Here is a 113184-nt window from a genome sequence, read left to right on the forward strand (position 1 = left end):
GGCTGGAATAGGATGCGATGAACACGGTGAGCGGCGCAGCCTCGAGCGTCGACAGATTGAGGGTCCAGAACGCCTCGTTCCACGCCAGGATCAGGTTGAGCAGCAAGGTCGAGGCGAGTCCCGGCACCGCCATCGGCGTCAGCACGTAGATCAGCTCGCGCCCGATCGTGGCGCCGTCCATCCGCGCCGCCTCGAGGATGTCCTTCGGGATCTCCTTGAAATAGGTGAACAGCATCCAGATCACGATCGGCAGATTGCCGAGGCACAGGATAAAGATCAGGCCGGAGCGGGTGTCGAGCAGGCCGAAGGTGCGGTAAATCAGGTAGATCGGCACCAGCACGCCGACCGGCGGCATCATCTTGGTGGAGAGCATCCAGAGCAGCACGTCCTTGGTCCGCTTGGTCGGCGAGAACGCCATCGACCACGCCGCCGGGATCGCGATCAGCATTGCGATCAAGGTCGAGCCGCCGGCGATGATGATCGAGTTGAGCGCGTGGTGGAAATAGTCGCTGCGCTCCTGCACGGTGACGTAGTTCTCCGTGGTCCAGTGGAAGAACAGGAACGAGGGCGGGATCGCGAACGCCTCGAGCTCGGTCTTGAAGCTCGCCAGCACCATCCAGAGGATCGGGAAGAAAATCAGGAAGCCGACCAGCCAGGCCGCCGCCGTAGAGATCACCTTGTTCCGTGTCGTGACCATCCGCGCCATGACGTTACGCCTCCAGATTCCGGCCGACGATGCGAACGAGGAAGAACGCGACGATGTTGGCGAGCACCACCGCGACCAGGCCGCCCGCCGAAGCGCTGCCGACGTCGTACTGGATCAGCGCCTGCGAATAGATCAGGAAGGCGATGTTGGTGGTCTGCAGGCCGGGGCCGCCGCCTGTGGTGACGAAGATCTCCGCGAACACCGTGAGCAAAAAGATGGTCTCGATCAGGATCACCACCGTAATCGGACGCGCCAGATGCGGCAGCGTGATGTAGATGAAGGTCGAGATCGCGCTCGCGCCGTCCATCTCGGCCGCTTCCTTCTGCTCCTCGTCGAGCGATTGCAGCGCGGTCAGCAGGATCAGGGTCGCGAACGGCAGCCACTGCCAGGAGATGATCAGGATCACCGAGAACAGCGGCGCGTCGTTGAACCAGTCGATCGCCGGCAGCCCGAACAGATGCGCGATCCAGGCGAACAGGCCCGACACCGGATGCATCAGCAGGTTCTTCCAGACCAGCGCGCTCACCGTCGGCATCACGAAGAACGGCGCGATCACCATCAGGCGGACGATCGAGAGCCCGACCACCTGCTGATCGAGCAGCAGCGCCAGCGGCACGCCGAGGATGATCGTGATCGCGAGCACCGAGCCGACCAGCACCAGTGTGTTCTGCAACGAGGCGAGGAAAGCCGGATCGGTGAGGAAGTAGCGAAAGTTCTCCAGCCCGACGAAGGATTCGGAGCCGGGATCGAGCAGATTGTAGTGCAGGGTCGCGAAGTAGATCGTGAGCGCCAGCGGCACGATCATCCAGATGAACAGCAGCGCCACGGCGGGCGTGAGCAGCGTGCGTGCGAGCAGTTGGGTCTGCTGGGTCGCCATCCCCGCCTCCTTCTTTTGGGAAAGGAGCGACCATCCCGCTGCGGGACAGGATGGTCGCAAGTAGCCAGCTCGGGAGGTCTAAGCTGGTCGGGCGGCCGGGGCGTTTGACGCGCCCTGGCGATCGGATCACGTGGACTACTTGATATAGCCCGCGCGCTTCATCTCGCGCTCGGTCGCGGACTGCGCAGCCGAGAGCGCCGCATCGACCGTGGTCGAGCCGGACAGCGCGGCTGAGAACTGCTGGCCGACCTGGGTGCCGATGCCCTGGAATTCAGGGATCGCCGCGTACTGCACGCCGACATACGGCACCGGCTTCACGGTCGGGTGGCTCGGATCGGCCGCATCGATCGAGGCCAAGGTCATCTTGGCGAAGGGGGCGACCTTCAGATAGTCGGGGTTCTTGTACAGCGAGGTGCGCGTGCCGGGCGGCACGTTGGACCAGCCTTCCTTCGCCGCGACGAGCTTGGTGTAATCCTTGCTGGTGGCCCAGGCGATGAACTTCTCGGCCGCATCGACCTTCTTCGAGCCGGCGGGGATCGCGAGGCTCCACGCCCACAGCCAGTTGGCGTTCTTGCCGAGCCCGGTGTTCGGGGCCAGCGCGAAGCCGACCTTGTCGGCAACCTTGGAATCCTTCGGGTTGGTCACCATGGACGCCGCCACCGTGGCGTCGATCCACATCGCGCATTTGCCGGCGCTGAACAGCGCGAGGTTCTCGTTGAAGCCGTTGGACGAGGCGCCGGGAGGACCGGCCTGCTTCATCAGGTCAACGTAGGTCGCGAGGGTCTTCTTCCATTCCGGCGAATTGAACTGCGGCTCCCACTTCTCGTCGAACCAGCGCGCGCCGAACGAGTTGGACATCGCGGTCAGGAACGCCATGTTCTCGCCCCAGCCGGCCTTGCCGCGCAGGCAGATGCCGTAGACACCGCCGGCCTTGTCGTTCAGCTTCTTGGCGGCGTCAACCACGAAGTCCCAGGTAGGGCTTTCCGGCATCTTGAGGCCAGCCTTGTCGAACAGGTCGGTGCGGTACATCACCATCGAGCTCTCGCCGTAGAACGGCGCGGCATAGAGCTTGCCGTCGACCGTGACCGCATCCTTGATCTTCGGCAGCAGATCATTGACGTCGTAGTCAGCGCCGAGCTTGTCGAGCGGCACCAGCCAGTTCTTCTTGGCCCAGATCGGCACCTCATAGGTACCGATGGTCAACACGTCGAACTGACCGCCCTTGGTGGCGATGTCGGTGGTCACGCGCTGGCGCAGCACGTTCTCCTCAAGCGTCACCCATTTCACTGTGATGTCGGGGTTCTTCGCGGTGAATTCGCTGGTGAGCCCCTGCATGCGGATCATGTCGCTGTTGTTGACGGTCGCCACCGTCAACGTGGTCTGGGCGATCGAGGGGGCAGAGATCAAAAGACTGGCCGCGCCCGCAACGGCGCAAAGGACGTTTTTCACGGTGACCTCCCTTATGTCACGTTGAGCATATGCCCACGTGTTGAGCGTATGTTCATCCTGTCGCTAAAATTTGTCAAGCGCGCGGCTGCGCCGTCCCGCGCGATCGCGGGTTCCACTACAGCCTGGAAGGGAGTTTTTGCGGGAGCGAAAAGAGCGTTTAGCGGTCCAGCACTGCGCGCGCGGTGGCCTCATCGGTGATGAGACCGTTGATCACCCTGCCCGCCAGCGCGGCCTTGATCGAGGGCACCTTGGCGACGCCGACGGCGGCCGCGATCGTGGTCGAGACCGCGGGGATCTGTGGCGGAATGCTGGTCAACCGCTTGTTGGTGCCGCCCTTGATCAGCCGGCCCTTGGCGTCATAGGCCCAGCCGGTCACCTCGCCGACCGCGCCGAGCCGCATCATCTCCAGCAACTCCTCGCGGGTGACGAAGCCGTCGACATGGACCTGGGCCTTCTGGTCCATCTGGCCGATCCCGATCAGGCGCAGATCGGCCTTGGCGGCGACCGCCCTCACCCGCGCGATCGGGTCGATGCGAACCATGCGGTTGCGCTCGTCCTCGCTCGACATCAGGAACGGCAGCGGCATCGGGTAATGCCGCGCGCCGGTGCGGTCGGCGAGCCGTCCGACCGTATCGTAGAAGCTCGCCGAACCATCGGCGGAAATGTTGCCGACCAGCGAGACGATCTGGTGGTCGGGCCGCTCGATCGGCGAGACCCGCTCGACAGCGGCGCGCACCGCGCGGCCGGTGCCGAGTGCCACGATCACAGGGGTCTCCGAGCGCAGCGTCGTCTCCAGCAGATTGGCGCTACGCTCGGCAATTCCCGCATTCGACAGCGGTGCCGCCGGATCTGTCGGCACGACGTCGCAATGCACCAGATCGAATCGCGCCTTCAGCCGCGAGGCCAGCTCCATGCAGGCCGCAATCGGGTGTTCGAGCCGAAACGTGATCAGCCGCTCCGCCAGGCACAGCGACACCAGGCGCTGCGCCGAGGCGCGCGACACCTGCAGCATCTTTGCGATCTCGTCCTGGGTGTGGCCCGCGATGAAATACAGCCAGCCGGCGCGCGCCGCATCATCCAGGCGAGACTTTTCGTTGTCGGGCGCAGCCATCGTCGTACGTCAGCCTTCGTTCCAGAAATCCGTCATCGCGGCGAAGATTCGATCTGCCCCGGCTTGCCGCAGCAGAGCACTGCCGTCCGCCAGCCGATAGTGGGCGCCACCGACAAATCCCCACACTTTCATCCCCGCCGCCTTCGCCGCGGTCACGCCGCTGACGCTGTCCTCGATGACCAGCGTGCGGCGCGGCTCGGCGCCCATTCTGCCGGCGGCAAACAGGAAGAGATCCGGCGCCGGCTTGCCATGCGCGACCATCTGAGCGGTGTAAAGCCTCGGTCCGAAGCTGGCGGCGAGCCCCGTCAGCTCCAGCGAAAACTTCACCCGATCGAGATCGCTCGACGAGGCGACGCAAGACGGCAGGTGCAATTCCGCGAGCACGGCGGCGATGCCCGCAATCGGCTTCAGCTGCGCGCGGAAGGTCTCGCGGACCTGGTGCGCCAATTGGGGCAGGAAGGTCTCGGGCAACGGTTTGCCGATGCCCAGGCAATATTCGAGCAGGGCCGTGGTGCTGCGCCCGAGGAAGAGTTCGAGCGCCCGTTCGGTGCTCATCTCGATGCCGGCCTGGACCATGGCTTCGGCGAGACAGCGGCAGCTCAATTCCTCGCTGTCGACGAGCACGCCGTCGCAGTCGAAGATGACCAGATCGGTCTCGGGAAGCCGGGGATCCATCCCGGCATGAGATCATATGCTCACGACATGAGCAATAGATCACAATTTCCGCGCAGAATGCCGCGCCTCAAATGGTCGCGGTGCACCGTCAATCATGCTGTGCGACAAGGCGAAATGCCGCATGACACACCTCTGATCGCGACCGTCGTCGCGGGCCTCGGACTTGCCTTCGTCTTCGGAACCATCGCCCAGCGTTTCCGGGTTCCGCCACTGGTCGGCTATCTGCTCGCGGGCGTCGCCGTGGGTCCGTTCACGCCCGGCTTCGTCGCCGATCAGGCGCTGGCGACGGAGCTTGCCGAGCTCGGTATCATCCTGCTGATGTTCGGCGTCGGCCTGCATTTCTCGCTCAACGACCTGCTGTCGGTGCGCGCGATCGCGGTGCCCGGCGCCATTGCGCAGATCGCGGTCGCGACGCTGATGGGCCTCGGCCTCGCACTCCTGATGGGCTGGACGGTCGGCGCCGGGCTGGTGTTCGGGCTGGCACTGTCGGTCGCAAGTACCGTCGTGCTGTTGCGCGCGCTGCAGGAGCGCCGGCTGACGGACACCGAGCGCGGCAAGATCGCGGTCGGCTGGCTGATCGTCGAAGACCTCGCCATGGTGCTCGCGCTGGTGCTGTTCCCGGCGGTCGCGAGCTTCCAGGGCGGCGATGGTGGCGCGGCGCTGATCTCCGACCCGCTCGCGACGCGTTTCGGCCTCGGGCTGAGCGGCGTGCTGGTGCTGACGCTGATCAAGATCGCCGTGTTCATCGCGCTGATGCTTGTGGTCGGACGGCGGCTGATCCCGTGGATCCTGCACTATATCGCGCACACCGGCTCGCGCGAGCTGTTCCGGCTGACCGTGCTTGCGATCGCGCTCTGCATCGCGTTCGGCGCGACCAAGCTGTTCGGGGTCTCGCTGGCGCTCGGCGCCTTCTTTGCCGGGATGATGCTGCGGGAATCGCCGCTCAGCCAGCGCGCCGCCCAGGAGACGCTGCCGCTGCGTGACGCGTTCGCGGTGCTGTTCTTCGTCTCGGTCGGCATGCTGTTCGATCCGCTCAGCGTGGTGCGCGAGCCTTGGCCGTTCGCAGCGACCTTGTTCGTCATCGTGGTCGGCAAGTCGCTCGCCGCGCTCTTGATCGTCGTGCTGTTCCGCCACCCGATGGCCACCGCCCTGATGATCTCGGCGAGCCTCGCCCAGATCGGCGAATTCTCCTTCATCCTGGCGGAGCTCGGCGTCGCGCTCAATCTGCTGCCGAAAGCCGGCCGTGACCTGATCCTGGCCGGCGCGATCTTCTCGATCATGCTCAACCCGCTGGTGTTCGCGGTGATCGATTGGCTGACAGCGCGCCTCGAGAAGCCGGAGACCACCTCGCCGACCACCGCAACCGCCGAGCCGATCCCGACGACCAAGCTGCAAGACCACACCATCCTGGTCGGCTACGGCCGGGTCGGCAGCATCGTCGGCGACGCCCTGCATCTGCGCAACGCGCCGTTCCTCGCGGTCGAGGCGTCCGACGACATGGTCGCAACGCTCAAGCAGCGCGGCATCGAAGCCCTGATGGGCAACGCCGCGCGCGCCAGCGTGCTGCGCGCGACCAATCCGGCCGGCGCGCGATCGCTGGTCATTGCCATCCCCGAGGCGTTCGAGGCCGGACAGATCGTCGAGCAGGCCCGTGCGGCCAATGCCGACATCCAGATCATCGCGCGGGCGCATTCCGATGCCGAGGTCGATCACCTGAAGGGGCTCGGAGCCGACATCGTGATCATGGGCGAGCGCGAGATTGCCCGTGGCATGATCGAGGAGCTCGACCGGCGACACCCGGCTGTTGCCGCGCTCGATGCGGGAGCAGCCGCGAGAGAAGACTCCGCAGCCTGAAGGCAACCGAGCCCACCGGCCTGACGCGGCAACGCCCACGCCACGCCGGGTAAGAAGGGGATCAAGATTTGGCGTTCAAGAGCCCGCACGTTTCGCTGGTGTCGTTCTCGATCGAGATCGGCGCCGAGGCCACGACCAACGTGATGCAGATCGAGACCGACCTGCATCTGAACACGCGACATCCGCGCTACGACGCAGCCGCAATCGAACGGCTGGTGCGCGACGCGCAGGCCTATCTTGCCGGCAATGCCGACCAGATCACGCAAATCAGGCTGGTTTCCAACCGCAGCGGCCAGACTTGAGGACATCAACTGCCCAGGAATGCGGGCGCGAGGTCTTCCTGCACGATGATGTTGGCAGCCTCCGTCGTCAGCTCGCTGCCGACCAGATCCAGATTCTTCGCAGCCTCAAACAGCATCGAGCGGACGTCATCTCGCGTCAGCACGCCCTTCGCGATCAGCTTGCGCACCAGCGCCTGCAAAATCAGAACGTCGATCTCGCCATGAGCGAGCGGCGTCGGCTTGTCCGTCATGATCTCATCTCCGAGGGCTGAGTTCGCCGCAGATTAGCGTGGCGACGACGCAATATCCTTGTGCAATTCCTCGAACGCGCGGCGCAGCCCATGCAGCTGGTCGACCAGATGCAGGATGACGTCGATCCCCTCATCGTTGACCCCGAAGTCGCCCTTCAGGTCGCGGATCAGATGCGCACGCGCGAGGTCAGTGTCGGAGAAGCTGACCTCGTGAGCGGTCTCGTCCGGGACGAGCCATTGCTGCTCGATCCAGAACTCCAGGGTCCGCACCTCGAGACCCGCATCGATGAGGAATTGCTGCTTGTTCATGATGCACCATCCTCGCGCGGATTGAACGCCTTGCGATCCCAGTTCGCGACGAACGCCTCGAGCGCGGGATCGGGTCCCTTGGGCAGGACCACTTTGAGCTTGACGAACTCATCACCATGACCGCCGCCGACCTTCGGTGCGCCCTTGCCGCGCAACCGCATCGTCGTGCCGGTGTTGGAGCCCTTGGGAACCGTCATGGTCACGGCACCGGTCGGGGTCGGAACATTGACCTTGCCGCCGAGCACCGCCTCGGACAGCGAGATCGGCAATTCCAGCGAGATGTCGTCGCCCTCGCGAGTGAAGCGTGGATCGGGGCGCACCTCGACCTCGATCAGCGCATCGCCGGGACCGCCTTTGCCGCTGCCCGGCATGCCCTTGCCGCGCAGCCGAATGATTTGGCCGTCGAGCAGCCCGGGCGGGATCGTCACGTCGAGCGTGCCGCCGTCAGGAAGCGTCAGGCGCTTGCTGGCGCCGGCGATCGATTCCGCGAAGTCGATCGCAAGGCTGTAGTGCAGATCGCGGCCGCGCCGGTTGGCGCGCGCCTGCTCGCTGCGCCGAAGCAGTTCGGCGAACGCGTCGTCCTGGTCCATGTAGTCGGCATAGCCGGAGCTGTCCGCGTACGGATGTCCCTCACCGGCGGTGGCGAAATCCCGGTAGTAGCGATGCTGCGGCCGTTCCGCGCCGCTCTCATCGATCTCGCCGGCGTCGAAGCGTTTGCGCTTGTCGGCATCCGAGAGCAGATCGTTGGCGGCCGCGACTTCCTTGAACTTCTCTTCGGCCGCCTTGTCACCCGGGTTGAGATCCGGATGCAGCTTCTTCGCCAGCTTTCGATAGGCCTTCTGGATGTCGGCCGCAGACGCCGTCGGGGCAACGCCAAGAACCTCGTACGGATTTCTCACAACCTGCTCCGCAACACCGTGAGTGCACCTGCAATCATGAGGGCGCAAATGCGGACGATTTGCAAGTGCGCCGGCGCGCCGCCCGGCACGGCGGCGCAGCATCTCTGCTCACGTCACGCTGCAACTGGATCAGGACGTATGTCCGGGATCCAGATAGTTCGGGATGTTCTTTTGCTGCTGCGGCGTCATCTTGGCGGTGTCCGGCTTGCCCGGCACGCCCCTCGGACCGAGCAGGGCCCGCTGCATATCGTCCTCGCTGAGGCGAGGTTTGCCGTCGTCAAGCTGTCCGCTACCACCGTGACTCTGTGCCATGACCGACCTCCAGCGATGATCGCTTGCGCGCGGACGAAGATATCGCGCTCCGCCGGGATGAGCCAGCGGAGCGCGACCGTTCCGTTAGTGCTCCTGCCGCTTCTCTTCTGCAGGGTGACCTGCGGGAGGCGCAGCATGCGGCGGCGCCTGAACGTGCGGCGCGGCCTGAACGTGCGGCTCCGGCCGTGCCGCCGGCTGCGGATGCGCCTCAGGGCGTGCCATCGTCTCTGGCCGCGCTTCCGGCCTTGCCGCAGGCTCCGGTCGCGGTTCGGGCCTTGCGGCCTGCTCCGGCCGCGCGACGGGCTTCGCGGCAGGCTCGGGCCGCGGCTCCTCCTTGCGCACCTCTTCGGGCCGCTTCTCCGGTGCGGCAGGCCGCGCCGCTTCCGTTGCAGGCCGCGGCTCAGCCTTCGGCTCGGCGGCGGGCGCTGCGCGCTTCTCCTCGACCGCGGGCCTGTTCTCCTGCGCGGAGGGATGCGCCGCCGGAACTTCCTTGCCGGGGACCGGAAGCACGTGGGACTCAGCCGGTGCGGGCCGCGGCTCGACCTTCGTCTCGGGCGCAGGCGCAGCCCGCTTCTGCTCGACCGCAGGCTTGTTCTCCTGAGCTTGCGGGTGCGCCGCCGGAGCCTCTTTCCCGGGGACCGGAAGCGCATGCGATTCAGCCGGCGCCGGAGCACCCGGCCGCGCCGGCTCTGTGGCCGCCGGTTTTGCAGCGGTGGCGGGCACCGCCTCGCCGGCCGGCCGCGCGCGGACCACGCCCGGTCCCTTCAATTCGCCGGGACGTGCCGTCGCGCCGACAGCGGGCACGCCGTTGTTGGCGCGCTTGAACAGGCTCGGATCCTGGCTTGCGGTCTCGACCTGCTTGCGTTGCAACGGCGTCGCCGCGAAATGCTGCTCCTTGGCAACAGCACGTTCAGCCGGCGTCGGCCGCACCTCGATGCCGCCGCGACCGCCATTGTAGCTGACATTGTTGATGGTGGTCTGATTGATGGTGACGTTCTTCTCGTAGACGTTGGTGATCCGCGCGCCTTGCAGATTGTTCACGGTGCGATTGTAGAAGAAATTGCCGTGATCCCAGCGGCCGCCCTCATAGCCTGAGCCGCCGTAGCCGAAACCGTAATTGACGCCGCCGTAGAACCCGACGCGATCACCCCAATAGCCCTGGTGGAAAATGAAACCGCCGCCGAACGCGCCCCAGTAACCGGGAGTCCACAGCAGGCCGACCCGCGGCGGCTGCACCCAGGTGCCCGGCACCCAATAGTAATCGCCGCGATCCTCATCCCACGACCAATTGCCCGGCGACCACATGTAGCCGGGACCAGGAACCGGCGGCTGATCGTAGGTCGGCAACGGCGGCGGCGCGGTCTCGACCGCAGAGACCGGCGCGCACGCCGCATCTTGCGCGTTTGCCGGCACGGCCGCCGTCGCAGAGAACAGTGCCGCTGCAATCGCTGCACACGACACGGTCGAAAGGAGACGAGTTGTCATTGGGAGCCTCTTCGATGAGCACGTTCAACGTGAGAGCCGGAACAAAAGTTCCGCGCATCGGCAATGCACCGACACACTTCATCGCTAGACCCTTGACCTTACACCAGCCTGAAACGCGCCGATGCAATCGGAAACACAATCACGCCGCCATTCATCGACAGTTCACAGTGTGCGGTGACGTCGTATCGCGTGATTCAATGGAACATCGCGCGACGCGCATCTGCATCATCGATCGCACGCCACACTCACTACGACGCCATCATTTTTCCGAAAGCGCGAATATGATCGTCTTGCCTTCATGAGACCGTCGTGATCAGGGCTCGTCGAACCGCACGTTCCGGCGAGCACCTCGGGCCGCCATCGGCGTGATGCGGGGCGCCCCGTCCGACGGCGTGTCCGTAGCAGTGGTCCCGGCCGAGTGCCAGAGACGAACGGCAGCCGGCGCAAGAGCTTAGATGCAGCATTCCGGCGGCCGCGCGGGGCGATTGACACTCTCCTGAAACGACCACACGATGCAAGTGCGGTGGCATGACGAGATCTCGATGAGCCCGCGTTGCCTTGAGGTGCCACGATGAACATTGAAAAATATACCGATCGCCTTCGCGGCTTCATTCAGTCGGCACAATCGCTCGCGATGCGCGAGGGACACCAGCAATTCACGACGCTGCACATCCTGAAAGTGCTGCTCGATGACGATGAAGGCCTCGCAGCCGGCCTGATCGACCGCGCCGGCGGCAACTCGCGCGCGATCCTCAAGGCGACGGAAGACGCGCTGGCGAAGGTGCCCAAGGTCAGCGGCGCCGGCTCCGGACAGATCTATATGGCGCCCGAGACCGCCCGCGCCTTCGCCGCGGCGGAACAGGCCGCCGACAAGGCCGGCGACAGTTTTGTCTCGGTCGAACGCATGCTGCAGGCGCTGGCAGCCGACAAGGACAGCGAGGCCGGCAAGCTGCTCGCCAAGGGCGGCGTCAATCCGCAGAACCTGAATGCGGCGATCAACGCATTGCGCAAGGGCCGCACCGCCGACAGCGCGTCGGCCGAGAACGCCTATGACGCGCTGAAGAAATATTCCCGCGACCTCACCCAGGCGGCGCGCGACGGCAAGCTCGATCCGGTGATCGGCCGCGACGAGGAGATCCGCCGTACCATCCAGGTGCTGTCACGGCGCACCAAGAACAATCCCGTCCTGATCGGCGAACCCGGCGTCGGCAAGACTGCGATCGTCGAGGGCCTCGCGCTGCGCATCGTCAATGGCGACGTGCCGGAAAGCCTGCAGGACAAGGCGCTGCTCGCGCTCGATCTCGGCGCGCTGATTGCCGGCGCGAAATACCGCGGCGAGTTCGAGGAACGGCTCAAGGCGGTGCTGCAGGAGGTGACGTCGGCGGAAGGCGGCATCATCCTGTTCATCGACGAGATGCACACCCTGATCGGCGCCGGCAAGGGCGACGGCGCGATGGACGCCTCCAACCTGCTGAAGCCGGCGCTCGCCCGCGGCGAGCTGCATTGCATCGGCGCCACCACGCTCGACGAATACCGCAAGCATGTCGAGAAGGACGCGGCGCTGGCCCGCCGCTTCCAGCCGGTGTTCGTCTCGGAACCGACGGTCGAGGACACCATCTCGATCCTGCGCGGCCTGAAGGACAAATACGAGCAGCATCATGGCGTTCGGATCGCGGATTCGGCGCTGGTCGCCGCCGCCACGCTGTCGAATCGCTACATCACCGACCGCTTCCTGCCCGATAAGGCCATCGATTTGATGGACGAGGCCGCGGCGCGGCTGAAGATGCAGGTCGATTCCAAGCCCGAAGAACTCGACTCGCTCGACCGCGAGATCATCCGCCTCAAGATCGAGCAGGAGGCGCTGAAGAAGGAGTCCGACCTCGGCTCCAAGAGCCGGCTGCAGACGCTCGAGAAGGACCTCGTCGATCTCGAGAAGAGATCGGCGGACATGACGTCGAAATGGCGGTCGGAGAAGGGCAAGCTCTCCGACGCGCAGAAAATGAAAGGCGAGCTCGAGCAGTTGCGCACCGAGCTTGCCAATGCGCAGCGCAAGGGCGAATTCCAGAAGGCGGGCGAGCTCGCCTATGGCCGGATTCCCGAGCTCGAGAAGAAGCTCGCGAACGTCGAGGCCAGCGAGACCTCGTCCGCCAGCGAGACGGTGACCGCCGACAACATCGCACAAGTGGTGTCGCGCTGGACCGGCGTCCCCGTCGACAAGATGCTGGAGGGCGAGAAGGACAAGCTGCTGCGCATGGAGGAGATGATCGGCAAGCGCGTCGTCGGCCAGGCCGAGGCCGTGCGTGCGGTGTCGACCGCGGTGCGCCGCGCCCGCGCCGGGCTGCAGGACCCGAACCGGCCGATCGGCTCGTTCATGTTCCTGGGGCCCACCGGCGTCGGCAAGACCGAGCTCGCAAAAGCGCTCGCCGAATATCTGTTCGACGACGAGACCGCGATGGTCCGGATCGACATGTCCGAGTTCATGGAGAAGCACTCGGTGTCGCGGCTGATCGGCGCCCCGCCCGGCTATGTCGGTTACGACGAGGGCGGCGCACTGACGGAAGCGGTGCGGCGGCGTCCGTATCAGGTGGTGCTGTTCGACGAGATCGAGAAGGCGCATCCCGACGTCTTCAACGTGCTGCTGCAGGTGCTCGACGACGGCCGCCTCACCGACGGCCAGGGCCGCACCGTCGATTTCCGCAACACGCTGATCATCATGACCTCCAACATCGGCGCGGAATATCTGGTCAACCAGCCGGAGGGCCAGAGCACGGGCGCGGTGCGCGAGCAGGTGATGAACATGGTGCGGGCCCACTTCCGCCCCGAGTTCCTCAACCGGATCGACGAGATCATCCTGTTCCACCGGCTGCAGAAGAGCGACATGGGCCGGATCGTCGAAATCCAGTTCGCGCGCCTGCGCAGGCTGCTCGAGGATCGCAAGATCGATCTCGAGCTCGAGCCGAAGGCGCGCGACTGGCTGGCGGAGAAAGGCTGGGATCCGGCCTATGGCGCCCGTCCGCTGAAGCGGGTGATCCAGCGCAGCGTGCAGGATCCGCTCGCCGAGATGATCCTCGCCGGCGACGTCCGCGACGGCTCGCACGTGAAGCTCTCGGCCACCAAGGCCGGCCTCACCTTCAACGGCAAGAAGCCCGAGAACGCGGCGACCGACGAATTCGAACCGGTGTGAGAGAAGTCCGGATTGCCAACGACGCGGTGTCATCGCCGCGTCGTCTCGGCGCATCATATGCAAGCCGAATATACAAGCTGACCTGCAACCAGGAAGAGCGCCATGACGCAGCAGAACATCAAGGACAACATGGAGGTCATCGGCGCCGATGGCGTGCATGTCGGTACCGTCGATCGCGTCGAGGGCAACCGCATCAAGCTCAAGAAGAATGACAGCGACGGCTTCCACAAGGGTCATCACCACTATATCGAGCTCGGCTTCGTCGCCGGTGTCGAAGGCACCAAGGTGCGGCTGTCCGCCAATGCCGCCATTGCGGTCACTCTCGAGGAGGAGAGGTCCGGCAAGCCGGTTGGTCCGTCCGCGGAAGCCTAGCATTCCGGGCCCTTGTAAAGGCTCCGGCGGCATGCTCCTCTGCGCCTGTCTGGACGCCGATCCGGCGTCCGGTCCAAGCCTTTTTGCGTGGAATAGCCGTTAGTTAAGGAGACATGCGTGCCACCAGCCGTTCCGCAACCGGTCGCTGCGAAGCTGACCCGCGCGGCCATCTTCCTTGCGGTCACGATCAAGCCCAATCCGGAATATGATGCGGTGGTGCGGTCGCTCTGTGCCGACGTGGCCGCGCTGGTGCGCGCGGTCGGCTTCCGCGATCTCGAGGGCCGGCTGTCCTGCGTCATGGGCATCGGCTCCGATGCATGGGACCGGCTGTTCGGCGCGCCGAAGCCGCAGGGCCTGCATCCATTCCGCGAGATCAACGGCGTCCACCACGCAGTCGCCACACCGGGCGACCTGCTGTTTCACATCCGCGCCGTGCCGATGGATCTGTGCTTCGAGCTCGCGACGCAGATCATGTCACGGCTCGGTGATGCGGTCGCGACCTCGGACGAGGTCCACGGCTTCAAGTATTTCGACGAGCGCGACCTGCTCGGCTTCGTCGACGGCACCGAGAATCCGGAGGATCAGGCGGCCACCGAGGCCACCATCATCGGCGACGAGGACTCAGCCTTTGCCGGCGGCAGCTATGTCATCGTGCAAAAATACCTGCACGATCTGAAGAAGTGGAACGAGCTGCCGGTCGAGATGCAGGAAAAGATAATCGGTCGCCAAAAACTGTCCGACATCGAGCTCGACGATGCGGTGAAGCCGAGCTACGCACACAACGCGCTGACGACGATCGTCGAGAACGGCGAGGAGCTCGACATCGTCCGCGACAACATGCCGTTCGGCAACATCAGCAGGGGCGAGTTCGGCACCTATTTCATCGGCTATGCCAAGTCGCCGCACCGGATCGAACAGATGCTGGAGAACATGTTCGTCGGCAGGCCGCCGGGCAATTACGACCGCCTGCTCGACTTCAGCCGCGCCGTGACCGGCACGCTGTTCTTCATCCCGCCGGCGACCTTCCTCGAAGACGTGACCAGCGAGCCGCCTGCTGCCGCGCCCGCCGAGCCATCGCTGGATGACGCCGGGGCCGACGCCACGCCTGCACAAGAAATACCGCCGTCCGACGGCTCGCTCGGGATCGGCTCACTGAAAGGAGAGGCTGGACATGAATAATCTTCATCGGGGATTGGCCCCCATCTCGGACGCGGCATGGGCCCAGATCGAAGACGAAGCCTCGCGGACGTTGAAGCGCCATCTGGCGGCGCGCCGTGTCGTCGATGTCGATGGTCCGAAGGGAACGGACTTCTCCGCGGTCGGTACCGGCCATCTCAAGAAAATCGCGACACCGGGCGACGGGGTCGAGGCGACGCAGCGCGAGGTCCGCGCACTGGTCGAGCTGCGCGTGCCGTTCGAGCTGTCGCGCCAGGCGATCGACGATGTCGAACGCGGCTCCAATGATTCCGACTGGGATCCGCTCAAGGACGCCGCGCGCAAGATCGCCTTCGCCGAGGATCGCGCGGTGTTCGACGGCTACGCCGCCGCCGGCATTCAGGGCATCCGCCAAGGCACCAGCAACCCGGTGCTGACGCTGCCGCCGAGCATCAAGAACTATCCCGCCGTGGTCGCGCAGGCGGTCAGCCAGCTGCGGCTCGCCGGCGTCAACGGCCCCTATACGCTGCTGCTCGGCACCGAGCCCTATACCGCGATCGGCGGCGCCACCGACGACGGCTACCCGGTGCTGCAGCACATCCAGCGCCTGATCGACGGCAAGATCATCTGGGCGCCTGCGATCGCGGGCGGCGTGCTGCTCACCACCCGCGGCGGCGATTTCCAGCTGTCGATCGGCCAGGACCTTTCGATCGGCTATCTCAGCCACTCCGCAACCTCGGTGCAGCTGTATTTCCAGGAGACCATCACCTTCCTGATGCTGACCAGCGAAGCGTCGGTGGTGCTTGCGCCGGAGGCGAAGAAACCCGCCTAGTCTGACCGGCGTTCACTCTTCCAGGAGGCTTCGGCCGATCCAAGCCGGAGCCTCCGTTGAAACTTCAACGGAGAGGAGGCGCGCAATGGACTACGATCTCTACATCAACCCGAAGAAGGCGTCGGTCGGTCTTTATGTCCGCAAGGGCGCCGGCCTTCCCGATCTCGGCGATGCCAAGGACTGGGTGTTCGACGGCACCTCGGCACAGGCCAATTTGCCGCCGCAACTCGTGAAGGAGATCGAGGCCAACGGCCACGCCTTTCGCGACATGGATTGAGACTCGGCCGGCTATTTCGTGCCGGCCTTCACCGGCGCGGTCTCGGGCATCAGGCTCATGGCGACGATGCCGACCGCTGCTGCGAGCAGCAGATACCAGGACGGCGCCAGCGGATCTCCGGTCACGTGCAGCAGCCACGTGACCACGAGCTGCGCGGTGCCGCCGAAGGTTGCGATCGCGACCGCATAGATCGTCGCGAACACGCCGCCGCGAATGTTCTGCGGCAGCGCCTCGGTGAAGGCGGCGTAGAATGCCGTGAACGGCAGCGAGCCGATGAACGACAGGATGCCGAAGCCGAACAGCAGCGACCACGCGCCCGGGTCGTGGACGATCCACAGGAAGGCCGGATAGGTCAGCACCAGCACGACGAGCTGCGGCCAGATCATGATCGGCTTGCGTCCCAGGCGATCGGCGAGCCAGCCGCCCAGCACCGCGCCGATGATCTGCAGTCCGTTGCTCACCAGCGAGACGGTGAACGCCAGCGACGGCGACACATGCAGCGTGTTCTTGGCGTAGGTCGTCATGTATTGCGTCACGTAGGTCGAGATCGTGCCGCTGGCCAGGATCATCACCGCCAGCAGGATCACGCGAAGGTGCCGGCGCGCCAGCGCGACATGGCTGGAACGTTCGACCTGCCCGGCGACGGCCTCGCCATGCGAGACGGTTTCCGGCAGCGTGCGGCGCATCCAGATGCCGAACGGCAGGCAGACCGCCCCGAGCAGGAATGCGACGCGCCATCCGTAGGCCTGCAGCATGTCGGGCGCCATCGTGCTGCTCAGGATGACCCCGACCAGCGCGCCGACCGTCGCTGCGATCTCCTGGCTGGCCGGCTGCCAGGCCACCACCAGGCCGCGATTGCTCGGGGCCGCGATCTCGATCAGATAGGCCGTGGTCGGCCCGACTTCGCCGCCGAGTGCGAAGCCCTGCACCATCCGCGCCAGAATCACGATGACCGGCGCCACGATGCCGATCGCGGCATAGGACGGCGTCAGCGCGATGGTCAGGATCGCGCCGCCCATCAGCGCGAAGCTCAGCAGCATCGCCGGCCGCCGGCCGACCCGGTCGGAGAAGATGCCGAGCACGATGCCGCCGATCGGCCGCGTCAGAAAGCCGGCGCCGAAGGTGGCAAGCGACAGCATCAGGCTGCCGTATTCGCTCTGCGCGGGGAAGAAGGTGTGCCCGATCTCAGTCGCAAAGAAGCTGTAGGTGATGAAGTCGTAGAACTCCAGCATGTTGCCGATGGTCGCGGCAAAGGCGGCGCGCCTGACATTGAATCCCCTGCTCGCAATTTCCGGCAACGCTCTCGGTTCCTTGTCTGCCTGTGCCGGGGGAGTATTATTCCTCCGACCATGTTAGGCAAGGCATGCCTCATAGCGCGATCTGCATGCGACGAAAGCGACAACAAGGACAGGTCCGATGCCGGCCGACAAACTCTTCATCAATGCCAGGCTCGCCGACGGCACGCGCCGCGACATGCTGGTGCGCGGCGGCCGCATCGCTGCGATTGAGACGGATGCCGAACACCCGGCCGGAATCGAGATCATCGATCTCGGCAATGCACTTGTGGTGCCCGGCTTCGTCGAGGGCCACATCCATCTCGACACCAGCTTCTACGGTGACAGCTGGCGCCCGCACCGCCCCTGCACCAATGGCTTCGACGTCCACGAGCGGGTCGCGTTCCAGGCCGAGAACCTCGCCGCCGCGGCACCGATGGACGTGCGGGCACGGAACCAGCTCGATCTCTGCATCGGGCACGGCACGACGCAAATGCGCAGTCACGTCATGGTCGACGGCTCGGTGGGCCTGAAGTCGCTCGAGACCATCCTCAAGGTGCGCGACGAGTACAAGGACCTGATTGACATCCAGCTGGTGGCGTTTCCGCAGAGCGGAATCCTCTCGAGCCCCGGCACGCCGCAATTGCTCGACGAGGCCATCAAGCTCGGTGCCAATGTCGTCGGCGGCCTCGATCCCGCGAGCTTCGACCGCGATGTCGAGGGTCATCTCAACGTCGTGTTCGGCGTCGCGCAGAAGCACGGTGTCGATGTCGACATCCACCTCCATGATGGCGGCATGCTCGGCGCCTTCGAGGTCGAGCAGATCGCGGCGCGGACGCGGTCGCTCGGCATGGCGGGCCGCGTCGCGGTCAGCCACGCCTACGGGCTCGGCGACATTCCCGTCGATGCCCTGAAGAGAACTGCCGACATCCTGGCGCGCTCGGGCGTCGCGATCATGACCAATGCGCCGGGCAGCCGGCCGTTCCCGCCGGTCGCCACGCTCAGGAAAGCCGGCGTCACGGTGTTCAGCGGCAACGACAACATCCGCGACTCCTGGTGGCCCTACGGCGATGGCGACATGCTGGGCCGCGCGATGATGATCGGATACCGCTCGGGCTTCTACACCGATGACGAGCTCGCGATCGCATTCGACATGGTCACCGCGGCCGGCGCAAAGGCGCTCAGGCTTCAAGACTACGGCCTGTATGTCGGCGCGAAGGCCGATTTCGTCACCTTGAACGCCGTGCACATCCAGGAGGCCGTGGTGGCGCGACCCGCCGGACGCTCGGTCTACAAGGGCGGGGTCCTCGTGGCGCGCGACAATCGCGTCGTCAGATCAGCCGGCGGTTCCTGAATCTGGCACCGCACCAGGGCCGCAACGACTAGCGGCCCGGAGGAATGATCGCGCGGAGAATCTCCCGATTCCAGCGTTGCCGCGCGCCATCGAACGCCGCGAAATCGTGATCGAACTGCCAATAGGCCCAGGCCCAGCCGAACTTTTCCGCGCGCCTCGCCATGAACGACAGATACTTCACCCGGCTGTCCGCCGGCGCGCTTTCATAGACGCCGAACTCGCCGAGATAGATCGGGCGCTGCTCCTTCTCCGACCACAGTCTGATCTTGTCGAAATCGGCCGAGGCCTTCGCTTCATCTTCCGCGGAGCCCCAGTTCAACGGGCCGATCTTCGAGAAGATCGGCGACCACGGCGCACCCTGATGGGTGAATTGCAGCGGCGCGTAATAATGGAATGTGACGATGAGGTTTCTGTCGCCGGCGGGCAGTGCCAGCTGGTCGATCGGCAGCTCATCGACGTTCAGAACGGCGGCCACGACGCTCCGCGTCGGGTTGGTCTCCCTGATGATCGACAAACACGCGCCGAGCAAGGCGTTCCACTCGGCCAACGTCATATTCCCGCCCGGCTCGTTCAGGATCTCGAACACCAGCGCCGGATATTTCTTCGCATAGCGAGACGCGATCTGGCGCCAGAAGGCCTTCAATTTCACCGAGCATTCCGCGATGTCGCGCTGGCAGAGGTGGGTGTCGTGCTCATCAAGGACCGGGATCAGCTTCCGCGCCAGCACCTGCTCGATCACGCCGTCGAGACGCTGCAGGACTGCGTCGTCGAGCACGTTGTCGGAATCCATGTATTTGAAGCCGAAGAAATTGATCCTGACATGCGAGAAGCCGGCCTTGCGGATCGCATCGAGGTTTTCCTGGCGGAACGGGGCGTTCCAATAGCCTTCCCAGACGCCGTCATAGCCAAGAATGTTGATGCCGCGCCCCAGCGCCGCGACGCCCGGAGACGGACCCTGCCCGGCCGAATGCGCCGGCGAGATCAGCACGGCAACGAGCGCCGCTGCCAGCAGCACGCCGCACACCCTTTGTAGACGCAATCGAAACATCGTCATGGCTGCTCCAACTCGTGCGACGACGGGACCGGCCGGCAAATCGCAAGGAAGAATGCGACCAGCAGCACCGACGTGAACGTCGTGGAACGAAGGAATACCGTCTCGGTGAAATTGGTTTGGCCGCTGAGGAAGACGAACCCGATGATCAGCGCGCAATGCAGGCGGTCGATCGCCCGCGCCGCGATCAGACAGAGCACCTTGTAGGAGAACAGGAAGACGCTTGCCGTGAACAGGACGTAGCCCACGAAACCGGTCTCGACGAGAATGGCGATATAGCCATTGTGGTAGTTGTCGAGCACCCAGCCTCGGCTCTGCTCGAAATAGTCGTAGATCGCCGGATTGGTCCAGAAGCCGTTGATTCCGAAGCCGAGCAGCGGCGCATCATCGAAATGGCTGATAGCGTATTGCCAGATGAAGGTTCTCTCGGTGAAATCGATCGTGGTGTCGAAGACGTGGATCGCGTCGTATCCGGTCGTGTAGAAGTACAGCATCAGAAACACGGCGGCGACGCACATCACGCTCGGCAAAACCGCATAGACCTGCATGCACCTGACGGACCACAAGGACGTCAACAGCAGCATGCAGGCGACCAGCGACAAGGCACCGGCTCCGCGCGATTCCGAGAGGATCACGCAAGTCGACGCCAGGACGAAGGTCACGAGGAACGGCAGCCATCCCTGTCCGCTCATCTTTCGATAGCAGGCAAAGAACATCAGGAGTGCGCCGGTAAAGCCGAGGGCCTGCTTCGACGCGAAGATGCCTTGCCACTGCCCCATGTGCTGCCAGCCCTGGTCGAGGCCGATATCCGGAAACAACACCGAGCAAACCACCGATGCCGCGATCAGAACGAAGAGACCGCGGGTCATCGATTTTACGATGTCGTCGATGTCAACGCGGGTAATCAGACAGAACGCGCCAAGCGTGGTGATAAAGAGCGCTCCGGCCTTCATGAGCGCTTCGGCGTTCAAATTGGTCCAGAGTACGGAGATCACGGCAAAGCCGTAGAAAGCGACAATCGCCAACGTGTCGAGACCGAAGCCCAGCCGCAGACGCGGGCGCACGAAAAGGCTTGCGTAGATCAGCACGCCCCACAGCAGGAGGGCGGCCACCTGCTGCACCAAGGTCAGCTCCTGCGGAAGCAGCGCGAAGTTGAGGATCCCCATCGACATGATCACGTTGATGGTGATCGACCAGTTGATGATGGTCGCTGCGAGGCCTTCCGCCTCGACACCGGGCGCCTGCCAGGTCGAGCTATTGAGCGCGCGTCCGTCCATTCGATTGTACTCCGCTCATTGGATGAGCGTGCAACTCCGGCGGATCGGGTCGGAGCGCATATTGCACGCGAGATTGATTTCAGTCCTTGGCTGACGAGGACCGGGTCCGGTTGAACAACAGATAGAGCGCGTGCGGATTGGTCGTCAGATAGCGCCAGAACAGCCGGCGCGGCTCGAGCCAAACCCGCCAGGCCCATTCGAGGCCGACGATCTGCATCCATCGCGGCGCGCGCGGCCGCGAGCCGGACAGGAAGTTGAACAATCCGCCCGAGGTCTTGATGACGCCGACATTGCCAAGCCGCGGCATGAATTCGTCGACGAAGGCCTGCTCATAGGGCACGCCGAGCGCGACCCAGAGGAAGTCCGGCGCCAGCGCGTTGATCTCGTCCACCTTGGCCCGCAGCGCGTCGCCACGCAAATAGCCGTGCGAATGGCCGACGACCTTGAGCGCCGGATAGGCCCGGCGGACATTGGCGATGGCCGCCTTGTTCTCGGCCTCGTTGGCACCGAACAGATAGAAGGTCAGCCCAAGCTCTTCCGCCTTGCGCGCGACATCGTGGAACAGATCCGTGGTCGCGACGCGCTCGGGAAGCGGATTCGGCGACCGGAGCCTGGACACCATGACCAGCGGTTGCCCGTCGGCATTGATAAGGTCCGCGGCGCGGAACAGCCGATCGGTCATCGGCTCGGTCGAGCAGCGCGACAGCACCTCGCCGTTGGCGGAGGTCAGATAGAGCGGACGATTGACGCGCCGGTTCGGATGCACCGCCTCGATCATGAAGTCGGCGGTCTGCTCGCGATCAAGCACGGCGAGCCGCAGCCCACCGATGGTGGCCCGGGGAACGCTGGCGGTCGCAGCCCTGCCGACAGGATTGATGCGCCGCTCCGCTACGCCGTTCGGCATCGATGATCCGGTCGGCGCCTGCGCCGAGGACACCGGCTCGCCGCCCGAGCTGTTACAAATCCGGACAGGCGGAGCAGCCATGTCCGAATTGAGACGCCGGGGCGATTCGCGATCACCCTGCGGCGGCAGAATTGCATGGGAAACAAGGGCTTTTTGGCTGTGAGTCGGCATTTCGACAGGGCTCCAGTACTTGCATGCCCTTAATTGCAATATCCGGTCCAGACCATGTGCGATCGCTCGTCGCAGCCTCGATTGGTTCAGGCCGTCAACAGATCGTTAACGATACCGGGCGGGCGTGACGCCCCGACAGCAGGCAATGCCGCATTTCGGCGGCGACGACGCTCGAGCAGCAACACTATGCAAAGGTCGATGCATTACATTAATACAAATCCTATTCTACCGGTGCCCGCGGTCATCAGCCTTTGCTATAAGGGTATAGCGTCGGCGCGATCGGCGCTTTGAAAACCCGTTTTGTTTTTGGTTTCACATGAATAAGAATGATGACGCGTTCGATGTCAGCATCGACGACGCATTCGACTTCCTGTCAGAAGAATACGCGGCACTGTTTGAAGGCTCGGACGCGGCCGCCTTCCAACATCCGCTGTGGCTGGACGGCCTCTATGGCAAACTCGCTCCCGCCGCGTCGGCCAAGCCGCTGATCGTCGTCGTCCGTCATCGCGCAAGCAAGGCGCTTGCGGCCGTGCTGCCGATGCTGCGGGTGCGGCGCGGGCCAATGCGCACGATCGAATTCGCCGACCTTCGCGTGTCCGACTATTTGTCGCCGGTGTGCAGCACCGCCGTCTTCGCCGACTTGCTGCAGGACCAGCAGGCCTGCACTAAGCTTCGACAGCTGGTGCGTCCATTCGACCTGCTGCGCATACCCAAGCTGCTCGATGCCAGGATGCCGATCGAGAATTTGCTCGGCGCACCGCACCGCAGCCTGATGGATACCAATGCCTATGCGACGGTTCTGATGACGCCGTTCGAGCAATGGCAGCTCAACGCGCTGGGAAAGTCCTATCAAAAGGAGCTGGCCAAGAAGTGGCGCCAGATCCACAAGAAGGGCGCGCTCACCTTCTCATGCTGCGACGACAGCGCCTCGATCGGCGAGGCCATGGACACGATGAGGAAGTTTCGCGGTCCGCGGTTTCACGCACAAGGTGACGGCGACCTGCTGCAGCGTCCCGAGTATTTCGATTTCTACTCGGATGTCGCGCTTCGCGGCCTCGGCTCGTTTGCCCGACTCTATGCCATGAAGATGGACGGCAACGTCATCGCCACGGCACTTGGGCTGGCCCACCGCGGCAGCCTGCTCGTGATCATGACGGCGTTCGACATCGAGGGCTACAAGAGCCAGTCGATCGGTGCGCTGATGTTCGAACGGGTCGCGAAGGACTGCATCGAGCGCGGCGATCGGGTGCTCGATTTCACCATCGGTGACGAACCCTACAAGATGCAGTTCGGCGGCCAGCCCACGCCGATGTCGGCCGTGACGCAGGCCGGCAGCGCAGCCGGCTCGCTTGCATTGTTTGCCCTGAAGCAGGCGCCCTGGATCAAGCAGGCAGCCAAGCGGGTCACCGACTTCAGGCCGATCCGGACCTCGACCGGCACGCGGTAAGGCGCGTAGAAAGCCTTACCGCCATCTACCGGAGCGCGCTGCGGATGCGCATCACCCATCCCGGATGGATCCGGTCCACCTGATGCGTGATCGTGCGGCGCAGGAAGTGCAGCTTCCGCTGCGTGGTCCAGCGCACATCGGTCTTGGAGGTCAAAGCCTCCCGGTAGCGCGCCAGTTGCAGCGAGTGGCGGTCGGAGGCGAGCTTGTCGGGATCGGCATAGAATTGCGTGATCTTCTCTATGCCCATGCCGTCGGTCTCGAGCCAGCGCGGCACGTATTCGGTGCAAAGACGCTCGATATCCACCAGCAGACGGCTCACGCCGGTTCCCGCCGCGGGACAGTTGGTCTGAAACGCATCGCCGATCAGCACGACGCCCGGCTGCAAATGCCCCTCGGTGACGGACAGGTCCATGACCCAGTTCTGCACCTGGCCGACGATCTGGAAGTCGCCAAGATGGCGCTCCAATCCCGGCATCAGGCGCAGCAGCGTCCGTCGGGTGTCGCGGCGCAGCTCGCGCATGATCGGATCGGCCGGATCGCGGAACATGAACAGGTTCGCCCGCATGCCGCCCGACATCGGAAACAGGCTGAGATAGTCGACGCCGTCGGCAGCCTCCTTGCCGTAGCAGGTCAGCGCATCGAAGCCGAACGGCGTGTTATCCGGCCGCGCGATCGTGAAGCCGAACGTCACCGAGTGGCGCGCGGCAATCATCTGCCGGCGCATGCCGAGATGGTAACCGAGCGCGCTCACCATGCCGGTCGCCAGAATGACCAGGCGCGAGACGACGCGCTTCCCGGAGGCCAGCGTCAGCTGCTGACGATCCTCGCTGCAGCTGACATTGGTCACCTGGTCGAGCAGGAAGGTCGACGATTCGGGAGTCAGGCCGCGGGCCATGTTGACGAGGTTGGCATAGGAAATACCGTAGGAACGGCCGACACCGATATCGACCAGTTTGCCGCCCCTGATGTTGAGCACCCGGTCGTATGACGAGGCGGCGGCCTCGACGTCGTCGATGAAGCCCAGGCGGCGCAAGATATCGATCTGCCGCCCCGCGATCTTCTCGACGCGGAATTCGTCCGGTGGAACCGAGCGCTTGTCGATCAGGACGACCCGGTACCCGGCCCGGGACAGGACGGCTCTTGCAAGCGAGCCTGCCAGGCCGGCGCCGACAATGGCGACGTCCGCTTCGATGATCTCGGCCTCGCAGGCTGCGATCGGCTGGGTGGTGGTTCGTTCGGCAATCATCATGTCCGCTCCGAAGACGGCTAATAGCCGCAGAACTGCAATTTCCTTGCCTGCCCTGCTCGACTTGCCGAGCGAACGCGACACGTTCCATCGTTGAGGTTAACGGGAGCATCCAAACCGCGCCGGGCGGGCTCTCGGCACGTCGCTTGCAGCAGGAATGTCCATGAAATCGATGTTTTGGAGCCTCCGCAGCAGAATGGCGGACAACGGCCCGGCCGTGGAGCCTCGACGGATGCCCCTGACGCACAAATCTGGCCTCGGCCGACGCGATCCATGCCATTGGACCGGGCGCCGGAACGCAATCCAACCTGCGCCGTATGGAGACAGCGCGGACGTCGGCGTTCCAGAATGGAGCAGCAGCCCGACCGACGGCCAGCTTCGCGGCCGCGCGGAACCCTGGTGGCCTGCCGGTGGGAACGGAATTTTAGCAAGAGAACATTAACACTCGTGACCGCACCGGTTGCTAGGGTCAACAGCCTGACTGGATATTGAGACGTCTCTGGTGATTGCCTCTGTTCTTCAATTGCTACGGCGCGATGTCACGCGCGGCGTTGCCGGGACCATCCTCCTCAAGGTTGGCAGCGGCGGGCTTGCGTTTGCGCTGTTCTCGCTTGCCGCGCGCGCGATGACGCCCGACGCGTTCGGAGACTTTGCGACCTTGCTCTCGGTCGCCCAGATCGCCTCGGTCGTGGGCCTGGCCGGCCAGGAGTTGCTGCTGGTCCGCTTCCTCAACGAGTACGAGGTGCGCGGTCAGGCCGAGTTCACCAAGGGCGTGCTGCTGTCGAGCCTGAAGAACGCCGCGATCGGAATGCTGATCTCGATCGCCGCGATCGCGGCGGTCGCAACCATTCGCGGCGAGTGGTGGCTCCTGATCCTCTCGGTCTCGGCGTTCACCGCCGTCAATGCCGGCCTGATGCTCGGCAGCCAGATCGCACGGTCCCTGGTCAGCATCCTGATGGGCGAAGGCAATCGGGAGTTCTTCTGGCGGGTTGCCGTAGTCCTGGTCCTGATCGCGGTGCTGTTCGGTCACCGCCAGCTCACGCCTGCGGAACTGTTCACCGCGATGACGGTCGCAATGGCGCTGGGGCTGGTCGTGCAGATCGTGTCGATCGTGCGCGTGCTGCCGAATCTGCGCGCGGTCACGGCGCGGTTCGAGACGTCACGCTGGAACCGGAGCGCGTTCCGGTTCTGGCTCGCCTCCATTCTCGAAGCGGCAAACCAGTATTTCGACGTCATCCTGGTCTACTGGATGCTGGATCCGGCCACCGCCGGTGTCTATTTCGCAGCCTCGCGGCTGGCCAACATCTTCGCCATGCTCTCGGCCGCACTCTACACGTTCGGCGCGCGCCGGCTTCCATCACTGTATTTCAGCAAGAACCACCACGAGCTCGAGCATACGCTGAAGCTGATGGCTGAGGTGACCGCACTCTGCGTGTTCAGCGGCCTCGTCATCGTCTGGGTTGGCGCGCCCTATTTGCTCGGCCTGTTCGGGCCGCACTTCGCCGCGCAGCAGTGGGTGTTGATCGTGCTTGCGATCGGAACGGCTTTCCAGGCGGCAGGCGGGCCGTCGGCCGCGGTGTTGCAGCTCACCGGCCACGAGCGCGAGTATGTTCCGGTGGTCGCCGCCAACGTGGCGTTGCGGCTGGTCGGATTTGTCGTGCTGATCCCCTGGCTCGGCGTGCTCGGCGCCGCGATCGCGGCAACGGTTTCACTGGTGCTCGCCACCATCGCGCTCAATGTGCTGTGCCGCCGGCGGACCGGTGTCGATCCGTCCGTTCTGGTGCTGTCGCATCTGGCGTCGAAGGACCGCGCCTACGCGGTCCGCGTTGCGGACAGCAAGGACTAAACATCCCGCAGCCCGGCCAAACCGCCGTCAGCTTGCCAAGCCCAGGGCTTCGCCCTGAGGACCGCGAACGGCGGCCGTGACCGTCACGCGATTGACGACCAGCGCGGTCGGGACCGAACCAAACCTGGATAGTTCGGCTCGCGCCTTGCCCAGCGCAGCCGAGTTGGCGGCGCCCTCGCGGACCACCAGGATCACCAGATCGGCATGGGCAGCCAGCGCCACCGCAGCCGGCTGCATGTCAAGTGACGACGCGTCGACGATGATCAGGCCGAAATCGGCGCGAATATCGTCCGGCGGATAGGGCGGCGCCTTGCTGCTGGCGCCCAGCAGTTCGACGACGGACGGCAGGTCGGCCTTGATGATCCCCGAGCCTTGCAGCGGCGCAGCCTCGGCGCGCCTGGATTCCATCTCGATCAGGACGCTGAGCATCCCGTTCTTCACTGCGGACCGGTTCAGCGACCGGGCAACGGTGCTGCCGCCCGCACCGGCCTCGGCCGACAGCAGCAACGCCACCTTGCCGTGGTCTCCCGGAAGCTGCTCGATGTTCTCGATCAGCAGCTGAAGATGCGGGCTGAGATCGGGCTCGGCCGTCGGCGAAATCGGCGTCTGCCAGACGCTCCTGACGGCATCCGGCGACACCATGTTGGGAATCCGGGCCAGCACCGGCAATCCCGGCGGCAACGCTGGTTGCGGCGCGGCCGGGGCAAGTGCCGGCGCCTCGGCACGACGAAGCGGCGGAATGCTTTTGAGCGGGAGCTGTTTCAGATTGAGACCGGGAACGGCGACGATCGCCGTCGACGTCAGCAGCGAGACGATCGCCAGCGCCACCAGCAACAGCGGAAGCGGCGGCAGCGTCGAGCGCACCGGCGGCGTCGCCGGAGAAGCGACCTTGGTCTGCGAGCTCTGCAGCAGCCGCTGCTCGTCGGTCGTCTTGTAGCGCGACAGGAACTGCTCGTAGATATTCTTGTTGGCGTCGGCGTCGCGCTGCAATTCCTGCAGCTTCACCAGCGCCTGGCCGTCGACCAGGATCTGCTGTTCGGCCGCCTTCAACTGATCTTCGATGGCCTTTTGCTGGTCGCGCTGCGCCTCGTATTCCGACTTCGCGGTGTCGATATTCTTCTTCCGCTCGATCTCGATCTGCCTGTTGAGGTCGCTGAGCTGGCCGAGCGACATCACGAGGTCGGGATGGCGGTCGCCGAGCACCGCGCGCTTCTGCGCGATCTGATCATTGAGCGCGGAGCGCTGGGCACGCAGCACGCTCAGCAGGTCCTGCTTGACCGGCCCATCGACATTCGCCTTGAGGTCGCGCTGCGACTGCTCGTAGCGCGCCTTGGCTTCTTCGGTGCGCGCCCGTGCGGCGGCGACCTGTTGCGTCAGGTCGGTGACGCGCAATTGCTGCGTGGTCGATTCCTTGCCGGCGTTGACGATACGGTGCTCGAGCTTGAACTTGGCAACGGCATCCTCCGACGACCGCAGCCGGTCGTTCAGCGTCTTGAGCCGGCTCTTCAACCAGTCGGCGGCCTCGTCGGTAGCCAGGCTACGCGTTCCGCGCTGGCCGGCGACGAACGCCTCGGCCACCGCATTGGCGTAATACGCCGCGCGCTGCGGGTCGTTGGACGTGAACTTGATGGCGATAACATAGGTTAATCCGCGCCTCGATATATCGAGCCGGTTGCGAAACCGGTCGAGCAGGCGCGTGGCGTCGGTCCTGCCGCCTGCGATATCGCTGTCCTCGGCGATCTTGAGCTGGTCGATCAATGGCCCGAGAAATCCATCTGACTTGGCGATCTCGACATAGCTCTGCAGGGCTGCGGCATCTTGCCCGATCCCCGGCAACACGTCCTGATCGGCGGTCACCCGCTGCTCGCGCGGGTCGACGACGACGAGCGCAGTCGCGGCATAGCGCGCCGGGATCAACATCAGCAGGATGATACCGACCGCGAAGATGACCGCGGCGAGCATCAGGATGCGTTGACCCTTCTCGCGAAAAAACGCCACCACACCCGCGATGCTAAGCACGCCCTTGGTGGTTTCCGCGGAAGATTGGCCGGTCGGCGCGCCGGCAGTTTCCCACGACGCTGCGGGTTCCGTGGCTTCGGAACGTCTCGGGCCGGCACGGCTACCGAACTTCATGGGTGCTAACTCGAATTCAACTGACAGTACTGCTCCAACGTAAATATCTATGGTTAATCCGCGGTTACCCCCGCTTGAGGCGGCCGTAACCAATTAGTTAACGAGCCGGCTGTACCCTATGTGTGAGACAATGGCTCTCGATTGCTGGCAATGTCTGATCGCACTAAATGAGCAGTAACCTCACCACGCGCTACCCGGTGCACGAGCGCGCTTCGCGTGATAAGTACGCGCGCAAAAATGAGGGAGAGCAAACCACTCCCTCGACGGGTGAGGAATCCGTGCTCCATTACACGCCAAGCACAGAATTGCGCGAGGCATCGACCGCGTCAGGCGATCGACCGAACGAGAGCCAGCCGAAGCTGCGCGTCGTCCTGGTGCAGACCCAGGCCGAGAACGCCGGCGCACAGGAGATTTCGCGGCTGCTCGGTGCCGGCCTCACCGCGCGCGGCTATGACGTCAGCAACCTGTTCTTCTTCCGCAAATCGGATTCCTTCGACGAGCCGCCCAATACGTTCTATTGCGCGCCGAGCCGCCCGGGAAATCCGGCGGCGCTGCTGCGGATGCTGTGGATGCTCGCCGGCCATCTCAGGGCCATCAGGCCCGACGTCGTCCTGACCTTCCAGCATTTCGGCAACGTGATCGGCGGCGGCGTGTCGCGCGTTGTCAGCCGCGCCCCCGTCATCGCCAACCAGGTGTCCTCGGCGCTGTCGATGAGCATGCCGGTGCGTGCCGCCGACATCATCATGGGCTCCACCGGGTTCTTCCGGTGCATCACGCTGAACTCGCGGGACATGGAGCGCGAATATGCGCGCTACCCGGCGCCCTATCGGTCGCGCATGAAGCACGTGCCGCATGGCTTCGACGACAAGTCGCACAGCCTGCCGAAGGACGTCGCACGGCAGCAGTTCAAGCTGCCGCCGGATCGCACTCTGCTCGGCTGCGCGGCACGGCTGCACCCGCACAAGCGGCTCGATGCGGCGATTCGCCTGCTGGCCGCCGACCCATCCTGGCACCTTGCCCTCGCCGGCCAGGGCGCGGATGAAGGGCGACTGCGCGCCCTGGCGAATGAGCTTGATGTCTCCGACCGGCTGCACTTCATCGGCGAGATTCCGCCGCGCCGGATGGCCGATTTCCTGGCCTGCCTCGACGTTTTCGTCTTCCCGACGCAGGCCGAGACGTTCGGCCTCGCCGCGGTCGAAGCCGCGAGCGCCGGCATTCCCTGCGTCGTCAATGATCTGCCCGTGCTGCGCGAGGTGCTGTCCTACCAGGGGCAGCCGGCGGCGGTGTTCGTCGACGCTGCGAATGAGGCGGAGTTTTCGGCCGCCGTGTCGAAGGTCCTGAGCGATCGTGTGTTGAGCGAGCAGCTGCGGCAAAGCGCCGTGGGTCTGAAGTCGCGTTATTCGTTGGATGCCATGATAGAGGAATACGTCCGCATTCTCGGCGACGCTGTGGGGGCGGACGCGCACTAGGAAGTTGGGCTGGCCATGATTATCGAGTTTCGCTGCGATCGCGCGCAGCCGCGGCTCTGGATGTGCCGTGAGTCACTGCGCGTCAACGATCAGGATATTCCCGTTCAAATTGCCTGGACCACGACGCCGGACCCTCACCCGGCGGGCCTCGAGGCGCTGTTCGAGCTCGAGCGCATCGTGCTGCGCAAGGGCAAGGCCGGCGGCGCCGACCGGCTGAAGACCATCCCGGAGCGGCCGCGCGCGGGCAATCCCGACGTGGTGGTCGACTTCACCAGCGCCGCGCCGGATCCGAACTGCGCCGCCGAGCTGTATCTCCGTCCGCGGTTCAACGGACACGCGGGAGAAGGCGCGGCACTTTCCGCCATTCTCGCCGGCGACCTGCCGGTGATCGAAATCGTCAATGAACGCGACGGCACGGTGATGGACCGCGGCCATCCCTCTGCGGAAATCGCGGCCGGCCTGAGCGGCGGGCTCGATACCGTGATGGCCCGCACGCTGTCGATGCTGCCGCCGATCCTGTCGGGCGCTCCGCGGCTGGTGCCGCAACTGGCTGCGCCGGCAAACAGCGTACCGCGCAATCCCGCGCCGTTCGTGCTGCGCGGCGTGGCGACGTCGATCGCCAAGGAAATCTATCGCCTGTGCTGCTACGCGCCGCACTGGCATGTCGGCTGGCGCTACGCCGACAACGCGGATGTCTGGCGCACCGGCGACCTGTCGGGACCTGCCTGGAACGTGCTCGGCGATCCCGGCAATCATTTCTATGCCGATCCTGTCCCGGTGAAATGGCAGGGCAGGACCTTCGTGTTCTTCGAAGACCTCGACCACCGCACCGGCAAGGGCATCATCTCCGCGATCGAGTTCGACGGCAACGGACCGATCGGCGCAGTGCAGCCCGTGCTGGAGGAGCCCTGGCACCTGTCCTACCCGTTCCTGATCGAGCACGACGGCGAACTCTGGATGATCCCGGAGAGCACCGCGCATCGGGACGTACCGATCTACAAATGCATCCGCTTCCCGGACAAGTGGGAGCGGCACGCAACGCTGCTGACCGGGCTTGAACTTGCCGACGTGACCATCACGCAGCACAACGGGCTCCACTACATGTTCGGCGCCTGGCGCGACGGCACCGGCGGATATTCCGACACGCTGGCGATCTATTACGCCGAGCGGCTGTTCGGACCCTGGCAGCCGCATGCGGCCAATCCCATCCTGATGGATCGCGCGACCACGCGTCCGGCCGGCAACTTCGTGACCGTCGATGGCAGGCTGTGGCGGCCGGTGCAGGATTGCAGCACCGGATACGGCGCGGCGCTCGGCCTTGCCGAAGTGCTCGAACTGTCGCCGACGACATACCGGCAAGCGGTCCGTCACCTGCTCAAGCCCGGGCCGCTATGGACCGGCCGCAAGCTGCACACGCTCAACCGCTGCGGCCAGCTCGAGGTGATCGACGGCTCGCGGGTTCAGCCCAAGACCACGGCCTTGCTGGCCGGCCTCCGGTCGGGCGACCGGTCATCGCAATGGGATTGGCACAGCGCGCTTGCGAAGCCGATCTCCCGACGGATCCATTAGCTCAATTCGCCTCGGCGCTCAGTACGCCGCCGAACTGTTCCCATGAGCTTCCGGTCCAGCGCTGCAGCTGGAGCTGCGTGTAGGCCATGCTGTTGTCGGGCCCGGTGTTGATCGTGATCCCCGGCATCAGGGTCGGCAGCACCAGCCCCTTGATGTTGCGCGCCTGCCTGACGATGTTCTCGCGCGACAGGTCGTCGCCGCACTGCTTCAGCACCTGTTCCAGGATCTGGCCCTGCTGGGTCCCGAACAGATAGTTGTTGTCGCCGATATCGGCGCCGGGAAGATATTTCTCGAAATGGGCGCGGTACCATTTCATGCCGGGATCGTCGGCCCATTTCCTGTCGTTGGGATCCTTGGTGATGGTCGCCACCACGACGCCCACCGCCTTGTCGGCGCCGGCCGGCACGATCGTCGCGGACACCGAGCTCGACACGTAATTGACGATGGTGAGCGGCGACCAGCCGATCTCGCTCGCTTTCTTGATCGCCTGCGCCGCGAATTTCGGCGTGCCGGCGATGAGGAATGCCTGGGCGCCCGATGCCTTCAGCGTCACCACGCGGGATTCAATGGTCGGCTCGGTCACTTCATAGGGCGAGGTCACCACCTTGCTGTCGAACTCGCCCTTCAGCACCTCCTTGAACGCCGCGACGAAATCGCGGCCGAGATCGTCGTTCTGGTAGAGGATCGCGATCTTCGCGCCTGGAGCGGTCTGCGCGATGTACTTCGCGTAGATCTTGCCTTCGGTGTTGTAGCTCGGCAGCCCCGTGGTGGTCAGCGGAAACTCGGCAAAATTCGCGAACTTGGTCACGCCGCTGACCACGAACAGATGCGGCACCTTCTTCGCGGTGACATATTTGATGGTTGCGCCGATCCCGGGCGTGCCGAGCGGGCTGAACAGGAACGCCACCTCATCGCTCTCGATCAGCTTGCGGGTCTGCTCCACTGCCTTCGGCGGCGTATAGGCATCGTCATAGGTGATGAGATTGATCTTGCGGCCGTTGACGCCGCCGCGGTCATTGACGGAGTGGACATAGGCGATCAGGCCTTTGCCGGTGTTGCTGAGTGGCGATGCCGGGCCGCTGAACGGGAACGTGGCGCCGACCTTGATCTCCGATTCCGAGATGCCTGGCGTTTCGGCGCGGACTGGCACCGCGGCAAGGACCGCGAGCATCGCCATGGAGACAGCAAACGACTTCAACAGCATGAATTCCCCCTGAGCTTTTATGAATTGACCAATTCCTGCAACCGCCGTGCCGCGCCTACCAGGCTTCGCCGAACGGCCTGATCTCGACGTTGAACGACCACGCGCTGCGATCCTGATGGGCGACGTGCCAGACCTCGTCGGCGATCGCCTTCGGCTTGATGAAGAAGTCGTCCGGCCGATCCGGCCACCGCTTTCGCGTCCATTCCAGATCGATCACCGCATCGATCACGAGATAGGCGACGTGGACGCCCTGCGGCCCGAGGTCGCGCGCCATTGCCTCGGCGAGGATCCGCTGTGCCGCCTTGGTCGGTGCGAACCCTGCAAAGCCGGCCTTGCCGCGCAACGCCGAGGTATTGCCGGTCGCAACCATGGCGCCCTTGCCCGCAGCGATCATCGCCGGAGCAAACCGCCGTGCCAGGTACAGCAGCCCCATCGTGTTGACCTGGAAGTTGCGATTGAGGATCTGCGGATCGATCTCGCGGAAGGTGCCGAACGCACCGCCGACCGCGTTGTGGACGACCACGGCGGGATTGCCGAGATCGCGCTCCACGGCAGAGGCCACCGCCTCGATCTGCGCGGGATCTGACACGTCGCAGCGATAGGCCTTTGCGCCCGGCAACTGCTGTTCGAGCGCGGCGAGCCGCTCTTCGTTCCTGGCGAGCAGCGCGACCCGATAGCCGCCTTCAGCGAACCGCCTGGCGAGCGCCGAACCGGTACCGGGGCCAACGCCGGATATCAGACAGACAGGTGCGGTCATGCGATCAACCCTCCGCGTTGCGGCCAACAGTTTTCAAGATCAGGCGGCCGCCTTCGACGACAGCTTCGCCACGTAAGGTTTGAGGTCCGGCGCAAAATATGCGTGCTCGATCAGCCGGGCAAAGTGCGCGAACATCAGCGGATATTGATCACTAACGCCCGCGTGCAGGATCTTCTCCAAACCCTGCTTGCGCAGCTGATCGGTCCGCGCGTGCTCGTTCATGAACAGCGCGAGCTCGGCGGCAAAGCAGATGTCGGCAATCGAGATGCCGTTCCCGACCAGCGCGTCCCGCGCTGGAGACAATGCCTGCTCGATGCCCGAGGCATAGATCGCGAACGCGTCCCTGGCGCGCGCGTGAATCGCCGCGTCGACCGTGCCGCCCGACAGCGCCAGCAGGTAGATCTGCGAGTCCCGCGCGAACACCAGGCTGACATCGAGGAAGCTGTCGATCCTGGACGCCTCGAAGGCATCACGCCCGTAGAGCGGGAACGTCGTCTCGCCGAGCCGCGCCACCGCGCGCATGATACTGTTGGATTCGAAGATCCCGACCTTGCCGTCGGCGCCGAATGCAGCCGGAACATTGCCGAACGGCTGCGCCGCCATGAATGCGTCGGTCTTGAACAGCTGCGCGCCGGTCAGTCCGACCCGGCCGGTCCGCGCCAGCGAGGCGAGCTCGGCGCGCTCCTGCTCCGCCAGCGGACGGGCGTCGTAGTCCCACAACCAGTCGCGCAGCTCCTTGCCGGAGGCGCCCCGGACCTCGACGTCGACGCCGCAGAACCGCGCCGCGATGGTTGCCTTCCAGACCCGCGGGTTCGGCAGATAAGAGAAGATGCGCAAGGCGGCCATGGTGGCTGCTCCGGTGCTGTTGTCTCAGGCGGCCAGCTTCAGGATCTTGACGACGTCGCCTGGCTCGCGGATCGGCTGCGGGTTGGCGCGGGTGAAGATCGACAGCATCGCGTTCTTGCCGATCAACTCGAAGCGATCCTCCCTGACCCCGACATCGGCCAGCCGCCGCGGCAGGCCGAGCTCCGCGATGAAGCCTGCGAATGCCTCGCTGGCATCGCGGCCGGGCGCACCGAGCGCGGCGGCGATCGATCGCTGGGCGGCCTCGGTCGCGGGCCGGTTGTAGCGCAGCACGCTCGGCATCATCACCGCCGTGCAGAAATAATGTGGCACGTCGCAGGTGCCGCCGAGCACATGGCCGATGGCATGGCTGGCGCCCATCGGCACCCGCGACTGCAATCCGAACGCCGACAGCCAGGAGCCCAGCTGGCAGCTCAGCCGCGCCGCCGCGTCATCGGGATGATCCTTGGTGCGCAGCAGGCCATCGTGCAGGTAACGCAGCCCCTGCTGGCACACCGCGTCGACCAGCACGTTGGGGCGGCTGGAGCAGATCGCCTCGATGCCGTGATCCATCGCGCGCGTACCGGAGCCGAGCCAGAGTTTTTCCGGCGTGTACTTCGTGATCGCGGGATCGAGGATGATGCTGCGCGGCATCATCATCGGGTGGTTGAAGATCTGCTTCAGCTTGCGGCTGGTGTCGGTCACCAGTGCGCCGGAATTGTACTCGCCGCCCGACAGCGTGCTGGGGATCGCGATCATCCGGACGTTCGGGTTGCGGAACGGACCGAAGCGGCGGTCCGGCGTGGTCTCGAACCCGTCGAGGCCAGCAGGCTCGAAGATCTCGTGCTCGATGCACATCAGCACGATCTTCGCGGCATCGACCACCGAGCCGCCGCCGATCGCAACGACCAGATCGGCCTTGGCCTCGCTGGCCTGGCGCGCGATCTGCGTCACCACATCCCGCGTTGTATGCTGCGGCACGCCGTCGAAGGTCGCGGCATGACGATCGCCGAGGCCTTTGCGAATCTTCTCGATCTCGTCGGTCGTGGTGTTCAGCGTCCGGCTGGCGATCAGATAGACGCGCTTGGCGCCAAGCCGATCGGCCTCCTCGCGCAGCGCTTCGGCTGCCGGCTTGCCGTAAATCACGGATTCCATGCTGGGATATTGATGGCTGCCGACGACGCCCATGCTGTTCACTCCCTCGATGTATCCGTGAATTGCGCTGCCGGTCAGGCCGACAGCTTGGTGAAATCCGGCTGGCGCCGTTCGGCGAACGCGGCAAAAGCCTCGCGGGCTTCCGGCGTCGTCAGCCGCTCCTTGAACAGCACGCCTTCCGCGGCGATCTGCGCCGCGATCCGCTGCTGCTCGCGCATCAGCTTCTTGGTCATGCCGAGCGAACCGGCCGGCCGCCTGGTCAGCGCGATCGCCGCGTCATGCGCCCGCTTGCGCAGATCGGCCTGCGGCACGACCGCGTTGGCGAGCCCGGATGTCAGCGCGCCCGGCGCATCCATCGGCTCGCCAAGCGCGAACATCGCATAGGCGCGGGCGTGCCCGATCCGTAAAGGAAGCAGCCAGCTCGATGCGGCTTCGGGCACCAGCGCCAGATTGACGAACGGCGTAATCAACCGGGCGTTCTCGGCGAGATAGACCAGATCGCAATGCAGCAGCATGGTGGTGCCGACGCCGACCGCGTTGCCCTGCACGGCGGCGACCAGCGGCTTGCCGGCTTTGCTGATGGTCTCGATGAAGCGATGCGCCGGGCTATCGACCGCGCTTTCGCCGCGCGCCTGGCTCGCAAAATCGGCCAGGTCGTTGCCCGCGGTGAAGCTGTCGCCATCGCCCTGGAACAGGATGACGCGGACGGACGGGTCCGCCTCGGCCTGCTTCAGCGCGCTCGACATCGCGTCATACATCGCGCCGGTCAACGCGTTCTTCTTCTCCGGCCGCTGCAAGGTCAGCGTCATGACGCCGGCGGCGACTTCCACTTTGACATGCTCGGTCATGGCACTCTCCCGTCAGGCGACCGCGCGGGCCGCCGTGGTTTCGAATTTGCCGTCGAGGAAGCCGGTCAGCCGTTGCCGGATGATCGCTTCGGCCTCGGTCATGATGCGGTCGATCAGTTCCTTGACCGTCGGGATGTCGTGGATCAGGCCGACCACCATGCCGCAGCTCCAGGCGCCGGCATCCATCTCGCCGTCGATCATCACCTTCGGGTAGACGCCGGCGACCTGCTCGTGGATGTCCTCGATCTTCAGCCGGGCGCCCTTCTCCCGCTCGATCTCGAGCAGCTCATCGACGCCCTTGTTCTTCAGCACCCGCTCGGTGTTGCGCAGCGCGCGCATCACGAGGCGCGTATCGAGCTCGTCGGCATCGAGCAGCGCCTGCTTCACATTTGGATGCACCGGCGCTTCCTTGGTCGCGATGAAACGCGTGCCCATGTTCATGCCGGCGGCACCCATCGACAGCGCCGCGACCAGGCTGCGCGCATCCGCCATGCCGCCGGAGGCGACGAACGGGATTGTCAGCTCGTCCGCCGCACGCGGCAGCAGGATCATGTTCGGGATGTCGTCCTCGCCGGGGTGACCGCCGCACTCGAAGCCGTCGACGCTGACCGCGTCGCAGCCGATCTTCTCGGCCTTCAGCGAATGCCGCACCGAGGTGCATTTGTGGATCACCTTGATCCCGGCCGCCTTCAGCGCCGGCATGTACTGCTCCGGGCTGCGGCCCGCGGTCTCCACCGCCTTGACGCCGCCCTCGCGGATCGCGGCGATATATTCCGGATAGGGCGGCGCGGTGAAGCTCGGCAGGAAGGTGAGGTTCACGCCGATCGGCTTGTCGGTCATGTCGCGGCAGCGCGCGATCTCCTTCGCCAGCAGCTCCGGCGTCCGCTGGGTCAGGCCGGTGATGATGCCGAGGCCGCCGGCGTTGGACACCGCAGCCGCCATCTCGGCAAAGCCGACATAATGCATGCCGCCCTGGATGATCGGATGCTGGATACCGAACAGTTCAGTGATTGCTGTCTTCACAAGTCGCTCCCGCGTTTCCGATCAGTGGACGATTTCGAACAGACCGGCTGCGCCCATGCCGCCGCCGATGCACATTGTCACCACGCCGTATTTCGCCTTGCGCCGCCGGCCCTCGATCAGCAGGTGGCCGGTGAGCCGCGCGCCGGTCATACCGTAGGGATGGCCGATCGCGATCGAGCCGCCATTGACGTTGAGCTTGTCCGGATCGATGCCGAGCTTGTCGCGGCAATAGATCACCTGCACGGCGTAGGCCTCGTTGAGCTCCCAGAGATCGATGTCGTCGATCTTGAGGTTATGCCGCTTCAGCAGCCGCGGGATCGCGGCAACCGGGCCGACGCCCATCTCGTCCGGCTCGACGCCGGCGGCAACGAAGCCGCGGAAGATGCCGAGCGGCTTCAACCCCTTCTGCGCGGCGATCTTGTCGCTCATGATCACGCAGGCCGAGGCACCGTCCGAGAGCTGGCTGGCATTGCCGGCGCTGATGGTCTTGCCCTCGAACACCGGCTTGATCTTCGCAAGTCCGTCCGCCGTGGTATCCGGCCGCGGTCCTTCGTCCTTGGCCAGCGTCACCTGCTGGAAGCTGACCTCCTTGGTGTCCTTGTTGACCACGGCCATTTTGGTCGTGAACGGCACGATCTCGTCGTTGAAGCGGCCGCCCTGCAGCGCGGCGCCGACCCGGCGCTGGCACTCGAGACTGTACTCGTCCTGCTTGTCGCGGCCGATCCCATAGCGCTCGGCGACGACCTCGGCGGTCTCCAGCATCGACATGTACATCTCGGGCTTCATCGCCATCAGTTCATCGTCGACGGCGTGGAACCGGTTCATGTGCTCGTTTTGCACCAGGCTGATCGACTCGATGCCGCCGCCGATCGCGATCTCGACGCCGTCAAGCATCACCGAGCGCGCCGCGACCGCGATCGCCTGCAGGCCGGAGGCGCATTGCCGGTCGATGGTGGTGCCGGCCACCGTGACCGGAAGTCCGGCGCGAATCGCACCCTTGCGCGCCACATTCATCACCATGGTGCCCTGCTGCATGGCGCAGCCCATCACCACGTCCTCGACCTCGCCGGGCGCGATGCCGGCGCGCTTGACGGCCTCTGCCATCACGTGGCCGGCCAGGGTCGGGCCGTCGGTGTTGTTGAGCGCGCCGCGATAGGCCTTGCCGACGCCGGTGCGCGCGGTGGAAACGATCACTGCATCCTGTGACATGCTTGCCTCTCTGGCTTAGGCGGCCGCGTCGAGCTGCGCATAGCGCAGCACGTGATAGGCGGGATCGCCGAACTGGATGTTGATGGAAGAAATCCGCTTGAAGTAGTGCCCGACATTGAGCTCGTCGGTCATGCCCATGCCGCCGTGCAACTGCACCGCCTGGTCGGCCACGAACTTGCCGGCATAGCCGATCTTGGATTTTGCCCCGGACGCCAGCCGCGAGAGGCCGGCCTCATCGCCAATCAGGCTGAGGCTGAGGTGCTGCATCAGGGACAGCGCCTCCTGATGCGCGATGAACATGTCGACCATCCGGTGCTGCAGCACCTGGAAGCTGCCGATCGTGACGCCGAATTGCTTGCGCGTCTTGGAGTAGTCGAGTGTCGCGTCGTTCAGCTCGCCGATCGCACCGACCGCCTCGGCACAGAGCGCGCCGATCGCGCGGTTGCGGCAGGCTTCGAGCGCGGCGACGCCCTCGCCTTCCCGGCCGAGCAGTTCGCCGCGTACGCCGCGCAAGCTGATCTCGGCCGCCCGGCGGCCGTCGATGGTCCTGAAGCTCTGCAAATCGAGATTGGCAGCGCGGCGATCGACCACGAACAGGCTGACGCCGCCGCGATCGTGGCGATGACCCGAGGTGCGGGCGGAGACGATCAGATAATCCGCCCAGGGCGCGGCCATCACCGCCGTCTTGTCGCCGGCGAGGACGTAGCCGTCACCGTCGCCGCGCGCCGTGGTGGTGACGGTGGCGAGATCGAACCGCGAGCCCTTCTCGGTCCAGGCCAGCGCCCACAGCTTCGATCCCGCGATGATGTCTGCAATGAAAGCCCGCTTCTGCGCCTCGGAACCCACCTGCTCAATCAGGCCGCCGGCAACGACAACCGTCTCGACGAACGGTTCGACCACGAGATGGCGGCCGAACTCCTGCATGATGATCATGGTCGACAGTGGTCCGCCGCCGAGCCCGCCGGCGGCCTCCGAGAATGGCGCGGCAAGCAGGCCGAGCTCGGCGAATTCGGCCCAATGCTTGCGGCTGAAGCCGTCCTCGCTGCCGACGATCTTGCGGCGCGCGTCGAAGTCATACCGGTCGCGCAGCAGCCGCTGCACGCTGGACCGCAACAATTCCTGCTCTTCCGTGAACTGGATATCCATCCGATCCTCGTTGCCGCTAGTTGTTTGAGCATGGTCTTTTCGGAAAACCGCTTCACACTTTTCCGGATCATGCCCTAGAGTCCAAGCACCGCCTTGGCGATGATGTTGCGCTGGATCTCGTTCGATCCGCCGTAGATCGAGAGCTTGCGCGAGTTGAGATATTTCTCCGACGCCGTGTGGCCGTAATCCGGGCCCGGCATGAAGTGATTGGCGCTGACCGGATGCTCGCGGATCGCCAAGCCATAATTGCCGATCGCGCGATGGGTCAGCTCGGTGATATCCTGGAAGATCTCGGTGCCGCGGATCTTGAACAACGACGCCGCCGGACCCGGATCGATGCCGCGCGCCATCTGGGCAACGACGCGCAGCTCGGTCGCCTCCAGCGCCAGCACGTCGAGCTCGACGCGGGCGATATCCCTGATGAACTCCAGATGCGCCGGATCGTCCTCGGGGATCTCAGCCCTGACGATCTTCTTCAACCGATTGATGTAGCGCGTCGAGCGGCCGATGCCGGCCATGCTGGTGCGTTCATTGCCGAGCAGAAACTTGGCGTAAGTCCAGCCCTTGTTCTCCTCGCCGATCAGGTTCTCTGCCGGAACGCGGACATTCTCCAGGAAGACGTCGTTGATCTCGTGCGAGCCGTCGATGGTGATGATCGGGCGGACGGTGACGCCCGGCGACTTCATGTCGATCAAGAGAAACGAGATGCCCGATTGCGGCTTCGCCGTGGGGTCGGTGCGGACCAGGCAGAAGATCCAATCGGCGTGCTGCGCCAGCGTGGTCCAGGTCTTGTGGCCGTTGACGATGTAATGGTCGCCGTCGCGCACCGCCTTGGTACGAACGGTGGCGAGGTCGGAGCCGGAGCCCGGCTCCGAATAGCCCTGGCACCACCAATCCTCGCCGGACAGGATGCGCGGCAAGAATTTCTGCTTCTGTGCGTCGTTGCCGAAGGTGTAGATGACAGGCCCGACCATGGTGACGCTGAACGCGAGCGGCGGCATCGTGCCGGCGCGCGTCGTCTCCTGTTCGAAGATGAAGCGGCGGGTGATCGACCAGCCGGGCCCACCATGCTCCTTCGGCCAGAGCGGCGCGATCCAGCCCTTGTCGTGCAGGATACGATGCCACAGCAGCATCTGCTCCTTGGAGAGATCGGTCTCCGGATTGGCGACGCGCATCTCCGCTGGATAATTGTCCTTGATGAAGGCGCGGACTTCGTCGCGAAACGCCGCATCTTCAGGGGATAGCGCGAGCTCCATGAACCGCTCCTACCACTTCTCGCCGAACGGCCGGATTTCCAGCTCGAAGGTCCAGGCGCTCTTCGGCTGCTGGTAGAGCTGCCAGTAAGACGTGGCGACCGAAGCGGGCGGCATCAGCAGATCGGGATTATCCAGCGCGTTCGGACCGAGTGCCTCGATGCGGCGCTGCCGCACCCATTCGGTGTCGACGCCGGAGTCGATGATGAGATGCGCGACATGGATGTTCTTCGGTCCGAGCTCGCGCGCCATCGCCTGCGCCACGGCGCGGAGGCCGAACTTGGCGCTCGCGAACGCCGCATATCCGCTGCCGCCGCGCAGCGACGCGGTGGCGCCGGTGAAGAAGATGTTGCCGCCGCCCCGCGCCGTCATCAGCCGCGCCGCCTCGCGCCCGGCGAGGAAGCCGGAATAGCAGGCCATTTCCCAGACCTTGCGGAACACGCGCTCGGTGGTCTCCAGGATCGGGAAGTTCACGTTGGCGCCGATGTTGAAGATGCAGACCTCAAGCGGCGCATGCTTGTCGGCATCGTTGAGGAAGGCGGTGATCTCCTCCTCCTTGCGGGCATCGAGCGAGCGCGCATGGATCTCGCCGCCGGCAGCCTCGATCTCCTCGACCAGGGGCGCCAGCTTGTCGCCGTTGCGGCGGCCGGCAAAGATCGTGAAGCCTTCGGAGGCGAACTTCTTGGCGATCTCGCCGCCGATGAAATCACCGGCACCAATGACGGCAACCGTCTTGTTTCTCTTCTGCATGGCGTTCTCCGGTCCTGTTCGAATGAATGATGTTGCGGCGACGGCCCAGCCTCAGCTGCGCAGCGACTCCGCCAGCTTGTGCTTCAAAAGCTTGCCCGTCGATGTCGCGGGCAGCACGTCCATCAGGATAATCTCCGACGGGCGCTTGTACGAGGTCAGTTGCGGAGCAACATGCGCCATCAGATCCTCTGCGGTAACGGTCGAGCCCTTGATCAACTGCACGAAGGCGACGACCTCCTCGTTACCCTCGACCGATCGGCCGACCACGGCGCACTGCACCACGGCGTCATGCGTGCTCAGCACCGCCTCGATCTCGGCCGGGTAGACGTTGAACCCGGAGCGGATGATCATCTCCTTGGTGCGCCCGACGATATAGAGTGCGTCATTCTCGAAACGGGCCAGGTCGCCGGTGTTGAACCAGCCGTCGGGATCGATCGCCTTGGCAGTCAGATCCGGTGCACGATAATAGCCGCGCATCACGTTGGGGCCGCGGACATGCAGCTCGCCGACTTCGCCGTCGGCGACCGGCTTGAGATCACGACCGACAAGCTTTGCTTCCAGCCCCGGCATCACGGTGCCGACCGCATGGTCGGCCCGCGGATTATCCGGCCGGACGCCGGAGATGCCGGGCGAGCATTCGGTGATGCCATAGCCGTTGAGCAGCGGCAGGCCGAGTTCCTGCTCGACCCGCGATTTGAGCTCGAGGTCGAGCGGCGCGCCGGCCACCGAGATCACCCGCAGCCGGCCGCGATCGAGCTTGGGCAGGCCGGCGTTGCGGCGGTATTCGAGCAGGCGCTGATAGGTCGCGGGGACACCGTTCAGGATCGTAATGCCCTCTTCCGCCATCGCCTTGACCAGCGCGGCCGGATCGTACTTGGCAACCAGCCGCACGGTGGCGCCGACCATCAAGGTCATCGTCAGCAGCGAGATGCCGACGATATGCGAGATCGGCAGCACGCAATACTGCACGTCGTCGGCCGCCATCTTGCGGAACTGGGCGGTGCTGCGGGCGCTGAACAGCAGATTGCGGTGGGTCAGCATCACGCCCTTCGGCGCGCCGGTGGTGCCGGACGTGTAGATCAGGACCGCGACCTGATTTGCGCCTTCGGCCTCGACCGGCTCGGCTACGGTTGCGAGGTTCAGGCCGGTGACGGCGACGCCACGGAGCGGGCCGACATCCTGGATGGCCGCCTCGTAGCGCGCGGCGTGGGTGGCCGCCTCCTGCGAAACATCAGCAGTCAGCAGCACGCGACGGGCGCCGCTGTGATCCCTGATCTGATCCAGCTCGCGCGGCGACAACCGCGGATTGACCACGATCGACCAGACATCGAGCCGGCTCGCCGCCAGCAGCAGGCAGGCCAGCGGAATCGAATTCTCGCTCACGATCATCATGCGGTCGCCGGCACGGATGCCGAGCGCCTGCAGCGCCGCGGCGACGCGATCGACGGCCTGATCGAGCTCGCGATAGCTCAGCCGCATCTTGTCGTCGATCAGCGCCGGATGATCCGGCGTCGCGACGACATGGTGAGCGATCACCTCGTGGATGCGGTTCGGCAAGCCTTCCAGGCTTCCTTCAGCAACTTGTTCGGCAACCTGTCCAGCAACTTGGGTCGACGCCTGCACTGAAACCTCCCTGTCGCAGCCCTTTGGGCTTGTTGTGTTGAGGAACTTCCCGCTCAGGCGGTCTTGCGCTGCCCAGCGGCCAGCTGCGCGACGATCTCCTCCTCGACCTCGCGCACCTTGTCCTTGCCGAAGAAGATCTCGTTGCCGACATAGAAAGTCGGTGAGCCGAACGATCCGCGAGCGACCGCGTCGCTGGTATTGTCGATCAGCTTCTTCTTGACGTCGTCCTGCTGGGCGCGGGCGATCAGGCGATCGATGTCGAGACCCGAGGACAGGAAGGCTTCGCGGAACACCTGCGGGTCGTCCATCTTCTTCGGCTCGACCCACATGTGGTGATAGGCGGCACGGAAATACGGCTCGAACACGGTTTCGAACTGCGCGGCCACCGCGCCGCGCATCAACGCCAGCGTGTTGACCGGAAAGAACGGGTTCATGGTGAACTTCGTGATGTTGTGGCGGCGCAGGAAGCGCTCGGTCTCGAGCGCATTGTATTCGGGCTTGTTCTTGATGCCGCGCAGGGACTCGCCGGGCGACATGTTGCCGGTCGCCTTGTAGACGCCGCCGAGCAGCACCGGGATGTAGTCGAACTTCACGCCGGTGCGCTTCTCGATCGCGGGCAGCGCGAGCTCGGCGAGATAGGCGTTCGGACTTCCGAAATCGAAGTGGAATTCGGCCTTGAGCGGAGCAGCCATGGAACGCCCTTCCCTTCGATGAGCGGCCATCGCCTGTCGCCGCCGGTTGATCGTGGCCCGGACCATAAGTTCTATTTTAGAACTGTCAATATGATATTTGTCATCCAATGACCGCTCCTTGGCCGCTATCGAGGCATCCTATTGAAACCATATGAGTTCTGTTTTAGAATTTGAGTTGCGACGCCGTCGCAGACCGCAGGAGACGATGATGAAATGGGATGCTCTCGAGGAGGAGCCGTGCTCGCTGGCCCGCACCGTCGCCGTCATCGGCGATCGCTGGAGCCTGTTGATCCTGCGCGAGTGCTTCCTGCGCATCCGCAGGTTCGACGACTTCCAGGCATCGCTCGGCATCACCCGGCATCTGCTCGCCGACCGGCTGAAGAAGCTGGTGCGCTTCGGCGTGCTGCGCAAGATTCCCTATCAGGACGCGCCGAAGCGGTACGAATACATCCTGACGCAGAAGGGCCTCGACCTCTATCCGATCATCATGTCGATCGTGCACTGGGGCAACATCCACATGGTCGATGCGCGCGGCCGGCCGTTGCTGCACGAACACAAGACCTGCGGGAAGATGTTCGACCCTGTCATGGTCTGCTCGGAATGCGGCGAGCCGCTGAGCGCGAAGCATGTCCACGTGCATCCCGGCCCCGGTGCTCGGAAATCGTCGCCGGTGCACGCCAGCGCGCGGGAGCGGGCCAAGCGCGCCGCTGAATCGAGCTAGATATCAGCTCATTCAGCGTGACGGCGCGGCCATCAGCACGACATCGCCGCCGAGCAGGCAGCCGACCGGACGGCCGCCGGCAAAGCCGATGCGGACGCGGATTTCCGACAGACGGCCCATCGCCCTGCCCTGCAGGATGCGGATCTCCGCGTCATTCGGCGCGACCAGGCCATAGTCGAGCAGGCCGAACGCCAGCGCCGCAGCAGCGATACCCGTTGCGGTATCCTCCCGATAGCCGGACGAGCGCGGGAATTGCCGCGCCTCGAACAGGCGCGCGTCGCGGTCGATCACCGCGAACGGATAGAGCCCGGTCGAGCCGATCCGGCCGCACACCGCCTCGACGGCCTCGGCCGACGGATCAAGCGCGTTCAGCGCCTCCGGCGAGCGCATCTGGATCAAGGTCTTGATCCGCGAGGTGACGGCATTGCAGGGCATCGCCGCGCCGACCGCATCGGGCCCGACCGCGAGCGCGCGGAGCACGTCATCGCGCTGGCTGGCGGTGAGCGGAACGGTCTTGCCGGCCGGCTGGGTGATCTCGACGCTCGGCTCGCCATTGCGATCCCGGCCGATGAAGCCGGTGACCGGGCCACTGCGGGTCGAGATCCGGATCGTATCGCCGGGCAGCTTGCCATGCCGCGCCAGCAGCCACAGCGCGCCGATGGTGGCGTGGCCGCACATCTCCATTTCATGGTTCGGCACGAAGAAGCGGAACGTGGCGTCGGAATCGCGGCTCTCGGCCGGCAGCACGAAGCCGGATTCGTGACCATGGCGTCGGGCCACGTCCTGCATCTCGGATGCGCTCATGCCGCTGGCATCGACCACGATCGGACAGGGATTGCCGCCCTGCCCGTCCACCGTGAACACGCTGACCAGTTCCGCTGTCGTCATGATGCCGCCCCCTGCCTCACCGCGCCTACTTGACCAGCATCGCGCCGGTTTCCGGATGCTGCAACCAGCCGAGCAGCGCCTCGTGGAAGCGCGCCGGCGCCTGGATCTGCGGCGAATGGCCGAGATCGGGGAATTCGATCAGCTGCGCGTGCGGAATCCGCTTGGCGGCTTCCTTGCCGAGCACAGGATAATTGCCGAGCGTCTTGCGGAGCTCCGGCGGCGCGGTGTCCTTGGCGATCGCGGTGGTGTCCTTGTCGCCGACGAACAAGAGCGTCGGCGGCTTGATCTGCTCGAATTCGTAGAACACCGGCTGGGTCGCGATCATGTCGTAGAGCCGCGCCGAGCTCGACGCCACGGCGGCGCGGCCCTCCCCGCGATACATGCCGGCCAGCATCTGCACCCAGGTCTCGTAGGATGGATCCCAGGTGTCGGCATAGTAGGTGGCGCGCTCATAGGCGCGGATGCTGTGGGCGGTGACGCGGGTCTCGCGCTGCATCCAGCCGTCGAGGCTGAGCCACGGCACGCCCTTGGCCTTCCAGTCCTCGAGCCCGATCGGATCGACCAGCACCAGGCGGTCGGTGGCCTCCGGATACATCAGCGCGTAACGCATCGCCAGCATGCCGCCGGTCGAATGGCCGACCATGATCGCATGTTCGATCCCGAGCGACGCCAGCAGCGCGCGGCTGTTGCCGGCGAGCTGCTGGAAGGTGAACTGATAGCGTTCCGGCTTGCTGGATTTGCAGAACCCGATCTGGTCGATCGCGATCACGCGATAACCGGCGGCGCTGAGCGCCTTGATGGTGCCGTCCCAGGTGGCGGCACAGAAATTCTTGCCGTGCAGCAGCACCGCGGTCTGGCCATTCGGCGTCGCCGGCTTGACGTCGAGATAGGCCATGTCGAGCGGCTGCCCCTGCGAACTGAAGCGGTAGTGCTCGACCGGATAGGGATACTCAAAACCCTGCAATTCCGGTCCGTAGGCCGGCTCGGCGGCCGATTGCGCCGATGCGTTGGACGAAGCGAGCGCGACGGTCGCCGCGACGGCAAGAAACAGGGCTTTCAGGTGCATCTCGGCCAATCCAGAACTCAGGGGCGATTGCGTGATGCCGTAGCCGAACGTGTGGGCGCCATCCAGCGTCCAGCGATGATTTGTTCGTGATCGGCCGTGAATCTGCGACGAGTACGTGAAATTACGCCGGATCGAACGCCCGGATCGGCGGCAGGTTGCCGTTGAAACGCTCGACCTCAACGGTCGTCAGTTGCCCGGTGCAGCCCTGCGCGAAAGATGACGTGCCGATATCACGCGTCAGCACGTTCGGATTGCCGTGCACGCAGAGCGGCGCTTCCTCCTCGGGGTCCATCGGATCGTACCAGGCGCCGGTCGGCAGCTGCACCACGCCTGCTGCGATGCCGTCGGTGACGTGTACCGCGGCCAAGCAAGCCCCGCGCGCGTTGAAGATGCGGATGATGTCGCCATCGGCAATGCCGCGCGCCACAGCATCGCGCGGATTCATGCGCGCGACCTCGCGGCCGCGATGCTTGGCATCGAGCGAATGGCCGCCGAAATCGAGCTGGCTGTGCAGCCGCGTCACCGGCTGGTTGGCGACCAGGAAGCACGGCGCGCCGGGCTTTGGCGTGTCGGTCTTTTCAAGCCAGACCGGATGGCCCGGGCAATCCGCATCGCCGTGACCGGCGATCTTCTGCGAAAAAATCTCGATCCGCCCGCTCGGCGTCGGCAACGGGCGTGCGACGGGATCCTCGCGGAAGCGGCGCAGCGAGCCGCCGTCGTCGAGATGCTGCGGCGCCACCAGGCTGCCGCGCGCCCAGAACTCATCGAAGCTGGGCGCTTCCAGCCCGCGGGCGGCGAGCGCCTTGCGCGTCGGCTCATAGAGATGTTGCAGCCACTCGCGCGAGGTGCGGCCCTCGGTGAACGGCTCGCGGGCGCCGAGACGATCGGCGAGATCGGCGAAGATGTCGTAGTCGTCGCGGGCGAGGCCGAACGGCTCGGCGATCCGGTGCATCGCGACCATCAGGGGATCGTTGGTGGAATAGCCGATGTCCTCGCGCTCCAAGGTCATCGTCGAGGGCAGCACGATGTCGGCGTGGCGCGCCGTGGCGGTCCAGGCGAGTTCGTGCACGACCAGCGTGTCGAGCCGCGCAAACGCCTTACGCAGGCGGTTGAGGTCCTGGTGATGGTGGAACGGATTGCCGCCGGCCCAATAGACCAGGCGGATATCCGGATAGGTCCGGGTCTCGCCATTGTAGCGGTACGTCGTGCCGGGATTGAGCAGCATGTCGGCGATCCGCGCCACCGGAATGAAGTCGGCGACGCCGTTGCGGCCCTGGCCGAGCGTCGGTCCGGGCACCGCGTTGACGCGGCGGCCGTAATAGCCGATCGCGCCGAGCGAATAGGCATAGCCGCCGCCGGGCAGGCCGATCTGGCCGAGGGCTGCCGCCAGCACCATGCCCATCCACACCGGCTGCTCGCCATGCTCGGCGCGCTGCAGGGAGTGCGACACGGTGATCAGCGCGCGCCGGCCGGCAAGCCGCCGTGCCAGCGACGTGATGGTGCCGGCATCGATGCCGCAGATCGCCGCGGCCCATGCGGCGCTCTTGGGCACGCCGTCGCTTTCGCCCATGAGATAGCGCAAAAACACCGGCCAGCCCTCGGTGTAGCGATCGAGGAAGGCCTGATCGTGCAGGCCTTCGCTGACCAAAGTGTGGACGAGGCCGAGCATCAGCGCGGTGTCGGTGCCGGGGACAGCGGTCAGCCATTCGGCGCCGGCCTCGACCGGCAGATCGTCGCGCAGCGGGCTGACCAGCACGAACTGGCAGCCGCGGCGGTACGCCGCCTCCATCGCGCCGCGCTCGACATGCTTGCTGATCGAGCCGCCGGCCACCATCGAGTTCTTCAGCGCCATGCCGCCGAACGCCAGCACGATGTCTGTCTCGGCCGCGATCTGCTCCCAGGTGACGTTGCGCTTGGTGATGTCCTCGTAGCCGGTGAGGATCTGCGGCAGCAGCACCGAGGACGCGCCCGAGGAATAGGTGTTCACCGAGCGCACATAGCCGCCGAGCGCGATGTTGAGGAAGCGATGCACCTGGCTCTGCGCGTGGTGGAAGCGGCCCGCGCTGGACCAGCCATAGGAGCCGCCGAACACCGCGCCGGGGCCGATCGTGTCGCGGATGCGCCCAAGCTCGCCGCCGAGCAGGTCGATTGCCCTTTCCCAACTGACGGAGACGAACTCGTCGCGGCCGCGGCGATCGTCGGGACCGGGGCCGCGCTCGAGCCAGCCGCGGCGGATCGCCGGCTGGCCGATGCGCGCCTGGTGGTGCAGCGCGCCGGGGAAGTTGTTGATGATGCGGTTCGGATCGGGATCGCCGCCATAGGGCCGGACTTCGAGACCTTGTTGGCCGAGCCGCGCCGAGAACACGCCCCAATGCGAGGTGTGCGGCTTGAAACCATCGGACAGATCGAGGCCGGGATCGGGGAAGCCAATGGTGTCGCTCATCGGGTCTCGCTCATCTGTCAGGCCGCGCCTGGGTCGCAACGTTCTGGGCAGTATAATGATCCAGCCGGCGCGCGGTACCCGAAAGCACTGATATCGACGTGCCGTGCCGGCATGACTGCGCCTGACGGCGGCGGAACTACCCGCCGAGGGGCGCGCGGCCAAAATATCGAAAACAACCCCATGCACAGTAAGCGGCCGGCTGCCGGCGCTCGACGTGGCACCTTGACACGTCGGGCAACTCAGGGGTACATTTCCAATATTCCGAAATCTTGCAAGCACCCCTCGCCCGCCACAGCGGCGCGACGATTGCGCTTGCGACCAAAACCCCCTCCCCACCATCGACATCGCGCCGGCACCCGCAGCGAGCGATCGCCTGCGCGCACGCCGCGCGCGCCCAAGGACCATCGACATGACCACCGCACCTGACATCGCCGTGCCGACGACCACCGCCGCCCCCGTCCCGCTCCAGACGGCGACACCGCGCATCAAACTCTCGCGGCGCGGATACGCGATCGACCATCCCGACCGGAAGCTCGGCGAAGCGCTGATGGCGAACGCGCTGGGCGCCGCCGATCGCGACGCGATGGACGGCATCCTGCGGCAACTGGTCAAGGCCAGCGTCAGCGGCGGCAGGCCCTGCGAGGTCAACCTCGCCTTCATGATCTCGATGGTGAAGAGCCTTGGCCCACGGGATTCCGTCGAGGCGATGCTGGTGGCGCAGATGGTGTCGGTGCATGTGATGGCGATGCGCTGCGCCCATCACCTCGCGCATGCCGACGACCTCGCCCAGCACGACAGCGCCGCGCGGGCGCTCGGCCGGCTCACCCGCACCTTCCCCGCCCAGATCGACGCGCTCAATCGGTATCGCAGCCAGCGCGAGCCCGCCATCACCGTGCAGAACGTAAAGGTGGAAGACGGCGGCAACGCCATCGTCGGCACCATCACCCAGCATGCGAACGTGATCGTCTCCGACCAGCCCCCGGCCGCCGCGGCGCGCGCGCTGAGGCCCGCGGGCGCCCGGCGACGGCACGATGCCGCCGACGCCGGACAAAACGCCCAGGCATGAGCGATCACACCAGAACCACCGGGGCGATGCGGGCGAGCCTGCGCTGCGGCGCCAAGACCCGCAGCGGGGGCGCCTGCCGCGCACCGGCGGTGCACGGCAAGACGCGCTGCCGCATGCATGGCGGCGCAAAGGGATCCGGCGCGCCCAGGGCCAACCGGAACGCGCGAAAGCATGGGCTGTTCACCGGGGATGCGATCGCGGAGCGGAGGGAGATACGGGTGCTGCTGGAAGAGGTGAGGAAGGCGCTGGAGGGGATGAGGTGATTGGTAACGGCATACTAGGCTCATGCGCAATTTAGACGTCGTCCGAGCGTGGTTCCACGCCGCACATGTTGCCCCCAAGCCGCGATAGAACGTCTCCACGACGACGAGGCTCGACAGTGCTCGCTTGAACTCGAGGTCGGCTTGCCGCGGCTCGGTTTTCGGTGCAGGACTGTAAAGCAGCGGCGGCGTGATGACGGTGCGTCGCTTCCTCCCAGGGCCTAAATGGCCCCCGACTCGCCTCGAAATGCCTGCTCGGCCGAATCAGGTAAGAAGGTTGGGTGGGCTAAGATGGATCTGGGGCGCCAATGAATGGGCCAGCAATACTCGCTCGAACGCTATCGTCAGCGAGCATCCGCGACCGCTATCATAATGCGTGGCAATATCATTCGCGCAGCGATCATCATTCGAAGGTTGCTTGCTGGGGAGTCATTTTCGACTTGATGATCTCCACCCCCCTCCTTAGGCGCCATGTGGAGGCGGGCACCGTCTGTTTCGGCATCAATCACGAAATGCGCGACTTCGTACACGATCGAAAGAAGAATCTGGATCTCGTGCTCTGCACGCCTGGGGGGCCCGCGACGAATGAGACTTTGGAGAGCATTGCGGAAGACTACGGGATCGACCTGACGGACGGGGAACGAACGGCATTCGAGGGGCTTCCAAGGCTTGCTCGTGCTCCAGTTGGCTCAGTCCTCATGGCGCTCGAAGCCAAAGCCTGCATGACGGCACACCAGCGTGCTCTTCCCCGTCTATATGACGAGCTGAACTCGTCCCATCTCACGGTGCATGGTGCGAGCGATCAAGCGATTGCCGTCGCGTTCACCATGGTGAACGTCGCTGATACTTATCTCAGTCCTGATCTGAACAAGAAGAACCGATCGGATGATCCGGAATGGAGCCGGCACAAGCAGCCACGAGACGCCCAGCTCGCAATCGACAAGATCAAGCAACTACCGCGTCGTTCGAAAGTGGGCGACGTTGGCTATGACGCTATCTCGATTGTGGTCATAAAGATGGCAAACGATGGAAGCGACGTTGAGCTCATGGGCGGACCACCGTCACCGCCCAAGGGCGACATCTACAACTATGAAAACATGATCGCCCGGCTATCAGGCATCTACGCTACGCGCTTCAAGGATCTTGGTTAGTTTGCCTCGGATTTGATCCTCTTGACACTCCCATACGACGATGACGCGATAACCTGCCCGCAGGAGACGCGCTGTGTTTCGTGCATCTCTGCGTCTGTTGTCCCGGAACTTGGCAACCCAAAAATCGCGATTTGATTTGGGAATCGTCGCCCTGGCGCAACCCTTGTGATGGTGCCAAAAGCAGCCATTGACGAAGACGGCCCAGCGTTTCGAGCGGTTCGCAAAATCAGGGCTCCCAGGAAGCGTCTTTACGTTCTTGCGATAGTGAGCTCCCAGATCGCGCAGCACGGTCGAGACCATCGTCTCGATCTTCGTACCCTTCCGCCGTACCCGCGCCATTCGTGCGGAAGTTTCGGGATCAGGGCGCCGTGCTTTCATTCCGCGGCAACGGCGAACTTCGCGTGCTCAAGGGCGTCCATCCGGAGGAGATGCTCCCGAAGTCGATCTTGAAAGCCATCTGCAAAGCGGAGCTTGGCTCGCTCGGTTCGAGAAAGGAATCCCCTCGTGGCACGCGCTGAAAGAGGCTTTCCATCGTGACGGAGAAATTGTGTCAAGACAGGCCGCGCTTCCCATTTCGGGTAAGAGTTGATGCGGACTGCATGCCTGCCATTGCCGTCATAGCGTGCCGCCGTAGGCCACCGGCCGTTCTCAGGAAGCGCGCCATCTCGACCGGCATCATACTTGCCGGGTCGAGCCAAACGTTTGCCCAACCACGCTGCAACGGAAACCGTCACGGCGTTCCCGACGAGCGACCAGCGAAGCGACGCACGAGTTACCTGCTCTGCTGGACGGGTCCAATTCTCCGGAAAGCCTTGCAGCCGCTCTGCGTCTCGAATGTCGGGTGTAATGACATCCCCTGACGGCAATAGGATCGCGGGAGGAGAAGCTATCCCAACGGTCGAGCCGTTCTTCAACGTAGGAATAGAATCAGGAGCCCACCCGAGGCCACGTAATCCTTCGGTCCAGTAGAAGCCGTGGGCGTAAGCATCGAGATTGGTTGGACGCACACTTGGCACAGCTTCGTCCGTTAGAACGACCGAAGCTGGATCGACGTCAGTCGTAGTCGCGACGAAGAGCACCCGCTCCCGCCGTTGCGGCAAGAATGAGAGGCTATTCACGACGCGGTAGGCCCAGCGATAGCCGCGCTCCTCAAACGCTTCGACCAGGGTGCGCATGCCGCTTCCCTTGTCTAGCTGTAGCATGAACGAAACATTCTCAAGCACGACCCACGGCACACGCCGACGGTCGAGTAGACGAAATATTTCACCCACCAAGCCCGACCGAGCCCCCCCAATACCCAGAGTTCGACCTGCCTGACTGAGATCCTGACAGGGGAATCCGCCTGTTATCAGTTCGACTTCCTTCGGAAGGGACTTGAGGTCTCGAACGTCTCGCTCGCACGGCACGCCAGGCATCCTAGCCGCTAGGACAGCTCGAGCGGGCTCCCAAATCTCGCATAGCAGGCTGGGCTCATGCCCCGCGGAAGCAAGGCCCCGCTCCAGCCCCCCGATACCGGCGAATAGCCCCGCAACCTTCACTTTCAACCCCAACCCAACGAATCGAGCACATCTGCCGCAGACGAGCATTGTTCTCATTTCGTTCCAATTCCGTCAATCCAAGACCGACGGTTTTCGACAAGAAGAAATGGTGAGAATTGACGGAATACTGATCGCACCCCTAACCGCTCGACGAAGCAAGTAGCCCACATGAGCGCAGCGGGGGCCGGACCATTCCCCGGATGTCGCTGCGCTCATCCGGGCTACGCTTGCTGATAAGTACGGATGTCACAGCACAGCACCGGTTATCGCGCACCAATGTCTGGGATGACGTTTCGGTCTGGATCATCGAAATAGAACAACATGCGACCCGGGATATGTTCAATTTCCAAGTTGGCAATTAAGAACGCGCGGCTACCAAAGGTGGCGTGCCACTTCGCCCGAGCTTGTTTCCAGTCCGTGAACTCGCAAAAATCCTGTTGCGCAATTTGGCAAGGATCTGCCGGCGGGTTCTTCTGGGAAAACCCGAGCGGGTGCCAATCCGGGTATAGCCCGCCAACCATGTCGCGTGATGCGAATGCTCCGCAGAAATACGCCTGTGCGAGCTTGCAATAGCGTGGATAGAGGTCCTTGAAGTTATCCAACTTGTATGTCCAGATTTCGTGATTTTTGATGTCCTTCACTTGGTCCTTGTCGAGCTTGCCAGGATCAGAAAAAAATCGATCCTTTAGGTCAATGGCTCCTCGCCCCTCGACCTCGCTGACGATCTGAATTAGGCCCCTTGCGTTCGCCGGATAGAGCCGCGTCTTTAGGGGAAATATGATCGCGGATACGTACTGCCCTGGCGTATAACTGGCACCAATTTTCTCCAGCGCTTCCCGGACGGTGTACCCCCTTAGTTCGTTGTAGTCCGCAACGAATGAGAACTCTTGTTGCGAGGGTCCAAGCCGCTTCAATCGATCGATGCTGAGTTCGGGATGCGCTACGGGATCGTAGGCAATTAGCCGAACAACATAGTCAACGCGCGCATTTGTCGTCAGATCGTCGAAAGATTTGTCGACCGATTTGGTCTTGATCGGGTTTTGCGAAACGTAAAAAAGAGCAAGCGCGGGCCCGGACGCTGAAAACAACATGCCTCCGAACAAGCAAACAAACAAAGAAACCTTGACGAAAGTCGACAATTCGTCGGGTTTTGATTTTACTGCCAAGTAAGCCATCATAGCTGTCAAGAGAAGCAGGAACAGGCCGACGGCGGATAAGATCGCCGTCGATGATGAAGCGAGAACAAGATTGAAGGTTTCGCTCAAAGCAGTAACAAACTGTTCCATAATGCACCTCTTCAATATCCCTTAAAAAGATACACTATAGATTGCACTGAACTTCAATGCAACCTTGGCAAAATTGTCTATGACCCAATTTGTTACGAAATCCAGTTTGATGGTCGGATCGGGTTATCGAGAGGACGGGTCTCTCTCAGGTCGTGAAGGGATGAACCGCCAGTTACCTGCGGCGATGGTCCGGGCCTAATCCACCGATCCCGTGCTTCGTTGCCTTGTCCACGACAATATGGCCGAATTTGCGGGAACGACGTTCAACACAATTCCCGCATGCACACCGAAATATTGCCGACAGGCGAATACCGAAGCGCTAAGCCGCCTACTCTCTCGACGTAGCGCACTCCCGAGTGAAATCGCGCCCAGCCTCAGCCCTGAGATGGCCGTGCGAGCCGCGAGACAAAGGGAGCGTTGAGAGGAAGTCAACACCTTGACGTCCGCACATTTGAGGCAATACATGACGATTATCATATGAAACAGACCCGACGCGCGAGCAATCTCGCCTCCCGGCCACGCCGGTCCGCACCAAGACCACAACAGGAGCACCATGCGTCGAATTGTCGTGACGGGCCTGGGGACGGTGTCTCCGCTGGGCTGTGGCACCGAGCTGGTGTGGTCGCGGCTGCTTGCCGGGCGTTCCGGGCTTGCCGCATTGCCCGATTGGGCGACGGCGCTGCCGGGGCGCGTAGCGGGACAGGTTCCTAACAAGGCCGCCGATGCCGAGGGCGGGTTCGATCCTGATCTCGCGGCGCCGCGCAAGGACCAGAAGAAGATGGACCGGTTCATCCTGTTCGCGCTGCTCGCGGCGAGCGAGGCTGTGGCGCAGGCCGGCTGGATGCCGGGCGAGGCGGATGCGCAGGCGCGCACCGCGACGGTGATCGCATCGGGGATCGGCGGGTTTCCGGCGATCGCGGACGCGGTGCGCACCGCGGAGACGAGCGGGCTGCGCCGGCTGTCGCCGTTCACGATTCCCTCCTTCCTGGCCAATCTCGCGGCCGGGCACATCACCATCCGCTACGGCTACAAGGGGCCGATCGGCGCGCCGGTGACCGCGTGCGCGGCGAGCGTGCAGGCGATCGGCGACGGCGCGCGGCTGATCAGGTCGGGCGAAGCGGACGTCGCGATCTGCGGCGGCGCGGAGGCCTGCATCGAGCCGGTCGCCCTCGGCAGCTTTGCCGCGGCGCGGGCGCTGTCGACGGCGTTCAACGACACGCCGGCGCGCGCGTCGCGGCCGTTCGACCGCGACCGCGACGGTTTCGTGATGGGCGAAGGCGGCGGCGTGCTCGTGATCGAGGAGCTCGAGCACGCGCTGCGGCGCGGCGCGCAGCCGATCGCCGAGCTCACCGGCTACGGCACCACGGCGGATGCCTATCACATCACCGCGGGTCCCGAGGACGGCGACGGCGCGCGACGGGCGATGGAGGCGGCGCTGCGGCAGGCCGGGCTGCAGCCCGGCGAGATCCAGCATCTCAACGCGCATTCGACCTCGACGCCGGTCGGCGATCTCTCCGAGCTCGCGGCGATCGCGCGGGTGTTCGGGCGCGAGGGAAAGATTGCGGTCAGCGCGACCAAGTCGGCGACCGGACATCTGCTTGGCGCTGCCGGCGGTATCGAGGCGATCTTCACGATCCTGGCGCTGCGCGACCAGGTCGCGCCGCCGACGCTCAATCTGGAGAACGCCGATCCGGCCGCGGAGGGTATCGATTTGGTCGCGAATGTGGCGCGGCCGATGGCGATCGAACACGCGATCTCAAACGGGTTTGGATTCGGCGGCGTCAACGCCAGCCTGGTGTTTCGGCGCTGGGCCTGAGGCGGCAGCAAGTAGTCCACATGAGCGCAGCGATATGCGTGGACGGGCGCAACAGAACCTCAAGCCTTGGGCCTCGCTAGATTAGCGGTCTCGAGATTTCGGAGCTATCTTTGCACGCCGACTGGACTACGATGGCCCTCGTTTGCCAGGGAGAGGGGGCTCGATGCCTAAGCAAAATCAAAGCTGGGAAAATAAGTGCGCCCTTGCATGGCCCGTTTTAACAACGATGGCAAGGGAACGAAAAACGATTTTCTATAAGCAACTAGGAGAGGCAGTCGGTATACATCATCGGAGCGTGAGGTACGTCTTAGACGTGATCCAGAGGTACTGTATGGAGGCGGGCCTGCCGCCACTCACCGCTATTGTCGTTAGCAAGTCCCAGAGGCGACCTGGTTCTGGATTCGTCGCGTGGGATATTGATGATCTGGAATCCGGTATCACGTTAGTTTACGGCGAGGATTGGGCGGCCAAAGCAAACCCATTCCTCGGCTTTGGTGAGAACGAAACGTTCGAGACACTTGCCCGGGAGCTAATCAACGATCCTGGCGCCTCAGAAGCCATATATCGTCGGGTCAAGGACCGAGGTATAGCGCAGAAGATTTTTCGAGAGGCACTGATTATCGCCTATGATCACCAGTGCGCCATGTGCGATCTGTCATTCTACGATGCGCTAGAGGCTGCCCATATAGTGCCGTTCTGGGAGTGCTCGGCAGAACAAAAGATGGATGTTTGTAATGGCTTACTTTTGTGCGCGAATCATCATCGACTATTCGATACTGAGTGGATCACTGTTTCGGCGGATCACGTCATTCAATTTTCCGACCCTAACATGCGAGACGGGCCATATTCTAAGTCGGATATAGCCGCATCAGTCGGCCTGCACGGCACAAAAGTGCGTTGTCCTGCCGATCCAAAGCTTAGGCCGAAGTTTCCATCACGCGACACTGATTGATCTAGCGGACAGATATTTGGCCGACCGCGCCAGCCCGCATGGGCGCAAGCGATGTGCGGGATGTCCAGTGCAGACTTTCCCCTGGGCGTCGCTTCGCTCACCCCCTACGGGACTTGCGCCTCACGGCTTCGCGACGCCGGCATCGATCAGGAGCCTCGCCACCGTCAGCGCCGACTGCGCCGGGCCCTCCTCCGACTGCTGGCCGGTGACGTAGATGCCCTCGATCAAGAGCAGCAGGGCGTCGCCGAGCATCGCCGGGTGGCGCGCGCCCATCAGGGCGGCGAGCTCGCGCAGGCGCTTGCGGAACAGCTTCTTGTGCGCCTCGGCGACCTGCCGCGCGGGATTGTCGCGCGCCGGATATTCCACGGTGGCGTTGGTGAGGCCGCAGCCGCGATAGCCGGTGGCCACGGCGCGCGCCGACAGCACCTTGATGTAGGCGAGCACGTGCTCGCGCGGATCGGCATAGGATTTGCCGCCGGGCTTCTCGAAATTCTCCCAGAAATTCGCCTCGTAGTCGCGCATATAGGCGGCGGCGAGATCGTCCTTGGAGGCGAAGCTGCGATAGAGGCTCGGCTTGGTGACGCCGGCGCGGTCGACCACCTCGTCAACGCCGACGGCGCGGATGCCCTCGCGATAGAACAGCTCGGCCGCCGAGGCGCGGATCCGGTCCGCGGCCCTGGGGCCTGTTCCGTTCCGATGGGATCGGAACGGGGCCCCAGATTCTTGTTTTGACGCGTTTTCCTTGCGCGAACCGGTCGCCACTTCGCTCGAAAACGCTTTGGCCGGACGTTCCGCGGCCGGCTCGTCCGATTTCTTCATGGCAGCCATCCGGATCCCTCCCGCGCGGCGCGCTTGACAATGTTACTGACCGGTACGTATACACGCCGCATCGCAACACGTACCGGGACGTAACATGCAAGACACCTCCATTCAAGCCGCCCCCGTCTCGCGACGGCCGTTCGGCCAGAACTACGCCTTCGTCGTCGTCGCCGTGATCTTCCTGGCGCTGCTCGCCTCGGCCGGCCTGCGCTCGACGCCGGGCGTGCTGATGCTGCCGCTGCAGCAGGCGTTCGGCTGGGACGTCGGCGTGATCTCCTCGTCCGCCGCGGTCGGCATCTTCCTCTATGGCCTGGCCGGCCCGTTCGCCGCCGCGGTGATGCAGCGCTTCGGCATCCGCCGCACCGTGCTCGGCGCGCTGGCGCTGATGTCGGTCTCGACCGGCATCAGCTACTTCATGACCGCGCCGTGGCAATTGTTCATGAGCTGGGGCTTGCTGTCCGGGATCGGCTCGGGCGCGGTCGCCAACGTGCTCGGCGCCACCATCGTCAACCGCTGGTTCACCAGCAATCGCGGCCTCGTCATGGGGCTGCTGACGGCGTCGACCGCGACCGGCACCTTGATCTTCATGCCCGGCCTCGCGGCGCTGGTGGCCTGGGGCGGCTGGCAGCCGGTGGTGCTGACGGTCGCCGCCTGCTGCGCGGCGCTCATTCCGCTGGTGTATTTCCTGGTGCCGGAGCGGCCGGCCTCGGTCGGGCTGCGCGCGTATGGCAGCCAGCACGACGATCAGGCAGCGCCGCCCGCGCAGGGCAATCCGTTCGTCGCCGCGATCTCGAACCTGGTGCGCGCGGCCAAGACGCGGGCGTTCTGGTTCCTGTTCGCGACCTTCTTCATCTGCGGCTTCACCACCAACGGCCTGGTCGGCACCCATCTGATCGCGTTCTGCGGCGACCACGGCATCGTCGAGGTGCAGGCCGCGGGCCTGCTGGCGCTGATGGGATTCTTCGACCTGTTCGGCACCACGCTGTCGGGCTGGCTCACCGACCGGTTCGATCCGCGCAAGCTCTTGTTCCTGTATTACGGGCTGCGCGGCCTGTCGCTGATCTATCTGCCCTACTCGGATTTCTCGCTGGTGAGCCTGTCGGTGTTCGCGGTGTTCTACGGGCTCGACTGGATCGCGACGGTGCCGCCGACGGTGCGGATCGCCAACGAGGCGTTCGGCGACAAGAACGCGCCGCTGGTGTTCGGCTGGGTGGTCGCGGGCCATCAGCTCGGCGCCGCCTGCGCCGCGTTCTTCGCCGGCTTCATGCGCTCGGCGGAGGGCGATTATCTGCAGGCCTTCATGATCGCAGGCGTCACTGGCATCATCGCTGCCGTGCTGTCGCTCATGATCACGCGGCGGCCGGCGCAGCCCGTGCTCGCCGCGGCGTGAGGACGCGCGACCGATGCGGATTAGGACTCTCGGGGGTGAATGGCGCTCCCTAGGGGAATCGAACCCCTGTTTCAGCCTTGAGAGGGCCGCGTCCTAACCGCTAGACGAAGGGAGCGTTGAGAGGCAAGGCAATAGCCTCGAAATCGCCCTGCCGCAAGATGGCTTGTGCATTGCGGCGGGGATTTTGTCAGCCATGCTACCCACGCCGTGCCGGAAGTTTCGGCACGGCAACGCCCCGGGAACAGCCCTGCGCCCCGAGAACCCCGCGCGCGTCGCACCCGCACGGGATCAGCGATGCGGCCGCGCCGCGCGCATGACGGCCACCTTGAGATGTCATCTCTGCCGCGCGCACGGCCCTGCTTTCGCCAAACGGAAATGCAAAACACCTCCCTGTGAAGTCACACCGCGCCTGCCTCTGCTAACATCGCAGCCCTTCACCATGCTGCGCCCGCACGGCGCCGGACAAGCGAGAGGAGTGCTTGGAACACTGCGCAGAAGCTTGGCGCACGGCAAATTTGGCTCACCAACATCTTGGCACAACAAAACATCAGCGCGGCCGCTGGCGATGGAAGATGTTCCGTCCCTCGCGCCGTACCGGTCAATAGCTTAGGCAGAGCGAGGACAGACCATGATCAAACTAAAAATCAACGGCCAGGAACAGAATTGGGATGGCGACCCGGATCTTTCGCTCCTGTGGTATCTGCGTGACGAAGCCGGTCTCACCGGCACCAAGTTCGGCTGCGGCCAGGCACTGTGCGGCGCCTGCACCGTGATCATCGACAAGGAGGCGGTGCGCGCCTGCATCACCTCGGTCTCCGACGCCGCCGGCCGCGAGGTCACCACCATCGAGGGGCTGCACCCGACCGGCGACCATCCGGTGCAGAAGGCGTGGCGCCAGGTCAACGTGCCGCAATGCGGCTACTGCCAGGCCGGCCAGATCATGCAGGCGGCGGCGCTGCTCGACCAGAACCCGAAGCCCAACCACGACCAGATCCGCGAAGCCATGTCCGGCAATATCTGCCGCTGCGGCTGCTATCAGCGGATCGAGAATGCCGTGCATCTCGCATCGACGGGGGTGTGACATGAATATCCGCACCAACCCCGGAAAGCTTCGCGGCTTCGAGAAGCACGTGAAGGTCGAGAACGTCTCGCGCCGCAGCATCCTCAAGGGCCTCGGCATTGCCGGCAGCTTCGTGCTCGCTGCACCCGTGATGACGCGCCAGGCGTTCGCCTATGAGACCGGGGCCGGCAAGATGCCGCATGGCGTCGTGGTCGACCCGCGCGTGTTCGTCGCGATCGCGCCCGACGGCATCGTCACCATTTTGGCGCATCGCTCCGAGATGGGCACCGGCGTCCGTACCAGCCTGCCGCTGATCGTCGCCGAGGAGATGGAAGCCGACTGGTCGCGCGTCCATGTCCAGCAGGCGCATGGCGACGAGGTCAAGTTCGGCAACCAGGACACCGACGGCTCGCGCTCGACGCGGCACTATCTGATCCCGATGCGCCAGATCGGCGCCTCGGCGCGCTCGATGCTGGAAGCCGCCGCCGCCAAGAAGTGGGGCGTGCCGGTCACCGAGGTGAAGGCGCAGAACCATGAGGTCGTGCACAGCGCGAGCGGCCGCAAGGCCGGCTTCGGCGAACTCGCGGCCGACGCTGCGAAAGAGTCGGTGCCGAGCATCGAAGGCCTCAAGCTCAAGGACCCGAAGGACTTCCGCTATCTCGGCAAGGGCCAGGTCTCGATCGTCGACCTGCACGACATCACCACCGGCAAGGCGCATTACGGCGCCGACACCCGCCTGCCCGGCCTGAAATACGCGGTCATCGCGCGGCCGCCGGTCACCGGCGGCAAGGTCAAGTCGTTCGACGACAGCGCGGCGATGAAAGTGCCAGGCGTCGAGAAGGTGATGGAGGTCAAGGGCTGGCCGTGGCCGTCCAAGTTCCAGCCGCTCGGCGGCGTGGCCGTGATCGCGCGCAACACCGGTGCCGCGATCAAGGGCCGCGACGCGCTGAAGATCGTCTGGGACGACGGCGCCAATGCCAAATACGACTCCGTCACCTATCGTGCTTCGCTCGAAGAGGCCGCGCGCAAGCCCGGCCTCGTGGTGCGGAAGGAAGGCGATGTCGATGCGGCGCTGAAGAGCGCCGACAAGGTGATTGTCGGCGAATACTATCTGCCGCATCTCGCCCATGTCAGCATGGAGCCGCCGGTCGCGGTGGCCGACGTCAAGGGCGACAAGGCGGAGATCTGGGCGCCGGTGCAGAGTCCCGGCGGCACCCGTGAGGACGTCGCCAAGACACTCGGGATTCCCGAGGACAATGTCACCGTCAACGTGACGCTGCTCGGCGGCGGCTTCGGCCGCAAGTCGAAATGCGACTTCGCGCTCGAGGCGGCGTTGCTGTCGAAGGAACTCGGCGTGCCGGTCAAGGTGCAGTGGACCCGTGAGGACGACGTCCATCACGACTTCCTGCACACCGTCTCGGTGGAACGGATCGAGGCCGGTCTCGACAAGAGCGGCAAGGTGATCGCGTGGCGGCATCGCAGCGTGGCGCCGACCATCGCCTCGACCTTTGCCGCCGGCGCCAATCACGAAGCGCCGTTCGAGCTCGGCATGGGCCTGATCGACAACCCGTTCGAGATCGCCAACCTGCAATGCGAGAACCCGGAAGCCGCGGCGTTCACGCGGATCGGCTGGTTCCGTTCGGTCTCCAACATCCCGCGCGCCTTCGCGGTGCAGTCCATGGTCGGGGAAATCGCGCATGCGACGGGCCGCGACCAGAAGGACATGCTGCTGGAGCTGATCGGCAGCCCGCGGATCGTCAATCTGGCCTCGGTGAAGGATCCCTGGAACTACGGCGAGCCCTATGACAGCTACCCGATCGACACCGCGCGGCTGCGCAAGGTGGTCGAGCTGGTCGCCGAGAAGGGAGAGTGGGGCCGTACCGTGCCGAAAGGCCACGGTCTCGGCATCGCGGTGCATCGCTCGTTCGTCAGCTACATCGCGACCATCGTCGAGGTGGCGATCGACGACAAGGGCAAGCTCACGGTGCCGCGGGTCGACACCGCGATCGATTGCGGCACTTACGTCAATCCGGAACGGATCCACTCGCAGATCGAAGGCGCCGCGATCATGGGGTTGAGCCTCGCCAAATACGGCGAGATCAGCTTCAAGGACGGCAAGGTGCAGCAGAGCAATTTCGACGACTTCCCGGTGATCCGGATCGACGAATCGCCTGCAATCACCAACGTCTACATCGTGCCGCCCGCAGCCGACACGCCGCCGAGCGGCGTCGGCGAGCCCGGCGTGCCGCCGTTCGCGCCGGCCCTGATCAACGCGATCTTCGCCGCCACCGGAAAACGCATCCGCGCGCTTCCGATCGGCAAGCAGCTGGAGACTTGAGGAACGTTACGCGAGACGGGCCGTTCTCATCGATCGATACTCTGGAGTAGATCGATGAGAACCCCACCTCAGACATTCGGGACGCTCGCGGCATTGCTGTCCGCGGGCGTCTTTCTCTTTGCCGCACAGGCTTCCGCACAAACCACTTCGCCGCCGAGCACGACAGCGACGCGTCCGGCCAAGGTGCTGCCCGACCAGACCTCGGCTCCAAGCAACGCTCCGCCGGCGACCACCGGCCAAACCACCGGTGAGGCCGCCAAGGATCCCACGATCAAGAAAATGAACGACGACGAGAAGCAGAAGGTCGACACCAAGGGAAAATAGGCAATGAGCGGATCGGGAAGCGGGCGGTCTCCCCAGCCGCCGCTTCCCGATCGCATCGCCCCCTGTCGCTTAAAAGCATTCTCGAGCTCCGGCTCTGATTGAATCAGAACCGAAGCTCAAGTCGCGCGCTTACTTCTTGTCGAGCGCGAACACCCAGATCACGCCGCCTTGCGGGACGTTGTTCTCGAAGCCCGCAACCTTGCCGGCGAGCGCGTCCTGGATGCGCTGCGCGTCGACACCCCAGCCCGACTGGACCGCGATGTATTGCTTGCCGTCGACCTCATAGGACATCGGCATCGCCATGATGCCGGAGTTGGTCTTCTGCTCCCACAACACCTCGCCGGTCTTGGCGTTGAAGATCCGGAACATCCGGTCGTTGGTGCCGCCGGCGAGAACCAGGTCGCCCGCAGTCGCGGTCACCGCGCCGAACAGCTGCGAGGTCTTGTAGTCATGCTGCCAGACCTTCTTGCCGGTGACTGGATCCCACGCCTGCAGCTCGCCGAAATGATCGGCGTTCGGTGCGGGCGTCAGGCCGATGTCCTCCGGCTTGGTGCCGAGCCAGAGCTGGCCTGGAACCAGCGGCTGCTTCTCGCCGGTGAAACCGCCGCAGAAATTCTCGTTGGCGGGAACATAGACGAGCTTGGTGTTCTGGCTGTAGGCCGCCGACGGCCAGTCCTTGCCGCCCCACAGCGACGGGCAGAACTCGACCCGCTTGCCGAGCACCGGCTTGTGCTCGGGATCGAGGATCGGCCGGCCGGTCTCGGCCTCGATGCCCTTCCAGACATTGGTCTTCACGAACGGCCAGCCGGCGACATAGTTGATCTTGTCCGGCTTGCGCTCCAGCACCCAGAAGATCGCGTCGCGGCCGGGATGGACCAGGCTCTTGAACGACCGTCCGTCGCGCTGCATGTCGATCAGCATCGGCGCATCGACCTCGTCCCAGTCCCAGGAATCGTTCTGGTGATACTGGAAGTGGGTCTTGATCTTGCCGGTGTCGGGATCGAGCGCCAGCACCGAGCTGGTGTAGAGGTTGTCGCCGGCATGCATCGAGCCGGGCCATGGTGCGGCGTTGCCGACGCCCCAATAGACCGTCTTGGTGTCCTTGTCGTAGGTGCCGGTCATCCAGGCCGATCCGCCACCCGACTTCCAGTCGTCGCCGCTCCAGGTCTCGTGACCGGGCTCGCCTTCGCCGGGAATGGTGAAAGTGCGCCACAGCTCCTTGCCGCTGTTGGCGTCGAAGCCGACGACATAGCCGCGCACGCCGAACTCGCCGCCGGAACCGCCGACGATCACCTTGCCGTCGACGATCAGCGGCATCAGGGTCATGTACTGACCCTTCTTGTAGTCCTGCACCTTGGTGTCCCAGACCACCTTGCCGGTCTTGGCGTCGAGCGCGACGACATGGTCGTCGGTGGTGGCGAGATAGAGCTTGTCCTCCCACAGGCCGACACCGCGGCTGGTCGGGTGCAGCTGGAACAGATCGTCGGGAAGCTGCCGCTTGTAGCGCCAGTACTCTTCGCCGGTCTTGGCGTTGAGCGCGATCACCTGCCCCATCGGGGTCGCGACGAACATCACGCCGTTGTTGACGATCGGCGGCGCCTCATGGCCCTCGATCACGCCGGTCGAGAAGGTCCAGACCGGCTTGAGGTCTTTCACATTGGATGTGTTGATCTGGTCGAGCGGACTGAAACCCTGTCCGTCATAGGTCCGGCGATAGAGCATCCAGTTGCCGGGTTCGGGATTTTCGAGACGTTGCGACGTCACTGAACTGTAGTTTTCAATCGGCCCCGCCACGGCGTAGGTCGAAATGAGGCACGTGAATGCAACACAACTCGACAGTAACCACTGCTTGCTTGTCATGAGATGCTACCTCCCTCTGCTCTGTTTTGTTTTTTCAGTCTTGGTTTTGTTATTTAAGTCACGCAGAAATCCCGGTGCGGCCTCATCCTCCTTGCTGGGCACCCACCTTTCCAACGAATGGCGCTGCGACCGTGATCGCGCCGTCGGCAACCGTCAGCGGCAGTGCCGCGAGGCGACGTGGCGCCGGCCCGAACACCACCTGCGCATTCTGCCGCGGATCGTATTCGGAGTTGTGACAGAGGCATTTCAGGACGTTCTTGTCGCCCTGGTCCTGCTTCACCCAGGCGGTGATCGGACATCCGGCATGCGAACAGATCACCGAGTAGCAGACGATGCCGTCTGGCGAACGTGCGCGCGTCGTGTCGTCGAGCTCGTTCGGATCGAGCTTGACGAGGACGACCTCGTTGAGCCGCGAACCCTTGCGGATGACGGACGTCTTCGGGTCCTGCGGCCAGGCGCGAATGGGCGGTCCGCCGAGCGTCAGATCATCCGACTTGATGACCTGGCCGGCCTTGTCGCCTTCGGCACGCACCAGCACGTCGGCTTTTTGCGGCCGCTCACTTGCGCCGGGCTGGTCTTCATCGTCGGCGGCTGCGGGCTCGATCGCGGCAAGACAGGCGCAGCTCGCAAGCGCGGTCAACACCGCGCGACGCGTCGGATCGGTCAACGACCCTGCTGCATCGGATTCACCGGATTGTTCGATGGAAGCGCTGGGGTTGGATTGCGGCATGGCGCAAGCTGAACGTGCAACTCGGCCGAAAAGATGGCGACATACATTCTCGATGCGCGAACGCATGCGCAAAAAATACGCTGCAGCTTTTGGTTGCGGATTTGGTTGATTGCCTGCGCGGCTTCGCGATCGCTTCGATCAGGGCTCGTTGACGAAGCTCAGCCTGCCGACAGGTTTCAGTGTCTTTGCATCAAATGTGCGGATCTCTGTTGCACCGCCTATATCGAGCGTCAGCACCAGCCGCTCGCCGGCTGTGCCGGTGGCGACGATGCGCGCGCCTTTCGGCAGCGCAGCAGTGACGTCGGAGACCGAAACAGGGCTTCCATCGCCGCGATAAAGGCGGTAGCCGATGGCAATCAACACGACGGCCACGGCCAATGCCGAGGTCAGGCCCGCGATCAGCATCATGCGCCGCACCCGCGCGATCAGCGCAGTCTGGTCGGGGGTCGGTTCGGTTACAGCGGTGTCGGTCATCACAAGGCTCTATATCTTTGCAACAGGTCGATTTGAATCAGGTGTCTTCGAATGGCGGTCGGAAGCTGGAGGTCATCGTCGCGGGCGACGAGGGTTCGGCCCGGCTTGACCGCGTGCTCGCGCAGCGCACTCCGGAGCTGTCGCGGTCCCGGCTGAAGGCACTGATCCTCGCCGGTTCCGTGACCGTCAAGGACGCCGTCGTCCGCGACCCCGCTTATCATGTCGCCAACGGCGATACGATCATAATCGACGTGCCGGAGGCCGCGCCCGCCGAGCCCCAGGGCGAAGACATCGCGCTCGATATCGTGTTCGAGGACGACGACATCGTCGTCATCAACAAGCCCAGGGGCCTGGTCGTGCATCCGGCGGCCGGCCACGCCACCGGAACGCTGGTCAACGCGCTGATCGCGCATTGCGGCGCGAGCCTGTCCGGCATCGGCGGGGTCAAGCGGCCGGGCATCGTGCACCGCCTCGACAAGGACACCACGGGCCTGATGGTGGTGGCCAAGAACGACCAGGCCCACCAGTCGCTGACCGCGCAGTTCGCCGACCACGGCCGCACCGGTCCGATGGAGCGCGGCTACATGGCGTTCGCCTGGGGCGTGCCGAACCGGCCGCACGGCACGATCGACGCGCCGATCGACCGCCATCCGCATGCCCGCGAGAAAATGGCCGTCCGCCAGGGCGGCCGCGAGGCGATCACCCATTTCGAGGTGCGTGAGAGCTTTGCCGGCCGCGACGGCAAGCCGGTCGCCTCGCTGCTGGCGTGCCGGCTCGAGACCGGGCGGACCCATCAGATCCGCGTCCACCTCGCCCATCTCGGCCATCCCCTGCTGGGCGACAGCGTTTACGGCGCCCACTTCAAGACCAAGGCCGGGCAGCTCGGCGCGGAAGGTAAGGACGCACTCACCGCGCTGGGCCGGCAGGCCTTGCACGCCTATCTGCTGGCATTGGAGCACCCCCGCACCGGGGAACTTTTGCACTGGGAAGCGCCGCTGCCGGAGGATTTGCTTCTCCTGCAGCGGGCGCTGGAAGCGGCGGTATGACGCACCCTCCCCAGAAAACCAAAGCTATGACAACAGGTTATAGCTGGCACACGGGGACGTGACGTCAGCAATCCTTCCCTATCACGGACAGTTTGGTGTATGTTGCACCTGCGCTGAATATCCAGCGCGGAACATCGCAGCATGGCCGGCTTTAACCCAGCGGCCACCTGCCGGGCCCGCCGCTATCGGGGGTCTGAACCACTGGAGGGCGCTCAAATGGCCCGTACAGCTACGTTGCCGGTCCTCAATGGAGAATCCGGCCTTTCACGTTACCTCGCCGAGATCCGCAAGTTTCCCATGCTGGAACCCCAGCAGGAGTACATGCTCGCCAAGCGTTGGCGCGAGCATGACGATCGCGACGCGGCGCATAAGCTCGTCACCAGCCATCTCAGGCTCGTGGCCAAGATCGCCATGGGCTATCGCGGCTACGGCTTGCCGATCTCCGAGGTCGTCTCGGAAGGCAATGTCGGCCTGATGCAGGCGGTGAAGCGATTCGAGCCCGAGAAGGGCTTCCGTCTCGCCACTTACGCCATGTGGTGGATCAAGGCGTCAATACAAGAGTACATTCTGCGTTCCTGGTCGCTCGTGAAGATGGGCACCACCGCGAACCAGAAGAAGCTGTTCTTCAACCTGCGCAAGGCCAAGAGCAAGATCTCGGCCCTGGAAGAGGGTGATCTCCACCCCGACCAGGTCAAGCTGATCGCCAAGCGCCTCGGCGTGACCGATCAGGACGTGATCGACATGAACCGCCGCCTCGGTGGCGACGCGTCGCTCAACGCCCCGATCCGCGACGACGGCGAAGCCGGCGAATGGCAGGACTGGCTGGTCGACAACTCGCCCAACGCCGAAGCCCTGATGGCCGAGAGCGAGGAGTTCGATCATCGCCGCCAGGCCCTGAACGGTGCGATCGGCGTGCTCAACCCGCGCGAACGCCGCATCTTCGAGGCGCGGCGCCTGGCGGATGAGCCGATGACGCTGGAAGATCTCGCCGCCGAGTTCGGCGTGTCGCGCGAGCGTGTGCGGCAGATCGAGGTCCGCGCCTTCGAAAAGGTGCAGTCGGCCGTCAAGGGCACGATTGCCCGGCAGGAAGCAGCACTCGAAGCCGCGCACTGATCGCGCGGCGGCAAGCCAACAGACACGAAAGCCGGCGGCAACGCCGGCTTTTTTGTTTTGGGGGTCGCTCTCCACCGTCGCCCTCCGCGAAAGCGGGGGACCCAGCACGCCGCGGCCTCACGGTTCAATCACCGCCGTCTCTGGAATACTGTATCGCCCGCCTTCGCGGGCGATGACAGTTGTGGGGGTGACGGTAGCGGGAAGTACGGATCATAGTCATGTCGGCTAAGGCCAGAAGCACAAATATCGTTCGTCCTCAAAGGTAGCCTTGGCGTATGGCTGTTACGGTGGTCATGACAATGAGAACGATAGTCACGAGCGCACCTGAAACATAGAGAATGGTTCTGATGCTGCCGCCTTTCGCGGCGTTGCCGCCACGCAAATAGACCGCAACGTGGATCAGCCGAATTGCGACATAGACCCATATGAGCGCGGCAAGCGTGGCGGGTCCTACCCCCACCATCATAGCCAGCACGGCTGGGACGACAAAGGGTGTCAGCGCCTCCACCCCGTTCATGTGGACGCGATCGATCCGGTACAACGGATTGCTGTCGTCCGCCGGCAGAACAGGTCCGGAGAGCACCCCCGCTCTGCCTTTGGACGATCCCGAATGAATCGCCAGCAAGATGGACAGAAGACAGAGGGCAAGCACCCCGATGATGCTGAGCGAGTAGGCTGCCATACGGACCTCCGCGATAACGATGACGTCGCATGGGACACGCAAGCGCTAGCGCTCGCGAGCAATCCGCCCAGTGAACCGCTTTAGGTACAACGGCCAACCCTGATCGCCCTCAAGGCTGTTGCGCTCGACTTCCCAACCTTGGCCATGGCGTTCGAGGTGGCGGTGTTCTAGCTCCAGCCGCGTCCGGGTTGGCGTCTCGGCAATGAACCGCACCTCCCATTCGCTGGTCTTTTCAGGATCGGGCTCGATTTGCCAGTGCGGGCTGATGTCCCAGCTTAGAAGTACCCGATTGGGCGGCTCAAAGGCTAACACACGCGCCCATCGGCATTCGCTGCCGTCAATACCGCGATCAAAAATGTGTCCACCCACACGAGGCTCGAACACGGTCTCTGCGATGGGGACGGCCAGCAGGTTGTGCTCACGCGGCTTGAAGCTGCCGAAGTCCTCAGTGAAAACCTTGAACGCACGCTCGATAGGCGCCTCGACCACGATAGATTGTTTGATGGGCGCGGGCGATACACGTGTGCTCATTGTTAGTCCTCCCGTGATTTTTCGACGGCCACTTTGTAAGCCGCCAGTGCGCTACTCCAGAACCGGTCAAGCCAGGCGCGCATCTGGCCGAGCCCCGCTGGATCGATGTGATAAACGTTGCTGGCACCCTTCGGCTCGGCCCGAACCAAACGAGATTCGCGCAACACCTTGAGATGCTGGGAGACGGCTGACTGGGAGACCGTCAATTCTCGGGTGATTTCGGCGACCGTGCGAGGCCGCGCTCCCACGAGTTCGAATATTCGTCTGCGAGTCGGATCGCCTAGCGCGGCCAGTTGCACGCTATCTCTAACCATGGCGAGCCGACGCTATGCCCACGGGACCTCGCCATTCGATCACCACATCGGAACTCCCGCATAATCATTAGCAATGGCTAATGATTAGCATATACTAATGATTGCGTCAAACGTGCTTGGCTCGATTGATCCTCGCGCGGGCGAAACTTCGGCTTCGGGTCAGAAGGCGATATCCCTGAGGTCGGATCGGGTTTCCGCTTCGGCCCCGAAAGCCGGCATCCTGGAATCTAATGGAGTACGCCCCAACTCGCCCTACTGCCACGCCACGGTCGCGCGCGCAGCCTTCGCGATAGCGGGCGTCCTTGACGTCGATCCAGTCCGTAGGATGGTGGAGCGCAGCGATACCCATCATCCCGCCGCGTGGCACGAGGTCGATGGATATCGCCGCGCTCGGCCCATCCTGCGAAGCTCACAAGCTCCGCCTATCGGGTGGTCGTCTCTTCGCCCGGTGGGCACTCCCGATAGCCGAAGCGCTCGATCAGCACGCGACCTTCCAGCGGATGCAATGCCTCGCTATCCATGTGGTGGCCTTCGAGCAGATAGTGCCGCAGCGCCTCGTTGTACTGGGAGAGCAGCGCACGGCTCGCCCGCGTGTCCGGACCGGTGCGGTCTTCCGCAAGGTCGTGGCCGGCGTGAAACATCAGTTGGGCATCGCGCTGAACGCAGACATTCCGGATGCCGAGGAACAGCGTGCAAGCTGATTTGCAAATCCCTTCGATGCGGAATTCATCGCCGCTCGCATTGTATTGACGGACGATCTTCAGGAAGTCCGGAATATAGCCGCCGTCGGCAAACGGCACCGACGACCCCGCCTCCGGCCACGCCGGGGACGTCAAAGCGCACAGCATCGCGGCGCAGATCCAAAACCATCGAAGCATCGCGGCCCCCCGGGTTCGCGGGCCACCAATAGCCCGGTTGAACGCGACGGGCCAACGAATGTCGGCGCCGGGTCAAAGCCGCTGATCGCGACCGAGCCGAAGGACTTCCGGCCCACCCCGAACGGCCGAACGTTTCATTTTTCGGCCAGCATGGGAGCTGCCTGTGCCGGAAGCACGATCACTTTCGCGCCGACTTTCACCCGATCGTAGAGATCCGTGACGTCGTCATTGGTCAGCCGGATGCAGCCGGACGACACCCGCTTGCCGATCGTATCGGGCTTGTTGGTGCCGTGAATTCGATATTCGGTATCGCCCAGATACATCGCCCGGGCACCGAGCGGATTGCCGGGACCGCCTGCCATGAACCGCGGCAGATAGGGCTGGCGCGAAATCATCTCCGCGGGCGGACGCCAGTCCGGCCATTCCGTCTTGCGCGCCACGACCTGTTCGCCGGACCATGTGAAGCCTTCGCGGCCGACACCGATGCCGTAGCGCATCGCCTGCCCGCCGTTCAGAACGAGATAGAGGAATGTGTTTCCAGTATCGATGACGACGGTGCCCGGCGGCTGGTGGCTGACGTAGTCGACCACCTGGCGTGCAAATCTTCCGGGAGCCTCAGCGGCTTTTGGCGTTTCGATTCTTGCTGTCTCGATCCGGGGCGCCGGGACCGGGATTGGAACCGGGGCCGGCGCTGGAGCTGGAGGCTGGACCGGCGCCGCGACGTGAACAGGGGCCGATGGCGCAGCAGTGGATGACGCAGCAGTCGATGGCGCCGGGACCTGGTGGGCGGCCTGCTTCCGTGCCGGTTGAACGCCCGCCGGGCGCGACAGCAAACCGTAGCCCAACGCGGCGGCGGCCACGACGCCGATCGCAACTCGTCCAGCCACCGGCAGCGCAAGCGCCTCGGTCTTCTTACGTTTAGCCCGCTTACCCATACCTCTCCCCTGATCCCCGTGCCTGGAGGAGGTACAAGGCAAGTTTTAACAAGCCTCGAAGCGATTTCGCCCCGGCCGGAAATCGCCAAGCGTCGTTAACGCCGGTTCGCCGGATCGATCTTGATCGTGCTGCTCGGGCCGATACTCGTCGCTTGAAGAACGACCTCGCCGTCCTTTGCCATCGCGTAATGGGAGATTTTCGCAGGTTCGATCAGGAACGAGCCGGGCGGGTAGGCCTTGAATTTGCTCTCATCCCACTGATCACCGTTCGCGTAATAGAAGGTGCCGGACAGAACGACCGCCATTCGGGTCTCGCCGTGCCAATGCGGCATGATCTTGAAGCCGGCCGGGATCCTCACCCGTTCCAAGAATACTCCCGCCTTCTTCGGGTCGCCATACAGCACGGCAACCCCCACCGCTCCGGCGGGTCCCTCGAAATGAATGTCCTGCGGCAGCGTTGCGACCACCGCATCCTGGGCAACAGCCGGCGCCGATCCCGGCGCGAGCAACGCCGCAGCCGCAAGGCCGATCAATGAAAGTGCCGGCCTTGCAGCAATTGCGGATGTCATGTCTCGATCCTTCCTGGGTTGACGGTTGCAGCCGCAGCGCAGCGCTGCCGGTCATGTCGGCGAAGCGCCGGAAGCGGACGAATTATCGTGCTCCGGCGCGAAGACGGGTCGGCCAACCGACACGGACCAGCGTCTCGTCCGGGTCCGAGATCGCAAATTCGTACATCCCCCACGGCTGGTCTGCGGGCGATTGCTGAAATTCGCGCGCCGCAGCGTCGACGCTCTCGAGGTAAAGATAAAGCCCGAAAGGGTTTCTGCCCGGCGTCAGCCATCCCTCGACCGCGTCCGTCAGATGGAGATATCCGCCGTTCCCGTTCGACAGCATGCGATAGCTGTCGAGCTCTCCGGGAGCAGGCCTTTCGCTGTCCGGGCGCGTAAAGCCCAGCCGATTGTAGAACAGCTCCGACGCATCAAGATCATTACACGGCAGGATCGCGATCAAGGCTCCAGAAGGGTTCATTCGCGCACTCCGACGCCATCCAGCAACTTTGGTCTGCTATTCTCAATCTCTGAAAACTTGTCACCTTTAAGGCGGGAGCTGGAGGATGCGTGCGCGCCCTACTCGCCCCACTCCCGCGCCATGGTCGCGAGCGCGCAGCCCTCGCAATAGCGGGCGTCCTTGAAGTCGATCCAGTTGTGCGCATAGACATGGTCGAGCGGGATGCCGTAACGCGCGCGGAGCAGCTTCACCAGCACGCGCCAGGCCGCGATCTGCGCGTCGGTCGGGGCCCTGGTGACATCGGGATAGTTGCCGGCGAACTCGACGCCGATCGACGTATCCTTGTTCACCTGGCGATATGTCTTGCTGTTGTCGATATACTTGTTGTCGTTGCGATCGGCGCCGTCGGTGTGGGTCGGGACCAGATTGTCGGCGACCGCCCAATAGACCGTGCCGTCGGTCTCGACCCAGACCATGACGCCGCGCCGGGTCGGGTTCTTGTGCTGCTCGGCGGCGCCGTTTCGCGCCGAGCCGGCCGGGCCTTCGGTCTGGTGCACGATGATGTTGCGCCAGGGATGCGATTGGACGACGTCGCCCCAGGGCGACAGCCACACCATCTTCAGGCCGGGAATCTCGGGCGTGCCCTGCGATCGCGCAAGCGCCGCGAGATCAGACGTTTCGGCTGAAACGGCGGACGACAGGACGAGCGCAAGCAGCGCGGCGAGCAGGCGAGACATCATCAGGAGAATATCCAGTGTCGCCCTCTCTTGAGCATGATCTCTTCGGAAAACCGCTTCGCACTTTTCCGGATCATGCTCTAGCACGCTCAGGCGCGCTTGCGCAGGCTCGCCTCCAGCGCATCGACCATCTCCTGCGGCAGCTTGGGTTCGTAGGTCGCGTAACCGTTCCTGCCGCCCTTCTTGGCGTCGTAGAGCGCGTGGTCCGCGGCGGCGATCAGGCGGTCCGGATGCACGCCGATCTCGCGGGTCCATTGCGCGACGCCGATCGAGACCGCGATCGGAATGTCCTTGGCCGTGCACTGCTCGGCATCGGCGCGGCAGACCTCCAGCACGCGGCGCGCGATCATCGCGCCCTCGCGCAGCGTCGAGGACGGCAGCACGATGCAGAACTCGTCGCCGCCGGTGCGGGCCAGCATGTCACCCGGGCGGAGCCTGGTCTGCGCCATCAGCGTGAAATGCTGCAGGCAGGCGTCGCCGGCGGCGTGGCCATGGGTGTCGTTGATGCCCTTGAAGCCGTCGAGGTCGATCACCAGCAGCGCGAACGCCTCGCCGTTGCGGTCGGAGCGCGCGCATTCCTCGGTCAGCCGCTGCACCAGATGGCGGCGGTTGCCGACGCCGGTGAGATCGTCGAGCAGCGCGAGGTCGGCGACCTCGTTGCGCAGCCGGTCGATCGCCATCAGCAGGAAGCCGAAATTCAGCGCCATCGACAGGAACACCATCAGCAGGATCGCCAGCGACTGGCCCGCATTGAAGCGGACGAAGGAGAATTCGCCGGGCTGCAGCAGGGCGCCGACCAGGCGCAGCGCATAGATGCCGATCAGCACCGAGGCGACGATGCCGGCGAGCCGCGCGCCGGGGCTGACGCGGCCGTTGTCGGACGACAGCAGCAGCTTCAGCGTCAAGGCAAGCGGCGAGACCTGGGCGATGGTGTAGACCAGGATGCGCATCGGCATGCTGTCATAACCAAAGATGAAGACGCCGAGGCCGATAAAGGCGAGCGCGGCGGACAGCGCGGTGGCGCGCCAGCGGACGGGCTTGCCGTAGAACCGCTCGATGCCCATCGCGGCCAAGCCGGCGGCGAACACCATCAGCGTCCCGGCCGCCAGCAGCGGCAGCAGCGAGTCCGTCATCATCACGCGGAGCATCGCGCAGGCGGCGCCGGCGGAGGCTGTGAAGGCGGACGCGGTCCAGAACCGCGCGGCGCCGAAAGCTGGATAGCTGCGCGCCACGTAGGCCCAGATCAGGCCGAGCGCGAGGAAATTGATAATGAAAACCGTCCAAAGCGTCGGAACGCTCAACATCGCCCCTGTTCGAGACCGTATCGGTCTCGCCTCCCCTGAAATGACCGCCCGCCGAAGCGCGATGACATCATCGCGCTTAGATTCTTGTTTTGGCATGATCTTTTTCGGAAAACCGCTTCGCACTTTTCCGGATCATGCTCCTGGGCGTTTCCTCCGATGACAATCCCCGTTGTCTTGCCGGACAGGATGCGGCCGCGCCGCTTAACGGACCGTGACCCGCGACGCGTCAATCCGCGCCGTGGTTTTGAATTGATGAAGATGTGCGCGTCGGCCGTTTGCGCATCGTTAAGCATGACGGATGCGACGCGCGAGGCGCGTATGCTGGCGAAAAACCTGGCGAAAACACGTAACAGCTGTGGATAACACGATGACGGCGACGTGACAGCACGCGGCAGCCGCCTCCGAATCTGCTGAGTTTGCTACTGAGGATGTTGCGAGGCTGGCCCTCCGCCAAGCATGCCTCGGAGTCGCGTTCAATCCATTAAACCCTGAGAGGATACTATGGCTAAGAAAGCGAAGAAGGCGAAGAAGGCGAAGGCGAAAAAGGCCACCAAGAAGAAGGCCGCCAAGAAGTAGCGAATTCCAGCCCGGGTAGCGGCTCCTGCCCTGCCCGGGCACCCGATCCGGACCATCCGCCCAAGTCAAGCACACAAGTCAAGCACACAAGTCAAGCACACATGGCAGGGACGCAAGGCAGCAGGCGCAAGGCCTGCTTTTTTATTGCCTGCGCGCCAAGCCGCGGGCGAACGCGGCCTCAGCGCTCGGCGAAGGCAAGCTTGGCGCCGAGCACGGCAAAGCCCGCGGCAAAGCTGCGCCGCAGCCAGGCCATCACCTTCGGCCGGGTGATGACGCGGTCGCGCACCGAGGCCGCGAACAGCCCGTAGATCGCGAACACCGCAAAGGTCATCGCCATGAACACGAAGCTGAGCTCGGCCATCCGCGCCAGCGGGTGCGGCTCGTCGACCGCGATGAACTGCGGCAGGAAGGCCAGGAAGAAGATCGACAGTTTTGGATTGAGGATGTTGATCAGGATCGCGGTCACGATCACCCGCCGGCGCGAGCGCGGCTTGATCTCGGTATCGACGGCGAGCGCGCCGCGTTCGCGCAGCGCCTGCCAGGCCATATAAAGCAGGTACACCACGCCGCCCCATTTCAGCGCTGCGAACGCCAGCGCGCTGGTGTGCAGGATGGCGGCAAGGCCGAGCATCGCCGCGATCATCTGCGGCACGATCCCGAGCGTGCAGCCGAACGCCGCCGCCACGCTCGCCCGCGAGCCCCGGGTCAGCGCCACCGCCAGCGTATAGAGCACGCCGGTGCCGGGCGAGGCGACCACGACCAGGGTGGTCAGCAGGAAGGACCAGCTCATTTCAAAATCCCCAGGGACGTCGGCGGACGTCGGCCGCCAATATCACGTCCCTGCCCCTGGGCGGAAGCAGCCACCGTCCGGCCGGCCCGTCGGCCGCGCTGACAATTCCGTTATGGGGACCCGGACCTCGTCAGGATCCACGCGGCCCGCCGCCCGACAGCTCCGACGCCTTCATCTCGGCGACCCGGATCACGTCCAGCGGCGCCCAGGGCTTGGACCAGAACTGGGCGCCGTCGGGCAGCCGCTGCCGCAGCGGCCTGCCCGAGGTGACGATCACGTCGATGTCGGGCTTGTACTTCTTGGCGACATGGGCGAGCTCGACGCCAGTCATGTTTCCGGCCAGCTCGACGTCGGTCAGCATCAGCACGACATTGTCGCCGCTGCCCTGCAGCACCAGTTCTGCGGCCTCGGCGCTCTCGCAGCAAATGACGTCGAACTCGCTCTCCTCCAGCAGCAATTCAATCATCTCGCGCTGCATCGGGTCGTCCTCGACGACCAGGGCTTTTGCGCGATAGGGCCTCGATTGTCCCATGGCTGAGTCTCCCTTTATGATCGCGGTTTTGAAAACGAGCACAGAATTAATGCCTAAAATCGCTGGATGGTTCAGTTCCAATTTGAGAAAAGTAATGAAACCCGCCATGTTCCCTCATTGCCCGGCCGCCCCCCTTTTTTCAGATGGAGCTGACCCGACATGACCGCGATCGCTGGATCCGCCGCCGCCGTGACCGGAGCCGCCAGCGGCATCGGCCGCGCACTCGCGTGTGAGCTGGCGCGGCGCGGCTGCGATCTGGCGATCGCCGACCGCGACGAGGCCGGCCTGCAGGCCACCGCCGCCGAGATCGCCAATGCAAGCCAGTCCAATGCGAGCCCGCGCAAGGTCACGCTGCACCGCCTCGATGTCAGTGAGCCCGGCCAGATCGCGGCATTCGCCGAGGCCGCCGGCGCCGCGCATCCCGGGCTCAACATCGTCGTCAACAATGCCGGTGTCGCGCTGCTCGGCGAATTCGGCGAGATCGAGCAGGCGCAGATGGACTGGCTGTTCAACATCAATTTCTGGGGCGTGGTGCACGGCACCCGCGCCTTCCTGCCGCAGCTTTCGCGGCAGCGCGAGGCGCATATCGTCAACATCTCCTCGATCTTCGGCATCATCGCCCCGCCCGGCCAGAGCGCCTATTGCGCCGCCAAGTTCGCGGTGCGCGGCTTCTCGGAAAGCCTGCGCCACGAGCTTGCGGTGGCGGGTAGCCCGGTGAAGGTCTCCGTCGTGCATCCCGGCGGCGTCGCCACCAACATCGCGCGCAACTCGCGCTCCGGCACCGGCATCACCGACAACGCCCGCCGTTCCGAATCGATCGAGCGTTTCGACGCACTGGCCCGGACCACGCCGGCCGCGGCGGCGCTGCGCATCATCGCCGGCATCGAGAAGAACCAGCCGCGTATCCTGATCGGCAAGGATGCCCGCTTCATGGACCTGCTGCAGCGCTTCCGTCCCGGCAGCTACTGGAAGGTGATGCAGCGGATGATGGAGAAGACCGCGGCGCGCCGGATCGCACGCGACACCGCGCGGGCGGGTTGAATGCGGGATGTTGCCGGGTAGTCGGGTGTCATCCCCCGCTCCACTCGTCATTCCGGGGCTCGCGCAGCGAGAACCCGGAATCCATTCCGCCACCAGGAATGCGGCCTGATGGATTCCGGGCTCGCGCTTCGCGCGCCCCGGAATGACGGATCACCCCAGCTGCTTCTTCACCCCGAGCGCCAGCCGAAACAGCGGATCGCTTTTCTCCGACGGATAGAGCGCGCTCCGCGTCACCTGTGGGAAATTGTCGTTCTTCCAGAACGACGCCGGCGCGAACGAGAATTTGGCGACCAGCCGCCGGCCGAAATCCATCTCGTAGGGGAAGTAGTTGTCCTTCTGCGCGGTGCCGGACATCTCGGGGTATTCGCCGAGCAGATAGCCCTCCTGGATATGCGGCCGCACCGCCGACGGCGGGCAGACGCTGGAGAGCCGCACGATCTGCAGGCCGGCCTCGGCGCTCGCGGTGATCGCGCCGCTGAGGTTCGGCACGCCGAGCACATAGAGGAACGCGGTGCCGGTCTCCGCCAGCGAGGCGAACGAGGCGGCGATCCGGATCGAATGGGTGACGTCGAGCAGCGGCGTGGTGCAGACCTCGTAATGCTGCAGGATCGACCAGCGCAGGATGCGATGCCGCTTCAGCCGCTCCAGCCCGAGCAACTTTGCCCTGGCGTACTCCGCGATCAGGAGCTGCTCGGCGCGCGCCAGCGCCTCGAAGCGCTGAACCAGCGTCGCAGCATCCGGATTGCCGCGGCCGCCGCGGAACAGCGTCGGCTTCAGCGACGAGTTGCGCTTGATGTTCCTGTGGTCGGCGCCCTGGCCGCGAAACAGCAGCACATGGTCGCGGTTGAGGAATTGCAGCTCGGCGATTTTCGTGGCGAGCTCCAGATACGACCCGACGCGATGGCCCGGCCCCTCCCGCACCGCCGCGTTCTTCGCGACCTGGCAGCCGCGACGATCGAAGAACGACCAGATCTTCTGGCTGCCGATGGTTTCCATTCCACACCCGTCATTCTCGATGCGCAATTGCGCATCTGAGGGGCTCGCGAAGCGAGAGCCCGGAATCCATTTCTCCACGCGTGATGCGGCCCGATGGATTCCGGGCCTGCGCCATCCAAGTCGGCTATTGCCGACTTGGACATCTAACATCCACCGAACTCGGGTAAACCCGAGTTCGGGCGGCGCATCCCGGAATGACGACGGTGGACGTGGCGCGGCCGCGCCCTCACCGCCCCACCAGCTGATCGGCAAAGTACCCGATGGTCTTGCGATAGATCACCGCCCTGTTCCACTCGCGCATCGCCTCGAAATTCGCCGTGCCCTCGCCGTAGGGCGCGCCCATCTTGAAGCCGTTCGAGTGCAGCAGGTTGGCGGTCGAGGCCAGCACGTCGGGTACCGAGTGGCGCAGATCGACATGGCCGTCGCCGTCGAAATCGACGCCGTACTTGATGTAGGACGACGGCAGGAATTGCGTCTGCCCGATCTCGCCGGCATAGGCGCCGATCATGTCGTTGAGGCGGAGATCGCCGCGCTGCAGGATCTTCAGCGCGGCGAGCAGCTCGCCCTGGAACAGGTCGGTGCGGCGGCAATCATGCGCCAGCGTGGCGAGCACGCGGAACACCGGCAGCTTGCCCATGTCGCCCTTGCCGAAATCGGTCTCCAGCCCCCAGATCGCGACCAGGATCTGGCGCGGCACGCCGTATTGCTGCTCGATCTTCGACAGCAGCGCCGCGTGCCGCTGCAACATCGCGCGGCCGCCATTGATGCGTCCGGAGCCGACGCGGGTCGCGACATACTGCTCAAAGGTCTTGTTGAAGGTGTAGCGCTGCCGCCGGTCGAACGCGAGCACCCCGCCATCCTGCTGCACCCCGCCGAGCGCCTGCGAGATCACGTCCTGCTGGATGCCGGCCGCCGCCGCCTCCTGCGAGAACGACTGGACGAAGCCCGGAAAACTGCCGCCGCAGCGGGCGGCATAAGAGGGGGTGGCAAGCAGCAAGGCGCCGAACACAACCGCCAAACGACACCTGAGCATGCAACAATCCCTCCTGCTTCGAATGGCCGATCATGCCACGGAGCAAACGAAGCAGTCAAAGCGTCGGCACAGGCGCTTTGCCGGCGGTCTCGGCATCCCGCTGTCGTAGGGCCGTTGCATTCTCGCCCCGCCACCTCCGCGGCGCGTTGACCAGGCTGACCAGCGTGTAGCTGATGATCAGCAGCAGGAACCACGACCCGAGCTTCTCGATTCCGACCATCGACCAGCCGAGCCGCTGCGAGGGATAGAGCCAGGTCTTGGTGAAGGTACCGATGTTCTCGGTGAACCAGATGAACAGCGCCACCAGCACGAGGCCGAGCAGCAGCGGCATCGCGCGATGGCTGGTCCAGACCTTGAAATGGATGCCTGTGCGGCCGAACAGCCAGATCGCCCAGCCGAACAGCAGCCAGCGCATATCCCAGACATAGTGGTGGCTGAAGAAGTTGACGTAGATCGCGACGCTGAGGCCGATCAAAGCGAGGCGGCGCGGATGCCGGACAAAACGGAAATCGAACAGCCGCCAGCAGCGGCAGATGTAGCTGCCGATGCAGGAATACATGAAGCCCGAGAACAGCGGCACGCCGCCGATGTGGAAGATGCTGGGCTCCGGATAGATCCAGGAGCCGACCGAGGTCTTGAACAGCTCCATCGCGGTGCCGACGACATGGTAGATCAGGATGACCCTGGCCTCCTCCCAGGTCTCGAGCTTTCCGGCCAATAGCGCAGCCTGGACTGCGAGCATGCAGAGAAACAGGAAGTCGTAGCGCGCCAGCGCTGCATCCGGCGGATAGAAGCGCCAGGTGCCGATCATCAGCGCCACCGCGATGCCGCCGAACAGGCAGGCCCAGGCCTGCTTCACGCCGAAGCGCAGGAATTCGTAAAGACCCGCGCTCCAGCGGCGCTGTGCCATCAGCAGGCTGAGGCGATGCTCGGCGGCGATGAAGCGGCGCAGCGGCGGCCAGTTGGCCGCGGCGCTGGCAGTGGGTTTGGTGTGACCTGTCAGAGGGTGATGCACGCCGCTGATAAGGGCGGCGGATCACGGTCGCAGCACGGCGGAGTTGTGCAGATTTCCCTCAATCCCTGAGCTGACGCTCAAGGTCGGCGAAGTCGATCTCGGCCCAGCGCTCCGAGATCTTGCCGTCGCGGATGCGCCAGAACGTCATGCCGCGGAATTCGACGTGGCGGCCGGTCGGGGCGATGCCGCGCCACGGGCTGCGGTGCCGGCCGCGCCAGACGAAGCGGCCGGCGACGATGTCGCGCTCGGCCACCAGGCATTCCGCCACCGCCGAGAGGTCGGCGAAGGTCTCGTGCATGCCGGCCGAATGCGCGATCACCTCCTCGGCGTTCATCCGCCTGCCCGTGGCATGATCGAAGAAGTCTGAGGCCAGCTGCGCGCGGATCGCATCGGGATCGAGACGATTGGTCACGGCGTCGCAATGCGCGAGCACCAGCGCCTTGTTGGCGTCGAGGGTGGCGTGGGACATCGGCGATCGGTTTCTCAAAGGGAAAAGTTGTAGAAAAGGAAGGATGCGCCTCATACGCGAATTGGACGCCATGGCGCAAGTGACGATGGTCAGAAATCTGTCGTGTTTCGATCGCAACGCGCATGCCACGCTGCTGCCGGTACCATTATCCGAAGCAAGAGCGCCGCTGGCATGCAAGAGACCAGACGCACCGACGGGTGAACGCGGACGTTGCCGGCCGCGACCAAGATGAACGGGCCGCGCGCCGGCTCCTCATTGATTGCGGAGCCTGCCGCGCCTTGCTCACATGAATCGGCGCAGCTATGCGTGGCTGCGCCGACGAGCGTCATCCGCAGGCAACCCGGAGGACGCGCGCACTGACGGGGAACCGCCGCGAATGAAAATAGCCGGACATTTCGCTCGCGCGCGCAGGGCGGCCGCATCGCTCGGTCTCATCCTTGCGCTCGGCGCTGTTTTCACCACAACGATCGACACCGCCGCCGCGCAGAACGTCGCCGGCAGGCGCGCGCCGGCGCAAGGCGCCGCCAGCACGCAAGGCGCCGCCAGCACCCAGGCGATCGCCGCGCAGATCAAGAACGCCATCGCGCTGACCCGCGGCGGCAAGGTCGACGCGGGCTACGCACAGCTCGTCGCCGCGCTCGACGCCGCCGACAAGCTCGACGATGCGCAGTTCGTCATGGGGCAATATTTCGACGCGACCGCCACGCTGCGCGCGGTGAAGCGCGACGACCTTGCCGAGAAGCTGTTCGTGCGCGCGTTCCAGAGCAAGGCGGCGGCGCAATCGCCGCCCGGCAATGCCGACGTGCTGCTGATGTACGCGATCCTGATATCCGACCACGCCAGGATCGCGGAAGCCGTTCCGCTCTACATGAAGGCAATCGCAACCTTCAACGCCTATTGGGGCGAAGGCTCCGAGGAATCGCTGATCGCCAACGACAAGCTCGCGGTCGCGCTGTCGGCCAACGGCTCGGCGGCGTCGGCGACCAATCTGGGCCGGCACAATTTCGAGCGCTCGGAAAAGGCGCTGGGGCCCGACCATCGCACCACCTGGAAGCTCGCCAACAATTATGCCGACATGCTGCGCGAGATCGGCGCACCGGCAAAGGCGCTCGAGCTCGACCTGTTCGCAATCGAGAAGCGCGCCAGGCACTATGGCGAGAACCATCTCAACACGCTGGTGACGGTCAACAATGCCGGGCAGGATTTCCTCGCTCTCGGCCGCTTCGACGACGCCCGCCGCTATTTCCGTCGGCATCGCGCGATCGCGGTGGCGATGGCCCCGAAGGACCCGAGCTTTGCCGGACAGGCCGACGCCTGGCTGTTCTACACCGACATGCTCGCCGCAGGCGACGCCGCGATGGTGCCGGCCGATCTGGCGCGGCTGGAGGCGATCGTCGCCAATGAGGAGAATTTTGCCGACTTCCTGCGCATCAAGGCCGCGGTGCTGGCTGCCGGCCAGCGCGAGAAGCGCGGCGAGCGAGAGGCCGGCATGCGGCTGCGCGAGACGGCGCTGGCGATCTCGAGGCGCGCCTTCACCGCGCAACATCCGATCAGCTTCGAGATCAAGCTCGGCATCGCGGAGGCGTTGATCGCCATCGATCCGAACCGCGCGGTGCAAAGCTTCACCGCGCTCGACCGCGAGATGTTCGACTGGATGAAGCGCGAGGTCGGCACATCAGGCGATCGCGCCGTCGCCGAGGCGATCCGCGCCCATGCCGATCATCTGCTGTTCGCGTTCGGCCGTTTCGCCACCGAGGCCGGGTCAGCGGTGGCGCAGCCGGCGTTTGCCGCCGCCGTGCTGCGCTGGAAGACGCTCGGCGGCGGCGACGCCACGGCGCTGCGCCGGCTCGAGACCCAGATGGCCGGCAAGGACGAGGAGACCGCGGCGCTGTTGCGCGCCGCGCTCCGGCTCAACGGCGAGAAGCAGGAGCTGTTCTCGTCGGGCAATATCGACGACTGGGCGAGATCGGTGTGGCAGCGGCAGGACGCGGCCGAGAAGGCGCTTCAGAAGCGGCTCGATGCGATCGGCGTCGAGCTGCCGCAGGATCCGATCCGTCCCGCGCAGCTGCTGGCGCCGCAGGAAGCCGTCGTCAACTACTTCATCACGCGGCAATGGAAGGCGGACCGGCAGGCGAAGGAGCCGCTGGCGGCGACCGCGCTCTATGCCATCGTCGAGACCGCCACGAGCGAGCCGCGCGTGGTCGATCTCGGCGATCCCGGCCGCATGGTCGACACCGGCGTGCGCACCGAGATCGCGCGGCTGCGCACGACGCGAACCAGTGCGCCCGATTCCGACGCGCACGCGCCCGACGTCAAAGGCCGCTTCCAGAACCTCCGCGCGCGGCTGTTCGCGCCGCTGGAGCCGCTGCTGAAGGACAAGACCACGCTCTATGTGGTGCCGGACGGCTTCCTGTTCGCTGTGCCGTTCGCACTGCTGCCCGGCGCCGATGGCGGCCTGCTGGAGGACAAGTTCACGATCCGGATGCTGACCAGCCCCGACGCGCTGATCGAGATCCATGCGCGCGAGAAGCTCGACCGGCGAGGCGCGATGCTGCTCGCCGGCGGCATCGCATACGGCGAGCCCGGCCCGATGCCGCTGCCCGGCACCAAGACCGAGATCGAGGCGATCGCCAAGCTCGCCCGCGCGCGCGGCGCGCCGGTCGAGCTGCTGACCGGGAGCGGCGTCAGCGAAGCGGCGCTGCGCGAGGCGATCGGCAACGCCCGCATCGCGCATCTGGCAACCCACGGCTTCTATCACGACAGCACGGCTGGAGGCCTCGATACGCTCTGGCAGAGCGGCATCGTGCTATCCGGCGCCGGCGACAGCAGGTTTCCGCTGCGCGACGACAAGGACGGCTATCTCTATGCCTTCGAATTGATGGACTGGGACCTGTCCGGGCTTGATCTGCTGGTGCTGTCGGCCTGCGAGACCGGCCGCGGCGACGAGAGTTTCGTCAGCGGCCTGCGCGGCCTGCCGACCGCGCTCGGCATCGCCGGCGCACGGCGCGCGCTGCTGACGCTGTGGCCGGTCGCCGACGAGGGCACCGCGAACTTCACGGTACGCTTCTACGAGCATCTGGCCGAGGGCCTGACCTATTCGGATGCGCTGCGCCAGACCCGGCGCGACGCGCGCGACGGCAAGGTCGCGGGCGCGGCCGACGCCAGCGTGTGGGCGGCGTTCGTGCTGTTCGAGGGCTGAGACGGACACGGACGCAAGAGAACGGTGGACATCTCGCAGGCCGTTGTCATCTTGACACGTCGCCGGATTACGTCCGATCGCATCGCAAGAGCCTTCGCCGCAGGATTGCGCAGGGCAGACCGGCACGAGCACGCAGCCGATTTGCTTTGACAGCGGCGGCCCGATCGGGGACAAGCCGCCCATGCCGAAAAAACCCGGGACCAATCCCAAAGGCGAATTCGCCTTCTTCAACGTCTATTATGAAGACGGCTCGCAGCGCTCCAACCGCCGCGTGCCGTCGGAGTTGATCGGCGGGCTCGACGGCGACGAGCCGGTGCGCGCCTTCCTGCGCGACCAGGACCGCGAGATCGCCGAAAAGGGCGGCCGCCCGCCGCTCGAGATCAAGACCATCGAGCGGGTCGGGACGAAGAAGAAGTAGTGGGCGCCTCTCGCGCCTAATCAACGTCAGAGCAAGCGGCACCCCTCTCCCCGTCCCTCCCCCGCAAGGGGGGAGGGAGCCCTTCCGCCGGCGCCTCCCTCACATTGCGACTTCCACAGAGCATGCGTTTTGGCGCAATGCGCAGTCGTGACACGACGGCAAGACCCGTGAAGCAACGTCAGGCGAGCACACTGATCAGGCTCCCTCCCCCCTTGCGGGGGAGGGTTGGGGAGAGGGGTGGCCGCCGGCGCTGGCGCGGGAATTTGCGTGAGCTGCCTCTAAGCAAAAAACGGCGGGCCAAGGCCCGCCGTTTTTGTTTCGATCGATGACCGTCAGATTTAGTTGTCGAGGAACGACCGCAGCTTCCGCGACCGGCTCGGGTGCTTCAGCTTGCGCAGCGCCTTGGCTTCGATCTGGCGGATGCGCTCGCGGGTGACCGAGAACTGCTGGCCGACTTCTTCCAGCGTGTGGTCGGTGTTCATGCCGATGCCGAAGCGCATGCGCAGCACGCGCTCCTCGCGCGGGGTGAGCGAGGCCAGCACGCGCGTCGTGGTCTCGCGCAAATTGGACTGGATCGCCGCGTCGATCGGCAGGATCGCGTTCTTGTCCTCGATGAAATCGCCGAGGTGCGAATCCTCTTCGTCACCCACAGGCGTCTCGAGCGACAGCGGCTCCTTGGCGATCTTGAGGACCTTGCGGACCTTCTCCAGGGGCATGCCGAGCTTCTCGGCGAGCTCTTCCGGGGTCGGCTCGCGGCCGATCTCGTTGAGCATCTGGCGCGAGGTGCGGACGATCTTGTTGATCGTCTCGATCATGTGCACGGGGATGCGGATGGTGCGGGCCTGGTCGGCGATCGAGCGGGTGATCGCCTGCCGGATCCACCAGGTGGCGTAGGTCGAGAACTTGTAGCCACGGCGGTATTCGAACTTATCGACCGCCTTCATCAGGCCGATATTGCCTTCCTGGATCAGGTCGAGGAACTGGAGGCCGCGGTTGGTGTACTTCTTGGCGATCGAGATCACGAGACGGAGGTTGGCTTCCACCATCTCCTTCTTGGCCTGACGGGCCTCGCGCTCGCCCTTCTGCACGCCGTGCACGATCTTGCGGAATTCGCCGATCTCGAGGCCGGTGAGCGCGGCCAGCGACTGGATCTCGTGGCGCAGGTCCTTGATACGGTCCTTCTCGTGATGGACGAAGTTCTTCCAGCCCTTGGCGGAGAGCTTCGAGACACGGTTGAGCCAGCGCGGATCGAGCTCCGAGCCCTGGTAGTTGCGCAGGAAGTCCTCGCGCGCGACGCCGTGGCTGTCGCCGAGGCGCAGCAGGCGGCCCTCGAACGAGACCAGCTTCTTGTTGATGTCGTAGAGCTGCTCGACCAGCGAATCGATGCGGGCCTGGTTGAGGCGCAGCGACTTCACCTCGACGATGATCTCGTCCTTCAGCTTCTTGTACTTGCGCTCCTGCGAGGGCGACAGCGACTCGCTCTGCAGCTGGTTGGCGATGTCCTGCTCCTGCAGGCGGCGCAGCTTCTTGTACTCGGACGCGATCTTGTCGAAGGTCTCGACCACCTTCGGCTTCAGCTCGGCCTCGATGGCGGCGAGCGACATCTGGTTCTCGAACTCGTCGTCGTCCATGTCGCCTTCGGCGGCGGCTTCGCCCGGATCCTTTTCCTCGGTGCCGGCTTCGCCACCGGCGGGCGCGGCACGGAACGGGGTCGGCGACGGCGGCGCCGCGGGCGGCGCGACATGAGCCGGCGCGCCGGCCTGCACGTCGCCACCATTGCCTTCGGCGGCGGCGCCCTCGGCGCCGTTGTTGCCGATCAGGTTCGGATTGATGCCGCCCTTGGATTCGGGGCCGGCATAGGTCGCTTCGAGATCGATGATGTCGCGAAGGAAGATCTTGCCTTCGTTGAGCTCGTCGCGCCAGATGATGATGGCCTGGAAGGTCAGCGGGCTTTCGCAGAGGCCAGCGATCATCGCCTCGCGGCCGGCCTCGATGCGTTTTGCGATGGCGATTTCGCCTTCGCGCGACAGCAGCTCGACGGTGCCCATCTCGCGCAGATACATGCGCACGGGATCGTCGGTGCGCTCGCCGGGCTCCGACTTCTTGACCTCGGTGACGGCCTTCTGCGTGACCTCGACGAGCTCGTTGTCGGTCTCGTCGTCGCCGTCGTCCTTCTCGTCCTCGCCTTCGCTATCGTCGGCCTCGGTGACGTTGATGCCCATGTCCGACAGCATCGACATGATGTCTTCGATCTGTTCGGGCGAGGTCGTGTCGGAAGGCAAAACTTCGTTGAGCTGATCGAAGGTCACGAAGCCGCGCTTCTTGGCCTGCTTGATCATCTTCTTCACCGCGGCATCCGACAGGTCGAGCAACGGCGACGGCGCGTCAGCGGAATCCTTCTCAGGAGCATCCGCTGCCTTGTCGTCCTTTTCCTTGTCCTTAACCTGCAGCGTCTTTGCCTTGGTGGCCATTCACTAAGCTCCCGAAACGCGGTCATGCAAAATGGCGCCACGCGCACACATCGGCATGATATCTAGATTTACTCTCTCGACGCACAAAGGGCGGCGCATGATCTCGCCACCCCTGTCATCCGTCTCGACGGTTTCCAATCTGCAATAGCCGCGAGGCTATTAAGTTTCGCTTAACCCTGTTTCTGCAGCCAAACCATGGATTTGGCGAGTCTTTTTGCGGGTGCGACCAGCGCCGTCCGCAGCATTTTTGTTATCAGACATTACGCTGGAACCGGCCCGATGATTCGCCGAACCCTTCAATCAGGGCTTCGGTCCCGTCGGCTTCTGCCATCCGGGCCTGGATATCCTGCAACCATGCCAGATTGGCCTCGCTGGAGTCTTCAGCCAAAGCCGCTTCCGCATCTTTTCTTTCCCTAAGTAAGGCGTGGGTTTTCTGATGCAAGGCAACGAGTTGACGCCAGGTTGATAAAACATCCTCGCGCGCCGCGCCGACCCGCACACCCCACACCGCCTGGGTCGTGACCGCCCGCTCAACCCTTTGAAGAATCTGCGATAATCCGCCTGCTTCGAGATCGGCGCGCATCTTCTCGGCCTGCTCCTCGGCGTCCGGAGAATGGTGATGGTCGTGGGCAAAGGCCGCGATAATGGCAGCCCTGAGCTTGTGGGCCTCGGGATGGCCGAGCTCCAGCGCCGCCACCTCCTCGAGATGGTCGTGCAGCAGCCAGGGGTGGTTGATCAGGGATTGCAGGATCAGCGCCTCGCGGCGGGAGATCGCGCTGCGCTGGCCGCGCATGATCGGGCTGTTGGCAAGCTGGGGGCTCGCGGCCTGATAGGGACCCCGTAAAATCCCGGGGGCGGCGCCGCCTTTGCCCCCATACCGGCCGCCCTGCGCCGGCCCGCGGGGGACAAACTGGCGGGGTGATTCGCCGCCGCGGCCACCGCCGAAATTGCCCCTGCCGTAACCGCCGCGGCCATAACCGCCGCGCCCGCCCTCGGGCGCAAAGCTGCGTTGCAGCCGCTCCTGCAAATCCTGCCGGTAATAGCGGCGCACCACTTCGTCGCGGATGCCGTTGGCGAGTTCGCCGATCCGCGCCTCCAGCGCCGCACGGCGCTCGGGCGTATCGAAATTGCCGCCCTCGATCTCGCGCGACCAGACCATGTCGGCGAGCGGCTTCGCGGCTGATATCACGTCCTCGATCGCGGCGCGGCCGCCGGAGCGCGCGAGATCGTCGGGGTCCTGCCCTTCCGGCAGCAGCGCGATGCGCAGGCTCTTGCCCGGCTTGAGCTGCGGCAAGGCGATGTCGGCAGCACGATAAGCCGCCTTCTGCCCGGCGCGGTCGCCGTCGAAGCAGAGGATCGGCTCGTCGACCATCTTCCAGAGCAGGCCGAGCTGGTTCTCGGTCAGCGCGGTGCCGAGCGGCGCGACGGCGCCCGTAAAGCCCGACGTGACCATCGCGATGACGTCGACATAGCCCTCGACGACGATCAGCTGCGCGCCGTCATGCGCGGCCTGCCGCGCGGTGAACAGGTTGTAGAGATTGTCGCCCTTGTGAAACAGCGGGGTTTCCGGCGAGTTCAGGTATTTTGCCGGAACGTCCTTTTCCAGCGCGCGGCCGCCGAACGCGATGACGCGACCGCGCCCGTCCGTGATCGGGAACATGACGCGGTCGCGGAAGCGATCGAACGGCACCGGCTTGTCCTCACCGGACACCAGCAGCCCGGCCTCCACCATGTCCTCGGTCGAGATGCCCTGCGCGCCCAGATGCTCCTTCAGCGCGAAGCGATCCGGCGGCGCATAGCCCATCCGGAACTGGAGCTGGGTCGCCGGCGAGATGCTGCGGTCGGCGAGGTAGCCGCGCGCCTTGGCGCCGCCCCGAGAGGCCAGCGTGTCGGCGAAGAACTTGGTCGCCAGTTCCATCACGTCGTGCAGGGTGCGGCGATGCTGCTCGTGTCGCGCCGCATCGGGCGTCACGGCCGGCAGCGGGACACCCGCCATCGCGGCGAGACGCTCCACCGCCTCGGGGAAGGTCACGCCCTCGGTCTTCATCAGGAAGTCGAAGATGTTGCCGTTCAGCCCGGAGGAAAAGTCGAACCAGGCCTGCTTCTGGTCGTTGACGAAGAACGACGGCGTCTTTTCCTGCTGGAACGGCGACAGCCCCTTCCACTCCCGCCCGGCCTTCTTCAGCTTGACGCGCCTGCCCACGACTTCCGAAACCGGAAGCCGGGCGCGCAGCTCTTCGAGGAATTCGGGCGTGAAACGCATGTGGCTCGGGTTCGGCGTCAATCGGACATCGATATAGTGGTGGAGCCCTCAACCCATCAAGTTTATCCGCCTTCACCCGTTATCCACACCCCTCGTCACTCCCCGGTGCGCAGGCTCAGCCCTTTGGGCTGCCCCGGAATGACGGTGGAGAGGTCGCGCTGCGCGCTTGCCCGCTCCCCGGTTCCGGGATTGGATAGGCCATGTTCACGACATTCAGAGGCGGACAGAGCGGCGGCTGGCAGGTCACCTCGATCACGCGGGTGAAGGGCGAGACATTGCCGAAGGTCGCGGCGCTGTCGATCGTGGCGAGCGAGGCGATCGCGCTGCCGCTATTGCCGGCGCAGACCTCCTGGCGGCTCGCCGGCGTCGCCAGCCATCTGCGCTACACCGAGAAGGAAGAGCGCGAGAAGCTCGCCGCGGTGCAGGCCGCCCTCGGCCGCAGCGAGGCGACGCAGGCGGCGCTGATCCCGATCCGGAAATCCGCGGCGTGGTGGGAGCTGACCCAGGAGGAGCGCCGCAAGATCTTCGAGGACAAGTCGCACCACGTCGCCGGCACCCTGAAATTCCTCCCCGCGATCGCCCGCCAGCTGTTTCACGCCCGCGACCTCGGCATGCCCTTCGACTTCCTGACCTGGTTCGAGTTCGCGCCCGAGCATGCCAGCCTGTTCGACGAGCTGGTCGCCATGCTGCGCGCGACCGAGGAATGGAGCTTTGTCGAGCGCGAGGTCGACATCCGCGTCGAGCGGGAAATCTGAAGCAGCTAGTGCTCCAGAAATTTTCCTGACTCAATCCGCGGCAGCTCGGTGACCGGCCAGTTGTAGAGATAGGTCCACGCCTCGCGCACGCTGCCATCGGCAAGCGTGACCTTCAGCATCTCGCGCACATATTCGGTCGGCGGCGGAAAGCCTTCGCCGCAGGCTTCATACATGTCGAATTCGCGCAGCATGGCCTCGCGCTCGCGCAGGCGGAACAATTCGCCGTGCACGATGTCGGCGGCATCGTCGGACATAACCAGGCCCGGATAGTGCTTCACCAGGTAGAGCCGGCCGCGGCACTGCGCCGGCCCGAGGAATTCGGCATTGCCGGCCAGCAGCTTCGCCATCGGATGGTCGAAGCCGCGCATCAGCGTGCCGTAGACGAAGAGAAGATCGGAGGTCATGGGTTAACCTGTCATTCCGGGGCGCGTCGCAGACACGAGCCCGGAATCCATTGCGCCACACGAATGCGCTGAGACATGGATTCCGGGCTCGCCCTCCGGGCGCCCCGGAATGACGGAATGGGCGAGAAGAATCAAGCCGCCGCCACCTCGTCCGTCACCACGACGAACTTCTCCAGCGTCATCCGCCCAAAACTCGTGGTCAGCGCGACGTCGGCGGCGTCGCGGCCGGTCGCCATCAGGATGCGGCCGATCCGCGGCACATTGTGGCGGGCATCGAAGGTGTACCACTGGCCCGACAGATAGACCTCGAACCAGCCGGAAAAATCCATCGGCGCCGGATCCGGCGGCACGCCGATGTCGCCGAGATAGCCGGTGCAGTAGCGTGCCGGAATGCCCATGCAGCGGCAGAAGGTCAGTGCCAGATGCGCAAAGTCGCGGCAGACGCCGGCGCGGCTCTCGTACACATCGTGCGCCGACTTCATGTGATGGGCATGCTGATAGCCGAACGTCACATGGTGATGCACGAAATCGGTGATCGCCTGCACCCGCGCCCAGCCCTGCTGTGTGTCAGCGAATAGCGACCAGGCGATGTCGGTCAGCTTGTCGGTCTCGCAATAGCGGCTCGGCATCAGGTAGAGCAGCATGTCGTCGGGCAGCTGCTCGATCGGGACCTGCTGCGCCGCCGGATTGACGACGTCAGGCAATCCGGAATCCCGCACCAGCGCGCTGCCGTGGAAGGTGACGCCACCGGCTGGCGCCACCAGGCGCCCGCAGACATTGCCGAAGCCGTCGCGATAGAGACCGATCGGAACATCGGGCTCGGCCGTAATGCGCTCGGTGCCGACGATGTCGGCGTAACGCGACGGATGGATCGACAGCATGATCACCATCGGGGTCGGCTGCGCCGCCGTGTAGGTGATCTCGAAGCCGACCTTGATCTGCATCGTCAGGCTGTCTCCCGCTCCGCCGCATTTTCACCGACGCAGACGACCTTGATGTCGACGTCCATCGCGAGATAGGCATCCGCAGCGCCGAGATAGACGCCATGCAGCGGAACCGCCTGGCGCGGATCGCGCGCCACCGCGACACGGATCAGGTCGCGGGTGCCGACGATGCCGTTGGTCGGATCGAACTCGATCCATCCCGCGCTCGGCAGATAGACCTGCACCCAGGCATGAGTCGACCCGCCGCCGACATAGCCATGCGCGCTGCCTGGCGGCATCGCGAGATAGCCGGAGACGAAGCGCGCGGCGATGCCGAGCCGGCGCAGCGCCTCGATCATGAACAGCGCATAGTCGCGGCAGGTGCCGGACTTCGTCCGCAGCGTATCGAGCGGATGCTGGGTGCCCTGCTCGTAGCGCTTGCGATAGCTGAACGCCTCGCGGATGCCATGGGTCATGTCGCTCAGGATCTTGAAGGTCAGGGTCGGCGCCTCGACATCGAGGAAGCGCCGCGCCCAGGCCGACAGCTCACCGTTCGGGTCGCCATATTGCGGCGTGATGAACTGCTGCAGATCGGGGAATTCCTCATCGTCGTAGAGGAACGGATAGAAATAGGCGGCGTCATCCGGCGTCAGCGCGAACGTGTCGGCCGGATTGTGCTCGACCGTTGCGGTCGAGACAAAGGACAGCGTGTCGGCGCGCTCGTCGAAGGTGGCGATCGCCACGCTGTTGCCGAACACGTCGTGGATCCAGCGCAGCGACATCGGCTGCGGATCGATCACAAGCGCGCCGTCGAGCACGCGCAGATCATGGCCGTCGCGGGGGCGCAGCATGATGCGGTGCTCGCCGAACGCCACCGGGCGCACGTAGCGATAAACGGTCTTGTGATGGATGGTCAGGAGCGGCATCTTCAAACAATCATCGTGATTTCGGACCGCATAATCTATAGATAAAGCTGCTCGATTCCAAACCAGCATGCCGCTTGAATAGGCAAAGTTGAGGAAAAAGGCCCTTGAATTACGGCGGTGGTCCATCATTCCTGCTCGCAAGCACCGACGTTTCACCGGTTCTTGAACGTAATGCGGCCGGCCGCTCACCGTTCCTGTTCACCTGCGATCATTATGGCAGGCTGATTCCCTCGCCGCTCGGCGATCTCGGTCTGCCCGAAACCGAGCTGGTCCGGCACATCGCCTGGGACATCGGCATCGCCGGCGTCGCAACGAAGCTTTCCGACCTGCTCGGCGCGCACCTGATCGCGCAGCGCTACTCGCGGCTGGTGATCGACTGCAACCGTCCGCCGCATGTCGCAAGCGCGATCCCGCTGATCAGCGAAGCCACCACGGTGCCCGGCAATGAAGGCCTGTCGCGCGAGGCGGCCGAGATGCGCCGCACGCAGATCTTCGATCCCTATCATCAACGCATCGACGCGATCATCGACGAACGTGCGCGCCAGGGCATGCCGACGCTGCTGGTCTCGCTGCACAGCTTCACGCCGGTCTATGCCGGCATCGCGCGTCCCTGGCACATCGGCACGCTCTATCACCATGACACGGTGCTGCCGCCGCTGCTGCTCAAGCACCTGCGCGGCGAAGGCGATCTCGTGGTCGGCGACAACGAGCCCTACGCGGTCAGCGACGAGACCGACTACACGATCCCGGTACATGGCGAGCAGCGCGGCCTGATGAATTCCGGCATCGAGATCCGCCAGGACCTGATCTCCGACCAGGCCGGCGAGACCGCATGGGCCGAGCGGCTGGCGCGCGTGCTCGGCGAGATCGAAGCAACGCTGCGCGCGGAGGCGCTGATCTAGCGCCGTCCAACGATCCCGGAACGCGGCCCCTAGCCCGAAGGCAACTCGGCATGCTTTAATCGGTTGGCTTGAACTTCCGGTTAGGACAGTTCCGTGGCACCCGAGCGCGTGGAGAGGCGACTGGCAGCAGTGCTGGCGGCGGATGTCGCCGGCTACAGTCGCCTGATGGGAACGGACGAGGAAGGCACGCTCGCCCGGCTCAAGGCCATCAGAAGGGAGCTCATCGACCCAACGATCGCCGTTCATCGAGGCCGCATCGTCAAAACAACCGGCGACGGCATGCTCGTCGAATTCGGAAGCGCCGTCGATGCCGTCCGGAGCTCCTTGGACGTTCAGACCAAAATAGCGGAGCAGAATGCCTCCGCGCCGCAACAGCAGCGGATCGAATTTCGCATCGGCATTCACGTCGGCGACATCATCATCGACGACGACGACATCTTCGGTGACGGCGTCAACATCGCCGCGCGGCTGGAGGCCATTGCCGATCCGGGCGGCATTTGCCTGTCTGACGACGCCTATCGGCAAGTCCGAAGCAAGGTCGAGGCGGCCTTCGAAGACATGGGCCATAAAAATCTGAAAAATATCGCTGAACCGATACGCACCTGGCGGATGAAAATCGGTGCCCAAGCTTCGGTTGAACACCATCCGGCTTCGATCGAAGCGCATCAGATGCGTTCGTCCTCGGCAAAGCCATCCATTGCAGTGCTGCCGTTCCAGAACATGAGCGGCGACAACGAGCAGGCATATTTCGCAGACGGCATCGCTGAAGACGTTCTGACGACCCTGTCAAAGATTCAGGAATTGATGGTGATAGCTCGCAATTCGAGCTTCGCGTTCAAGGGGCAGAACCGGGACATTCGCGAGATCGGTCAGATTCTGGGTGCTCGCTACCTGCTGGAAGGAAGCGTTCGAAAGATCGGCAATCGCGTCAGGTTGACGGCGCAGTTGATCGACAGTCGGGACGGCGGTCATCTTTGGGCGGATCGCTTTGACGGGAACCTCGACGACGTGTTCGATCTCCAGGACCGAATTACCCAAGAGATCGTCGAAGCGCTGGAAGTCCAGTTGACGGTCGGCGAACGCGCACGGGTATGGAGAAAACGCTCGGGCAGTCCACTGGCCTATGAGTATGTTTTGAAGGGGCGCGCGCTCTACGTCAATTTCGCAAGGCAAACCCACGCACAAGCCCGGAAATTTTTCGAACAAGCTCTCGCGATCAATCCGGCCTTCATGCCGGCGCTCTACCTGTTGGGTCTCACCCTGACCGACCAGGCACGCTTTGGTTGGGAGAAAGATGAAGATGACACGTATCAGGCCGCGCTGGACTGCGCCGATCGGGCGCTCGCCGCCGACCCCAGCTTCGGTGAAGCATACCTGGTCATCGGCTATGTCCGTACCTTTCAACGCCGCCATGACGAGGCGGTGGCGGCAGGAGAGATGGCGATCAGCCTCGCTCCCAGCAGCTCCGACGCCCATCACATGGCGGGCATGTATCACGGCTACGCCGGCAATTTCCGAAGGGCCGCAGTCTATGAAGAGCACGCCCAACGGCTCAGTCCGATCGAGCGCAATGAATCCATGGTGGACGAAGCGCGTGCAAGATTTCACCTTGGAGATTTCGCGGCGGCGCACGACATTGCGTCCCGCGTGCTGAAGCAGCGGCCGCTCTGGCTGACCGCGCAGTCGACGCTCACTGCGGCGCTGTGGAACCTCGGCCGGCAAGACGAAGCGCGCATCATCGCGACCGACTTGCTGGCGAACCACCCCAGTTTCAGCCTGGCCCGCTGGGCCAGACTGCTCCCCTATCGTCGGCAAAGCGATCTGGACGCCTTGGTCAACCCGTTGCGCATGGCGGGGCTTCCGGAGTGAAAACCCGTCATCTCGCAACGCCGTGGAAACTCGCCGCTCGCGCCCGCCATCAATTCGGCCGGCGCCGCCAGATGAACACGAGATAGAGCAGCACGGGCAGGCCGAGCGCTACCCAGGAGACGGCGTCCCACACACCATCGCCGACCAGCGCGCTGATCAATCCGACCGTGCTCACGATCGCGATGACGAGCGGGGCGGCGAAGATCTGGGTCAATGAGCGATGTGCGACCATGCTGACGTCACGACGATAATGCGGGGTTGTCGATCGAGGCGGCGTTGGCGATCGCGCGTTCCACACTCACGCCGGCCTTGCGCCGGCGCATCCACAGATAGACGCCGGTCACGAGGATGAAGATGGTCAGGATGTCGAGCAGCGCCCAGACGATCTTGAGCGGCATGCCGCCATAGTCGCCGAAATGCAGCGGCTGCGAAACATACAGCGTCGACACATACCAGGGCATGTCGCGGCTGTCGGTCAGCGTGCCGGTCTCGGCATCGATCAGCGCGGGCTTCAGCAGCCGCGAGGTCAGCGGGGTGTCGCCGTGCAGGAACACCGCGTAGTGGCTCTTGCTGCTGAATAGCGTTCCCGGGAAGGCGACGAAGCTCGGCGTCATGCCGGGCACCGCGTGCCGGGCCACCTCGACCGCGCCGTTGAGCGAGGTCAGCTTCGTCGGCACCGTCCGGTCCTTGTACTGCGCGGTCATTTCGGCGAGTTGGCCGAATTGCCACATCTTGAGCACGAGGTCGGCCCAGGTGTTGATGACGCCGGTGAAGCCGACCACCAGCGTCCAGGCCACCAGCAGGATGCCGGCGAGATTGTGCACGTCGAGCCAGCGAACGACGCGCCTCCGCTGCGCGCGGTAGGCGCCGAAGCGCAGCTTCCGCATCGACGGCGCGTAGACCACGATGCCGGAGATGATCGCGACGCAGAACAGGATGCCCATCAATCCGAGGAACAGTTTGCCGGGCAAACCTGCAAACATGTCGGTGTGCAGCTTCAGCATGATGTAGGTGAAGCGGCCGGTGACGTCGGGGGAATCGAGATAGGCGCCGGTATGGGTGTCCATCCGGATCAGGAGATTGTTGGTCGGATCGGCGTCGATCGACGGCCCGACGCTGACCCACATCGCGCCGGGCTCGTCGCGGTCCCAGATCAGGAAGTGCGGCACCTTGCCCGGCGCCCGTGCCAGCGCGTTGGCGAGCAGATGGTCGAGATTGGCCGGCGGCGTGCCCGCCGGCGCCTCGGCCGGCTTGACCGAACTGTGCAGCAGATCATCGATCTCGTCATGGAAGATCAGCGGCAGGCCGGTGATGCAGAGCAGCAGCATGAACAATGTGCAGATCAGGCTGGTCCATTTGTGGACGGCGCCCCACCGCCGCAGGGATTTGGTCGTCGCAGTCAACTTCGCTACCTGAATTCCAGAGACTCCATTGTTGCCGTCACTAACACGATGAAAGACGCGCGCAGCCGCACGGCGATTAGAACCCGTCCAGTGTTGGGCTTATCGGTGATCGTGTTGCGATCCCGCAACGAGCGCGCCAGGGAACTGCGACGATGCGTCTCGTTCAGCGTCACTTCCTAGGATGGTTCTAAATTGCCTTCCGCTTCGCAGCACGCAACTGCGGAGGCGCCTCACGCCGGCACGCGGCCCGCGTCCCACAGCGCCATCACCTCGTGGCGCGTGATGCCACGGGTGATGAACACGATGCGCGAGCGGCGATCGGCATCGGGCCATCTGGCGAGCGCGACCGGCGGATGGAAGACGTGGTGCACGCCGTGGATCGCGACCGGCGCCGTCTCGCCGTGCAGGTTGAGGATGCCCTTGACGCGCAGCAGATCCTCGCCGCGCGCGTTGCGCAGATAGGCGAGCCATCGTGACACCGCCATCCAGTCAAGCGGTTCGTCGAATGCGAGCACGAAGCTCGTGATCGCGGCATCGTGGCTGTGATGGCCACCGTGATCATCATGATCGTGATCATGATGATCATGCCCGGCATGCGCGGGTCCTTCCGCGCAGGATCCAGCGACGGCCTGCTCATTGAGCCAACGCGCGATGTCGACCGTCTTCTTCTCCGGGTCGACCAGGGCGGCGCCGAACAGGCTGGCGGGATCGATCTCGCCATGCGTCACGCGCGCAGTCCTCGCGCCGGGGTTGAGCCGGTGAAGCCGCGCCTCCAATGCGTCAATGTCGTTGACCAAATCGCCTTTGGTGATCAGCAGGCGGTCGGCCAGCGCCACCTGCTTCACCGCTTCATACTGGCGGTCGAGCTGATGCGCGGCGTTGGCGGCATCGACCGTCGTCACGACGGCATCGAGCCGCAGGAAATGCGACACCAGCGGATTGTTGAGCAGGAGCTGCACGATCGGCGCGGGATCGGCCAGCCCCGTGGTCTCGACCAGGATCCGACGGAATGGCGGCACCTCGCCGCGATCGCGCCGCACCAGCAGCGCGCGCAGCGTCTCCTCGAGATCGCTGCGGATTGTGCAGCAAATACAGCCGCTCGCGAGCACGGTCACTTCGCCATCGACGCGTTCGACGAGCAGATGGTCGAGCGCGACCTCGCCATATTCGTTGATCACGACGGCGCTGTCGCTCATCGCCTCGTGACGCAACAGATGGTTGAGCAGCGTCGTTTTGCCGCTGCCGAGAAAGCCGGTGATCACCGACACCGGCAGCCGATCGGCGGACTTGTCGTGCTCGAACAAACTCATGACAGCCTCTTGGACGTGCGTCCCGTCGTCATCGTTTTGTCGCTGGACAACAGCCTAGCCGAGGAGGAGCATGCCGAAAACAAATTTCAAGCCCGTAACCGCGGGCACAACCTGGGAGGGAAGCATGGACGACGACGTCAGGAGCGACGAACCGAACAACGGGCCGGTCACGACCGACCGCCGTACCCTGCTCCGCACGGCCGGCCTCGCCGGCGCTGCAGGTGCGACGCTCGCCGGCGCGATGCATGGCAAGTTCTCGCTCGCACCGATCACTTCAGCGCAGGCGCAAACCGCCACCGCGATGCCGAAGGGCACCGACAAGCCGTGGTGGCCCTCGAAATGGGGCGCCGACGACGAGGCCGGTGCGTCCAATCACATCACGCCGGAGAAGGTCCTCGACACCGCGAAATGGATCAAGGACGGCAAGATCTACAAGATCGGCCGCGTCTATGAGGGCGGCATGCCGCTGTTCGGTCCGCGGGCCTTCACGCTGCGCATCCCGGGCAGCCCGACCGGTGGCCCGTTCGGCGACAACAAGCTGGTCTATCACGATGAGTTTCTCTCCTCCGAGATCGGCCAGACCGGGACGCAGTTCGACGGTCTCGGCCATATCGGCATCCAGCTGGGCAAGGATGGCGACAAGAGCGAGATGCGGTTCTACAACGGCCACACCGCGCTCGAGATCAGCGACGCCTACGGGCTGAAGAAGCTCGGCGTCGAGAAACTCAAGCCGCTGTTCACCCGCGCGCATCTCCTCGACATGGTCGCGCTCAAGGGCGGGATGATGGACGCCGGCCAGGAGATCACCACGGCCGACATCAAGGCCGCGCTGCAGAAGCAGAACCTCAACGAGGGCGACATCAAGCCGGGCGACGCCATCATGTTCCACACCGGCTGGGGCTCGCTCTGGATGAAGAACAACGACCGTTTCAACAGCGGCGAGCCGGGCATCGGCCTCGACGCCGCAAAATGGGTGGTCGAGAAGGATCTTGCGCTCACCGGCGCCGACACCTGGGCGGTCGAAGTGGTGCCCAATCCCGACAAAACGCTCGCCTTCGCGGTGCATGCCGAACTGCAGACCAAGCACGGCATCCACAACCACGAGAACCTGATCTTCGACGAGCTGATCGCCGACAAGAAATATCAGTTCGTCTATTGCTTCGCGCCGGCGCCGATCAAGGGCGCGACCGGGAGCAATGGCTGCCCGATCGCGATCACCTGAACGGCCTGCCATGGACGCGTGGGCGGACGATGCCGCCCACGCGGCCCGGCCGCCAGCGGCCGGCTACCGCACCGCGATCGCAAGACCCGCAAGCGCTGCTGGAAGCGACCAGGTCCAGTCTCCGGCCTGCGAGACGACCGCCGCGGCAACGACACAGCCGAACAGGAATCCGGCCAGGCGGCCAAGCGAATGGTTCAATGGCGTCGCGTCACGCGGCAGCAGAGGATGACGGACCGAAAGCAAGTCCATCACCGACAAAACGGCATTGGCCAGATTGCCGGTCATCACGGCGGTCGAGATCGTACCCCGCACCGCAAGCCGCAGCAGCGCGTACTGACAGGCCATCGCCGACACCGCCATCATCGCCGCCGTGCCGGCCAGCAATCCCGCCGGATCGGCCGACGGCCTGGCGACGATGCTGAAGGCCAGCAGCGCGGCAAGGATCAGAAACTGAACCAGCAGCAACAGCCGCACCAGCCTTGCACCGTGCAGGCGCGATGCACGGGCAATCAGCCAGACACCTGCCAGCGCCAGCATGAAGACCGGGACGGTCAGCAACTGCGCCCAATGGAACGAGCCGCCATCGACGGCAACGCCGGCTGCCAGCACGAGGTTGCCGGTCACGTGAGCCGTGAAGACATGGCCCAGCGTGAAGAAGCCGGTACAGTCGACCATTCCGGCAATCACGCTGAGCAAAGCCGGCAATCGCGCTTCCATCCGTGACAGCGCGATGGCGTCACCGGCGGGATCATCCGGCCGTTGCAATGCAAGCAAGCCTCTGGCGGGCAGTGACATGGCGATCACCCGGATGTTGGCGCTTGGCAGCTCGATGACCGCGCGCTACCGCGCGGTCCAGCCGCCGTCGACCGAGATCGCCGTTCCGGTGATCTGGTCTGCGGCGCCCGAGCACAGGAAGGCAACGGTGCCGCCAAGCTGCGCGGGCGAGACGAACTGGAGCGACGGCTGCTTTTCAGCGAGCAGGTCTCTCGCGGCATCCTGCTGGCTGATGCCGCGCTGCGCGGCGATGTCGTCGATCTGCTTGTCGACCAGCGGCGTGCGCACCCAGCCGGGACAGACCGCGTTGCAGGTGACGCCGCTGCCGGCGGTCTCGAGGCCCACCACCTTGGTGAGACCGATCAGCCCGTGCTTGGCCGCGACATAGGCGGCCTTGTGGGTCGACCCGACGAGGCCATGCGCGGAGGCAATGTTGACGATGCGGCCCCAGCCCTGCTTCTTCATCTGCGGCACCGCGGCCGCGATGGAGTGGAACGCGGCCGACAGATTGATCGCCAGGATCGCGTTCCAGCGGGCGGCCGGGAATTCCTCGACCGGCGCGGTGAACTGGATGCCGGCATTGTTCACGACGATGTCGAGACGGCCGAACTTCGCGATCGTCGCGGCGACCAGGCCGCGCACGGCATCCTCCTTCGACATGTCGGCGCCGTCATAACCGACGCGCACGCCATGCTCACGTTCGATGCCGCCGCGGATCGCCTCGATCTCGCTGCTGTCGCCGAATCCGTTCAGGACGATGTCGGCGCGCAGCCTGGCGAGCTCCCTGGCGATGCCAAGCCCAATCCCGCTGGTCGATCCGGTGACGATTGCAACCTTGCCCTTCAACATGGGAAATTCCTTTCGATGCTGCTGTGAGGAACAGACGCGACGGACGCTCAGTCGCGGCGGTGAATGTCGTGGGTGACGATCCCGAGTTCGGGGGCCGGCGGATCGAGCCGGCTCGGGTCCGCCAATGTGCGGCGGATGTCCTCGAGCCCGCTCTGCCAATGCGCGCGCATCGCGGCCAGCCCGAACTCGTAGTCCTTGGAGTGACGCTCGTAGACCTTGGACTGATAGATCAGGTGAATGATGTTGCAGGAACGATGGCGCGCCATCTCGGCGATGTCGCGGATCTCCGGGTCTTGCCTCGCGCTCTCCGGCAGCAGGGCAAGCGTCCGCTGCAGCGCCTGACGCATCTTCTGCATCCGCAGTGCCTGATCGGTGATGGAACGGGTGCGGCTGGAATATTGGATGTCCTTCTGCCGGCTCGACACCTCCATCAGGTCGTTGGGCACGCGTCCCCTCGCCGACCACAGGTCGATCTGGAAGGTCAGCGTGTCGCGCGGCTCGCTGGACAGCACGCGGGACAGGGGCGTGTTCGAGACCACGCCGCCGTCCCAATAATGCTCGCCATCGACCTCGACCGAAGGGAAGCCCGGCGGCAGTGCGCCGGACGCCATGAAATGCTTCGGCCCAAGCCGGCGCTCGGCGGTGTCGAAATAGGTCAGATTGCCGGTGCGAACGTTGACCGCGCCGACGCTGACGCGCACCTCGCCCGAGTTCAGCCGGTCGAAATCGACCAGTTGCTCCAGCGTCTGCCGCAATGCCGAGGTGTCGTAGAAGCTCGTCGCGGCCGCGCCCGAGAACGGCGACAGGAACGGTGGCGGGAAGCGCGGCTTGAAGAAGCCGGGCTGCCCCTGGAACAGCGCGCGCATCGCCGCCAGCGCATTGTGCGCCGAGCGCATGTCGAACGCGAACGGCAGCGCGTCGGCGAGCCCTTCGCCCGCCGGCCATTCGACCGACGCGGCGCAGATGCTTTCCCAGAACTTGCGCAGCCGCTCGACCCGTTCGCCCTCGGGCGAACCGGCGATGATCGCGGCATTGAGCGCGCCGATCGAAATGCCGGCCAGCCAGTTCGGCCGGATGCCGGCCTCGTGCAGGCCTTGATAGACGCCGGCCTGATAGGCGCCGAGCGCGCCGCCGCCTTGCAACACCAGGGCCACGACGTCGTAGGGCAACGGCCTGGCCTGCTGCGCCTGCGGATCGATCTGCTCACGCATCACTTTCAACATTGCTGAAACTCCTGATGGATGGATCGAAGCTGGTCAGCCGGCATTCGCCGCGACCAAGGCTTCGCCGCGTTGCGGTGCGGCCCGGCCGCTAGCGAGATAGTCGTGCACGACGCTGCCGAGCCCGAGGGTCAGATCGGCGAGGATGTGCTTGGCCGAGAGAACCTGCAGCACCGGCAGTTCGGCGACCGGCGCCAATGCATGCGCGTACAGGTCCAGTGCGGCCGGCCCGGTCCACGCGCCCTTCACCGTGATGTCCTCGAGGTGGTAGCGCACCAGCTCGCAGATCCGCGGCGTGCCGTCGACATGCGGAATGATCTTGAGCAGGAAATTCGGCGCGGCGAGCTTCCTTGCTTCCGCGGCGATGTCGAGCGCGCGGTGCTTGTAGCCCATGGTGCCGGTCGCGATCCGCACCGAGCCGTAGTTCAGCGTGCCGACCAGCGTGTCGATCTCGACCTCGAGCTTCGGCTGCGCCAGCTTCTTGGGAAAGCCCCACAGTTCGCGGCCGCCGGCGATCGGCGGATGATCGTTGAGGAACATCTGGTGGGTGAAGCCGCCGAGCTGGCCCTTGTAGGACACCGGGATGACCTGGCCGCTTTCGGTGTAGTCGCCGAAGCCCGTGGAGTCGGGCATGCGGATGAATTCGTAGTTCACCACCGCCTCGGTCAGCTCCAGCGGCTCCGGCACCACGCGCCGCAGCGCATCGGGATCGGTGCGGTACTGGATGATGAAATACTCGCGGTTGACGAAGCGATAGGGGCCGGGCGGAAAGGCCGGACTGGTCAGCGGCATCGCAAACGACGATGTCCGCACGGTCTCGTGTTTCATGGTGTTCGAGCTCCAGAGTGGTTTGAGGCGGGCGGGCCGCGCTTCGTCGGGAAGCGCGGCCCGTTTCGCGTGAAGGCCTAGAAGAAGCCACTCACATCAGACACACGCTCCGGATCGGCGGAGGCCAGCGCGGCGGCACGCTCGGCCTGCGGCGGATAGATCCAGACGGTGTTGATCTCCTGCTTGGTCTTCTTGGCGACGTCGCCGACCATCGTCACCTCGCGCTCCCAGCCGCGTGTGAACAGCGCGCCGGCTTCGCCGAGGTCGAGACAGGTGACGTAACCCTTCTGGTGATACGGCTTGGTCGGGACGCCGAGCAGCTCGGCCGCGGCATTGTTGCCGGCAAAGGCCCCCATCCGCGTCGCGTGCTGGCACGACATCAGCGCGTAGTTGCCGGCATCGTCGCAAGCGGCGCGCGCCGCATCGCCGGTCGCAAACACGCCGGGCACCGACGACACCCGCAGATCGCGGTCGACCAGCAGCCGGCCGAAATTGTCGCGTTCGGCCGGGATCTGCTGGGTCAACGGCGCGGCGCGAATGCCTGCCGCCCAGACCACGGTCGCGGCTTCGATATGCTCGCCGTTGGACAGCGTGACGCCGGACTTGCTGACCTCGGCGACGCCGGCGCCGAAGCGGCCCTCGACGCCGAGCTTGCGCATCGCATCCTCGATGATCGGGCGCGGGCCTTCGCCCATGTCGGGCGCGATCGCGGGATTGCGCTCGACGATGACGACGCGCGGTTTGGCGTCGCTGCCGAGAATCTCCTTGAGCCGCGCCGGCAGCTCGGTCGCCGCCTCGATGCCGGTGAAGCCGCCGCCGGCGACCACCACCGTGTCGCGTGCAGCAGATGCCGGCTGCCCGGCCAGCCCATGCAGATGGCGGTCGAGCGCGATCGCATCCTGGAGATTGTCGACGCTGAAGCCATGCTCGGCGAGGCCGGGCACGTTCGGACGGAACAGCCGGCTGCCGGTCGCCAGCACCAGCCGATCGTAGGGCAGCGTCTTCCGCGCGTCCTTCGCGGTGACGATCTGCACGGTGCGCGCCTTGGTGTCGACGGCCTCGGCGCTACCCTGCACATAGACGACGTCGATCGCGTTGAAGACGTCGAGCAGCGGAGCGGTCAGCGTCTCCGGCTTCGGCTCATAGAGCCGCGGGCGGACCACCAGGGTCGGCTCCGGCGCCACCAGCGCGATCTCGAGCTGCTCGGGCGAGACGCCCCTGATATCGCGCAGACGGGCGGCGGAAAGAGCGGCGTACATGCCGGCAAAGCCGGCACCAATGATGACCAGTCGCATGTGAAGTCTCCTCTGGGTTTGCAGTCTCTGATGTCCGCGCGTTGCCGCCGCCGCTTGCCATTGGCGGCCAAGCCTGTCGCGATCGGCGACGCGAAGAGGTGAAAGCCGGCACCTATTGCCGAGTGACGCAGTTCGAAACGAAGGCCATGCGGGTCGCAGCCTCACACGCCGTGCGGCAACCTCTCGCATTCAACGGCGATCCGCGGCGAAGGCTGATCGGCTGCGCGGACCTCGGCGGCCAGTCCCGGGAGAGCGCCACGGTCACGTCACTGATCATCAGCGACGTCATGGCATCAGCGCTGTGAGCGGTCTGTGCCTGCGTCTCGGCGTCTTCACCCGCTGCCGACGTGAAGCGGACGGTGAGCGTGAGGCCATACATGAGGGCGGTCGCAACCGCCCGGCGCCGTCGCGTGATTGCAAGGGAGCTGCCGAAATCCCGCCACACCATCGCTCGTCTCCGTTGTTGGCATCAGTGCCACGGTGATTTAGCGAATCGGCCTTGTGGGTGCCCCAGAGCGATTGCCCGACGTGAAGAGCGATTGCTGCTAGAACACATCCGGTTCTGATTGAATCAGAACCGGAGCTCTGGATTGTTGTGTTGAAGCGCTTTCTCCACGCGAACCGGCGTCCACTTCGCTCGAAAACGCTCTAGCGCAGACGCCGCCGCCAATCGCTCGGGGTTTCCCCGGTCAGCTTCCTGAACGCCGCGGCGAACGCGGTCTGCGAGCCGTAGCCGAGCGCCGCCGCGATCGAGACCACGGATGCGTCGGTGTCGCGCAGCATGTTCATGGCCTGCTCGAGCCGATGCTGGCGCAGCCAGGCATGCGGAGAGAGGCCCGTGCTGTCCTTGAACGCGCGGCAGAAGTGGAAGCGCGACAGGCCGGCATCGGTCGCCAGCGCCGCCAGCGAGACATCCGCATCGCTGTCCGAGCGCAGCCGCTCGATGGCGCGGCGCAGCGCCGCCGGCGCAAGACCTCCCATGGTCGCCTGAACCGTGGCATGCACGCCGGCATGCGCCGACAGCAGGCGGTTCGCCAGAAGATCGGTCAATTGGTGCCTGAACAGCGCATCCAGCGCCCGGGCACCGTCGAGCGCGTCGGCGGCGCTGAGCAGCAATCGCGACGTAATGGGATCGGGATGCGCGGTGCGCTCCAGAAGATCGCCGGGAGCGGCGCCCTCGGCCTCAACAGCCACACGCTCCAGCGTCGCATGCGGCAGATAGAGCTGCACGACATGCATCGACTGGTGAATGTCCCATCGCGAGGTCGAGCCGGCCGGAATGATCGTCACGACCCCGGGACGCGCCGTGCCGATCGCTGCCGCCCTTCCGGTGCGCCGCTCCAGTTGCTGCGAGCCGGCGGGATACGTCATGATGACGTGATCGACCATCGGCTTGACGATGTCGTGCAGGGCGTCGTGCTTCCAATAGGCGACCGCGCCGCTCGACGGATCGGCCGCCATCCGAAGCGGCCGCGTCTTGAGCACGCGGGCCATCTCCTGGTCCGCGGGACGGCGCTCGCCGGCCGGCGGCTCCGGCTGTCCCGCGTCGGAGGCGGCGGACGGATTTCGCAAGGGATCGTGCAGGACTGGCTTGCTCATGAGGCATGCTCGCGTTTGAAGGCTCATGCGCGCCCTCCCTGCGGGCCGATCCGTCGACCGATAAGCCGCGGAACTGTCGGAGCGTACTAAGCGCGACGACGCCGCGTCGTCTTTCCTGAAACGACTGCGCTTTGTCGATTTCTGCGCCGCGCCCGGCCTGCGGCATTTCGTGCCGCCGCCGGTCAATCCTGCCAACCACCTTGAAATCATTTCGGAATCATTGCCGCGGTGGTGCCGACCGGTCGTTCATCATCGCGTGATGCGCCGAACATCGCCTTGCCGATTTCCGCTCATGGGCTATCACCCGCGCAGGATGCCGGTCACGGCAGGCCGGGTTCACAACGGAAATTTCAAGAATGGCACAGGCAGGCGTCTACGGACGAAAGCTCGGGCAACCGCTGCAGCTGGCGGAGGCGCCCGTGCTGATCACGCGTTCGCTGCGCAGCGCCGAGCTCGCGGTCACCGAAACCCGCAATGACAACCCGGTGCGGGATATGTCCGGCTCGCTGCCTGCCGACGACGCCTATCTCGTCAGCCTGAAGTTTCGCGATTACGCCGGCTGCGAGTGCTGGGAGCAAGGCCGCTTCGTCACGAAGTCGGATATCCGTCGTGGCGCGACCTATCTGTACGACCTGAAGCGCGATCCGCGCTATGTGATCGACAAGCCGTTCCACTCGATCTTTTTCTACCTGCCGCGCTCGGCGCTCGACGACATCGCGAGGCAAGCCGGCGCGCCGCGGATCGATGAGCTCGGCTACGAGCCCGGCATCGGCCATGACGACGGCGTCATCCGCCATCTCGGTGCTTCGCTGCTTGAAGCATTGCGCCGGCCCGAGGAGACCAACCAGCTGTTCGTCGATCACATGATGCTCGCCCTCACCGCGCATGTCGCCCAGACCTATGGCGGACTGCGCAGCATCACCGCGCCGGCCCGCGGCGGCCTTGCCGCATGGCAGGCGAAGCAGGCTTGCGAGCGGCTCGAAGCCGACCTCGGCGGAAAGACCCCGCTGAAACAGATCGCCGCCGAGTTCGATCTGTCGGTCTCCCACTTCTCGCGCGCCTTCCGCATCTCCACCGGCCTGCCGCCGCACCAATGGCTGCTTCAGCAGCGGATCAGGATCGCCAAGCAGCTGATGGCCGTGCGTGACCTGTCGCTGTCGGAGATCGCGATCTCGGCCGGCTTCGCCAACCAGAGCCATTTCACGCGGGTGTTTTCGGCAATCGTCGGCGTCAGCCCGGCGGCGTGGCGCCGCGACGCGCATCGCCCGACCAAGAGCGAGACCTGATCAGGTCCGCGTCTAGCCCACAGCTACAGCCTGCACGGCATGCTTCGCATGCCATTTGGGGCCCGGCCCGCGCATGTAATGGCGCTCGGGCCGGTAGGGATCGCGCATTCGCGCGATCAGGTTCTGCCAGCCCGTCGTGATCGCATTCAGACCGCGGTGAAGAGGCAACAACGGCTGCGCTGACAGCATGGCTTCCTCTCAGTGCGGTTTGCCGAGAATGGAGGCAAAGGACAGGATCACGATCTCGTCGCCGGCCTCGTCGCTGACATGCACGGCCCAGTCGCGCCAGTCTTCCAGGCTCGCGGTTGCGACCAGCGATCGCATCATGCAGGTCGCCGCCTCGCAGGCCTCGGCGAGGCCGTTCACCGCGGTGCCGCGGCGATCCATCAACACCCCGCGCGTGTTCGAGCAATGGAAATAGACCTGAGCCATCTGCGTATCCTCGCAAGCCTCAGGCGAGCAGCTCGCCTTGGCATGACGTAGCTTTACGCAGCCGGGGCGCGCCCTTCCGTGATGCGGTTCACACAGGCAGCGGGCTCGCGGGACGGTGATCGGGCGCCGACGCCGCCCTCACCAAATCGCGATTTGACAGTTCTCCTCTATTTGTCAAAATCGTCAAATGGGACCGAAAACCCGCATTCTCGACGCCACCATGCTGGTTTTCCGCCGGCACGGCTTTCGCCGCTCCTCGATCGAGCAGGTCGCGGAAGCCGCCGGCCTGACGCGGCAGGCGCTCTATCATCACTTCGAATCCAAGGAAGCGCTGTTTCGGGCCGTGATCGAGCGCGTGCACGAGTCCGCGATCGCGGCCGAGGCGGCTGCCGTTGCCGAGGCGGAGACCGCGGGCGGCAATCTCGGCGACATCCTCGCCGCGGGCATGACCGCGCGGATGTCGACCATGATCGCCTCGCTGGACGGCTCACCGCATCTCGAAGAGTTGTATTCCGAGCACCTCGTGCACGCGCGCGACCTCTATCAGACCTACGCCGCACGCTATGCGGAGCGCATGGTCGCGACCATCGCGCGGGCCGTTCGCAAACTGCAACTGACGCTGCCGCAAGATCTCTCGCCGGTCGAATTCGCAAGGTTGGTCGAGATGTCGATGTACGCAGCGAAGTCGCAGTATCCGGCGATGCAGCCGTCGCACGCGTTCCTGAAGGACATGGCGATCATGGTGCGGACGCTCTGTGCGGGCGCCATATCGAAATCCCTGCCGAAATCACCACAGCCGCCCGCCAAGAAGGCGGCCACCGCCAAAAAGCCGACACGCAGGACAACTGGAGGACAGTCATGACCACGACGACCGTCAACGGCCGCGTCGAATCCCTGCCCGATGATCCCGATGCGCTCTTGATCGACATCGTGCGCGACCAACTCAAGCTCACCGGCACCAAGCTCGTCTGCGGCGCCGGCGTCTGCGGCGCCTGCACGGTGCTGGTCGACGGCGCGCCGGTGGCAAGCTGCCTGATGCCGGCGCAAGCCGCCGCCGGCAAGGCCGTGACGACGGTGGAAGGCATCGGCGCCGCACAACTGCATCCGGTGCAGAAGGCGTTCATGGCGCATGACGCGCTACAATGCGGCTTCTGCACGCCGGGCTTCATCGTCGAAGCGACCGCGTTCTGCGACCAATGGCGCGCGACCAGGGGAACGGCGGTGCCATCACGCGAGGAGATCGGCGCGGCGCTGTCGGGCCATCTCTGCCGCTGCGGCGCCTATGACGGGATTTTTCGCGCGGTGGCGGACGCCTGCGCCGGCCGCTTCGACGGCGACAATGTCGTAGCGCCCCGCGTCGAGGCGCGCGACAAGGTGACGGGCGCGGCGAAATACACCGTCGACATCAACCATGACGGCCAGCTCGAAGGCCTGATCCTGCGCTCGCGCGAGGCGCATGCGCGCATCACCGCGCTCGATCTCGCGCCGGCGCGCGCGCTCGCGGGCGTTACCGCGGTATCACTCATCGGCGATGACCGGATCGTGCGCTATGTCGGCGAGCCGATCGCGGCGGTCGCCGCGAAGGACCGCAAGACGGCGCTGGCCGCGCTTGCCGCAATCAGGCTGAGCAGCGAGCGGTTGCCGGCGGTGGTTGGCCTCGACGCCGGCCGCAAGGATGGCGCGCCCGTGGTGTTCGACAGAGCGAACCGCAAGCGCGCCGGCAACGTCTCCGAGGCGGCCGGCGGACCGGCGCCGTGGAAGCAGAACATCCGCGGCCCGACCGCGGTGTTCTCGACCCGCGCCAAGAAGGCGCGCAGCTGGGTCGACGAGGCGCGCCAGGCCAACAACAAGCTGCTGGTCGAAGCCACCTTCCGCACCGCCACGCAGCAGCATGCCTGCCTCGAGCCGCATGCCGCGGTGGCGCGCTTCGACGGCGACCGGCTGACCCTGCACGCCTCGACCCAGCAGGTGTTTCACCTGAAGGAGCAGATCGCCAAGCGCTACAAGCTCGACCACGACAAGGTCCGCGTCATCGCCGATCACGTCGGCGGCGGCTTCGGATCGAAGGCGAGCCTGGGCACCGAGACGATCGCGGCCATCGAGCTCGCGCGTGAGGCGAAGGCACCGGTGCGGGTCGCCTACGACCGGCAGGAGGAGCTCTCCGTCGCCGGCTACCGGCCGGCCGCTGAGCTGAAGGTCGCGCTGCTGCCCTCCGAGCAGGGCGGCCTGAAGGCACTCTCGGTCACCGCGCATGCCGATACGGGCGCCGCGACCAATTCGACGATCGCGGGCCTGGCGCGGCTGATCTACCCGGCCGAAGCGAAGGATCTGTCGGATTTCGACGTCATCAGCAATCTGCCGCCCGGTGCCGCTTTCCGCGGCCCCGGTGGTCCGCCGATGGCGTTCGCGGTCGAGCAGGCGATCGACGAGGCGGCGCTGCGGCTCAAGGTCGATCCGATCGCCCTGCGCAAGAAATGGGATCCCGATCCCAACCGTCAACGGCTCTACGACTGGGCATCCAGCCTCGAGCTCTGGCGCAACCGCAAACCTGCGCAGACCGGGCGCTATCGCCGCGGCATCGGGGTCGCCACGGGTTACTGGCTCTATCTCTGGCAGCCCAATGTGAAGGTCGAGGTCGCGGTCAAAGGCGGCCGCATCGTCGCCAGCACTGCGACGCAGGACATCGGCACCGGCACCCGCAGCGTGCTGGCCGACACCATCGCGCGCGAGTTCGATCTCGAGCCCGGCGATATCGACGTACGGATCGGCGATTCATCATTGCCTGAGGGGCCCGGCTCCGGCGGCAGCCGCGTCACCGCCTCGGTGATGCCGCCGACGCTGCAGGCGGTGCGGAAGCTGAAGGCCGCGATCCTCGAACAGGCGACACGAAAGCCCGCGCCAGGCTCGAACGCGCCGTGGCGCGAACTGATCGCGCGCTCGCCCGACATCGCGGTGGCGGAAACGCGCGGCGAGGACGGCAAGAACACCGCGCCCGGCATCCGCTCGCCGCTGCGCGAGGTCGGCCTGATGGGCATGGTGTTCGGCTGGATGATGCGCCGCTTCTCGAACATCGCGGTCGGCGCCGGCGTGCCGAGCTCGGTGCAGGTGGTCGAGGTGGAGGTCGACACCTGGCTCGGCCATGTCCGGGTGCTCAACGTGCATACCGGCATCGCGGTCGGCAAGATCGCAGCTCCCGTGCTGGCGCGCAGCCAGGCCTGCGGCGCGGTGATCCAGGGTCTCGGCTACGCGCTCTACGAAGCGCGCGAGCTGGATCCGATCAGCGGCGACGTGCTGACCGCGGGAATGGAGGATTATCGCATCCCGGGGATCGCCGACACGCCCGAGATCGATGTCCATTTCGACGAAGCCGGCTTCGACCATGTGTTCGGCAATAGCGTCGGCATCGGCGAGGCCTCGACGGTGCCGACCTCGGCCGCGGTCGCCAACGCGATCCACGATGCGATCGGCGTCCGCCTCACCGAGATTCCGATCCGGCCCGATCGTATCGTCGCCGCGCTGAAAGGGAGGGATGCCGCATGAGCGTCGCAACCGCAGAAGTGTTATCCGCACCGGAATTCCGTGCCGCCGGCACCGACCTGTCGGAACGCCGCCGCAGCGGTCTGTCGTGCGGAACGGTGATCGATCTCACCGCCAGTCCCGATACGATCGGGATTACCTGGGGCGCGGATGGCGCGGCGCGGATCGGCGCGCTGACCGCGATCGCTGCGATCGCATCCGACGCGCGGCTCGCGCAAGGCTATCCCGGCATCACTGCTGCCGCGCAGGGCCTCGCTACGCCGCAGATCCGGCACATGGCGACGCTCGGCGGCAACCTCGCGCAGCGGTCGCGCTGCTGGTACTTCCGCAATCCGCAGATCGCCTGCCTCAAGAAGGGCGGCGCCGACTGTCCGGCGCGATCCGGCAACCATCTCTATCACGTCGCGTTCGATCTCGGCCCCTGCGTGGCGCCGCATCCGTCGACCATGGCGATGGCGCTATTGGCCTATGATGCGAAGATCGTCACGGACCGGCGCAGCGGACTGTCGATCACCGACCTGCTCGGCGATGGCAGCAACGGCACCGCCGACAATCTGCTGGCAGCAGGCGAACGGATCGAGCGGATCGAGCTCCCCGCCCCGCTGGCCGGCGAGCGCGCGCTGTACAAGCGCGCGATCAGCCGGACGCACGCGGAATGGCCACTGGTCGAGATCTGCGTGCGGGCGGTGATATCAGGCGGGGTGTTCCAGCAGGTTCACATCACTGCCGGCGGCATCGCCCCGGTCCCGCTGCGTCTTGCTGCAAGCGCCGCGGCGCTGGAGGGACAGCCGGCCGACGCATCGACCATCGCGCAAGCCGCCGCGCTCGCGACATCGGGGGCCAAGCCACTGACGATGACCGGATACAAGCTCGACCTCTTGACCGGCCTGGTGCGCGACCTCGTCGAGCGGATTGCCGGGTAGCGCTGGCGAGCGTTCCGGGCGCGCTGGCTCAGCGCGCCCGCGTCAGCGCCAGCCAGATGCCGCCGCCAATCATGAAGCCGCCCGAGATGCGCGACATCAGCCGTGTCCGCTCCTTGGAGAAGAACTTCCGGGCACGACCGGCGGCCAGCGCATAGGCGGCGTCGGTCAGCACGGCGGTCGCCATGAAGGTGACGCCGAGCAGCGCCACCTGCGGCAGATGCGGCTTGTCCATATCCATGAACTGCGGAATGAAGGCGCCGAAGAATACCAGCACCTTCGGGTTCGAGAGCAGCACCAGAAAGCCCTGCAAGAAGAAGCCGCCGCGCGGCGGCGGCGGCCGATCGTCGGTGCCGACGCCCTCGACCGGCGAACGGATCAGCTTGATGCCGAGCCAGACCAGATAGGCAGCGCCGGCAAAGCGCACCCAGTTGAACCAATAGCCCATCGTCGCCATCAGCGAGGTCAGCCCGACCGCGACGATGCCGATCACGATCGCAAGGCCGACCTGCGCGCCCAGCACATTGGTGAGCGCGGCGCGCGTGCCGTAGCGCAGCCCGTTGGCGATCACCATCGTGACGATCGGACCGGGCAGCAGCGCCAGCGCGATGCAGGCGGCGACGAAAGCGAAATAGGCTTGCAGGGACATGGGGGGCTCGTTTTGTTCGATGCTACATTATGCATGCAAGAGGCGAACATGGAAGCGGTCCGCTCCCTCTCCCCGTCCTTCACGGGGAGAGGGTTGGGGTGAGGGGCTCTCTCCGCGAGGCGGTGCGAGTCGTCAGACCTGTACCCCCTCACCCGGATCGCATCTCCGATGCGATCCGACCTCTCCCCGCAAGCGGGGTGAGGTAAGGTAGATGCGCGCTACGCTCAACGGCTGCCTTCCATCGCGGCTGTCATCCATTTCGTGATCTCCTCCGA

Annotated in this window: 108 protein-coding genes and 1 tRNA gene (2 of these 109 cut by a window edge); 37 read left to right on the forward strand and 72 right to left on the reverse strand. The window is 64.9% G+C overall.

From position 1 onward, the window contains the following. The 5 genes from BRSPCE3_RS26040 to BRSPCE3_RS26060 all read right to left on the reverse strand — a co-directional run. On the reverse strand, positions 1-706 hold the 5' portion of the coding sequence (locus tag BRSPCE3_RS26040) for a carbohydrate ABC transporter permease (RefSeq protein ID WP_244069149.1). It extends 125 nt beyond the left edge of the window; only the first 706 of its 831 coding nucleotides appear in the window; its start codon is at positions 704-706; its stop codon lies off the left edge, out of view. Positions 707-710: 4 nt separating this feature from the next. Further along, on the reverse strand, positions 711-1583 hold the full coding sequence (locus BRSPCE3_RS26045) for a carbohydrate ABC transporter permease (RefSeq protein WP_024583852.1): 873 nt from the start codon (positions 1581-1583) through the stop codon (positions 711-713). 135 nt (positions 1584-1718) lie between these two features. Then, positions 1719-3032, reverse strand: a complete 1314-nt coding sequence (locus tag BRSPCE3_RS26050; protein WP_244069150.1) for a sugar ABC transporter substrate-binding protein — start codon at positions 3030-3032, stop codon at positions 1719-1721. 157 nt (positions 3033-3189) lie between these two features. Further along, positions 3190-4143 (reverse strand): sugar-binding transcriptional regulator, encoded by a 954-nt coding sequence (locus BRSPCE3_RS26055; protein WP_244069151.1) that lies wholly within the window; start codon positions 4141-4143, stop codon positions 3190-3192. Positions 4144-4152: 9 nt separating this feature from the next. Further along, positions 4153-4818 (reverse strand): HAD family hydrolase, encoded by a 666-nt coding sequence (locus tag BRSPCE3_RS26060; protein ID WP_244069152.1) that lies wholly within the window; start codon positions 4816-4818, stop codon positions 4153-4155. A 114-nt stretch (positions 4819-4932) separates the two neighbouring features. On the opposite strand from BRSPCE3_RS26060, the gene ybaL reads away from it, so the two are divergent. Together ybaL and BRSPCE3_RS26070 are read left to right on the forward strand one after the other, a co-directional pair. Further along, the gene (gene ybaL, locus BRSPCE3_RS26065; protein WP_244069153.1) at positions 4933-6672 is read left to right on the forward strand and encodes a YbaL family putative K(+) efflux transporter; all 1740 of its coding nucleotides are present in this window, start codon (positions 4933-4935) and stop codon (positions 6670-6672) included. A gap of 68 nt (positions 6673-6740) precedes the next feature. Continuing rightward, positions 6741-6974, forward strand: a complete 234-nt coding sequence (locus BRSPCE3_RS26070; protein WP_244069154.1) for a hypothetical protein — start codon at positions 6741-6743, stop codon at positions 6972-6974. Positions 6975-6979: 5 nt separating this feature from the next. Here BRSPCE3_RS26070 and BRSPCE3_RS26075 read toward each other — a convergent pair whose 3' ends face one another. From BRSPCE3_RS26075 to BRSPCE3_RS26095, 5 genes are all read right to left on the reverse strand, one after another. Continuing rightward, positions 6980-7204, reverse strand: coding sequence for a hypothetical protein (locus BRSPCE3_RS26075; RefSeq protein WP_244069155.1), 225 nt, complete (start codon positions 7202-7204; stop codon positions 6980-6982). Positions 7205-7237: 33 nt separating this feature from the next. After that, positions 7238-7513, reverse strand: coding sequence for a chaperone modulator CbpM (locus tag BRSPCE3_RS26080; RefSeq protein ID WP_244069156.1), 276 nt, complete (start codon positions 7511-7513; stop codon positions 7238-7240). Next, positions 7510-8412, reverse strand: a complete 903-nt coding sequence (locus BRSPCE3_RS26085) for a DnaJ C-terminal domain-containing protein (protein WP_244069157.1) — start codon at positions 8410-8412, stop codon at positions 7510-7512. The genes BRSPCE3_RS26080 and BRSPCE3_RS26085 overlap by 4 nt, the downstream gene beginning before the upstream one ends. A gap of 129 nt (positions 8413-8541) precedes the next feature. After that, a complete protein-coding gene (locus BRSPCE3_RS26090; RefSeq protein ID WP_244069158.1) occupies positions 8542-8724 on the reverse strand; it encodes a hypothetical protein in 183 nt (60 codons plus the stop codon). Between the two features lie 84 nt (positions 8725-8808). Then, the gene (locus tag BRSPCE3_RS26095) at positions 8809-10209 is read right to left on the reverse strand and encodes a YXWGXW repeat-containing protein (RefSeq protein ID WP_244069159.1); all 1401 of its coding nucleotides are present in this window, start codon (positions 10207-10209) and stop codon (positions 8809-8811) included. A 14-nt stretch (positions 10210-10223) separates the two neighbouring features. On the opposite strand from BRSPCE3_RS26095, the gene BRSPCE3_RS26100 reads away from it, so the two are divergent. The 6 genes from BRSPCE3_RS26100 (at position 10224) to BRSPCE3_RS26125 (ending at position 16029) form a co-directional block, all read left to right on the forward strand. Next, positions 10224-10511: a hypothetical protein gene (locus BRSPCE3_RS26100; protein ID WP_244069160.1), complete on the forward strand. Its 288-nt coding sequence runs from the start codon at positions 10224-10226 to the stop codon at positions 10509-10511. A 269-nt stretch (positions 10512-10780) separates the two neighbouring features. Continuing rightward, the gene (gene clpB, locus BRSPCE3_RS26105) at positions 10781-13393 is read left to right on the forward strand and encodes an ATP-dependent chaperone ClpB (protein ID WP_244069161.1); all 2613 of its coding nucleotides are present in this window, start codon (positions 10781-10783) and stop codon (positions 13391-13393) included. Positions 13394-13495: 102 nt separating this feature from the next. Continuing rightward, the gene (locus BRSPCE3_RS26110) at positions 13496-13765 is read left to right on the forward strand and encodes a DUF2171 domain-containing protein (protein ID WP_244069162.1); all 270 of its coding nucleotides are present in this window, start codon (positions 13496-13498) and stop codon (positions 13763-13765) included. Positions 13766-13882: 117 nt separating this feature from the next. Next, positions 13883-14944 (forward strand): Dyp-type peroxidase, encoded by a 1062-nt coding sequence (locus BRSPCE3_RS26115; RefSeq protein WP_244069163.1) that lies wholly within the window; start codon positions 13883-13885, stop codon positions 14942-14944. Beyond that, positions 14937-15752: a family 1 encapsulin nanocompartment shell protein gene (locus BRSPCE3_RS26120; protein ID WP_244069164.1), complete on the forward strand. Its 816-nt coding sequence runs from the start codon at positions 14937-14939 to the stop codon at positions 15750-15752. Before BRSPCE3_RS26115 ends, BRSPCE3_RS26120 begins: the two co-directional genes overlap by 8 nt. 85 nt (positions 15753-15837) lie before the next feature. Next, positions 15838-16029 (forward strand): hypothetical protein, encoded by a 192-nt coding sequence (locus BRSPCE3_RS26125; protein WP_097672779.1) that lies wholly within the window; start codon positions 15838-15840, stop codon positions 16027-16029. A gap of 11 nt (positions 16030-16040) precedes the next feature. Here the strand turns inward: BRSPCE3_RS26125 and BRSPCE3_RS26130 are convergent, their stop codons facing one another. Next, positions 16041-17327, reverse strand: coding sequence for an MFS transporter (locus tag BRSPCE3_RS26130; RefSeq protein WP_244069165.1), 1287 nt, complete (start codon positions 17325-17327; stop codon positions 16041-16043). 118 nt (positions 17328-17445) lie between these two features. Here BRSPCE3_RS26130 and BRSPCE3_RS26135 point away from each other — a divergent pair, with 118 nt between their 5' ends. Further along, positions 17446-18657, forward strand: coding sequence for an amidohydrolase family protein (locus BRSPCE3_RS26135; protein ID WP_244069166.1), 1212 nt, complete (start codon positions 17446-17448; stop codon positions 18655-18657). 28 nt (positions 18658-18685) lie between these two features. Here BRSPCE3_RS26135 and BRSPCE3_RS26140 read toward each other — a convergent pair whose 3' ends face one another. The 3 genes from BRSPCE3_RS26140 to BRSPCE3_RS26150 form a co-directional block, all read right to left on the reverse strand. Then, entirely contained in the window at positions 18686-19711 is a 1026-nt protein-coding gene (locus BRSPCE3_RS26140; protein ID WP_244069167.1) for a glycoside hydrolase family 5 protein, read from the reverse strand. After that, positions 19708-20985, reverse strand: a complete 1278-nt coding sequence (locus BRSPCE3_RS26145) for an O-antigen ligase (protein ID WP_244069168.1) — start codon at positions 20983-20985, stop codon at positions 19708-19710. The genes BRSPCE3_RS26140 and BRSPCE3_RS26145 overlap by 4 nt, the downstream gene beginning before the upstream one ends. A gap of 79 nt (positions 20986-21064) precedes the next feature. Further along, positions 21065-21889 (reverse strand): WecB/TagA/CpsF family glycosyltransferase, encoded by an 825-nt coding sequence (locus BRSPCE3_RS26150; protein WP_244069488.1) that lies wholly within the window; start codon positions 21887-21889, stop codon positions 21065-21067. A gap of 487 nt (positions 21890-22376) precedes the next feature. On the opposite strand from BRSPCE3_RS26150, the gene BRSPCE3_RS26155 reads away from it, so the two are divergent. Further along, a complete protein-coding gene (locus BRSPCE3_RS26155) occupies positions 22377-23507 on the forward strand; it encodes a GNAT family N-acetyltransferase (protein ID WP_244069169.1) in 1131 nt (376 codons plus the stop codon). Between the two features lie 25 nt (positions 23508-23532). Here the strand turns inward: BRSPCE3_RS26155 and BRSPCE3_RS26160 are convergent, their stop codons facing one another. Further along, positions 23533-24753 (reverse strand): NAD(P)/FAD-dependent oxidoreductase, encoded by a 1221-nt coding sequence (locus BRSPCE3_RS26160; RefSeq protein WP_244069489.1) that lies wholly within the window; start codon positions 24751-24753, stop codon positions 23533-23535. A 502-nt stretch (positions 24754-25255) separates the two neighbouring features. Between BRSPCE3_RS26160 and BRSPCE3_RS26165 the strand changes: the two genes are divergently transcribed. Then, positions 25256-26599: a lipopolysaccharide biosynthesis protein gene (locus tag BRSPCE3_RS26165; RefSeq protein ID WP_244069170.1), complete on the forward strand. Its 1344-nt coding sequence runs from the start codon at positions 25256-25258 to the stop codon at positions 26597-26599. Between the two features lie 27 nt (positions 26600-26626). Here BRSPCE3_RS26165 and BRSPCE3_RS26170 read toward each other — a convergent pair whose 3' ends face one another. Further along, complete coding sequence (locus BRSPCE3_RS26170; protein WP_244069171.1) at positions 26627-28732, reverse strand: GumC family protein; 2106 nt, start codon at positions 28730-28732, stop codon at positions 26627-26629. Between the two features lie 278 nt (positions 28733-29010). Between BRSPCE3_RS26170 and BRSPCE3_RS26175 the strand changes: the two genes are divergently transcribed. Beyond that, positions 29011-30201 (forward strand): glycosyltransferase family 4 protein, encoded by a 1191-nt coding sequence (locus BRSPCE3_RS26175; RefSeq protein WP_244069172.1) that lies wholly within the window; start codon positions 29011-29013, stop codon positions 30199-30201. 15 nt (positions 30202-30216) lie between these two features. Then, the gene (locus BRSPCE3_RS26180; protein ID WP_244069173.1) at positions 30217-31770 is read left to right on the forward strand and encodes a hypothetical protein; all 1554 of its coding nucleotides are present in this window, start codon (positions 30217-30219) and stop codon (positions 31768-31770) included. A 1-nt stretch (position 31771) separates the two neighbouring features. On the opposite strand, the gene BRSPCE3_RS26185 is transcribed toward BRSPCE3_RS26180, so the two are convergent. The 12 genes from BRSPCE3_RS26185 to BRSPCE3_RS26240 form a co-directional block, all read right to left on the reverse strand. After that, on the reverse strand, positions 31772-32974 hold the full coding sequence (locus tag BRSPCE3_RS26185) for an ABC transporter substrate-binding protein (protein WP_244069174.1): 1203 nt from the start codon (positions 32972-32974) through the stop codon (positions 31772-31774). A 55-nt stretch (positions 32975-33029) separates the two neighbouring features. Further along, positions 33030-33731, reverse strand: coding sequence for an SDR family NAD(P)-dependent oxidoreductase (locus tag BRSPCE3_RS26190; protein WP_244069175.1), 702 nt, complete (start codon positions 33729-33731; stop codon positions 33030-33032). A 39-nt stretch (positions 33732-33770) separates the two neighbouring features. Further along, positions 33771-34577: a glutathione S-transferase gene (locus BRSPCE3_RS26195; RefSeq protein WP_244069176.1), complete on the reverse strand. Its 807-nt coding sequence runs from the start codon at positions 34575-34577 to the stop codon at positions 33771-33773. A 24-nt stretch (positions 34578-34601) separates the two neighbouring features. Continuing rightward, on the reverse strand, positions 34602-35762 hold the full coding sequence (locus tag BRSPCE3_RS26200; protein ID WP_244069177.1) for an iron-containing alcohol dehydrogenase: 1161 nt from the start codon (positions 35760-35762) through the stop codon (positions 34602-34604). Between the two features lie 41 nt (positions 35763-35803). Beyond that, positions 35804-36577, reverse strand: a complete 774-nt coding sequence (locus BRSPCE3_RS26205) for an enoyl-CoA hydratase-related protein (protein WP_244069178.1) — start codon at positions 36575-36577, stop codon at positions 35804-35806. Between the two features lie 12 nt (positions 36578-36589). Continuing rightward, the gene (locus BRSPCE3_RS26210; protein WP_244069179.1) at positions 36590-37600 is read right to left on the reverse strand and encodes a nitronate monooxygenase family protein; all 1011 of its coding nucleotides are present in this window, start codon (positions 37598-37600) and stop codon (positions 36590-36592) included. 21 nt (positions 37601-37621) lie between these two features. Continuing rightward, positions 37622-38809 carry an acetyl-CoA C-acyltransferase gene (locus tag BRSPCE3_RS26215; protein ID WP_244069180.1) on the reverse strand — a complete coding sequence of 396 codons (1188 nt, stop codon included), beginning with the start codon at positions 38807-38809 and terminating at the stop codon, positions 37622-37624. A gap of 15 nt (positions 38810-38824) precedes the next feature. After that, positions 38825-39955 carry an acyl-CoA dehydrogenase family protein gene (locus tag BRSPCE3_RS26220; RefSeq protein ID WP_244069181.1) on the reverse strand — a complete coding sequence of 377 codons (1131 nt, stop codon included), beginning with the start codon at positions 39953-39955 and terminating at the stop codon, positions 38825-38827. Positions 39956-40029: 74 nt separating this feature from the next. Beyond that, positions 40030-41211 carry an acyl-CoA dehydrogenase family protein gene (locus BRSPCE3_RS26225; protein ID WP_244069182.1) on the reverse strand — a complete coding sequence of 394 codons (1182 nt, stop codon included), beginning with the start codon at positions 41209-41211 and terminating at the stop codon, positions 40030-40032. Positions 41212-41220: 9 nt separating this feature from the next. Beyond that, positions 41221-41958: an SDR family oxidoreductase gene (locus BRSPCE3_RS26230; RefSeq protein ID WP_244069183.1), complete on the reverse strand. Its 738-nt coding sequence runs from the start codon at positions 41956-41958 to the stop codon at positions 41221-41223. Between the two features lie 51 nt (positions 41959-42009). Continuing rightward, positions 42010-43515: an AMP-binding protein gene (locus BRSPCE3_RS26235; protein WP_309296336.1), complete on the reverse strand. Its 1506-nt coding sequence runs from the start codon at positions 43513-43515 to the stop codon at positions 42010-42012. 119 nt (positions 43516-43634) lie between these two features. Further along, positions 43635-44273: a 2-hydroxychromene-2-carboxylate isomerase gene (locus BRSPCE3_RS26240; protein ID WP_244069184.1), complete on the reverse strand. Its 639-nt coding sequence runs from the start codon at positions 44271-44273 to the stop codon at positions 43635-43637. Positions 44274-44481: 208 nt separating this feature from the next. Here BRSPCE3_RS26240 and BRSPCE3_RS26245 point away from each other — a divergent pair, with 208 nt between their 5' ends. Further along, positions 44482-44994 (forward strand): helix-turn-helix domain-containing protein, encoded by a 513-nt coding sequence (locus BRSPCE3_RS26245; RefSeq protein ID WP_244069185.1) that lies wholly within the window; start codon positions 44482-44484, stop codon positions 44992-44994. Between the two features lie 12 nt (positions 44995-45006). Here BRSPCE3_RS26245 and BRSPCE3_RS26250 read toward each other — a convergent pair whose 3' ends face one another. The 3 genes from BRSPCE3_RS26250 to BRSPCE3_RS26260 form a co-directional block, all read right to left on the reverse strand. Next, positions 45007-45882, reverse strand: coding sequence for a PhzF family phenazine biosynthesis protein (locus BRSPCE3_RS26250; RefSeq protein ID WP_244069186.1), 876 nt, complete (start codon positions 45880-45882; stop codon positions 45007-45009). Between the two features lie 25 nt (positions 45883-45907). Continuing rightward, positions 45908-46948 carry an alpha/beta fold hydrolase gene (locus BRSPCE3_RS26255; protein WP_244069187.1) on the reverse strand — a complete coding sequence of 347 codons (1041 nt, stop codon included), beginning with the start codon at positions 46946-46948 and terminating at the stop codon, positions 45908-45910. 121 nt (positions 46949-47069) lie between these two features. Further along, the gene (locus tag BRSPCE3_RS26260; protein ID WP_244069188.1) at positions 47070-49391 is read right to left on the reverse strand and encodes a molybdopterin guanine dinucleotide-containing S/N-oxide reductase; all 2322 of its coding nucleotides are present in this window, start codon (positions 49389-49391) and stop codon (positions 47070-47072) included. A gap of 409 nt (positions 49392-49800) precedes the next feature. Here BRSPCE3_RS26260 and BRSPCE3_RS26265 point away from each other — a divergent pair, with 409 nt between their 5' ends. From BRSPCE3_RS26265 to BRSPCE3_RS26275, 3 genes are all read left to right on the forward strand, one after another. Continuing rightward, complete coding sequence (locus tag BRSPCE3_RS26265) at positions 49801-50457, forward strand: hypothetical protein (protein ID WP_244069189.1); 657 nt, start codon at positions 49801-49803, stop codon at positions 50455-50457. Further along, positions 50454-50720 (forward strand): HGGxSTG domain-containing protein, encoded by a 267-nt coding sequence (locus BRSPCE3_RS26270; RefSeq protein WP_244069190.1) that lies wholly within the window; start codon positions 50454-50456, stop codon positions 50718-50720. The genes BRSPCE3_RS26265 and BRSPCE3_RS26270 overlap by 4 nt, the downstream gene beginning before the upstream one ends. Before the next feature lie 437 nt (positions 50721-51157). Next, positions 51158-51868 carry a hypothetical protein gene (locus BRSPCE3_RS26275; RefSeq protein WP_244069191.1) on the forward strand — a complete coding sequence of 237 codons (711 nt, stop codon included), beginning with the start codon at positions 51158-51160 and terminating at the stop codon, positions 51866-51868. Here BRSPCE3_RS26275 and BRSPCE3_RS26280 read toward each other — a convergent pair. The 3 genes from BRSPCE3_RS26280 to BRSPCE3_RS26290 all read right to left on the reverse strand — a co-directional run bounded on the left by BRSPCE3_RS26280 (position 51830) and on the right by BRSPCE3_RS26290 (position 54692). After that, on the reverse strand, positions 51830-52246 hold the full coding sequence (locus tag BRSPCE3_RS26280; RefSeq protein WP_283843169.1) for a very short patch repair endonuclease: 417 nt from the start codon (positions 52244-52246) through the stop codon (positions 51830-51832). The genes BRSPCE3_RS26275 and BRSPCE3_RS26280 overlap by 39 nt on opposite strands. Beyond that, a complete protein-coding gene (locus BRSPCE3_RS26285; RefSeq protein ID WP_309296337.1) occupies positions 52243-53463 on the reverse strand; it encodes a DNA cytosine methyltransferase in 1221 nt (406 codons plus the stop codon). Before BRSPCE3_RS26285 ends, BRSPCE3_RS26280 begins: the two co-directional genes overlap by 4 nt. Before the next feature lie 206 nt (positions 53464-53669). After that, positions 53670-54692: a hypothetical protein gene (locus BRSPCE3_RS26290; protein WP_244069193.1), complete on the reverse strand. Its 1023-nt coding sequence runs from the start codon at positions 54690-54692 to the stop codon at positions 53670-53672. Between the two features lie 553 nt (positions 54693-55245). Here BRSPCE3_RS26290 and fabF point away from each other — a divergent pair. Both fabF and BRSPCE3_RS26300 read left to right on the forward strand, forming a co-directional pair. After that, positions 55246-56508: a beta-ketoacyl-ACP synthase II gene (fabF, locus tag BRSPCE3_RS26295; RefSeq protein ID WP_244069194.1), complete on the forward strand. Its 1263-nt coding sequence runs from the start codon at positions 55246-55248 to the stop codon at positions 56506-56508. Between the two features lie 331 nt (positions 56509-56839). Next, complete coding sequence (locus tag BRSPCE3_RS26300; protein WP_244069195.1) at positions 56840-57460, forward strand: HNH endonuclease; 621 nt, start codon at positions 56840-56842, stop codon at positions 57458-57460. A 120-nt stretch (positions 57461-57580) separates the two neighbouring features. Here the strand turns inward: BRSPCE3_RS26300 and BRSPCE3_RS26305 are convergent, their stop codons facing one another. Then, positions 57581-58279, reverse strand: a complete 699-nt coding sequence (locus BRSPCE3_RS26305) for a TetR/AcrR family transcriptional regulator (RefSeq protein ID WP_244069196.1) — start codon at positions 58277-58279, stop codon at positions 57581-57583. Positions 58280-58373: 94 nt separating this feature from the next. Here BRSPCE3_RS26305 and BRSPCE3_RS26310 point away from each other — a divergent pair, with 94 nt between their 5' ends. Next, positions 58374-59669 carry an MFS transporter gene (locus BRSPCE3_RS26310; RefSeq protein WP_244069197.1) on the forward strand — a complete coding sequence of 432 codons (1296 nt, stop codon included), beginning with the start codon at positions 58374-58376 and terminating at the stop codon, positions 59667-59669. Positions 59670-59709: 40 nt separating this feature from the next. On the opposite strand, the gene BRSPCE3_RS26315 is transcribed toward BRSPCE3_RS26310, so the two are convergent. Continuing rightward, positions 59710-59784, reverse strand: a tRNA-Glu gene (locus BRSPCE3_RS26315). A 513-nt stretch (positions 59785-60297) separates the two neighbouring features. Between BRSPCE3_RS26315 and BRSPCE3_RS26320 the strand changes: the two genes are divergently transcribed. The 3 genes from BRSPCE3_RS26320 to BRSPCE3_RS26330 are packed head-to-tail and all read left to right on the forward strand — an operon-like array spanning position 60298 to position 63391. Further along, entirely contained in the window at positions 60298-60750 is a 453-nt protein-coding gene (locus tag BRSPCE3_RS26320) for a (2Fe-2S)-binding protein (protein ID WP_074130888.1), read from the forward strand. A 1-nt stretch (position 60751) separates the two neighbouring features. Continuing rightward, positions 60752-63067, forward strand: a complete 2316-nt coding sequence (locus BRSPCE3_RS26325) for a molybdopterin cofactor-binding domain-containing protein (RefSeq protein WP_244069198.1) — start codon at positions 60752-60754, stop codon at positions 63065-63067. Between the two features lie 54 nt (positions 63068-63121). Beyond that, positions 63122-63391 (forward strand): hypothetical protein, encoded by a 270-nt coding sequence (locus BRSPCE3_RS26330; protein ID WP_244069199.1) that lies wholly within the window; start codon positions 63122-63124, stop codon positions 63389-63391. A 129-nt stretch (positions 63392-63520) separates the two neighbouring features. Here the strand turns inward: BRSPCE3_RS26330 and BRSPCE3_RS26335 are convergent, their stop codons facing one another. The 3 genes from BRSPCE3_RS26335 to BRSPCE3_RS26345 all read right to left on the reverse strand — a co-directional run bounded on the left by BRSPCE3_RS26335 (position 63521) and on the right by BRSPCE3_RS26345 (position 66455). Beyond that, the gene (locus BRSPCE3_RS26335; RefSeq protein ID WP_244069200.1) at positions 63521-65251 is read right to left on the reverse strand and encodes a methanol/ethanol family PQQ-dependent dehydrogenase; all 1731 of its coding nucleotides are present in this window, start codon (positions 65249-65251) and stop codon (positions 63521-63523) included. 82 nt (positions 65252-65333) lie between these two features. Continuing rightward, a complete protein-coding gene (locus BRSPCE3_RS26340; RefSeq protein WP_244069201.1) occupies positions 65334-65981 on the reverse strand; it encodes a ubiquinol-cytochrome c reductase iron-sulfur subunit in 648 nt (215 codons plus the stop codon). Positions 65982-66119: 138 nt separating this feature from the next. Beyond that, positions 66120-66455, reverse strand: coding sequence for a hypothetical protein (locus BRSPCE3_RS26345; protein WP_244069202.1), 336 nt, complete (start codon positions 66453-66455; stop codon positions 66120-66122). Between the two features lie 65 nt (positions 66456-66520). Here BRSPCE3_RS26345 and BRSPCE3_RS26350 point away from each other — a divergent pair, with 65 nt between their 5' ends. Continuing rightward, positions 66521-67501, forward strand: a complete 981-nt coding sequence (locus BRSPCE3_RS26350) for an RluA family pseudouridine synthase (RefSeq protein WP_244069492.1) — start codon at positions 66521-66523, stop codon at positions 67499-67501. 216 nt (positions 67502-67717) lie between these two features. After that, positions 67718-68614, forward strand: coding sequence for an RNA polymerase sigma factor RpoH (gene rpoH / locus BRSPCE3_RS26355; protein WP_024581019.1), 897 nt, complete (start codon positions 67718-67720; stop codon positions 68612-68614). Between the two features lie 256 nt (positions 68615-68870). Here the strand turns inward: rpoH and BRSPCE3_RS26360 are convergent, their stop codons facing one another. From BRSPCE3_RS26360 to BRSPCE3_RS26410, 11 genes are all read right to left on the reverse strand, one after another. Then, positions 68871-69296, reverse strand: coding sequence for an MAPEG family protein (locus tag BRSPCE3_RS26360; protein WP_244069203.1), 426 nt, complete (start codon positions 69294-69296; stop codon positions 68871-68873). 45 nt (positions 69297-69341) lie between these two features. Continuing rightward, positions 69342-69827 (reverse strand): SRPBCC family protein, encoded by a 486-nt coding sequence (locus BRSPCE3_RS26365; protein ID WP_244069204.1) that lies wholly within the window; start codon positions 69825-69827, stop codon positions 69342-69344. Positions 69828-69829: 2 nt separating this feature from the next. Beyond that, complete coding sequence (locus tag BRSPCE3_RS26370; protein WP_244069205.1) at positions 69830-70141, reverse strand: helix-turn-helix transcriptional regulator; 312 nt, start codon at positions 70139-70141, stop codon at positions 69830-69832. 422 nt (positions 70142-70563) lie between these two features. Further along, positions 70564-70941, reverse strand: coding sequence for a hypothetical protein (locus BRSPCE3_RS26375; RefSeq protein ID WP_244069206.1), 378 nt, complete (start codon positions 70939-70941; stop codon positions 70564-70566). Between the two features lie 212 nt (positions 70942-71153). Next, entirely contained in the window at positions 71154-71954 is an 801-nt protein-coding gene (locus tag BRSPCE3_RS26380) for a L,D-transpeptidase (RefSeq protein WP_244069493.1), read from the reverse strand. A gap of 95 nt (positions 71955-72049) precedes the next feature. Beyond that, positions 72050-72487, reverse strand: coding sequence for a cupin domain-containing protein (locus BRSPCE3_RS26385; protein WP_244069207.1), 438 nt, complete (start codon positions 72485-72487; stop codon positions 72050-72052). A gap of 118 nt (positions 72488-72605) precedes the next feature. Continuing rightward, on the reverse strand, positions 72606-72983 hold the full coding sequence (locus BRSPCE3_RS26390) for a VOC family protein (RefSeq protein WP_244069208.1): 378 nt from the start codon (positions 72981-72983) through the stop codon (positions 72606-72608). A 98-nt stretch (positions 72984-73081) separates the two neighbouring features. Beyond that, on the reverse strand, positions 73082-73702 hold the full coding sequence (locus BRSPCE3_RS26395) for a peptidoglycan recognition family protein (protein ID WP_244069209.1): 621 nt from the start codon (positions 73700-73702) through the stop codon (positions 73082-73084). 86 nt (positions 73703-73788) lie between these two features. After that, the gene (locus BRSPCE3_RS26400; protein ID WP_244069210.1) at positions 73789-75003 is read right to left on the reverse strand and encodes a GGDEF domain-containing protein; all 1215 of its coding nucleotides are present in this window, start codon (positions 75001-75003) and stop codon (positions 73789-73791) included. Between the two features lie 754 nt (positions 75004-75757). After that, the gene (locus BRSPCE3_RS26405) at positions 75758-76369 is read right to left on the reverse strand and encodes a LysE family translocator (RefSeq protein WP_244069211.1); all 612 of its coding nucleotides are present in this window, start codon (positions 76367-76369) and stop codon (positions 75758-75760) included. Positions 76370-76499: 130 nt separating this feature from the next. Then, on the reverse strand, positions 76500-76901 hold the full coding sequence (locus BRSPCE3_RS26410) for a response regulator (RefSeq protein ID WP_244069212.1): 402 nt from the start codon (positions 76899-76901) through the stop codon (positions 76500-76502). Positions 76902-77060: 159 nt separating this feature from the next. Between BRSPCE3_RS26410 and BRSPCE3_RS26415 the strand changes: the two genes are divergently transcribed. Beyond that, a complete protein-coding gene (locus tag BRSPCE3_RS26415) occupies positions 77061-77942 on the forward strand; it encodes an SDR family oxidoreductase (protein ID WP_244069213.1) in 882 nt (293 codons plus the stop codon). 150 nt (positions 77943-78092) lie between these two features. Here BRSPCE3_RS26415 and BRSPCE3_RS26420 read toward each other — a convergent pair whose 3' ends face one another. The 4 genes from BRSPCE3_RS26420 to BRSPCE3_RS26435 form a co-directional block, all read right to left on the reverse strand. Further along, a complete protein-coding gene (locus tag BRSPCE3_RS26420) occupies positions 78093-78938 on the reverse strand; it encodes an FRG domain-containing protein (protein WP_244069214.1) in 846 nt (281 codons plus the stop codon). 226 nt (positions 78939-79164) lie between these two features. Beyond that, a complete protein-coding gene (locus tag BRSPCE3_RS26425; protein WP_244069215.1) occupies positions 79165-79971 on the reverse strand; it encodes a lytic transglycosylase domain-containing protein in 807 nt (268 codons plus the stop codon). A gap of 55 nt (positions 79972-80026) precedes the next feature. Next, positions 80027-80986 (reverse strand): DUF817 domain-containing protein, encoded by a 960-nt coding sequence (locus tag BRSPCE3_RS26430; RefSeq protein WP_244069216.1) that lies wholly within the window; start codon positions 80984-80986, stop codon positions 80027-80029. Positions 80987-81044: 58 nt separating this feature from the next. Next, positions 81045-81455, reverse strand: a complete 411-nt coding sequence (locus BRSPCE3_RS26435; protein ID WP_244069217.1) for an ester cyclase — start codon at positions 81453-81455, stop codon at positions 81045-81047. Positions 81456-81831: 376 nt separating this feature from the next. Between BRSPCE3_RS26435 and BRSPCE3_RS26440 the strand changes: the two genes are divergently transcribed. Beyond that, positions 81832-84654: a CHAT domain-containing tetratricopeptide repeat protein gene (locus BRSPCE3_RS26440; RefSeq protein ID WP_244069218.1), complete on the forward strand. Its 2823-nt coding sequence runs from the start codon at positions 81832-81834 to the stop codon at positions 84652-84654. 181 nt (positions 84655-84835) lie between these two features. Beyond that, entirely contained in the window at positions 84836-85072 is a 237-nt protein-coding gene (locus BRSPCE3_RS26445; protein ID WP_244069219.1) for a hypothetical protein, read from the forward strand. Between the two features lie 338 nt (positions 85073-85410). Here the strand turns inward: BRSPCE3_RS26445 and rpoD are convergent, their stop codons facing one another. Both rpoD and dnaG read right to left on the reverse strand, forming a co-directional pair. Beyond that, a complete protein-coding gene (gene rpoD, locus BRSPCE3_RS26450; protein ID WP_244069220.1) occupies positions 85411-87543 on the reverse strand; it encodes an RNA polymerase sigma factor RpoD in 2133 nt (710 codons plus the stop codon). 253 nt (positions 87544-87796) lie between these two features. Continuing rightward, positions 87797-89806 carry a DNA primase gene (gene dnaG / locus BRSPCE3_RS26455; RefSeq protein ID WP_244069221.1) on the reverse strand — a complete coding sequence of 670 codons (2010 nt, stop codon included), beginning with the start codon at positions 89804-89806 and terminating at the stop codon, positions 87797-87799. Between the two features lie 200 nt (positions 89807-90006). Here dnaG and BRSPCE3_RS26460 point away from each other — a divergent pair, with 200 nt between their 5' ends. Next, positions 90007-90561, forward strand: a complete 555-nt coding sequence (locus BRSPCE3_RS26460; protein ID WP_244069222.1) for a chlorite dismutase family protein — start codon at positions 90007-90009, stop codon at positions 90559-90561. 5 nt (positions 90562-90566) lie between these two features. Here BRSPCE3_RS26460 and BRSPCE3_RS26465 read toward each other — a convergent pair whose 3' ends face one another. The 3 genes from BRSPCE3_RS26465 to BRSPCE3_RS26475 all read right to left on the reverse strand — a co-directional run bounded on the left by BRSPCE3_RS26465 (position 90567) and on the right by BRSPCE3_RS26475 (position 92814). Continuing rightward, the gene (locus tag BRSPCE3_RS26465) at positions 90567-90965 is read right to left on the reverse strand and encodes a gamma-glutamylcyclotransferase (RefSeq protein ID WP_244069223.1); all 399 of its coding nucleotides are present in this window, start codon (positions 90963-90965) and stop codon (positions 90567-90569) included. Between the two features lie 131 nt (positions 90966-91096). Next, positions 91097-91909, reverse strand: coding sequence for a transglutaminase family protein (locus BRSPCE3_RS26470; protein ID WP_244069224.1), 813 nt, complete (start codon positions 91907-91909; stop codon positions 91097-91099). A gap of 2 nt (positions 91910-91911) precedes the next feature. Next, positions 91912-92814 carry a transglutaminase family protein gene (locus tag BRSPCE3_RS26475; protein ID WP_244069225.1) on the reverse strand — a complete coding sequence of 301 codons (903 nt, stop codon included), beginning with the start codon at positions 92812-92814 and terminating at the stop codon, positions 91912-91914. 104 nt (positions 92815-92918) lie between these two features. Here BRSPCE3_RS26475 and BRSPCE3_RS26480 point away from each other — a divergent pair, with 104 nt between their 5' ends. Continuing rightward, a complete protein-coding gene (locus BRSPCE3_RS26480; protein WP_244069226.1) occupies positions 92919-93716 on the forward strand; it encodes an N-formylglutamate amidohydrolase in 798 nt (265 codons plus the stop codon). 93 nt (positions 93717-93809) lie between these two features. Continuing rightward, the gene (locus BRSPCE3_RS26485; RefSeq protein WP_244069227.1) at positions 93810-95585 is read left to right on the forward strand and encodes an adenylate/guanylate cyclase domain-containing protein; all 1776 of its coding nucleotides are present in this window, start codon (positions 93810-93812) and stop codon (positions 95583-95585) included. A 49-nt stretch (positions 95586-95634) separates the two neighbouring features. Here BRSPCE3_RS26485 and BRSPCE3_RS26490 read toward each other — a convergent pair whose 3' ends face one another. From BRSPCE3_RS26490 to BRSPCE3_RS26500, 3 genes are all read right to left on the reverse strand, one after another. Further along, a complete protein-coding gene (locus tag BRSPCE3_RS26490) occupies positions 95635-95817 on the reverse strand; it encodes a hypothetical protein (RefSeq protein WP_244069228.1) in 183 nt (60 codons plus the stop codon). 7 nt (positions 95818-95824) lie between these two features. Beyond that, positions 95825-96988 (reverse strand): PepSY domain-containing protein, encoded by a 1164-nt coding sequence (locus BRSPCE3_RS26495; protein WP_283843170.1) that lies wholly within the window; start codon positions 96986-96988, stop codon positions 95825-95827. A gap of 230 nt (positions 96989-97218) precedes the next feature. Then, complete coding sequence (locus BRSPCE3_RS26500; protein WP_244069229.1) at positions 97219-98298, reverse strand: GTP-binding protein; 1080 nt, start codon at positions 98296-98298, stop codon at positions 97219-97221. Between the two features lie 124 nt (positions 98299-98422). Between BRSPCE3_RS26500 and BRSPCE3_RS26505 the strand changes: the two genes are divergently transcribed. Further along, positions 98423-99520: a cyclase family protein gene (locus tag BRSPCE3_RS26505; RefSeq protein ID WP_244069230.1), complete on the forward strand. Its 1098-nt coding sequence runs from the start codon at positions 98423-98425 to the stop codon at positions 99518-99520. A 63-nt stretch (positions 99521-99583) separates the two neighbouring features. Here the strand turns inward: BRSPCE3_RS26505 and BRSPCE3_RS26510 are convergent, their stop codons facing one another. The 5 genes from BRSPCE3_RS26510 to BRSPCE3_RS26530 all read right to left on the reverse strand — a co-directional run bounded on the left by BRSPCE3_RS26510 (position 99584) and on the right by BRSPCE3_RS26530 (position 104486). Next, positions 99584-100315, reverse strand: a complete 732-nt coding sequence (locus tag BRSPCE3_RS26510; protein WP_244069231.1) for a DUF1275 family protein — start codon at positions 100313-100315, stop codon at positions 99584-99586. A 45-nt stretch (positions 100316-100360) separates the two neighbouring features. Then, a complete protein-coding gene (locus BRSPCE3_RS26515; RefSeq protein WP_244069232.1) occupies positions 100361-101143 on the reverse strand; it encodes a 3-hydroxybutyrate dehydrogenase in 783 nt (260 codons plus the stop codon). 47 nt (positions 101144-101190) lie between these two features. Then, complete coding sequence (locus BRSPCE3_RS26520) at positions 101191-102366, reverse strand: patatin-like phospholipase family protein (RefSeq protein WP_244069233.1); 1176 nt, start codon at positions 102364-102366, stop codon at positions 101191-101193. Positions 102367-102399: 33 nt separating this feature from the next. Further along, entirely contained in the window at positions 102400-103191 is a 792-nt protein-coding gene (locus tag BRSPCE3_RS26525) for an acetoacetate decarboxylase (RefSeq protein WP_244069234.1), read from the reverse strand. 77 nt (positions 103192-103268) lie between these two features. Next, positions 103269-104486 (reverse strand): NAD(P)/FAD-dependent oxidoreductase, encoded by a 1218-nt coding sequence (locus BRSPCE3_RS26530; protein WP_244069235.1) that lies wholly within the window; start codon positions 104484-104486, stop codon positions 103269-103271. 98 nt (positions 104487-104584) lie between these two features. On the opposite strand from BRSPCE3_RS26530, the gene BRSPCE3_RS26535 reads away from it, so the two are divergent. Beyond that, a complete protein-coding gene (locus BRSPCE3_RS26535; protein WP_244069236.1) occupies positions 104585-104791 on the forward strand; it encodes a hypothetical protein in 207 nt (68 codons plus the stop codon). Positions 104792-105134: 343 nt separating this feature from the next. Here the strand turns inward: BRSPCE3_RS26535 and BRSPCE3_RS26540 are convergent, their stop codons facing one another. Continuing rightward, positions 105135-106085: an AraC family transcriptional regulator gene (locus tag BRSPCE3_RS26540; RefSeq protein WP_244069237.1), complete on the reverse strand. Its 951-nt coding sequence runs from the start codon at positions 106083-106085 to the stop codon at positions 105135-105137. A gap of 356 nt (positions 106086-106441) precedes the next feature. Here BRSPCE3_RS26540 and BRSPCE3_RS26545 point away from each other — a divergent pair, with 356 nt between their 5' ends. After that, positions 106442-107371, forward strand: coding sequence for an AraC family transcriptional regulator (locus tag BRSPCE3_RS26545; RefSeq protein ID WP_244069238.1), 930 nt, complete (start codon positions 106442-106444; stop codon positions 107369-107371). Between the two features lie 12 nt (positions 107372-107383). Here BRSPCE3_RS26545 and BRSPCE3_RS26550 read toward each other — a convergent pair whose 3' ends face one another. Further along, positions 107384-107560: a hypothetical protein gene (locus tag BRSPCE3_RS26550; RefSeq protein WP_244069239.1), complete on the reverse strand. Its 177-nt coding sequence runs from the start codon at positions 107558-107560 to the stop codon at positions 107384-107386. Between the two features lie 9 nt (positions 107561-107569). Beyond that, positions 107570-107803, reverse strand: coding sequence for a DUF6894 family protein (locus BRSPCE3_RS26555; protein ID WP_244069240.1), 234 nt, complete (start codon positions 107801-107803; stop codon positions 107570-107572). Between the two features lie 187 nt (positions 107804-107990). Here BRSPCE3_RS26555 and BRSPCE3_RS26560 point away from each other — a divergent pair, with 187 nt between their 5' ends. From BRSPCE3_RS26560 to BRSPCE3_RS26570, 3 genes are read left to right on the forward strand one after another with little or no spacing between them, the layout of a single operon-like run. Next, positions 107991-108665, forward strand: a complete 675-nt coding sequence (locus BRSPCE3_RS26560) for a TetR/AcrR family transcriptional regulator (RefSeq protein WP_244069241.1) — start codon at positions 107991-107993, stop codon at positions 108663-108665. Further along, the gene (locus BRSPCE3_RS26565) at positions 108662-111343 is read left to right on the forward strand and encodes a molybdopterin-dependent oxidoreductase (protein ID WP_244069242.1); all 2682 of its coding nucleotides are present in this window, start codon (positions 108662-108664) and stop codon (positions 111341-111343) included. The genes BRSPCE3_RS26560 and BRSPCE3_RS26565 overlap by 4 nt, the downstream gene beginning before the upstream one ends. Next, positions 111340-112263, forward strand: coding sequence for a xanthine dehydrogenase family protein subunit M (locus tag BRSPCE3_RS26570; protein ID WP_244069243.1), 924 nt, complete (start codon positions 111340-111342; stop codon positions 112261-112263). Before BRSPCE3_RS26565 ends, BRSPCE3_RS26570 begins: the two co-directional genes overlap by 4 nt. A gap of 28 nt (positions 112264-112291) precedes the next feature. On the opposite strand, the gene BRSPCE3_RS26575 is transcribed toward BRSPCE3_RS26570, so the two are convergent. Next, a complete protein-coding gene (locus tag BRSPCE3_RS26575) occupies positions 112292-112909 on the reverse strand; it encodes a LysE family translocator (protein WP_050402699.1) in 618 nt (205 codons plus the stop codon). A 224-nt stretch (positions 112910-113133) separates the two neighbouring features. Beyond that, on the reverse strand, positions 113134-113184 hold the 3' portion of the coding sequence (locus BRSPCE3_RS26580; RefSeq protein ID WP_244069244.1) for a hypothetical protein. The gene runs 495 nt beyond the window's last position; the window shows 51 of its 546 coding nt (coding positions 496-546); its start codon lies beyond the right edge, outside the window; its stop codon occupies positions 113134-113136.

Source organism: Bradyrhizobium sp. Ce-3 (assembly GCF_022835695.1).
Classification (GTDB): Bacteria; Pseudomonadota; Alphaproteobacteria; order Rhizobiales; family Xanthobacteraceae; genus Bradyrhizobium.

Coding starts and splice junctions, on each gene's coding strand:
- BRSPCE3_RS26045 (WP_024583852.1), bottom strand. CDS start 1,583: ATGGCGACCCAGCAGACCCAACTGCTCGCACGCACGCTGCTCACGCCC.
- BRSPCE3_RS26055 (WP_244069151.1), bottom strand. CDS start 4,143: ATGGCTGCGCCCGACAACGAAAAGTCTCGCCTGGATGATGCGGCGCGC.
- BRSPCE3_RS26060 (WP_244069152.1), bottom strand. CDS start 4,818: ATGGATCCCCGGCTTCCCGAGACCGATCTGGTCATCTTCGACTGCGAC.
- ybaL (WP_244069153.1), top strand. CDS start 4,933: ATGCCGCATGACACACCTCTGATCGCGACCGTCGTCGCGGGCCTCGGA.
- BRSPCE3_RS26075 (WP_244069155.1), bottom strand. CDS start 7,204: ATGACGGACAAGCCGACGCCGCTCGCTCATGGCGAGATCGACGTTCTG.
- BRSPCE3_RS26080 (WP_244069156.1), bottom strand. CDS start 7,513: ATGAACAAGCAGCAATTCCTCATCGATGCGGGTCTCGAGGTGCGGACC.
- BRSPCE3_RS26090 (WP_244069158.1), bottom strand. CDS start 8,724: ATGGCACAGAGTCACGGTGGTAGCGGACAGCTTGACGACGGCAAACCT.
- BRSPCE3_RS26095 (WP_244069159.1), bottom strand. CDS start 10,209: ATGACAACTCGTCTCCTTTCGACCGTGTCGTGTGCAGCGATTGCAGCG.
- BRSPCE3_RS26100 (WP_244069160.1), top strand. CDS start 10,224: ATGAGCACGTTCAACGTGAGAGCCGGAACAAAAGTTCCGCGCATCGGC.
- clpB (WP_244069161.1), top strand. CDS start 10,781: ATGAACATTGAAAAATATACCGATCGCCTTCGCGGCTTCATTCAGTCG.
- BRSPCE3_RS26110 (WP_244069162.1), top strand. CDS start 13,496: ATGACGCAGCAGAACATCAAGGACAACATGGAGGTCATCGGCGCCGAT.
- BRSPCE3_RS26120 (WP_244069164.1), top strand. CDS start 14,937: ATGAATAATCTTCATCGGGGATTGGCCCCCATCTCGGACGCGGCATGG.
- BRSPCE3_RS26125 (WP_097672779.1), top strand. CDS start 15,838: ATGGACTACGATCTCTACATCAACCCGAAGAAGGCGTCGGTCGGTCTT.
- BRSPCE3_RS26135 (WP_244069166.1), top strand. CDS start 17,446: ATGCCGGCCGACAAACTCTTCATCAATGCCAGGCTCGCCGACGGCACG.
- BRSPCE3_RS26140 (WP_244069167.1), bottom strand. CDS start 19,711: ATGACGATGTTTCGATTGCGTCTACAAAGGGTGTGCGGCGTGCTGCTG.
- BRSPCE3_RS26145 (WP_244069168.1), bottom strand. CDS start 20,985: ATGGACGGACGCGCGCTCAATAGCTCGACCTGGCAGGCGCCCGGTGTC.
- BRSPCE3_RS26150 (WP_244069488.1), bottom strand. CDS start 21,889: ATGCCGAACGGCGTAGCGGAGCGGCGCATCAATCCTGTCGGCAGGGCT.
- BRSPCE3_RS26155 (WP_244069169.1), top strand. CDS start 22,377: ATGAATAAGAATGATGACGCGTTCGATGTCAGCATCGACGACGCATTC.
- BRSPCE3_RS26160 (WP_244069489.1), bottom strand. CDS start 24,753: ATGATTGCCGAACGAACCACCACCCAGCCGATCGCAGCCTGCGAGGCC.
- BRSPCE3_RS26170 (WP_244069171.1), bottom strand. CDS start 28,732: ATGAAGTTCGGTAGCCGTGCCGGCCCGAGACGTTCCGAAGCCACGGAA.
- BRSPCE3_RS26180 (WP_244069173.1), top strand. CDS start 30,217: ATGATTATCGAGTTTCGCTGCGATCGCGCGCAGCCGCGGCTCTGGATG.
- BRSPCE3_RS26185 (WP_244069174.1), bottom strand. CDS start 32,974: ATGCTGTTGAAGTCGTTTGCTGTCTCCATGGCGATGCTCGCGGTCCTT.
- BRSPCE3_RS26190 (WP_244069175.1), bottom strand. CDS start 33,731: ATGACCGCACCTGTCTGTCTGATATCCGGCGTTGGCCCCGGTACCGGT.
- BRSPCE3_RS26195 (WP_244069176.1), bottom strand. CDS start 34,577: ATGGCCGCCTTGCGCATCTTCTCTTATCTGCCGAACCCGCGGGTCTGG.
- BRSPCE3_RS26200 (WP_244069177.1), bottom strand. CDS start 35,762: ATGGGCGTCGTCGGCAGCCATCAATATCCCAGCATGGAATCCGTGATT.
- BRSPCE3_RS26205 (WP_244069178.1), bottom strand. CDS start 36,577: ATGACCGAGCATGTCAAAGTGGAAGTCGCCGCCGGCGTCATGACGCTG.
- BRSPCE3_RS26215 (WP_244069180.1), bottom strand. CDS start 38,809: ATGTCACAGGATGCAGTGATCGTTTCCACCGCGCGCACCGGCGTCGGC.
- BRSPCE3_RS26220 (WP_244069181.1), bottom strand. CDS start 39,955: ATGGATATCCAGTTCACGGAAGAGCAGGAATTGTTGCGGTCCAGCGTG.
- BRSPCE3_RS26225 (WP_244069182.1), bottom strand. CDS start 41,211: ATGGAGCTCGCGCTATCCCCTGAAGATGCGGCGTTTCGCGACGAAGTC.
- BRSPCE3_RS26230 (WP_244069183.1), bottom strand. CDS start 41,958: ATGCAGAAGAGAAACAAGACGGTTGCCGTCATTGGTGCCGGTGATTTC.
- BRSPCE3_RS26240 (WP_244069184.1), bottom strand. CDS start 44,273: ATGGCTGCTCCGCTCAAGGCCGAATTCCACTTCGATTTCGGAAGTCCG.
- BRSPCE3_RS26245 (WP_244069185.1), top strand. CDS start 44,482: ATGAAATGGGATGCTCTCGAGGAGGAGCCGTGCTCGCTGGCCCGCACC.
- BRSPCE3_RS26250 (WP_244069186.1), bottom strand. CDS start 45,882: ATGACGACAGCGGAACTGGTCAGCGTGTTCACGGTGGACGGGCAGGGC.
- BRSPCE3_RS26255 (WP_244069187.1), bottom strand. CDS start 46,948: ATGCACCTGAAAGCCCTGTTTCTTGCCGTCGCGGCGACCGTCGCGCTC.
- BRSPCE3_RS26260 (WP_244069188.1), bottom strand. CDS start 49,391: ATGAGCGACACCATTGGCTTCCCCGATCCCGGCCTCGATCTGTCCGAT.
- BRSPCE3_RS26265 (WP_244069189.1), top strand. CDS start 49,801: ATGACCACCGCACCTGACATCGCCGTGCCGACGACCACCGCCGCCCCC.
- BRSPCE3_RS26270 (WP_244069190.1), top strand. CDS start 50,454: ATGAGCGATCACACCAGAACCACCGGGGCGATGCGGGCGAGCCTGCGC.
- BRSPCE3_RS26280 (WP_283843169.1), bottom strand. CDS start 52,246: ATGAAAGCACGGCGCCCTGATCCCGAAACTTCCGCACGAATGGCGCGG.
- BRSPCE3_RS26285 (WP_309296337.1), bottom strand. CDS start 53,463: ATGAGAACAATGCTCGTCTGCGGCAGATGTGCTCGATTCGTTGGGTTG.
- BRSPCE3_RS26290 (WP_244069193.1), bottom strand. CDS start 54,692: ATGGAACAGTTTGTTACTGCTTTGAGCGAAACCTTCAATCTTGTTCTC.
- fabF (WP_244069194.1), top strand. CDS start 55,246: ATGCGTCGAATTGTCGTGACGGGCCTGGGGACGGTGTCTCCGCTGGGC.
- BRSPCE3_RS26300 (WP_244069195.1), top strand. CDS start 56,840: ATGGAGGCGGGCCTGCCGCCACTCACCGCTATTGTCGTTAGCAAGTCC.
- BRSPCE3_RS26305 (WP_244069196.1), bottom strand. CDS start 58,279: ATGAAGAAATCGGACGAGCCGGCCGCGGAACGTCCGGCCAAAGCGTTT.
- BRSPCE3_RS26310 (WP_244069197.1), top strand. CDS start 58,374: ATGCAAGACACCTCCATTCAAGCCGCCCCCGTCTCGCGACGGCCGTTC.
- BRSPCE3_RS26320 (WP_074130888.1), top strand. CDS start 60,298: ATGATCAAACTAAAAATCAACGGCCAGGAACAGAATTGGGATGGCGAC.
- BRSPCE3_RS26325 (WP_244069198.1), top strand. CDS start 60,752: ATGAATATCCGCACCAACCCCGGAAAGCTTCGCGGCTTCGAGAAGCAC.
- BRSPCE3_RS26330 (WP_244069199.1), top strand. CDS start 63,122: ATGAGAACCCCACCTCAGACATTCGGGACGCTCGCGGCATTGCTGTCC.
- BRSPCE3_RS26335 (WP_244069200.1), bottom strand. CDS start 65,251: ATGACAAGCAAGCAGTGGTTACTGTCGAGTTGTGTTGCATTCACGTGC.
- BRSPCE3_RS26340 (WP_244069201.1), bottom strand. CDS start 65,981: ATGCCGCAATCCAACCCCAGCGCTTCCATCGAACAATCCGGTGAATCC.
- BRSPCE3_RS26345 (WP_244069202.1), bottom strand. CDS start 66,455: ATGACCGACACCGCTGTAACCGAACCGACCCCCGACCAGACTGCGCTG.
- rpoH (WP_024581019.1), top strand. CDS start 67,718: ATGGCCCGTACAGCTACGTTGCCGGTCCTCAATGGAGAATCCGGCCTT.
- BRSPCE3_RS26360 (WP_244069203.1), bottom strand. CDS start 69,296: ATGGCAGCCTACTCGCTCAGCATCATCGGGGTGCTTGCCCTCTGTCTT.
- BRSPCE3_RS26365 (WP_244069204.1), bottom strand. CDS start 69,827: ATGAGCACACGTGTATCGCCCGCGCCCATCAAACAATCTATCGTGGTC.
- BRSPCE3_RS26370 (WP_244069205.1), bottom strand. CDS start 70,141: ATGGTTAGAGATAGCGTGCAACTGGCCGCGCTAGGCGATCCGACTCGC.
- BRSPCE3_RS26380 (WP_244069493.1), bottom strand. CDS start 71,954: ATGGGTAAGCGGGCTAAACGTAAGAAGACCGAGGCGCTTGCGCTGCCG.
- BRSPCE3_RS26390 (WP_244069208.1), bottom strand. CDS start 72,983: ATGAACCCTTCTGGAGCCTTGATCGCGATCCTGCCGTGTAATGATCTT.
- BRSPCE3_RS26395 (WP_244069209.1), bottom strand. CDS start 73,702: ATGATGTCTCGCCTGCTCGCCGCGCTGCTTGCGCTCGTCCTGTCGTCC.
- BRSPCE3_RS26400 (WP_244069210.1), bottom strand. CDS start 75,003: ATGTTGAGCGTTCCGACGCTTTGGACGGTTTTCATTATCAATTTCCTC.
- BRSPCE3_RS26405 (WP_244069211.1), bottom strand. CDS start 76,369: ATGAGCTGGTCCTTCCTGCTGACCACCCTGGTCGTGGTCGCCTCGCCC.
- BRSPCE3_RS26410 (WP_244069212.1), bottom strand. CDS start 76,901: ATGGGACAATCGAGGCCCTATCGCGCAAAAGCCCTGGTCGTCGAGGAC.
- BRSPCE3_RS26415 (WP_244069213.1), top strand. CDS start 77,061: ATGACCGCGATCGCTGGATCCGCCGCCGCCGTGACCGGAGCCGCCAGC.
- BRSPCE3_RS26420 (WP_244069214.1), bottom strand. CDS start 78,938: ATGGAAACCATCGGCAGCCAGAAGATCTGGTCGTTCTTCGATCGTCGC.
- BRSPCE3_RS26425 (WP_244069215.1), bottom strand. CDS start 79,971: ATGCTCAGGTGTCGTTTGGCGGTTGTGTTCGGCGCCTTGCTGCTTGCC.
- BRSPCE3_RS26435 (WP_244069217.1), bottom strand. CDS start 81,455: ATGTCCCACGCCACCCTCGACGCCAACAAGGCGCTGGTGCTCGCGCAT.
- BRSPCE3_RS26440 (WP_244069218.1), top strand. CDS start 81,832: ATGAAAATAGCCGGACATTTCGCTCGCGCGCGCAGGGCGGCCGCATCG.
- BRSPCE3_RS26445 (WP_244069219.1), top strand. CDS start 84,836: ATGCCGAAAAAACCCGGGACCAATCCCAAAGGCGAATTCGCCTTCTTC.
- rpoD (WP_244069220.1), bottom strand. CDS start 87,543: ATGGCCACCAAGGCAAAGACGCTGCAGGTTAAGGACAAGGAAAAGGAC.
- dnaG (WP_244069221.1), bottom strand. CDS start 89,806: ATGCGTTTCACGCCCGAATTCCTCGAAGAGCTGCGCGCCCGGCTTCCG.
- BRSPCE3_RS26460 (WP_244069222.1), top strand. CDS start 90,007: ATGTTCACGACATTCAGAGGCGGACAGAGCGGCGGCTGGCAGGTCACC.
- BRSPCE3_RS26465 (WP_244069223.1), bottom strand. CDS start 90,965: ATGACCTCCGATCTTCTCTTCGTCTACGGCACGCTGATGCGCGGCTTC.
- BRSPCE3_RS26470 (WP_244069224.1), bottom strand. CDS start 91,909: ATGCAGATCAAGGTCGGCTTCGAGATCACCTACACGGCGGCGCAGCCG.
- BRSPCE3_RS26475 (WP_244069225.1), bottom strand. CDS start 92,814: ATGCCGCTCCTGACCATCCATCACAAGACCGTTTATCGCTACGTGCGC.
- BRSPCE3_RS26490 (WP_244069228.1), bottom strand. CDS start 95,817: ATGGTCGCACATCGCTCATTGACCCAGATCTTCGCCGCCCCGCTCGTC.
- BRSPCE3_RS26500 (WP_244069229.1), bottom strand. CDS start 98,298: ATGAGTTTGTTCGAGCACGACAAGTCCGCCGATCGGCTGCCGGTGTCG.
- BRSPCE3_RS26505 (WP_244069230.1), top strand. CDS start 98,423: ATGGACGACGACGTCAGGAGCGACGAACCGAACAACGGGCCGGTCACG.
- BRSPCE3_RS26510 (WP_244069231.1), bottom strand. CDS start 100,315: ATGTCACTGCCCGCCAGAGGCTTGCTTGCATTGCAACGGCCGGATGAT.
- BRSPCE3_RS26515 (WP_244069232.1), bottom strand. CDS start 101,143: ATGTTGAAGGGCAAGGTTGCAATCGTCACCGGATCGACCAGCGGGATT.
- BRSPCE3_RS26520 (WP_244069233.1), bottom strand. CDS start 102,366: ATGTTGAAAGTGATGCGTGAGCAGATCGATCCGCAGGCGCAGCAGGCC.
- BRSPCE3_RS26525 (WP_244069234.1), bottom strand. CDS start 103,191: ATGAAACACGAGACCGTGCGGACATCGTCGTTTGCGATGCCGCTGACC.
- BRSPCE3_RS26530 (WP_244069235.1), bottom strand. CDS start 104,486: ATGCGACTGGTCATCATTGGTGCCGGCTTTGCCGGCATGTACGCCGCT.
- BRSPCE3_RS26540 (WP_244069237.1), bottom strand. CDS start 106,085: ATGAGCAAGCCAGTCCTGCACGATCCCTTGCGAAATCCGTCCGCCGCC.
- BRSPCE3_RS26545 (WP_244069238.1), top strand. CDS start 106,442: ATGGCACAGGCAGGCGTCTACGGACGAAAGCTCGGGCAACCGCTGCAG.
- BRSPCE3_RS26550 (WP_244069239.1), bottom strand. CDS start 107,560: ATGCTGTCAGCGCAGCCGTTGTTGCCTCTTCACCGCGGTCTGAATGCG.
- BRSPCE3_RS26555 (WP_244069240.1), bottom strand. CDS start 107,803: ATGGCTCAGGTCTATTTCCATTGCTCGAACACGCGCGGGGTGTTGATG.
- BRSPCE3_RS26560 (WP_244069241.1), top strand. CDS start 107,991: ATGGGACCGAAAACCCGCATTCTCGACGCCACCATGCTGGTTTTCCGC.
- BRSPCE3_RS26565 (WP_244069242.1), top strand. CDS start 108,662: ATGACCACGACGACCGTCAACGGCCGCGTCGAATCCCTGCCCGATGAT.
- BRSPCE3_RS26570 (WP_244069243.1), top strand. CDS start 111,340: ATGAGCGTCGCAACCGCAGAAGTGTTATCCGCACCGGAATTCCGTGCC.
- BRSPCE3_RS26575 (WP_050402699.1), bottom strand. CDS start 112,909: ATGTCCCTGCAAGCCTATTTCGCTTTCGTCGCCGCCTGCATCGCGCTG.